Annotated in this window: 87 protein-coding genes, 2 pseudogenes and 1 riboswitch; of the genes and pseudogenes, 53 read left to right on the forward strand and 36 right to left on the reverse strand. The window is 72.9% G+C overall.

What is annotated here, in order from left to right:
• Positions 1 to 57: 57 nt before the first annotated feature.
• The gene (locus ABZ877_RS35445) at positions 58 to 495 is read right to left on the reverse strand and encodes an SRPBCC family protein (protein WP_361079935.1); all 438 of its coding nucleotides are present in this window, start codon (positions 493 to 495) and stop codon (positions 58 to 60) included.
• 29 nt (positions 496 to 524) lie between these two features.
• Positions 525 to 1,286: a hypothetical protein gene (locus ABZ877_RS35450; protein WP_361079937.1), complete on the reverse strand. Its 762-nt coding sequence runs from the start codon at positions 1,284 to 1,286 to the stop codon at positions 525 to 527.
• A gap of 201 nt (positions 1,287 to 1,487) precedes the next feature.
• Between ABZ877_RS35450 and ABZ877_RS35455 the strand changes: the two genes are divergently transcribed.
• Positions 1,488 to 3,542 carry a SpoIIE family protein phosphatase gene (locus ABZ877_RS35455; protein WP_361079939.1) on the forward strand — a complete coding sequence of 685 codons (2,055 nt, stop codon included), beginning with the start codon at positions 1,488 to 1,490 and terminating at the stop codon, positions 3,540 to 3,542.
• Between the two features lie 30 nt (positions 3,543 to 3,572).
• Here ABZ877_RS35455 and ABZ877_RS35460 read toward each other — a convergent pair whose 3' ends face one another.
• Positions 3,573 to 4,076 (reverse strand): hypothetical protein, encoded by a 504-nt coding sequence (locus tag ABZ877_RS35460; RefSeq protein WP_361079941.1) that lies wholly within the window; start codon positions 4,074 to 4,076, stop codon positions 3,573 to 3,575.
• 436 nt (positions 4,077 to 4,512) lie between these two features.
• Complete coding sequence (locus ABZ877_RS35465) at positions 4,513 to 5,493, reverse strand: sporulation protein (protein WP_361079943.1); 981 nt, start codon at positions 5,491 to 5,493, stop codon at positions 4,513 to 4,515.
• Positions 5,494 to 5,659: 166 nt separating this feature from the next.
• Between ABZ877_RS35465 and ABZ877_RS35470 the strand changes: the two genes are divergently transcribed.
• The 4 genes from ABZ877_RS35470 to ABZ877_RS35485 all read left to right on the forward strand — a co-directional run bounded on the left by ABZ877_RS35470 (position 5,660) and on the right by ABZ877_RS35485 (position 10,414).
• Entirely contained in the window at positions 5,660 to 7,021 is a 1,362-nt protein-coding gene (locus tag ABZ877_RS35470) for a hemolysin family protein (protein ID WP_361079945.1), read from the forward strand.
• Positions 7,022 to 7,292: 271 nt separating this feature from the next.
• Entirely contained in the window at positions 7,293 to 8,315 is a 1,023-nt protein-coding gene (locus ABZ877_RS35475; RefSeq protein ID WP_361079947.1) for a hemolysin family protein, read from the forward strand.
• Positions 8,316 to 8,373: 58 nt separating this feature from the next.
• Complete coding sequence (locus ABZ877_RS35480; RefSeq protein ID WP_361079949.1) at positions 8,374 to 8,949, forward strand: TerD family protein; 576 nt, start codon at positions 8,374 to 8,376, stop codon at positions 8,947 to 8,949.
• Between the two features lie 250 nt (positions 8,950 to 9,199).
• Positions 9,200 to 10,414 (forward strand): alanine--tRNA ligase-related protein, encoded by a 1,215-nt coding sequence (locus tag ABZ877_RS35485; RefSeq protein ID WP_361079951.1) that lies wholly within the window; start codon positions 9,200 to 9,202, stop codon positions 10,412 to 10,414.
• Between the two features lie 9 nt (positions 10,415 to 10,423).
• Here the strand turns inward: ABZ877_RS35485 and ABZ877_RS35490 are convergent, their stop codons facing one another.
• Positions 10,424 to 11,167, reverse strand: coding sequence for a DUF4097 family beta strand repeat-containing protein (locus ABZ877_RS35490; protein WP_361079953.1), 744 nt, complete (start codon positions 11,165 to 11,167; stop codon positions 10,424 to 10,426).
• Positions 11,168 to 11,335: 168 nt separating this feature from the next.
• Between ABZ877_RS35490 and ABZ877_RS35495 the strand changes: the two genes are divergently transcribed.
• The gene (locus ABZ877_RS35495) at positions 11,336 to 11,731 is read left to right on the forward strand and encodes a hypothetical protein (RefSeq protein WP_361079954.1); all 396 of its coding nucleotides are present in this window, start codon (positions 11,336 to 11,338) and stop codon (positions 11,729 to 11,731) included.
• Between the two features lie 21 nt (positions 11,732 to 11,752).
• On the opposite strand, the gene ABZ877_RS35500 is transcribed toward ABZ877_RS35495, so the two are convergent.
• Positions 11,753 to 12,448 carry an aspartate/glutamate racemase family protein gene (locus ABZ877_RS35500; protein WP_361079956.1) on the reverse strand — a complete coding sequence of 232 codons (696 nt, stop codon included), beginning with the start codon at positions 12,446 to 12,448 and terminating at the stop codon, positions 11,753 to 11,755.
• 28 nt (positions 12,449 to 12,476) lie between these two features.
• Positions 12,477 to 12,573, forward strand: a riboswitch (TPP riboswitch).
• Between ABZ877_RS35500 and ABZ877_RS35505 the strand changes: the two genes are divergently transcribed.
• The 5 genes from ABZ877_RS35505 (at position 12,567) to ABZ877_RS35525 (ending at position 17,951) form a co-directional block, all read left to right on the forward strand.
• Positions 12,567 to 13,955: a cytosine permease gene (locus tag ABZ877_RS35505; protein WP_361079958.1), complete on the forward strand. Its 1,389-nt coding sequence runs from the start codon at positions 12,567 to 12,569 to the stop codon at positions 13,953 to 13,955. Its footprint overlaps the riboswitch before it by 7 nt.
• Before the next feature lie 39 nt (positions 13,956 to 13,994).
• Entirely contained in the window at positions 13,995 to 14,717 is a 723-nt protein-coding gene (locus tag ABZ877_RS35510; protein WP_361079960.1) for a response regulator transcription factor, read from the forward strand.
• The gene (locus tag ABZ877_RS35515; RefSeq protein ID WP_361079962.1) at positions 14,704 to 16,653 is read left to right on the forward strand and encodes a HAMP domain-containing sensor histidine kinase; all 1,950 of its coding nucleotides are present in this window, start codon (positions 14,704 to 14,706) and stop codon (positions 16,651 to 16,653) included. The genes ABZ877_RS35510 and ABZ877_RS35515 overlap by 14 nt, the downstream gene beginning before the upstream one ends.
• Positions 16,654 to 16,794: 141 nt before the next feature.
• Complete coding sequence (locus tag ABZ877_RS35520) at positions 16,795 to 17,259, forward strand: hypothetical protein (protein ID WP_361079964.1); 465 nt, start codon at positions 16,795 to 16,797, stop codon at positions 17,257 to 17,259.
• 176 nt (positions 17,260 to 17,435) lie between these two features.
• Positions 17,436 to 17,951 (forward strand): class F sortase, encoded by a 516-nt coding sequence (locus ABZ877_RS35525; protein ID WP_361080101.1) that lies wholly within the window; start codon positions 17,436 to 17,438, stop codon positions 17,949 to 17,951.
• Between the two features lie 13 nt (positions 17,952 to 17,964).
• Here the strand turns inward: ABZ877_RS35525 and ABZ877_RS35530 are convergent, their stop codons facing one another.
• The 3 genes from ABZ877_RS35530 to ABZ877_RS35540 all read right to left on the reverse strand — a co-directional run bounded on the left by ABZ877_RS35530 (position 17,965) and on the right by ABZ877_RS35540 (position 22,794).
• Positions 17,965 to 19,116: an epoxide hydrolase family protein gene (locus ABZ877_RS35530; RefSeq protein WP_361079966.1), complete on the reverse strand. Its 1,152-nt coding sequence runs from the start codon at positions 19,114 to 19,116 to the stop codon at positions 17,965 to 17,967.
• 73 nt (positions 19,117 to 19,189) lie between these two features.
• Positions 19,190 to 22,336, reverse strand: a complete 3,147-nt coding sequence (locus ABZ877_RS35535) for a discoidin domain-containing protein (protein WP_361079968.1) — start codon at positions 22,334 to 22,336, stop codon at positions 19,190 to 19,192.
• Between the two features lie 188 nt (positions 22,337 to 22,524).
• On the reverse strand, positions 22,525 to 22,794 hold the full coding sequence (locus ABZ877_RS35540) for a GlsB/YeaQ/YmgE family stress response membrane protein (RefSeq protein WP_361079970.1): 270 nt from the start codon (positions 22,792 to 22,794) through the stop codon (positions 22,525 to 22,527).
• A 324-nt stretch (positions 22,795 to 23,118) separates the two neighbouring features.
• Between ABZ877_RS35540 and proP the strand changes: the two genes are divergently transcribed.
• Both proP and ABZ877_RS35550 read left to right on the forward strand, forming a co-directional pair.
• Positions 23,119 to 24,651 (forward strand): glycine betaine/L-proline transporter ProP, encoded by a 1,533-nt coding sequence (gene proP, locus ABZ877_RS35545; protein ID WP_361079972.1) that lies wholly within the window; start codon positions 23,119 to 23,121, stop codon positions 24,649 to 24,651.
• An 88-nt stretch (positions 24,652 to 24,739) separates the two neighbouring features.
• Positions 24,740 to 25,150 (forward strand): ATP-binding protein, encoded by a 411-nt coding sequence (locus tag ABZ877_RS35550; protein ID WP_361079974.1) that lies wholly within the window; start codon positions 24,740 to 24,742, stop codon positions 25,148 to 25,150.
• Positions 25,151 to 25,178: 28 nt separating this feature from the next.
• Here the strand turns inward: ABZ877_RS35550 and ABZ877_RS35555 are convergent, their stop codons facing one another.
• The 4 genes from ABZ877_RS35555 to ABZ877_RS35570 form a co-directional block, all read right to left on the reverse strand.
• Entirely contained in the window at positions 25,179 to 27,278 is a 2,100-nt protein-coding gene (locus tag ABZ877_RS35555) for a xanthine dehydrogenase family protein molybdopterin-binding subunit (RefSeq protein ID WP_361079976.1), read from the reverse strand.
• 26 nt (positions 27,279 to 27,304) lie between these two features.
• Positions 27,305 to 28,294 (reverse strand): xanthine dehydrogenase family protein subunit M, encoded by a 990-nt coding sequence (locus ABZ877_RS35560; protein WP_361079978.1) that lies wholly within the window; start codon positions 28,292 to 28,294, stop codon positions 27,305 to 27,307.
• Positions 28,291 to 28,824 (reverse strand): 2Fe-2S iron-sulfur cluster-binding protein, encoded by a 534-nt coding sequence (locus ABZ877_RS35565; protein ID WP_361079980.1) that lies wholly within the window; start codon positions 28,822 to 28,824, stop codon positions 28,291 to 28,293. The genes ABZ877_RS35560 and ABZ877_RS35565 overlap by 4 nt, the downstream gene beginning before the upstream one ends.
• 119 nt (positions 28,825 to 28,943) lie before the next feature.
• Positions 28,944 to 29,429, reverse strand: coding sequence for a flavin reductase family protein (locus tag ABZ877_RS35570; RefSeq protein WP_361079982.1), 486 nt, complete (start codon positions 29,427 to 29,429; stop codon positions 28,944 to 28,946).
• A gap of 145 nt (positions 29,430 to 29,574) precedes the next feature.
• Between ABZ877_RS35570 and ABZ877_RS35575 the strand changes: the two genes are divergently transcribed.
• The 6 genes and pseudogenes from ABZ877_RS35575 (at position 29,575) to ABZ877_RS35600 (ending at position 36,152) form a co-directional block, all read left to right on the forward strand.
• Complete coding sequence (locus ABZ877_RS35575; RefSeq protein ID WP_361079984.1) at positions 29,575 to 30,828, forward strand: sugar ABC transporter substrate-binding protein; 1,254 nt, start codon at positions 29,575 to 29,577, stop codon at positions 30,826 to 30,828.
• Positions 30,825 to 31,757: a sugar ABC transporter permease gene (locus tag ABZ877_RS35580; protein WP_361079986.1), complete on the forward strand. Its 933-nt coding sequence runs from the start codon at positions 30,825 to 30,827 to the stop codon at positions 31,755 to 31,757. The genes ABZ877_RS35575 and ABZ877_RS35580 overlap by 4 nt, the downstream gene beginning before the upstream one ends.
• Positions 31,757 to 32,620 (forward strand): carbohydrate ABC transporter permease, encoded by an 864-nt coding sequence (locus ABZ877_RS35585; RefSeq protein WP_361079988.1) that lies wholly within the window; start codon positions 31,757 to 31,759, stop codon positions 32,618 to 32,620. The genes ABZ877_RS35580 and ABZ877_RS35585 overlap by 1 nt, the downstream gene beginning before the upstream one ends.
• A gap of 143 nt (positions 32,621 to 32,763) precedes the next feature.
• Positions 32,764 to 33,957 (forward strand): Gfo/Idh/MocA family oxidoreductase, encoded by a 1,194-nt coding sequence (locus tag ABZ877_RS35590; RefSeq protein ID WP_361079990.1) that lies wholly within the window; start codon positions 32,764 to 32,766, stop codon positions 33,955 to 33,957.
• Positions 33,958 to 34,072: 115 nt separating this feature from the next.
• Positions 34,073 to 34,408, forward strand: a pseudogene (locus tag ABZ877_RS35595) (PRC-barrel domain-containing protein); the annotation flags it as partial.
• A 253-nt stretch (positions 34,409 to 34,661) separates the two neighbouring features.
• Complete coding sequence (locus ABZ877_RS35600; RefSeq protein ID WP_361079992.1) at positions 34,662 to 36,152, forward strand: ornithine decarboxylase; 1,491 nt, start codon at positions 34,662 to 34,664, stop codon at positions 36,150 to 36,152.
• 84 nt (positions 36,153 to 36,236) lie between these two features.
• Here ABZ877_RS35600 and ABZ877_RS35605 read toward each other — a convergent pair whose 3' ends face one another.
• From ABZ877_RS35605 to ABZ877_RS35615, 3 genes and pseudogenes are all read right to left on the reverse strand, one after another.
• The gene (locus ABZ877_RS35605) at positions 36,237 to 38,033 is read right to left on the reverse strand and encodes a thiamine pyrophosphate-requiring protein (protein WP_361079994.1); all 1,797 of its coding nucleotides are present in this window, start codon (positions 38,031 to 38,033) and stop codon (positions 36,237 to 36,239) included.
• A gap of 96 nt (positions 38,034 to 38,129) precedes the next feature.
• Positions 38,130 to 39,079, reverse strand: a pseudogene (locus tag ABZ877_RS35610) (TIGR03557 family F420-dependent LLM class oxidoreductase).
• A gap of 313 nt (positions 39,080 to 39,392) precedes the next feature.
• A complete protein-coding gene (locus tag ABZ877_RS35615) occupies positions 39,393 to 40,343 on the reverse strand; it encodes a Ku protein (RefSeq protein WP_361079995.1) in 951 nt (316 codons plus the stop codon).
• A 272-nt stretch (positions 40,344 to 40,615) separates the two neighbouring features.
• Here ABZ877_RS35615 and ABZ877_RS35620 point away from each other — a divergent pair, with 272 nt between their 5' ends.
• The 5 genes from ABZ877_RS35620 (at position 40,616) to ABZ877_RS35640 (ending at position 45,231) form a co-directional block, all read left to right on the forward strand.
• On the forward strand, positions 40,616 to 41,410 hold the full coding sequence (locus ABZ877_RS35620) for a SigB/SigF/SigG family RNA polymerase sigma factor (protein ID WP_361079997.1): 795 nt from the start codon (positions 40,616 to 40,618) through the stop codon (positions 41,408 to 41,410).
• 19 nt (positions 41,411 to 41,429) lie between these two features.
• Positions 41,430 to 42,131 carry a DNA polymerase ligase N-terminal domain-containing protein gene (locus ABZ877_RS35625; RefSeq protein WP_361079999.1) on the forward strand — a complete coding sequence of 234 codons (702 nt, stop codon included), beginning with the start codon at positions 41,430 to 41,432 and terminating at the stop codon, positions 42,129 to 42,131.
• Positions 42,128 to 43,141 (forward strand): non-homologous end-joining DNA ligase, encoded by a 1,014-nt coding sequence (ligD, locus tag ABZ877_RS35630; protein WP_361080001.1) that lies wholly within the window; start codon positions 42,128 to 42,130, stop codon positions 43,139 to 43,141. The genes ABZ877_RS35625 and ligD overlap by 4 nt, the downstream gene beginning before the upstream one ends.
• Complete coding sequence (locus tag ABZ877_RS35635; RefSeq protein WP_361080003.1) at positions 43,138 to 43,806, forward strand: endonuclease; 669 nt, start codon at positions 43,138 to 43,140, stop codon at positions 43,804 to 43,806. Before ligD ends, ABZ877_RS35635 begins: the two co-directional genes overlap by 4 nt.
• A 204-nt stretch (positions 43,807 to 44,010) precedes the next feature.
• Positions 44,011 to 45,231 carry an MFS transporter gene (locus ABZ877_RS35640; protein ID WP_361080005.1) on the forward strand — a complete coding sequence of 407 codons (1,221 nt, stop codon included), beginning with the start codon at positions 44,011 to 44,013 and terminating at the stop codon, positions 45,229 to 45,231.
• Positions 45,232 to 45,299: 68 nt separating this feature from the next.
• On the opposite strand, the gene ABZ877_RS35645 is transcribed toward ABZ877_RS35640, so the two are convergent.
• Positions 45,300 to 45,650 (reverse strand): hypothetical protein, encoded by a 351-nt coding sequence (locus ABZ877_RS35645; protein ID WP_361080007.1) that lies wholly within the window; start codon positions 45,648 to 45,650, stop codon positions 45,300 to 45,302.
• Entirely contained in the window at positions 45,647 to 47,350 is a 1,704-nt protein-coding gene (ctaD, locus tag ABZ877_RS35650) for a cytochrome c oxidase subunit I (RefSeq protein ID WP_361080009.1), read from the reverse strand. Before ctaD ends, ABZ877_RS35645 begins: the two co-directional genes overlap by 4 nt.
• Before the next feature lie 251 nt (positions 47,351 to 47,601).
• Here ctaD and ABZ877_RS35655 point away from each other — a divergent pair, with 251 nt between their 5' ends.
• The gene (locus ABZ877_RS35655; RefSeq protein ID WP_361080011.1) at positions 47,602 to 49,386 is read left to right on the forward strand and encodes an ATP-binding SpoIIE family protein phosphatase; all 1,785 of its coding nucleotides are present in this window, start codon (positions 47,602 to 47,604) and stop codon (positions 49,384 to 49,386) included.
• A gap of 275 nt (positions 49,387 to 49,661) precedes the next feature.
• Positions 49,662 to 49,928: a hypothetical protein gene (locus ABZ877_RS35660; RefSeq protein ID WP_361080013.1), complete on the forward strand. Its 267-nt coding sequence runs from the start codon at positions 49,662 to 49,664 to the stop codon at positions 49,926 to 49,928.
• An 84-nt stretch (positions 49,929 to 50,012) separates the two neighbouring features.
• On the opposite strand, the gene ABZ877_RS35665 is transcribed toward ABZ877_RS35660, so the two are convergent.
• The 4 genes from ABZ877_RS35665 to ABZ877_RS35680 all read right to left on the reverse strand — a co-directional run bounded on the left by ABZ877_RS35665 (position 50,013) and on the right by ABZ877_RS35680 (position 52,501).
• Positions 50,013 to 50,342, reverse strand: coding sequence for a hypothetical protein (locus ABZ877_RS35665; protein ID WP_361080015.1), 330 nt, complete (start codon positions 50,340 to 50,342; stop codon positions 50,013 to 50,015).
• A gap of 76 nt (positions 50,343 to 50,418) precedes the next feature.
• The gene (locus ABZ877_RS35670) at positions 50,419 to 50,952 is read right to left on the reverse strand and encodes a hypothetical protein (RefSeq protein ID WP_361080017.1); all 534 of its coding nucleotides are present in this window, start codon (positions 50,950 to 50,952) and stop codon (positions 50,419 to 50,421) included.
• A gap of 94 nt (positions 50,953 to 51,046) precedes the next feature.
• The gene (locus ABZ877_RS35675) at positions 51,047 to 51,421 is read right to left on the reverse strand and encodes a hypothetical protein (RefSeq protein WP_361080019.1); all 375 of its coding nucleotides are present in this window, start codon (positions 51,419 to 51,421) and stop codon (positions 51,047 to 51,049) included.
• Between the two features lie 75 nt (positions 51,422 to 51,496).
• A complete protein-coding gene (locus ABZ877_RS35680) occupies positions 51,497 to 52,501 on the reverse strand; it encodes a LacI family DNA-binding transcriptional regulator (protein WP_361080021.1) in 1,005 nt (334 codons plus the stop codon).
• 118 nt (positions 52,502 to 52,619) lie between these two features.
• Here ABZ877_RS35680 and ABZ877_RS35685 point away from each other — a divergent pair, with 118 nt between their 5' ends.
• Positions 52,620 to 53,435, forward strand: a complete 816-nt coding sequence (locus tag ABZ877_RS35685) for a phytanoyl-CoA dioxygenase family protein (RefSeq protein WP_361080023.1) — start codon at positions 52,620 to 52,622, stop codon at positions 53,433 to 53,435.
• 12 nt (positions 53,436 to 53,447) lie between these two features.
• Here the strand turns inward: ABZ877_RS35685 and ABZ877_RS35690 are convergent, their stop codons facing one another.
• Both ABZ877_RS35690 and ABZ877_RS35695 read right to left on the reverse strand, forming a co-directional pair.
• Positions 53,448 to 54,401, reverse strand: a complete 954-nt coding sequence (locus tag ABZ877_RS35690; RefSeq protein WP_361080025.1) for a YihY/virulence factor BrkB family protein — start codon at positions 54,399 to 54,401, stop codon at positions 53,448 to 53,450.
• Positions 54,402 to 54,547: 146 nt separating this feature from the next.
• A complete protein-coding gene (locus ABZ877_RS35695) occupies positions 54,548 to 54,721 on the reverse strand; it encodes a hypothetical protein (RefSeq protein ID WP_361080027.1) in 174 nt (57 codons plus the stop codon).
• Between the two features lie 178 nt (positions 54,722 to 54,899).
• Here ABZ877_RS35695 and ABZ877_RS35700 point away from each other — a divergent pair, with 178 nt between their 5' ends.
• The 5 genes from ABZ877_RS35700 to ABZ877_RS35720 all read left to right on the forward strand — a co-directional run bounded on the left by ABZ877_RS35700 (position 54,900) and on the right by ABZ877_RS35720 (position 59,048).
• Complete coding sequence (locus tag ABZ877_RS35700; RefSeq protein ID WP_361080029.1) at positions 54,900 to 55,037, forward strand: hypothetical protein; 138 nt, start codon at positions 54,900 to 54,902, stop codon at positions 55,035 to 55,037.
• Between the two features lie 124 nt (positions 55,038 to 55,161).
• The gene (locus ABZ877_RS35705; RefSeq protein WP_361080031.1) at positions 55,162 to 55,338 is read left to right on the forward strand and encodes a hypothetical protein; all 177 of its coding nucleotides are present in this window, start codon (positions 55,162 to 55,164) and stop codon (positions 55,336 to 55,338) included.
• A 58-nt stretch (positions 55,339 to 55,396) separates the two neighbouring features.
• The gene (locus ABZ877_RS35710) at positions 55,397 to 57,181 is read left to right on the forward strand and encodes a glycoside hydrolase family 15 protein (protein WP_361080033.1); all 1,785 of its coding nucleotides are present in this window, start codon (positions 55,397 to 55,399) and stop codon (positions 57,179 to 57,181) included.
• An 8-nt stretch (positions 57,182 to 57,189) separates the two neighbouring features.
• On the forward strand, positions 57,190 to 58,191 hold the full coding sequence (locus tag ABZ877_RS35715; protein ID WP_361080035.1) for an SDR family oxidoreductase: 1,002 nt from the start codon (positions 57,190 to 57,192) through the stop codon (positions 58,189 to 58,191).
• Positions 58,192 to 58,292: 101 nt separating this feature from the next.
• Entirely contained in the window at positions 58,293 to 59,048 is a 756-nt protein-coding gene (locus ABZ877_RS35720) for a GAF domain-containing protein (protein ID WP_361080037.1), read from the forward strand.
• 28 nt (positions 59,049 to 59,076) lie between these two features.
• On the opposite strand, the gene ABZ877_RS35725 is transcribed toward ABZ877_RS35720, so the two are convergent.
• Both ABZ877_RS35725 and ABZ877_RS35730 read right to left on the reverse strand, forming a co-directional pair.
• The gene (locus ABZ877_RS35725; protein ID WP_361080039.1) at positions 59,077 to 59,547 is read right to left on the reverse strand and encodes a hypothetical protein; all 471 of its coding nucleotides are present in this window, start codon (positions 59,545 to 59,547) and stop codon (positions 59,077 to 59,079) included.
• A gap of 100 nt (positions 59,548 to 59,647) precedes the next feature.
• Positions 59,648 to 60,673, reverse strand: coding sequence for a YdcF family protein (locus ABZ877_RS35730; RefSeq protein WP_361080041.1), 1,026 nt, complete (start codon positions 60,671 to 60,673; stop codon positions 59,648 to 59,650).
• Positions 60,674 to 60,846: 173 nt separating this feature from the next.
• Between ABZ877_RS35730 and ABZ877_RS35735 the strand changes: the two genes are divergently transcribed.
• Positions 60,847 to 61,638: a thioesterase family protein gene (locus ABZ877_RS35735; RefSeq protein WP_361080043.1), complete on the forward strand. Its 792-nt coding sequence runs from the start codon at positions 60,847 to 60,849 to the stop codon at positions 61,636 to 61,638.
• A gap of 7 nt (positions 61,639 to 61,645) precedes the next feature.
• Here ABZ877_RS35735 and ABZ877_RS35740 read toward each other — a convergent pair whose 3' ends face one another.
• Positions 61,646 to 62,188, reverse strand: a complete 543-nt coding sequence (locus ABZ877_RS35740) for a DoxX family membrane protein (protein WP_361080045.1) — start codon at positions 62,186 to 62,188, stop codon at positions 61,646 to 61,648.
• A gap of 254 nt (positions 62,189 to 62,442) precedes the next feature.
• On the opposite strand from ABZ877_RS35740, the gene ABZ877_RS35745 reads away from it, so the two are divergent.
• Both ABZ877_RS35745 and ABZ877_RS35750 read left to right on the forward strand, forming a co-directional pair.
• Positions 62,443 to 62,655, forward strand: a complete 213-nt coding sequence (locus ABZ877_RS35745; RefSeq protein ID WP_361080047.1) for a hypothetical protein — start codon at positions 62,443 to 62,445, stop codon at positions 62,653 to 62,655.
• A gap of 69 nt (positions 62,656 to 62,724) precedes the next feature.
• Entirely contained in the window at positions 62,725 to 63,582 is an 858-nt protein-coding gene (locus ABZ877_RS35750) for a DNA ligase (RefSeq protein WP_361080049.1), read from the forward strand.
• A 236-nt stretch (positions 63,583 to 63,818) separates the two neighbouring features.
• On the opposite strand, the gene ABZ877_RS35755 is transcribed toward ABZ877_RS35750, so the two are convergent.
• Complete coding sequence (locus tag ABZ877_RS35755; RefSeq protein WP_361080051.1) at positions 63,819 to 64,664, reverse strand: prephenate dehydratase; 846 nt, start codon at positions 64,662 to 64,664, stop codon at positions 63,819 to 63,821.
• A 178-nt stretch (positions 64,665 to 64,842) separates the two neighbouring features.
• Between ABZ877_RS35755 and ABZ877_RS35760 the strand changes: the two genes are divergently transcribed.
• The gene (locus ABZ877_RS35760; RefSeq protein ID WP_361080053.1) at positions 64,843 to 65,745 is read left to right on the forward strand and encodes a GNAT family N-acetyltransferase; all 903 of its coding nucleotides are present in this window, start codon (positions 64,843 to 64,845) and stop codon (positions 65,743 to 65,745) included.
• On the opposite strand, the gene ABZ877_RS35765 is transcribed toward ABZ877_RS35760, so the two are convergent.
• Positions 65,717 to 66,145 (reverse strand): VOC family protein, encoded by a 429-nt coding sequence (locus ABZ877_RS35765; RefSeq protein ID WP_361080055.1) that lies wholly within the window; start codon positions 66,143 to 66,145, stop codon positions 65,717 to 65,719. The two genes, ABZ877_RS35760 and ABZ877_RS35765, sit on opposite strands and share 29 nt — an antisense overlap.
• Before the next feature lie 270 nt (positions 66,146 to 66,415).
• On the opposite strand from ABZ877_RS35765, the gene ABZ877_RS35770 reads away from it, so the two are divergent.
• Positions 66,416 to 66,871 carry a hypothetical protein gene (locus ABZ877_RS35770; protein WP_361080057.1) on the forward strand — a complete coding sequence of 152 codons (456 nt, stop codon included), beginning with the start codon at positions 66,416 to 66,418 and terminating at the stop codon, positions 66,869 to 66,871.
• Positions 66,872 to 66,882: 11 nt separating this feature from the next.
• On the opposite strand, the gene ABZ877_RS35775 is transcribed toward ABZ877_RS35770, so the two are convergent.
• Genes ABZ877_RS35775 through ABZ877_RS35785 form a run of 3 tightly spaced genes read right to left on the reverse strand, consistent with a single transcriptional unit; the run spans position 66,883 to position 69,327 of the window.
• On the reverse strand, positions 66,883 to 67,782 hold the full coding sequence (locus ABZ877_RS35775) for a sucrase ferredoxin (protein WP_361080059.1): 900 nt from the start codon (positions 67,780 to 67,782) through the stop codon (positions 66,883 to 66,885).
• 10 nt (positions 67,783 to 67,792) lie between these two features.
• The gene (locus tag ABZ877_RS35780; protein WP_361080061.1) at positions 67,793 to 68,998 is read right to left on the reverse strand and encodes a cupin domain-containing protein; all 1,206 of its coding nucleotides are present in this window, start codon (positions 68,996 to 68,998) and stop codon (positions 67,793 to 67,795) included.
• A gap of 11 nt (positions 68,999 to 69,009) precedes the next feature.
• Complete coding sequence (locus ABZ877_RS35785) at positions 69,010 to 69,327, reverse strand: hypothetical protein (RefSeq protein ID WP_361080063.1); 318 nt, start codon at positions 69,325 to 69,327, stop codon at positions 69,010 to 69,012.
• Positions 69,328 to 69,473: 146 nt separating this feature from the next.
• On the opposite strand from ABZ877_RS35785, the gene ABZ877_RS35790 reads away from it, so the two are divergent.
• Positions 69,474 to 69,983, forward strand: coding sequence for a 2'-5' RNA ligase family protein (locus ABZ877_RS35790; RefSeq protein WP_361080065.1), 510 nt, complete (start codon positions 69,474 to 69,476; stop codon positions 69,981 to 69,983).
• Positions 69,984 to 70,068: 85 nt separating this feature from the next.
• On the opposite strand, the gene ABZ877_RS35795 is transcribed toward ABZ877_RS35790, so the two are convergent.
• Positions 70,069 to 70,242: a CsbD family protein gene (locus tag ABZ877_RS35795; protein WP_361080067.1), complete on the reverse strand. Its 174-nt coding sequence runs from the start codon at positions 70,240 to 70,242 to the stop codon at positions 70,069 to 70,071.
• 211 nt (positions 70,243 to 70,453) lie between these two features.
• On the opposite strand from ABZ877_RS35795, the gene ABZ877_RS35800 reads away from it, so the two are divergent.
• From ABZ877_RS35800 to ABZ877_RS35825, 6 genes are all read left to right on the forward strand, one after another.
• The gene (locus ABZ877_RS35800) at positions 70,454 to 70,624 is read left to right on the forward strand and encodes a hydrophobic protein (protein ID WP_223775182.1); all 171 of its coding nucleotides are present in this window, start codon (positions 70,454 to 70,456) and stop codon (positions 70,622 to 70,624) included.
• Between the two features lie 152 nt (positions 70,625 to 70,776).
• A complete protein-coding gene (locus ABZ877_RS35805) occupies positions 70,777 to 71,148 on the forward strand; it encodes an STAS domain-containing protein (RefSeq protein WP_361080069.1) in 372 nt (123 codons plus the stop codon).
• 227 nt (positions 71,149 to 71,375) lie between these two features.
• Positions 71,376 to 71,579: a hypothetical protein gene (locus tag ABZ877_RS35810; protein ID WP_361080071.1), complete on the forward strand. Its 204-nt coding sequence runs from the start codon at positions 71,376 to 71,378 to the stop codon at positions 71,577 to 71,579.
• Between the two features lie 56 nt (positions 71,580 to 71,635).
• The gene (locus tag ABZ877_RS35815) at positions 71,636 to 72,373 is read left to right on the forward strand and encodes a hypothetical protein (protein ID WP_361080073.1); all 738 of its coding nucleotides are present in this window, start codon (positions 71,636 to 71,638) and stop codon (positions 72,371 to 72,373) included.
• On the forward strand, positions 72,370 to 73,299 hold the full coding sequence (locus ABZ877_RS35820; protein WP_361080075.1) for a hypothetical protein: 930 nt from the start codon (positions 72,370 to 72,372) through the stop codon (positions 73,297 to 73,299). Before ABZ877_RS35815 ends, ABZ877_RS35820 begins: the two co-directional genes overlap by 4 nt.
• The gene (locus ABZ877_RS35825; protein ID WP_361080077.1) at positions 73,299 to 74,396 is read left to right on the forward strand and encodes a serine hydrolase domain-containing protein; all 1,098 of its coding nucleotides are present in this window, start codon (positions 73,299 to 73,301) and stop codon (positions 74,394 to 74,396) included. The genes ABZ877_RS35820 and ABZ877_RS35825 overlap by 1 nt, the downstream gene beginning before the upstream one ends.
• A gap of 7 nt (positions 74,397 to 74,403) precedes the next feature.
• Here the strand turns inward: ABZ877_RS35825 and ABZ877_RS35830 are convergent, their stop codons facing one another.
• Positions 74,404 to 74,982 carry a helix-turn-helix domain-containing protein gene (locus ABZ877_RS35830; RefSeq protein WP_361080079.1) on the reverse strand — a complete coding sequence of 193 codons (579 nt, stop codon included), beginning with the start codon at positions 74,980 to 74,982 and terminating at the stop codon, positions 74,404 to 74,406.
• 79 nt (positions 74,983 to 75,061) lie between these two features.
• Here ABZ877_RS35830 and ABZ877_RS35835 point away from each other — a divergent pair, with 79 nt between their 5' ends.
• The 8 genes from ABZ877_RS35835 to ABZ877_RS35870 all read left to right on the forward strand — a co-directional run bounded on the left by ABZ877_RS35835 (position 75,062) and on the right by ABZ877_RS35870 (position 80,897).
• On the forward strand, positions 75,062 to 75,955 hold the full coding sequence (locus ABZ877_RS35835) for an NADP-dependent oxidoreductase (RefSeq protein WP_361080081.1): 894 nt from the start codon (positions 75,062 to 75,064) through the stop codon (positions 75,953 to 75,955).
• Positions 75,956 to 76,035: 80 nt separating this feature from the next.
• Positions 76,036 to 76,728 (forward strand): HEAT repeat domain-containing protein, encoded by a 693-nt coding sequence (locus tag ABZ877_RS35840; RefSeq protein ID WP_361080103.1) that lies wholly within the window; start codon positions 76,036 to 76,038, stop codon positions 76,726 to 76,728.
• A 4-nt stretch (positions 76,729 to 76,732) separates the two neighbouring features.
• Positions 76,733 to 77,740: a MerR family transcriptional regulator gene (locus ABZ877_RS35845; protein ID WP_361080083.1), complete on the forward strand. Its 1,008-nt coding sequence runs from the start codon at positions 76,733 to 76,735 to the stop codon at positions 77,738 to 77,740.
• Between the two features lie 176 nt (positions 77,741 to 77,916).
• Entirely contained in the window at positions 77,917 to 78,105 is a 189-nt protein-coding gene (locus ABZ877_RS35850) for a hypothetical protein (RefSeq protein WP_361080085.1), read from the forward strand.
• Between the two features lie 132 nt (positions 78,106 to 78,237).
• A complete protein-coding gene (locus ABZ877_RS35855; RefSeq protein ID WP_361080087.1) occupies positions 78,238 to 78,660 on the forward strand; it encodes a PPOX class F420-dependent oxidoreductase in 423 nt (140 codons plus the stop codon).
• 86 nt (positions 78,661 to 78,746) lie between these two features.
• Positions 78,747 to 79,544 (forward strand): acyl-CoA thioesterase domain-containing protein, encoded by a 798-nt coding sequence (locus ABZ877_RS35860; RefSeq protein ID WP_361080089.1) that lies wholly within the window; start codon positions 78,747 to 78,749, stop codon positions 79,542 to 79,544.
• Positions 79,545 to 79,593: 49 nt separating this feature from the next.
• A complete protein-coding gene (locus tag ABZ877_RS35865) occupies positions 79,594 to 79,956 on the forward strand; it encodes an STAS domain-containing protein (protein ID WP_361080091.1) in 363 nt (120 codons plus the stop codon).
• Positions 79,953 to 80,897 carry a sensor histidine kinase gene (locus ABZ877_RS35870; RefSeq protein ID WP_361080093.1) on the forward strand — a complete coding sequence of 315 codons (945 nt, stop codon included), beginning with the start codon at positions 79,953 to 79,955 and terminating at the stop codon, positions 80,895 to 80,897. Before ABZ877_RS35865 ends, ABZ877_RS35870 begins: the two co-directional genes overlap by 4 nt.
• Positions 80,898 to 80,937: 40 nt before the next feature.
• On the opposite strand, the gene ABZ877_RS35875 is transcribed toward ABZ877_RS35870, so the two are convergent.
• Entirely contained in the window at positions 80,938 to 81,276 is a 339-nt protein-coding gene (locus ABZ877_RS35875; RefSeq protein ID WP_361080095.1) for a hypothetical protein, read from the reverse strand.
• A 204-nt stretch (positions 81,277 to 81,480) separates the two neighbouring features.
• On the opposite strand from ABZ877_RS35875, the gene ABZ877_RS35880 reads away from it, so the two are divergent.
• Entirely contained in the window at positions 81,481 to 81,795 is a 315-nt protein-coding gene (locus ABZ877_RS35880; RefSeq protein WP_361080097.1) for a hypothetical protein, read from the forward strand.
• 103 nt (positions 81,796 to 81,898) lie between these two features.
• Here the strand turns inward: ABZ877_RS35880 and ABZ877_RS35885 are convergent.
• Positions 81,899 to 82,402: DNA-directed RNA polymerase subunit alpha C-terminal domain-containing protein (locus ABZ877_RS35885; protein WP_361080099.1), on the reverse strand; the 504-nt coding region annotated here is incomplete at its 5' end.

An 82,402-nucleotide genomic window follows, 5' to 3' on the forward strand; every position in this document is an offset into this window, starting at 1 on the left:
ACAAGGCCGGGCGGGCCCCTGCACGGGGCGGGCGCCTCTGCCGTGAGCGACAGGCTCTCAGGTGAGCCCGCGCTCGCGGGCCGCCGTCTCGGCGAGCTTCTGGAACTCGCCGAGGTCGTAGTTGGCCAGCGTCGAGTCGAGGTTGGTGAGGGCGCCGAGGCGCTCCACGAACCCCTTCGGGTCGTACTCGATCTGCAGCGTCACCCGGCTCGTGGTGTCGCTCAGCCGGTGGAAGGTCACCACCCCGGCGTGGTCCACCCCCTCGACGGTGTGCCAGGCGATCCGCTCCTCCGGGACCACCTCGGTGAGCTCGGCGACGAAGTTCTTGTCCGCCCCGGGCAGCTCCAGCTGCCACGCGAAGCGCCGTTCGTCGAGCGGCTCCACCAGGCGTACGTGGCTGAGGAAGGCGGGCCAGCGGGACACGTCGCTCCACAGCTCCCAGGCGACGGAGACGGGGGCGTCGAGGTCGACGGACTCGAGCAAGGACGCGGACATGGGCACCTCTTTCCGATCGTTCGCGGGGGTCAGGCCTTCTGCCCGGACGCGGCCAGCTCCTTGAGGTCGACGGTCTCGCCGGACCCGGGAGCCTGCGGGCGGACGGGCTTGCCGTAGTCGCTGAACGTGGCCGTGTTGGGCTCCTCGCCGCCACTCGTCGTCGTCCGCAGGATGTACGGCTTCCCCTCGGTGGCCACGTACAGGGTGAGGGTCTCGCCGCCCGACGTCTTCTTCGTCAGCTTGATCGCCTCGGCGCCGTCGACGGTGGTCGTGCCGTCCTTCTTCAGCCCCTTGCGCTCCGACTTGTCCTCGTCCATGGACGCGACGAGCCCCTGCTTGTCGCACAGGCCCTGCGTCATCGAGTCGTCGGCGGGTGCCTTCACCCATTTGTCGGCGACCTTCGGCACGACCTTGTCGCCACCCGGCTGGCTCTTGAGGGCGTGTCGCCAGTACTCCTCGTCGCCGCGGAGGTACAGCGTCGCGTTCGTGTGGCGTACGTCCGCCTGCGAACCACCGGTGCTGATCGTGCCCTCGCAGTTCTTCTCCTGGTCCACCGACAGATCGACGGTGACCTTGGTCCCCGACGCCCCGGCCTGACGCACCGTGCCCTTCATGTGCAGCGAGTCGGCCTGCTTGGTGGCCTGGATCGCGTCCGCCGCGATGTCGTCGGCGCTCTTGCCCGCGAAGGGCTCGTCGTCGCCGTCGTCGCTCCCGCACCCCGCCAGCGCCGCCAGGGCCACCCCCGCGACCGCCGTCGTCACCGCTCTGCCGACCCTCGTGCCGACCCTCATGGAACGCGCTCCCTTCTCGACGAACATCCGGGGACACCCACCGCCCCCGGTCGCTCCACGGCCGTCGGGGCCGCGGAACGCCCCCTTTACCCCAGGTGCCCGGTCCATCACCGGAACGCCGCTTTCCACTTTTCGCGGCGGTGACCGCGCGCTCCGCCCACCGGGCGCTTACGGTGAACGAGCGGCAGACCGGAGACAGCGATGACCTCAGCCAGGAAGTCACGGAAGACACCCATCGGTCTGGAACAGCGCATGTCCCTGACCGGCACAGGAACCTTCGACTGGGACCTGGACAGCGGGGCGGTGAGCCTCGACCCGAGCTCCCACGACCTGCTCGACCTGACCCCGGAGGAGTTCGGCGGCACCATGTCCGCCCTGCGGGAGCGCGTCTCCTCGGAGGAGATCGTCCGGATGACCTACGCGGTCACCGAGGCCATCACCTCCGGCGCCGACTGCTACGGCGTCTACTTCCGCGCCCACCGCAGGGGCGGGGCCGTGCACCTCATCCACGCGCGCGGGCGCATCCTGCGCGACGAGGACGGCCGCCCCTCCCGCGTCGTCGGCGTGATGCGCCCGGCCGCGGGCGACGGCACGCAGCTCGCGGCCGTCGACCCCAGGGAGGAGCACCGCCAGGGCATCGCCCTCATGGTGCAGGGCACCACCGACGCCCTTTCCCGCGCCGTCACCGTGGACGACGTGGTCGCCGTCCTCTCCGGCGCGAGCGGCCTGGACCGCTTCGCCGCCGACGGCCTCGTCCTCGGCCTCGTCGACGGCGACCACCTGAAGCTGATCGCGCTCGTCGGCCAGACGATGCAGGCCCTCGACGAACTCAAACTGCACAAGGTCGACGAGTCGGTGCCGCTCGCCCAGGCCGTCACGACCCGCCAGCCCCGCTTCATGGGCTCCCTGTCCAGCCCCGCCCGTGACTACCCCCGCATCGGGCCCTATATCGACGAGATGCACCTCGACTCGGCGGCCTTCCTGCCGCTCGTCGCGCAGGACCGCGCCATCGGCGGACTCGCCCTGTTCTACCGGGGCCGCAAGGAGTTCACCGACGCGGACCGCAATCTGTGCATCGGCCTGTCCGGCATCGTCGCCCAGTCGCTGCAGCGCGCCATGCTCTTCGACGAGGAACGCGACATCGCCAAGAGCCTCCAGGCCACCATGTTGCCGCGCGGCGTCCCCGAGGTCGCGGACACCGAGGTCGCCGTGCGCTACCACGCCGCCTGGGGCGGCCGGGACGTCGGCGGCGACTTCTACGACGTCATCACCCTGCCCCGGGGCCGCATCGGCGTGGTCGTCGGCGACGTCCAGGGCCACGACACCCACGCCGCCGCCATCATGGGGCAACTGCGCATCGCCCTGCGCGCCTTCGCCGGCGAGGGCCATGCGCCCGCGACCGTGCTCTCCCGCACCTCACGGTTCCTGGCCGAACTGGACACCGACCGGTTCGCGACCTGTACCTACGCGCAGTTCGATCCCGCGACGGGCATCGTCCGCGCGGTGCGGGCCGGACATCTCCCGCCCCTGGTCCGGCACGTCGACGGGCAGGTCGGCGTGCCCCGCGTACGGGGCGGGCTGCCGCTCGGGCTCGCCAGCGAGTTCGGCATGGAGGACTACCCCGAGGTACGGCTCGACCTCGTGCCCGGCGAGACGCTGGTCCTGTGCACGGACGGGCTCGTGGAGGACGCGGGGCTCGACCTCGACACCGGTATCCGCAACCTCGCCGAGGTGCTGCGCACCGGCCCTGAGTCCGCCGAGGAGCTCGCGGACCACCTCTCGCGGGCGCTGTGGGAGCGCTGGGGCAGCAGTGACGACGTGGCGCTCCTCGTGCTGCGCCGGCTGCCCGACCCCGGCACCCCGCAGGAGCCGCGCATCCACCGCTACGTCCACCAGGCCGACCCCGAGGGGCTCGCCGACACCCGGGCGGCCCTGCGCGACCACCTCATGTGCTGGGGTCTGGGCTCGGTGGCCGACGACGTCGAACTGGCGGCGGGAGAACTCCTCGTGAACGCCCTCGTCCACACCGAGGGCGGCGCGATCCTCACCCTGGAGGTGCTCACCGGGCCGCCCCGCCGCGTCCGCCTCTGGGTGAAGGACCGCTCCAGCTCCCGCCCGCGCCGCAGATCGCCCGGCGAGACCGCCACCTCCGGGCGGGGCTTGCTCCTGGTGGAGGCGGTCGCGTCGTCCTGGGGCGTGGAGCCGCGCGGCGAGGGCAAGGCGGTGTGGTGCGACTTCCGGGCGGAGGACGACTGACGTCCCTCAGCCGCCCGGCCGGTCAGCCGGTCAGCCGACCGGGGCCAGGTCGGTGATCTTCCGGGTGGTGAGGTCGGACTGCACCTTGACCTTGGTGACCTGCGCGTCCTTACCGTCGCTCCATGTGAGGGTCACCAGAGCCGTGGAATGCCCGGCCCCCGAGCCGGTGTACGACACCGCCCACTTCACCGGAACGTTCTGCGCGAACAGAATTCCGTCCGCGTGTTGCTCGGCCTCATATGCGGCCACCTTCTTCTGTGCGGCGGGGGAGAGGTAGAAAGCGCGCAGCGCCTTCGCGTCGGCGGCCGATCCCGCGTCCTCGTTGTCCCAGATGGCGTCGATGTAGGCGCCGTAGAAATTGGCGACCCGCGTGGTGGTGCTGCGCGGGTCGCCCTGCGAGGCGGGGGCCGCCGCGACAGTGCGCGTGCCGCTGCCCGAGGACGGGCCGGCCAGGGCCGGGGTGACGGCCGCGAGGCTCAGAACGGCGGCGACGCCGCCCGCGGCGATGAAGCGGGTACGGATGGTCTTGCGCATCGGAAGTGCCTTCCCCGTGAAATGTGGCTGTGTGCAAACCGTGGTCACAGGAGAAGACGGCGCATTTCTCGCGGCAGTTGCAGAGAATCCGAAGAATTTCCGCGAAGGCCGCTGCGGACGGGTACGGCAAAAGGGTTGTACGCCGAAAATAAAAGACCCGGTAAAGGTGTCGGACGGGGTCGGCCGAACAGAAAGAAGGGGCGGCACGTGGGTGCCGCCCCTTCGTCTTCTCGACCGCGCCCCTAGGACTGGGGGCGGCTGCCGTGGTTGGCGCCGTTCTTGCGGCGGGCCTTCTTCTTGCGGCGTCGCTTCGAGGACATCGCTACCTCCCAGGGTCGGTGTTTCTCGTGGTTCTCCCTGGAACGGTCCAGGCGAGCACGGGCTCCCTACCCGGTCACACACGCCTCATGGTGTGACCTGCGTCACTCCATGCTCCTCAGTCCTCGTCCCCCTCCTCCTCGTCGCCCTCGAAGAAGTCCCCGACCTCGTCGACGACCTCCGCGGCGACCATGCCCCCGACGACGCCGACGGCGAGCCCGGCCGCGCCCGCGGCGACCGCGGTGCCGACACCCGGCCCTGACCGGTGGCCGTCCTCGTGGAAACCGCCGTGGTCCTGCCCGTACGCGGCGTGCGTGCCGTACGCGGACCGGTGCTCGATCACCTGCCGGACCCAGGAGTCGACGAGCGCGTTCCAGTCCTGGTGGTGGATGTCGTCGTGGCCCACGGTGAACCGGGTGACCGCGTCATGCCCCGACGAGAACAGCCCACCGCGCTTGTCCGCCTCCAGGACGACCTCCATGCCGCCGGGCGTGGCGAGGAAGGTCACCTCGATCTCGTTCACCTCGTGCGCGTACCGCGGCGCCGGGGTCAGCTCGATCTCCTGGTAGAACGGCAGGCTCTGGCCGGTGCCGCCGATGCGCCCGTACTCGAGGTCCGCGGAGCGGAAGCCGAAGCCGAGCTGCCCGAACGCCTCCAGGATCGCCTCCTGCACGGGCAGCGGCCCGACGGCGAGCGGGTCCAAATCGCCCCGGTCCCTCGCGCCGGCGACGGACAGCTCCGTGCGCACCCCGAGGACGATGCCGAGCGGTTGCCCGTACAACTCGGTGACCGGCGTCTCCCAGGGCAGGGTCACACTGAACGGCACGCTGTGCTCGGCGCCCTCGGCGAGCCGGAACCCGCCGCCGACCACGAACCGGTCGAAGACGACGACGCCCTCGCTCTCGCCCTCCTCGTGCTCGGCCTCGACACGGGCCACGAGTTCCAGCGTGATGTGCTCGACCGTGAAGTCGCCGCTGCCGCCCTTCAGATGGACCTGGCCGGAGAGGCTGCCGCCGGGGACGGTGGCCCCCGGGGCGAGGACGGTGTCGACAGTGGGGCCGCCCACGCCGAGCGAGCCGAGCAGTCGTTTGAACACCATCGAAGCGTTCACTTCCTTTTCTGCGGGGTGGTGCGAGGGGGAACGGGAACCCGGGTGGCGTTCCCTTCGTTCTGCAAGTCCTGCGAGTCTTTCTACAGACACGTAGAAGTCGCAGCGCGTAGAAGTTACCCGAGATCCCCCGAACGAGAAGGAGTCACAGCCCGCGATGGGTGCGCCTCTCCTTGGTCAAGTCCTGCTCCTGGCGCTCGCCTTGGTCCTCACACTCGCCTGTGCCCTCTTCGTGGCCGCCGAGTTCTCCCTGACGACCGTCGAGCGCGCCGACCTGGAGCGCGCGGCGCAGGCGGGGGAGCGGGGTGCGAGCGGGGCGCTGAAGGCGGTGCGCCGCCTGACGTTCCAGTTGTCCGGCGCCCAACTCGGCATCACCGTCACCTCCTTGGTCATCGGCATGCTCGCCGAGCCCTCCCTCGCCGCGCTGCTGCGCGGCCCGCTGGACGCCGCCGGCCTCGGCGGCGCCGCCTCCTCGGTGGCCTCCGTGCTCGGTGTCGCCCTGTCCACCGTGCTCCTCATGGTCATCGGTGAACTGGTGCCGAAGAACTGGGCGATCTCCCGCCCGGTCGCCGTCGCCAAGGTCGTGGCGGGGCCGCAGCGCGGCTTCACGGCGGCGTTCGGCCCGTTCATCCGGCACCTGAACAACACGGCGAACCGGTTCGTGCGCCGCTTCGGCCTCGAACCCGCCGAGGAGCTGGCCTCCGCCCGGACCCCGCAGGAACTGGTCGCGCTCGCCCGGCACTCCGCCGCCGCGGGCGCCCTGGAGCCCGACTCGGCCGAACTGTTCGTCCGTACCCTGCACCTGAGCGAGCTGAGCGCGGAGAACGTCATGACGCCGCGCGTCGACGTGCGGGCCCTGGAGGCGCACGCCACCGCCGCCGACACGGCGAACCTCGCGCACGCCACGGGCCTCTCCCGCTTCCCGGTCTACCGCGACAGCCTCGACGACGTCATCGGCACCGTCCACATCCGCGACGCCCTCGCCCTGGAACCGGAGAAGCGGCGGCTCACACCGGTCACCGACCTCGCCACACCGCCGCTGCTCGTGCCCGACAGCCTGCCCGCCGACCGGCTGCTGCGACAACTGCGGGAGAGCCGCACCATGGCCGTCGTCATCGACGAGTACGGGGGCACGGCCGGGGTCGCCACGGTCGAGGACATCGTGGAGGAGGTCGTCGGCGAGGTCCGCGACGAGCACGACCCCGTCGAGACCCCCGGCCTGCGCCCCGCCGCCGCGCGCACCGACGGCCGCGCCGTCTGGGAGGCCGACGGCGGCGTCCGCATCGACGAACTCGCCGCGATCGGGCTCACTGCGCCCGAGGGCCCGTACGAGACGGTGGCCGGCCTGGTCGCCACGCGCCTGGCCCGCATACCCGTCGAGGGCGACACCCTGACGGTCGACACCTGGGAGCTGACGGTCCTGGAGGTAACCCACCACCGAGCCGACCGCATCCGCGTAACGGGCCCGGCCCCGACCCCCACGAACGCGCCCGCGCAGCTGACGGGCGACCCCCGATGAGCGCGCCACCCGTCCTGACCGCGACAGGGCCGGGGGCCCGTACGTCTGCGGAGGACCGTGCTGATCGTCCGCGCCAGCACCCGGCTCACCGGGCACACCCCGGCGGTCGCCGACACGGCCGTGCAGTTGACGGGGCTGGTCCGGCGCGCGCGCTGTCCGCGCTGACCATGACGCGGCCGGGGGCCCGTCCCTCCGGCGGGAAACACATGCTGGTCGCTGTCGGCGTTGCTGATGTCGCCGCGCGTTTGACCGGAGAGGGTCGATAGGTCTCATGTCCGTTCTGCAGCTTGTCATCGGGGTGTTCACCCTCGTCACCAACGCCTTCTTCGTCGGGGCCGAGTTCTCGCTCATCTCCGTGCGGCGCGATCAGATCGAACCCCGGGCCCAGGAAGGGGAGAAGCGGGCGCGAGCCACCTTGTGGGCGTTGGAGCACATCTCCGCGATGCTGGCCACCGCCCAGCTCGGGATCACCGTTTCGTCGTTGGTTCTCGGTGCCGTCGCCGAGCCCGCCATCGCCCATCTCCTCGAACCCGCCTTCGAGGCCGTGCACGTGCCGCACGCCGCCGTGCACCCGATCTCGTTCGTCATCGCCCTGACCGTGGCCACGTACGCGCACATGCTGTTCGGCGAGATGGTCCCCAAGAACATCGCGCTGGCCGCGCCCGTGCGCACCGCGCTGCTGCTCGCCCCGCCCCTGGTCGCCGTCACCCGCCTGGTGAAGCCGGTCGTGTTCGGCATCAACTCCTTCGCCAACAGCCTGCTGCGCCTCCTCAAGGTCGAGCCGAAGGACGAGGTCGACGCCGTCTTCACCGACGACCAACTGGCCCGGATGGTGCTGGACTCGAGCGAGGCCGGGCTGCTCTCCGCGGCCGACGGCGAACGGCTCCGCGACGCCCTGGAGCTGGGCACGCGGCCGGTCGGCGAGATCGTCGTGCCCGCGCAGCGCATGCGGAAGGTGCCGGCGGACATCACCCCCGCCGGGCTCGAACGGGTCGCGGCGGGCGCCGGTTTCTCCCGCTTCCCGGTCACCGGCCACGACGGCACGGCGCTCCTCGGCTACCTCCACATCAAGGACACCTTGGGCCGCACCGACCGCGACGTGTCCTTCCCGCGCTCGGCGCTGCACCCGTTGACCCGGGTCAGCATCGACACGCCGCTCGACGACACGCTCACCGCGCTGCGCGCCCAGGGCAGCCATCTGGCCGCCGTCACGGGCGACAAGGGGACCGTCATCGGCTTCGTCACGATGGAGGACGTCCTGTCGGAGCTGGTGGGCCCCGCGGCACCGGCCTAGGTTATGATTTCGCTATTGCGCAAGTGATTGAGCAACGCAGCTATTGGAGGTAGTTCCTGTGGGTCTTTCCCTGGCCAAGGGTGGCAACGTTTCTCTCAGCAAGCAGGCGCCCGGCCTGACCGCCGTCGTGGTGGGCCTCGGCTGGGACGTGCGTACCACCACCGGAGCCGACTACGACCTCGACGCCTCGGCGCTGCTCTGCGGCGCGGACGGCAAGGTCCTGTCCGACCGCGACTTCGTCTTCTACAACAACCTCAAGAGCCCCGACGGCTCGGTCGAGCACACCGGCGACAACCTCACCGGTGAGGGCGAGGGCGACGACGAGTCGGTCAAGGTGAACCTCGCCGCCGTGCCCGCCCAGGTCGAGAAGATCGTCTTCCCCGTCTCCATCCACGACGCCGAGGCCCGCGGCCAGAGCTTCGGCCAGGTGCGCAACGCCTTCATCCGCGTCGTCAACCAGGCCGACAACCAGGAGATCGCCCGCTACGACCTCTCCGAGGACGCCTCGACGGAGACCGCCATGGTCTTCGGTGAGCTGTACCGGCACGGCGCCGAGTGGAAGTTCCGCGCCGTCGGTCAGGGCTACGCGTCCGGGCTGCGCGGCATCGCGCAGGACTTCGGCGTCAACGTCTGAGGCGACGTAAATCACGGGCCGTCCGCGCGAGACCGCGTTACCGTGGATGTCATGAACGTCAAGGGCCTGTGCACCACCGCGGCAACCGCGCGAGCGACCAGCTCGCCGGTTGCCGCCGCCTGACGTTCCACCTCATCCATCGGCGACCGGAGACGGCCCGCCGATGGTCTCTTGGCCTCAAGCCCGGTTTCCGGTGATCGTGCGGACCCGTGTCCGGTGCCTCCCCGCTCGACAGCGAAGGAGCCACCCCATGAACACCCGTGACCCGAACCCGCGGAGCACCCGGCCTAGCCTCACCACGGACGGCGTCATCAAGACGTTCGTTGAGTACTACGAGGACCGCGGCCACCGGCGCATCACCGGCTCCACCCTGCTCCCGCCGCCCGGCGACCCCGTGCTCTTCACCACCTCGGGCATGCACCCCCTCACCCCGTACCTGGAGGGGAAGCCGCATCCACAGGGGCGGCGCCTGGTCAACGTACAGCGGTGCCTGCGCACCACCGACGTCGACGAGATCGGTGACCCCACCCATCTCACCGTCTTCAAGATGCTCGGCACCTGGTCGCTCGGCGACTACGAAGGCCCGCAGAGCCTCGCCTGGGGCCATGACCTGCTCACCGAAGGGCTCGGCGTCGACCCGGGGTTGCTCCACGCCACTGTCTTCGGCGGTGACGGACAGGTCGGACGGGACACCGGCTCCCTGCGGGTCTGGGAGGAGCGCGGGGTTCCGGTCGAGTTCACCGTCGAGGACAACTGGTGGTCCAACGGGCCTACGGGGCCCTGCGGACCCGACTCGGAGATCTTCCTGTGGACCGGCGACACCCCGCCGCGCTCCACGCCCACCCAGGACGAGCGCTGGGTCGAGGTGTGGAACCACGTGATGATGCGCCACCGCCGCCTGCCCGACGGCACCCTCGTCCCGCTGCCGCAGCGCAACGTCGACACCGGCCTCGGCGTGGAGCGCCTCGTCTCCCTCCTCCAGGGCAAGGACTCGGTCTACGAGTGCGACGTGTTCGACCCCTGGCGCCGCGAACTGCCCCGCGTGTGGACCCTGGACGAGCCCTCGTGGCGCCTGGTCACCGACCACCTGCGCTCGGCCGTCGTGGTCATCGCCGACGGCGTCCGGCCCGGCAACACGGGGCACGGCTACGTCCTCCGCCGTCTGCTGCGCCGCGCCCTCACCGTGCTCTGGCGCGACGACTCCACACGCCGACTCGACGACTTCCCACAGGAGTTGGTGCACCACACCCTGGACCACTTCCGGCAGTCGACGGACCCGGACGAGGTGCGGCGTGTGCTCCTCGACGAGGAACGCCGCTTCGGCCGACTCCTGACCCGGGGACGTCAGGTCCTCGCCCGGCCCCGCTTCCAGGGGCCGCTCGACGAGGACGACCTGCACTACCTGCACGACACGCACGGCCTGCCGCGCGACCTCGTGCTCAGCCTGCGCTCGGAGGAAGGGTAGGAGCAGGCCCTACAGGCGGTCGGCGCGTACGTCGCCGTTGACGGTCGCCAGCGTCATCGTGGGCGCGGAGCCGTCGGTGGCGGCGGGCAGCGTGACCGCCGGGCGGCCGTGGTCCGTCGTGGCGTCCACCCGGTAGCCGGGGGCGTCATGCGGCACGGCGACGTCGACCGAGCCGTTCACCGTACGCGCCGAGACCCGGCGCGGGGCGGTCGCGCAGTCGAGGGTGACATCGCCGTTGACCGTGCGCGCGCCGAGGGCCGAGGCGCGTACGGAGGTGGTGTGCACGGAGCCGTTGCGGGTCGCGAGGCGCAGCGACGCCTTGCCCGCGCCGGAATCGGCCACCGTCACATCGCCGTTCACCGTGGTCAGGTCGAGGGGGCCGGTCAGGCCCGCGGCGTCGATCCCGGCGTTGCGGGCGGTGACCGTCACGGCCGTGCCGGCGGGGACCTGGATCTCGGGCATACGCGGACACGGCCGGCCCGGCTGCTCCCGGTCGCGGCAGCTCAGGTCGAGGACGCGGGTGTCGTCGTGGCGTGACCAGTGGTGGGCGACGGCCCTGTCGACGCCTACTTTGTCGCCGTCGGTGGGGCGCAGCCGCACACCGTTGTCCGTGGTGATGGTCAGCCGCAGGTCGGACGCGGCCAACTCGGCGCCCCGCGCCGAGGCGTGGCCGTCGCCCCCGCCGCACCCCGCGAGGACGGGAACGGTCGCGAGGCCGAGCACCGCGGCCGCCAGGCGCCGGGCGGATGTCATCGTCGCTGCCTTCATTCCGGCCGCTTGCCCCGCACCGGCCCCGGCACGCGCCTGTCCCGGAGCTTCCGTGGCGCCGCATGATGGGGGCGTGCGGTTGTGCGGGCCGGGGTAGGCGCCCCCGCACACGAGCCGCCGCGCATGCGCGGCCCGAGGACCGAAGGACCGAGGATGGAGCGAGCGCGGGTGACCTTCCCGGCGCGCTGGGCGACCGGGAACGTCCTGGTCGTCGATGTCGCCGGGACGTTCGACGACGCCGTGGCCGCCGAGTTGTGCGGGCTGCTGGGCCGTATGACGGACACCGGTCAGCGCCTCTTCGTGCTCGACTTCAGGGGCGTCGAGCACTGCACGACCGGCGCGGTGCGGCAGTTCGTCGGCACGGCCCTGGGGACGGAGGGCGCGCCGGACGCCGGCTCCGTCGCCCTGGTCGCCCACGCCGCGGCGCGCTCCGCGCTACGAGCGGCGGGCGCGGACCGCCTCAGGGGAGGCATCCACGCCACCCTCACCGACGCGATCAAGGCATGCCACCCGTCGACCCCGGAGGAACTGGGAGAACCAGCACCCTGACCCACGCGGAACCGCTCGGCATCAGCCGTCGCGCAGCGCCTCCCGTACCGCCGCCTCCGCGTGCAGCCGTGCTGTCGGGAAGACCGGGACCGGGCTGTCCTCGGCGCCGATCAGCAGCTCGATCTCCGTGCAGCCGAGGACGATGCCCTCCGCGCCCGCCGCCACGAGCCCCGCGATGACCTCCTGGTACGCGGCGCGTGAGGCGTCCCGGACGATGCCGAGGCACAGCTCCTCGTAGATCACCCGGTGCACGAGCGCGCGGCCCGCCTCGTCCGGGACGAGCACGTCGAGGCCGTGGCTCGCGAGGCGGCCCCGGTAGAAGTCCTGCTCCATGGTGAACGCGGTGCCGAGCAGCCCGACCCGCTTCGCGCCCGCCGCGCGGACCGCGTCCGCCGTCGCGTCGGCGAGGTGCAGCAGCGGTACGGACGTCGCCGCCCGCACCTGGTCGGCGACCTTGTGCATCGTGTTGGTGCAGATCAGCAGCAGATCGGCGCCGGCCGCCTCCAGGCTCCGGGCGGCCGCGCCGAGGACGCGGCCGGCCTCCTCCCAGTCGCCCGCGACCTGCAACCGTTCGATCTCCGCGAAGTCGACGGAGTACAGCACGATCCGCGCCGAGTGCAGCCCGCCGAGCCGGTCCCGCGTCAGCTCGTTGAGCAGCCGGTAGTACTCGGCGGTCGACTCCCAGCTCATGCCGCCGATCAAGCCGATGGTCCTCATGGCCGACAGGGTAGGGTGCGCTCCGGTACTGCCCGACACGGGGTGCCCCGAGAAGCGGGGCTGAGATCACACCCGTAGAACCTGAACCAGTTAGCACTGGCGGAGGGATGTCAGCGAGATGTCGATGCCGCACGCTTCCACGCAGCCGCGCGAGGCCGCCTTCGACGGGCGGATGCCCGCCGCCCCCGGTGACTGGCGCCCCGAGGCGCGGGGGATCGCGCCCGTTCCCGAGAGCCACCGGTACGGCGGTGCCGGGCGCCTGTTCACCGTGTGGTTCGCGCCCAATCTGACCATGAGCGGTGTCTTCACCGGCACCGTCGGCGCCGCGCTCGGCCTGGACTTCGGCACCGCGCTCGCCGCCGTGGTCCTGGGCACGGTGCTGGGCGCCGTACCGACCGCGTACCTGGGGACGTGGGGGAGCGCCACCGGGGCCGGTCAACTGCCGCTGGCCAGGCTGGCGTTCGGCCGGGGCGTCGTCGTCCCCGGCACCTTGCAGTGGCTGTCCTCCATCGCCTGGGACGCGCTGATCGGCCTGTTCGGCGGTGACGCGCTCGCCCGGCTGTGCGGCTGGCCGTTCTGGCTGGGGGCGCTGGTGATGATGGCCGCGCAGGGCGCGTTCGGCGCGCTCGGCTACGAGGCGATCCACCGCCTGCAACAGTGGATGACGGCCGTCCTCGCGGTCGCGTTCTGCGCCCTGGCGCTGCGGCTCGCGGACGCCGGGGTCACCCCGGCGGGGCACGGCAGCGTCCACGGGGCCGACCGCGCGGGCGCGTTCGCGCTGACCACCACCATCGCGCTCAGCCTGGCCCTCTCCTGGGCCCCGTACGCCAGCGACTTCAGCCGCTACCTGCCGCGCACCACCTCCCCGGTCCGGATGTTCTGGTGCACGCTCGCCGGTGTCGTCGTCTCCTTCACGGCCGTGCAGGCGCTCGGCCTGTGGGGTGCCTCCGTCTTCACCGACCAGACCGCGCGAGGTGTCGACACGTTGCTCGGCGGCGGGGTCGTCGGCTCGGTCGGGCTCCTCGCCGTGGCGCTCGCCGCGCTGTGCAGCAACGCCATGAACGACTACAGCGGCTCGCTCGCCCTCCAGGTCGTCGGCGCCCGCCTGCCCCGCCCGCTCGCCGCGGCCCTGGCCGCCGCGCTCGGCTTCCCGCTGGTGCTGTGGATGCACGCCGCCGACACCGCCGCCCGCTTCCAGAACGTCCTGCTCTTCGTCGGCTACTGGATCCCCGGCTTCGTCGCGGTCGTCCTCGTCGACTGGCTGGCCCGGGCCCGCGCCCGGCGCGGCGCCCCCGTCGACCTGGCCGGCGAGTCGTCCCGCCGCCGGCCGGTCGTCCCCGCCCTGGTCGCGTTCCTCGCCGCGTTCGCCGCCACGGTCCCGTTCATGAACACGTCCCTGTACGTCGGCCCGGTGGCCGAGGCGCTGCACGGCGCGGATCTCGGCTACTACGTGGCGTTCGGCACGGCGCTGCTCGTGTACGCCCCGTTCCGGTCGCGCGCGAGCTGACCGGACACGTGTTCCCGCACCTCGCCTACGATCTGCGGGGTGTGCGCAAACGTCATGGTCGCCGAAGACGACGAGAAACAGGCCGAGCTGGTCCGCCGCTACCTGGAGCGTGAGGGCCACGCCGTCACCGTCGTACGGGACGGGCGGCAGGCCATCGAGGAGATCCGGCGGGGCGAGCCCGACCTGCTCGTCCTCGATGTGATGATGCCGCGGACCGACGGGCTCGACGTCGTACGGGTGCTGCGCGCCGAGGCGCGGGAGATCCCCGTCCTGATGCTGACCGCGCGCTCCACCGAGGACGATCTGCTGCTCGGCCTCGACCTCGGCGCCGACGACTACATGACGAAGCCGTACAGCCCGCGCGAACTGATGGCACGGGTGCGGACCCTGCTGCGCCGCACCCGCCGGGGCGGCGCGACCGGCCCGGCGTCGGCGCGGCTGACCGTCGGCGCGCTCGTCGTCGACCCCGACCGGCACGAGGTCGCCGTCGACGGGGCGGCCGTCGAGTGCACGCCGGGCGAGTTCCGGCTGCTCGCGGCGATGGCGGCGGAGCCGGGCCGGGTCTTCAGCAGGGAGCGGCTCCTCGCCGAACTGCACGGCTTCGACCGCTACATCAGCAACCGCACCGTCGACGTGCACGTCATGAACCTCCGCAAGAAGATTGAGCCGCAGCCGCGCCGCCCCGTCCGGCTGCTCACCGTCTTCGGCGTCGGCTACAAGCTGACGGACCCGGACAAGGGCGCCCGCGATGCGTCGGCGTAGGACCGCCGACGGGCCGCGGACGGACCGGCCCCCGCTGCGCAAGAGCCTGCGCGGGCGGCTCCTCGCCGTCTCCGTCCTCGTCGCCACCTGCTCGGTCGCGGCGACGGCCTGGCTCGCCGTGCAGACCACGTCCGGCGCCATCAAGCAGGAGCAGGGCCAGAACCTCGCCGACGACACACGGATCTACGACACCCTCCTCGGCTACGCCGCCACGCACCCCCGCTGGGACGGCGTCGGCACCGTCGTACGGGACCTGGCCGACTCCACCGGCCGCCACATCACCCTGACCACGCTAAGGCGCGCACCCCTCGCCGACTCGGCGGGCAGCACGCCGCCGCGCACCCTGCCCGCGCAGGCGTCCGCGACCGTCGACCCGCTCTCCGTCGACACGGCGCTCGCCTCCGCCCGGGCCGGGACGCAGGACGCGGCGACGGACCGCATCGACGCGCGCGCGGTCGGCCCGTTCAAGCTGCCCGGCGCGGAGCGCAAGACCCTGCACGGCATCGCCGAGCGGAACAAGGCGTGCCTGCGCTCGCTCGGCATCGCCGCCGACGTCGTCGTGGGCCCGAGCGGACGCCCCGCGGTGGAACCGGTCGGCTCCGGCGCCACCGACGACCCGGGCTACTACAAGTGCGCGACGGGCATCCTCGAACGGCCGACCAGGACGGAGGGCAAGGCGCTCACCGCGTTGACCCGGCTCACCAACTCCTGCCTGCGGCGGCAGGGCCACGACCGCGTCGACCTCGCCCTGGACCTCACCTGGCAGCAGGCACCGCGCGCGGTGGCGGCCAAACGGGCGGCCGCCGAGGAGGCCGCGGCGGCCCAGGACACGGTCCCGCGCCCGGTACCGGCGCCCGCCCCGGCCGAGACCGCGCAGGACGACCGTACGGTCGCCACCTGCGTGGGCACGGCCCGGCGCGAACAGCTCACCTCCTACGTCGCCGCGCCCGCGCTCCTCTTCATCGGCGACCAGGGCGGCGCGACCGTCCCCGGCTTCGACCTCTCACCCCGCAACACGGCGAAGATCACGGGCGTCGCCGCGCTCGTCCTCGCCCTGACCGTCGGCGCGTCCGTCCTGGCGGGCAGGCGCCTCGTGCGCCCCCTGTACGCGCTGACCGGCGCCGCCCAGCGGCTCAAGGACGGCCGCGAGACGCAGCCGGTGCCGGTGACGACGGACAACGAGATCGGCAGACTCGCGGCGGCGTTCAACGACATGTCGGCCCACCGCACCCGCCTGGAGGAGCAGCGCAAGGCGATGGTCAGCGACGTCGCCCACGAGCTGCGGACCCCGCTGAGCACCATCCGGGGCTGGCTGGAGGCGGCGCAGGACGGTGTCGCCGACCCCGACCCGGCGTTCATCGACTCGCTCCTCGAAGAGGCCGTGCAGCTCCAGCACCTCATCGACGACCTCCAGGACCTGGCGGCGGCCGACGCGGACGCGCTGCGGCTGCACCCGCGGCCGGTGCGGGTGGAGGAGCTGCTCGGCCAGGTGGCCACGGCGCACCAGGTGCGCGCGGAGACGGCGGCCGTCACCCTGTCGGTGTGCCGTCCCGAGGCCCCGCTCCCTGAGCTGCGGGCGGACCCCGTACGGCTGCGCCAGGCGGTCGCCAACCTCGTGTCGAACGCGATACGGCACACGGGCCCCGGCGGCACGGTCACCCTGCGGGCCCGCGCCGACGGCGGCGGGGACGAGATCCTGGTCGAGGTCGCCGACACCGGCAGCGGCATCGCCGCGGCGGACCTGCCGTACGTCTTCGACCGGTTCTGGCGCGCGGACAAGTCCCGCAACCGGCGCACCGGCGGCAGCGGCCTCGGCCTGTCCATCGTCCGCAAACTGGCGCAGGCGCACGGGGGTTCGGCGACCGCCGCCAGCACGGAGGGCGAGGGCTCGGTCTTCACGCTGCGGCTGCCCGTCGCGGGTCCGGCCGCTTCCTGATGCGATGAAGACAGCCGTCTGACAGCTTCTTCACAACTCCGCGCGAGCCTGGGCCTGCCGATCAAGGGCGACGCCCGCGGTCGGCACCGCACCGCCGACCGGCGGTGCCTGTCAGGCAGTCCAGGCAAGGGAGTTTTCCGCATGTCCCACCGAGGTTCCCACCGGCGGCCCCGCCGCTCCGCCGTGCGCACCGCCGTCGTCACGGCGGCCGTGACCGCCGGGGTGCTCGCCCCGGCCGGCGCCGCGCTCGCCTCCGACACGACGCCGAAGCCCGTCGCGAGCGATGCGCCGGCGGCGGAGAAGGCCGACAAGGCGTCCCCCGTCCCGGCGACGCGCGAGGACGAGGTCGCGCGCAAGCGGGCGGCGGCGGAGGAGGCCGAGAAGGCCGACAAGACGAGCCCCGTCCCGGTGAAGTCGGGCAGCGACGAGGCGCGCAAGCGCGCGGCCGCCGCCCAGGCGCCGCGCGGCGCGGTGGCCGCGGGCGAGCGCCCCGTCACCGACGACGGCACGGACGTAACCGCGCTCGCCACGTCGCTCTCGGCGGCGGCGCTCCTCGCGGGCGCGGGCACGGTGGCGCTGCGCCGCCGCGCGTCGCGCCAGCGCTGACCGGCCCCTCCCCGGTCCCGTGGCGCCGCCCGTCCCCGGGCGGGCGGCGCCCTCGTCCCCCTCTCCGCTCCCAGGAGTCACCTGTGCACCAGCCGACGCGGCGCGCGGTCGTCGCCCTGCCCCTGCTCGTCCTGCTCGTCCCGCTCACGGCGTGCGACTCCGGCACCGGCACCCGGATCAGCGGCGACGCCCGTACGGTCGTCCCGTCACCGTCCGAGCGGACGCCCGCACCCGAGGACGCCGCTCCCACCCGCGTCACCATCCCGTCCCTCGGCGTGGACAGCGCGCTCCTCCCGCTCGGCCTGAACGAGGACGGCACCGTCGAGGTGCCGCCCGCCGAGCAGGGCATGACCGCCGGCTGGTACACGGGCGGCCCGGCGCCGGGGGAGCGCGGCCCCGCGGTGATCATCGGGCACAACGACACGCGGTTCGGCAAGGCCGTCTTCCACGACCTGCGCAAACTCCGCAAGGGCGCGGACATCACGGTCCGCAACTCTGCCGACAAGACGGTCCACTTCACCGTCACGTCCACCGAGACCGTCAGCAAGAAGACGTTCCCGACGCGGAAGGTCTACGGCGCCACGAACAGCCGCGCCCTGCGCCTGATCACCTGCGACGGGGCGTTCGACGCGCAGGGGCACCCGGTGGACAACCTGATCGTGTACGCCGAGCTGACGACACCGAACGGGTAAGGGAAACGGTAGGTCAGCGGAACGGCCGGAAGAACGCCCGCAGCTCCTCCGCGTACAGCTCGGGCTCCTCGAACGCCGCGAAGTGGCCGCCGCGCTCGGGTTCGGTGCAGCGGACGAGGTTCGTGGTGCGCTCCAGCCAGGCGCGCGGCGGGCGGACGACGTCGCCCTGGAACAGCGAGAACCCGGACGGCACCTCCACCACACGGGTGCGCTGGGCGAGGTCGATCGCGGCGTTCGCGTGGTAGGACCGCATCGACGAACCGATCGTGCCCGTCAGCCAGTAGAGCGTGACGTTGGTGAGGATCTCGTCCTTGGTGAAGCGCTCGATGCCGCCGTCGCTCCAGGCGTTCATCTTCTCGACGATCCACGCGGCGAGTCCGGCGGGGGAGTCGGTCAGCCCGACGGCGGCGGTCTGGGGCTTCGTGCTGTGCATGGCCGCGTAGGCGCCCTCGCGCGCGCCCCACGCCTTGACCTCGTCGAACCAGGCGCGCTCCTCGGGCGTCAGCTCGGCCGGGTCGCCGGTGAAGGCGGGCAGCCCGCCGTCCGTGCGGTGGACGGCCACGACCCGGTCGGGGTGGTCGAGCGCGAGGTAGCGGCTGACGTGGCTGCCCAGGTCGCCGCCGCAGGCGCCGAACCGCTCGTAGCCGAGTACGGACATCAGCTCGGCCCACAGTCCGGCGACCGCGATCGTGTCGAGCGGCGCCCCGGCGGGGCGGTCGGAGTAGCCGAAGCCCGGGTTGTCGGGCACGACCACGTCGAACGCGTCGGCGGGGTCGGCGCCGTGCGCCCCCGGGTCGGTGAGCAGCGGGATGACCTTCGAGTAGCGCCAGAAGGAGTCCGGCCAGCCGTGGCTGAGGACCAGCGGCAGAGCCGGGCGGTCGCAGCCGACCGCGCGGGCGTGTACGTAGTGGATGCCCAGGCCGCCGAGCCGCACGCGGTAGTGCGGCAGCCGCGCCAGCGCCTCCTCCTGGGCCGCCCAGTCGAAGCCGTCCGCCCAGTAGGCGACGAGTTCCCGGAGGAAATCGACGTCGGTGCCGAGCGACCACCCGGCGCCCTCGGGCGCGTCCGGCCACTTCGTGGCGCGCAGCCGTGCGCGCAGATCCGCGAGGGCGGCGGGCTCGGCCTTGGGCGTGAAGCGTTCCGGGCGGGGCTGCGTCTCCGACATGTCCCGCATGCTAACTCGGCTGCTCGCAGCGGTGGTTGTGGCCCGCGCGCAGGCGACAACCACCGTGCGCCGCTCAGCGCACGGTCAGCCGGACCAGCCGCGCCCCGGGCCGCACGGCCCCGGTGACCTTGAACGCGACATAGCGCGCGGTGCCCGTCGTGGCGAGGCGGTGCGTGCGGCCGTGCCCCGTGACGTCGCCCGCCTGCTGGTAGGCGAGGCCGTCGCGGCTCAGCTCGCCCCGTCCGGTGGGCGCGTTGCCGGTGGTCCACTCGGCCTCGACCGTGCGCACCGCTCGCTCCGCCCCCAGGTCGACGACGAGGCGGCCGTCCGGGCCCGGGGTCCACGCCGTGTGCGGGTCACCGTCGACGGCCGCCGCCGGGTCCGACATGCCCGGGGGCAGCGGGCTCGTCGGGAAGGTGTTCCGGCCGAGGGCGAGGTCGTCGTGCGGGTAAGCGGCGACGCCGTGCAGGGTGACCGTCGTCGTCCGGCCCGCGCGCACCGTCGCCACCGTGGCACGGCCCTGCCCCTCGACGCGGAGGTGGCAGGAGGGGCCGGACAGGCGCAGGGTCGCGCCGTCGACGACCTCCACCCGCAGCCCCGTGGGCAGCGCCCGCCCGGTGAGCGGCGACAGGGTGAAGCGCGGAGCCAGCAGAGCGGCCGACGCGGCGTCGAGCACGGCCTCGTACGTGATGCCGTCGCGCGTCACCTTCTGCACGCCCTCGAAGACCGCGCGGCGCGCCCCGCTCTGCACGACGGTGACCTGGGCGGTCACGGCGTCGCCCGAGAGATTGAACAGGCTGAGATACGTGTCGGTGAGTGCGGCGCGCACGGTGTCGGTGTCCGTCATGGGCGCCGCCTGGCGGGCCAGGGCGCGCAGCTCACTCGGTGACGTGTCGGGGAGGCCCTCGACCACGAGCGGTGCCGCCGGGCCGTCCGCCAGGACGATCGTGTCGCCGTAGACGGACAGCGGGAGGTCACCGCGTACGACGAGACCGGCCCGGCCGTCGATGTCGAGCCAGCCGCCGCGGCTGCTCGCCGTCGGGGTCGGCCAGGACACGAGGTCGTCCCAGTGCTCGCCGTCGAGCGAGCCCTGGAGGAGGTAGGCGCGGCCGGCGGCGGCCTCCCAGCGCAGGGTCACGTGGTCGATCTCCTGGGCGGCGCCGAGGTCGACCGCCCACCAGCTGTCGGCGCGGGCGCGGTCGGCCCTGGAGACGGCCCAGCGGCTCACCGCGTCGCCGTCCACCGCGAGCGCGGCGCCCTTGCCCGAGTCGGCGGAGGACGCCGTCGCCGTGCGGCCGCGCGCGAGGTCCGTGCCGTCCGCCCCGTGCCGGACCTCGACGGCGTACAGCGAGTACCCGTACGCCGGGTCGGGGCGCACGCCGAGCATGCGGACGTGCCGTACCTCGGTGGCGGCGAAGGCCAGTTCGTCGACGCGCCCGGAGGCGGCCGGGGCGGCGAGCGTGGCGTCCTGCGCCCGGACGGTGCTCTGTCCCTCCTCGTAGCGGTAGGTGCGGGCGCCGTCGAGGCCCGCGACGCCCGGCATCGTGAGGTTGTGGACCTCCAGGTGGCCCTCCCCGGGGGCGGTGCCGTCCGTCGCGTAGACCACGGCGCCCGTCGGCAGCGTCGTGAAACCGGCGAAACCGGTCGCGAGGCGCAGCAGCGTCGCGCTGCCGTCGAAGCCGTCGCGCACGGACTCGTACAGGCGCACCGTCCGCGTCGTGACCTTCGCGCCGGTCGAGGGCAGGAACATCGGGGTGCCGCCGCTCAGCCTGAACAGCCAGTCGTCGTGGGCGGGCTGCCAGGCGAACTTCACGAAGCCGGGCTTGGTGACCGCGCCCGCCCACGCCGCGCGCGTCTGGTGCGAGACGAGGCCGGGTCCGGTGCCGAAGTCGGTGACGCCCGAGGCGTGTGCGAACAGTTCGGTGCGGGACAGGGGCCGCACCTGGCGGCCCGCGGCGGCGGCCCACACGTGCAGCAGGTAGCTGATGGCGAGTTCGGCGCGCGCCTCGGGCTCGTACTTGGGCTCGCCGGAGAACTTCGCCAGGCGGTACTCCGGCGGGTACTTCTGGTACGCCTCCAGGCGTGCGGCCAGCTCCTCCTCGGCGCGGGCCGCCGCCCGGTCGCCGGTCACCCGGGCGAGGAACGTCAGCGGGATGACGTCGCGGCCGTAGAGGTGCTCGCGGTCGTTGACCATGGGCATCAGCGGCTCGCCCGCGTCGCTCATGACGCCGAGGAGGGTGCGCCAGAGCGGGGCGGCGTTGGGCTGCTCGGTGAGGACCTCGGGCAGCGGCTGCCCGGCCGCGAGGAAGTGCGCGGCGTTCCGGCCCGAGGTGCGCCACAGCTCCTCCTGGTAGTGGGGGCCGAACGAGCCGTGGTTCTCGACGATGAACGTGTCGTACAGGTTGCGGGCGGTGTTGTGGGAGACGGGGACGCCGTCCACGCGCGCGGGGTTGGCGAGGTCGGCGGGCGGCAGTCCGGCTTCGTTGCGCGACCAGGTGCCGTACGCGGCGGCCCAGTCCGGGCGTCTGCGGTCGTCCGGGGCCCAGGCCAGGGCGGGGGCGAGCGTCTGCGCGTACAGGCCCATCTCTTCGAGCTTGGTGTCGCCGACATGGCCGCCCGAAAGGCCGTTCGGCGTCCAGTCGCCGGAGGCGGGGTCGTCGCCGGTGCCGAGCGACACCGTGTAGGCGGCCTGCTCGCGGGTGATGGTGTCGACGGCGTCGCGGGTCGCGGCGTCGAGGTCGGCCCAGAGCAGCCGCGCGGCGAGGACGAAGTACGACTGGAACGTGGTGTCGAAGAAGAGCTTGCGGCCCCACTGCGTCCCGCCCGTGAGCCGGTTCGAGGCGGCGAAGTGGCGCAATGTCGCGAGGGTGCGCCGCTTCAGCGTGTCGCGGTCGACTCCGGCGCGGTCGCTGTCGTACGTGCCGTGGGTGAGCAGGACGGCGTTGCCGAGCACCACGGCGAACCCGAAGTCCTTGTCCGTGTAGTAGCCCTTGGCCTCGTCCCACTGGGTCTCGGACCAGCGCGTGTGGGTGAGCAGCACACGGTGGTAGGTGGCCGCGACGGCGTCGGGCGGTGTGCCGGGACGGCCGTCGGTGGAGGCCGTGGACGCGGAGGCGGGAGAGGCGCCGAGCACGGCGGGCAGGGCGGTCGCGGTGCCGGTGGCGGCGCCGATGAGCTGGAGGAACCGTCGGCGGTCGACCTGGCGGGGTAGGTGCGGCACGTGCGCGGCCTTTCTGCGGAGACAGCGTGGACAACGTTGTCAGGGAGGAAGTGCCGCACATTCTTCGTCGCCGGGGTGAAGCGCGTCAACGGGTGTGACAGGGCCCGTTCGGTCCGGACACGGACCGCGCCGGGCTGCTCGGTGCGAGCAGCCCGGCGCGCGGTCGGCCAGGTGAGAGCGGGCGGGGGTCAGCGTGCCGTGCGCCGGCCCGTCACCAGACGGTAGATCACCAGGACGATCACCGAGCCGATGATCGCCGCGATCCACGTGGAGAGGTGGAAGAAGCCGTTGATGGAGTGGACCCCGAAGATGACCTTGCCCAGCCAGCCGCCGAGCAGACCGCCGACGATGCCGATCAGCATGGTGACGAGGCACCCGCCCGGGTCCTTGCCCGGCATGAGTGCCTTGGCGATCGCTCCCGCGATGAGGCCGATGAGGATCCAGGCGATGATGCCCACGATGAGGTCCTTCCGTGTCGTCCGTGTTCGTGCTTGTCGTTCGTATCGTGAATCGCGATAAGCCGCCCGACGAGCTGATCAGCTCCGGCATCGGTTCTTATGTCCCCATCGGCTCGTCGTACACAGGACGAAAGTCCCCGGCTTCGAGGGACACCCCTCCGCGCGCGGCGGAGAAGTTGCCGGGCCAATACGCCCGACATAATTTTGCGGCGGGACGACTTTCAGGGCTGACGGCCAAATGCGGCACCCGGCACAGGGAGACAAAGCCTGATGGTGAAAGGCTCTCCGCACGAAACACGCAGGTCCAGCGCAGCGACGGACCGCATGGTGCGCACCCTTTTGCGGCGCCGCAAGAAAGCGCTCAGCGCCGCGGACGTCACCGTGTCGGACCGCCCGGCGGTGCGCCGCGCCGTGACGGCCGCCGCGCTCGGCAACACCATGGAGTGGTTCGATTTCGGGGTCTACGCCTATTTGGCGGGCACCATCGGAAAAGTCTTCTTCCCCTCCAGCTCGCCGGGCGCCCAGGTGGTCTCCACGTTCGCCACCTTCGCCGCGGCATTTCTCGTCCGGCCGCTCGGCGGCCTCGTCTTCGGACCGCTCGGCGACCGCATCGGCCGCCAGCGGGTCCTCGCCGCCACCATGATCATGATGGCGGTCAGCACCTTCGCGGTCGGCTGCCTGCCGACGTACTCCGCGATCGGCTTCGCCGCCCCGCTGCTGCTCCTCCTGTGCCGGCTGGTGCAGGGCTTCTCCACCGGCGGCGAGTACGCGGGCGCCACCACCTACATCGCCGAGTACGCGCCCGACCAGCGGCGCGGCTTCCTCGGGAGCTGGCTCGACTTCGGCACCTTCGTCGGCTACTCGCTCGGCTCGGGCCTCGTCACCGTCCTGACCCTGACCCTGGGCTCCGACGGCCTGGAGAGCTGGGGCTGGCGCATCCCCTTCTTCATCGCGGGGCCGCTCGGCCTCATCGGCCTGTACATGCGGATGAAGCTGGAGGAGACACCCGCGTTCCAGCAGGAGGCGGCCCATGCCGCGTCGGCGCGGGAGGACGGCGACGGGACCGACCCCGTCGAGGCGGCCCGGCAGTCCGGCAAGGGCCGCCTGCGGGAGATCTTCACCCAGCACTGGCAGGCCGTGCTCATCTGCATGGGCCTCGTGCTGCTCTACAACGTCACGAACTACATGGTGACGTCGTATCTGCCGACCTACATGACGGTGACGCTGGGCGAGAGCGACACCACGGCGCAGCTCCTCGTCCTCGGCACCATGCTGCTCGTCGTGCTCACCATCACCGCCGTCGGCCGCAGTTCGGACCGGTGGGGCAGACGGCCCCTGTTCATGGGCGGCAGCATCGCGATGATCGTCCTCGCCCTGCCCGCGTTCATCCTCATCAGGGAGGGCGGCATCCTCTCGCCCGCCTTCGGCTGCGTGCTCCTCGGACTGCTCCTGGTCGTCTTCGCCGGGACCTCGGCGTCCACCCTGCCCGCGCTGTTCCCGACCCGGCTGCGCTACGGCGCCCTGTCCATCGCCTTCAACATCTCGGTCTCCGTGTTCGGCGGCACCACCCCGCTGTTCGCCTCGTTCCTCGTGGACACGACCGGGAACACGCTGGTGCCCGCGTACTACCTGATGGTGGCCGGCGCGGTCGGGCTCGTCTCCACGTTCTTCCTGCACGAGACTGCGGGCCGGCCGCTGCGCGGCTCCGGGCCGATGGTCGAGACCGCCGCCGAGGCCCGCGCGCTCGTGGCCCGCAGCCGCACCGAGGCCGGGCGCCACGCCCGCGACGTCTGGCTCCGCGTACGCCACCCGCTCGGCGGCCGGAACCGCGCCAAGAAGCCCGACGGCAAGGGATGAGGAGGCGCGGCCCCGCGGCGGGCCCGTCTCATCCGGCTTTTAGCGGGCACACGGTGGGGACCCTCGAAAAGACCTAGGAGCCATGACGATGGACGATTCCTCCCTGCGCGCCGTGGGGTGGGCCCGGTCGCTGCCGCTGAGCAGCGGCGTGAAGGCGGCCCGGGACTGGACCCGGGACCATCTGCGCGCACTGGGCTGGCTGGACGACGCGCCCGACACGGTGGACGCGGTCCTGCTCACCGTATCGGAGCTCGTCACCAACGCGCACGTGCACGCCAAGAGCACCGCCCTGCTCGTCCTGACCTGGGACGGCGACTGCCTGCACGTCACCGTGCACGACTCCTCGCCGAAGCCGCCCCGGCGGCGGGACCCGGACGACGACGCCCTCGGCGGCCGGGGCATGCTCCTGATCGACGCGCTGGCGGAGACCTGGGAGGCGCACCCGTGCCCCCGCGGCAAGGACGTCACCGCCTGCTTCCGCCCCGACTACGTGGCCTGACCGGCACGGAGCCAGGCCACGTCGCCGGTCAGATCCCGTCGCCGGTCAGGATCCGGTCCGGCGTCAGGGGCAGCTCCCGGAACCGGACGCCGGTGGCGTGGTGCACGGCGTTGCCGATGGCCGCGGCCGTGCCCACGATGCCGATCTCCCCGATCCCCTTGCTGCCCATCGGGTTGATGTGCGGATCGTCCTCGTCGATCCAGTGCGCCTCGATCGCGGGGACGTCGGCGTGCGCGGGCACGTGGTACGAGGCCAGGTCGCACTCGGTGAAGTCGCCGAACGCCGGGTCCATGGTGCTGCCCTCGGTCAGGGCCATGCCCAGGCCCATCACCATGGCGCCGACGAACTGGGAGCGGGCGGTGCGCGGGTTGAGGATGTGCCCGGCCGCGTACACGCCGAGCAGACGGCGGACCCGCACCTCACCGGAGACCGTGTCGACGGACACCTCCGCGAAGTGGGCGCCGAAGGAGTGCCGGGCGTAGTCGCTGTCCGCGTCCGCCGTGCCCGCGGTGTCGGCCGTGACGCCGATGCCCTCCGGCGGCAACGGCTCCCCTCGCCGCCGGGCCAGGGTCTCCGCCAGCCGCTTGCCCGCCTCGTGGACGGCCCAGCCCCAGGACGCCGTGCCCGAGGAGCCGCCCGCCAGCGGCGCGTCCGGCAGATCGCTGTCCCCGATCGCGATGCGGATCCGCTCCAGGGGGACGCCGAGCGCGTCGGCCGCGATCTGCGCGAGGACCGTACGGGCGCCCGTGCCGATGTCCGTGGCGTTGACCTTGATGTCGAAGCCGCCGTCCGGGTGGGCGTGGGCGCTCGCGCGGCTCGGGGAGGCCATCACCGGGTACGTCGCGGCGGCCACGCCCGTACCGATCAGCAAGGCTCCTTCGCGCCGTGAGCGGGGTTGCGGGTCGCGCTGGGACCACTGGAAGCGCCGGGCGCCCTCGCGCAGGCACTCGGCCAGGTGGCGGCTGCTGAAGGGCTTGCCGCTGTCCGGCTCGGTGTCGGTGTCGTTGCGCAGGCGCAGCTCGACCGGGTCCATGCCGAGCGCCGAGGCGAGTTCGTCCATCGCGGACTCCAGCGCGTACATGCCCGGCGCCTCGCCGGGGGCGCGCATCCAGGACGGGCTGGGCACGTCGAGCGGCACCACGCGCTGGGTGGTCCTGGCGTGCGGCGAGGGGTGGATGACCCGGGTCGGGGCGGTGGCCGTCTCGGGGAACTCCTTGATGCGGGAGGTGTGGGAGGTCACCTCGTGGATCACGGAGGTCAGCGTCCCGTCGGCCTCGGCGGCGAGCCGCAGCCGGTGCAGGGTGGGGGAGCGGTGGCCGACCACGGCGGGCAGATGGCGCCGGTGCAGGGCGAGTTTGACGGGCCGTCCGGTCACCTTGGCCGCCATCGCGGCGAGCACCGGCTGCGGCCGGGGCGTCCCCTTGGAGCCGAAGCCGCCCCCGACGTGGTCGGAGACCACCGTGACCCGCTCCTTGTCCAGGGTGAACAGATCGGCGAGGGTGTCGCGCACCTTGGTGGCGCCCTGGCTGGAGTCGTGCACGGTCAGCCGCCCGTCCTGCCAGACGGCGGTCGCGGCGTGCGGCTCCATGGGGTGGTTGTGCAGCGGCGGCACCCGGTACGCGACGTCGACGCGGAACGGCGCGGCGGCGAACGCGTTGTCGGCCTCGCCGCGCAGATGCTCGCCCGATGTGCCGTCCGTGTCCTCCGGCACGTACGCGTCGGGGTGATCGGCGCGCAGCTCCACGTCGTGCGGCTCCTCGGCGTAGGAGACCCGCACGGCGGCGGCCGCCTCCCGCGCGCCCTCCAGGGTGTCGGCGACGGCCAGGGCCACGAACCAGCCCCAGTGGGGGACCCGCGCATCCTGGAGCAGATGGAGCGTCGCGTCCTCCGGCTCGGTCAGGCGCGGCGCGTTCTCGTGCGTGAGGACGGTGATGACGCCGGGCAGCGCGAGCGCCGCCGAGGCGTCGACCGACGTGATGGTGCCGCGCGCGACCGTGGCGGGGACGGGCCAGGCGTGGACGCAGCCCGGAGGGGTGTGTTCGGCGGCGTAGCGGGCGGTGCCCGTCACCTTCGCGGGTCCCTCCCTGCGCCCGGCGGGCGTACCGAGTGCGCTGACCGTGTCCGGCATGATGCCTCTTTCTTCTCGGAACCTGTTCAGGCGGCGGTGCCCGCCAGGCGGCGCAGCACGTCGCAGGCGAGGTTGCGGGCGAGCGGCACCTTGAAGCCGTTGTCCCGCAGGGGCTGGGCGGCGGCGAGTTCGAGGTCGACGGCGCCGCGGAACGCCTCGTCCGTGGCGGGCCCGCCACGCAGCGCCTCCTCGGCGCGCACGGCCCGCCAGGGCCGGTGCGCGAGCCCGCCGAACGCGAGCCGGACGTCGTGGATCACCGCGTCGCGCACGTCGAGCGCCACGGCGACGGAGGCGAGCGCGAAGGCGTACGAGGCCCGGTCGCGGGCCTTGCGGTACAGGGAGGGCAGTCCGGCCGACCCGGCGGGCAGCAGCACACCGGTGATCAGCTCGCCGGGCTCGATCACCGTGTCGCGCTCGGGCTCGTCTCCGGGCAGCCGGTGGAACTCCGTCACCGGCACGGAGCGCGGCCCCGCGCCGCCGCGCAGCTCCACCCGGGCGTCGAGCGCGGCGAGCGCCACCGCCATGTCGGAGGGGTGCGTCGCGATGCACTGCGGCGAGTGGCCGAGGACGGCGTGGTCGCGGTGGACACCGTCGCGCGCGCCGCACCCCGTCCCCGGCTCCCGCTTGTTGCACGGCTTCGCCGTGTCCTGGAAGTACGGGCAGCGGGTGCGCTGGAGCAGGTTGCCGCCGGTCGTCGCCATGTTCCGCAACTGGCCCGACGCACCCGCGAGCAGGGCCTGGGACAGCAGCGGGAAGCGGTCACGGACCAGGGGGTGCGCGGCGAGGTCGCTGTTGGGCACGGTCGCGCCGACACGCAGCGACCCGTCGGACAGCTCCTCGACGAAGTCCAGCGGAAGATCGGTGACGGAGATCAGGTTCCCCGGCTGTTCCACACCGAGCTTCATCAGGTCGACGAGGTTGGTGCCGCCGCCCAGATAGCGGGCTCCGGGCCGGCCCGCGTGGGCCGCGGTGGCCTCCTCGACCGTGCGGGCGCGTACGTACGCGAAGGGCTTCACCGGATCACGTCCTCGACGGCTTCGACGATGTGCGGGTAGGCGCCGCACCGGCACAGGTTGCCGCTGAGCCGCTCACGGATCTCCTCCCGCGTCAGCTCCACGGGCCCGCCGGTGGCGGCGCCGGGCGGGGTGACGTGGGAGGGGTGGCCCGCCGCGGCCTCCGCGAGGGCGCCGACGGCGGAGCAGAGCTGGCCAGGCGTGCAGTAGCCGCACTGGAAGGCGTCCCGCTCCAGGAACGCCTCCTGCAAGGGGTGCCGTTCGTCGTCGGCGGAGCCGCGCAGGCCCTCCACCGTCGTGATCTCGGCGCCGTCGTGGGCGACGGCGAGGAGCAGACAGCTGTTCGCGCGCCGCCCGTCGACCAGGACCGTGCAGGCGCCGCACTGGCCGTGGTCGCAGCCCTTCTTGGCGCCGACGAGGCCGAGGTGCTCGCGCAGGGCGTCGAGGACGGTCGTGCGGTGGTCGAGCGGGAGGCGGTACGGGCTCCCGTTGACCGTCAGGGACACTTCCGAACGGAAGGCGTCGGTGGGCATGGTGGCCTGCTCCTCGGGGTGGCGCGTCGGCTGGGCTGCACTGGGGTGCACGTGGCGTGTACCCAGCCTGGGCCAGGTGTCGCCGCGCGGCATGTCGGCGGGTGCGTCCGGCGGTGTCCTCACGGGTGACCGGCGGCGATGTCGACCGTGTCCCGCAGGGAGAGCGCGGGCCCCCGGACCGTCTCCGACACCCGCGTGCGGCTCGGGTCCAGGACGAACGCCACGTGGTCGCCCGTGTCGAACGTGGCGTGCACCGACCCCGCGAACCAGGCGAGCGCGTCGCCGAGGACGGGCGCCCCGCCCGGCCCCTCGCTCCAGTCGAGACCGGCGAACTTGTCGTGCCGGGCGCCGCACAGCGCCCCGAACCGCTCCGCGAGGTGCCGCTGGTCCCGGCCGAGCAGGTGCACGGCCAGCGTGTCCGCCGTCCGGGCGAGCAGGTAGGTGTGGTTCACCTTGGACAGCCACACCGCGAACCGCGCCGGCTCCATCGAGCACTGTCCGGCGAACCCGACCAGGCAGCCCGCCCGCTGACCGTCGGCGGCGGTGGTGACGACGTGGACCGGCGAGTCCACCACGAGGTCGGTGAAGGCGTCGAAGTCAGTCATGGGCCTCTTGTGGCCGGAAGGGGGACGTGTATGCGGCTCTCCCGCCGTTCGGATCGGGTTCGCAGGGTTGATCGTCGGGCGGCCTGGATAGCCACACCAGGTTCGTACGCACAAGGACGACCGACCGAGACTGGGGACAGGTGTCATGACCATCAGCCGCAGGGGACTGCTCGCCACCGGCGCCGCCTTCGGGCTGCTCACCGCGTGCGGCTCGAACACGGGCCGCGACGAAGGGGACGGGTCGGGCAAGGGGCCCGAACTGTCGCAGTGGTACCACCAGTACGGGGAGCAAGGCACCGAACAAGCGGTGAAGAAGTACGCCGCCGCCTACAAGAAGGCGCGGGTCAGTGTTCAGTGGCGGCCCGGCAACTACGACCAGCAGACCGCCGCCGCGCTGCTCACCGCCTCGGGCCCCGACGTCTTCGAGGTCAACGGGCCCTCCCTGGACCAGATCCAGGGCAAGCAGGTCGCGGACCTCACCGAACTCTTCGACGGCGTCAAGGACGACTTCAACCCGGCCGTGCTCGCCCCCAAGACCCACGACGGCAGGATCTGGGGCATCCCGCAGGTCATCGACATGCAGATGCTCTTCTACCGCAAGAGCATGCTCGACGACGCCGGGGTGCGGCCCCCGCAGACCCTCGACGAACTGGTCGACGCCGCCGCCGAGTTGACCGACAAGAAGGTCAAGGGGCTCTTCCTCGGCAACGACGCCGGCGCCGGAGTCCTCGGCGGCACCCCGCTCTACGCCGCCGGCCTCTCCCTGGTCACCGAGGACGGCAAGGTCGGCTTCGACGACCCCGCCGCCGCCCGCGCCCTCGGCAAGCTGCACCGCCTCTACGCGGACAAGTCCCTGTTGCTCGGCGCGCCCGCCGACTGGTCGGACCCGTCGGCGTTCACACAGGGGCTCACGGCCATGCAGTGGTCGGGGCTCTGGGCGCTGCCCGCCGTGCGGAAGGCGCTGGGCGACGACTTCGGAGTGCTGCCGTTCCCGAAGGACGGCGCGGACGGCGCCCCCTCCGTGCCGGTCGGCGCCTACGCGGCGGCCGTATCGACCCGCAGCAAGCACCAGCAGGCCGGCAAGGACTTCCTCAAGTGGCTCTGGATCGACCGCACCGACTACCAGGAGGACTTCGCTCTCGGTTACGGCTTCCACATCCCCGCCCGCATCTCCCTCGCGAAGAAGGCCGACAAGCTCAAGGACGGGGCCGCGGCCGACGCCGTCCGCTTCACCACCGACCACGGCTACGCCCAGCCGCTCCTGTGGACCCCGGCCTCCCAGACCGCCTACCAGGACGCCCTCAACCGCATCATCAAGGACGGCGCGAACCCGGAGAGCGAGCTGAGGTCGGTCGTGCGGAAGGTCTCCGGGGAGCTGGCCCGTGTGAACGCCAAGTGAGCGCCGCGCAGTCGCGGTCCGCGAAGCGGGTCGCCCGTGACCGGGCGTGGTGGTTCTGGGTCTTCGTCGGCCCGTTCGTCCTGGGCCTCGGCCTGTTCACGTACGTCCCGCTCGGCTGGAGCGTCTGGCTGAGCTTCTTCGACGCCCACAACACGGTCACCCCGGACGACTTCGTCGGCCTCGACAACTACACGGCGCTCCTGCGCGACGAGGCGTTCCGCAGCAGCCTGTGGACGTTCTGCGTCTTCACCCTCTTCATCGTGCCGACGACGTACGCCGCCTCGCTCGCCCTCGCCCTCATGGTGAACCGGCTGAGGCGCGCGCAGGCGTTCTTCCGCTCGGTCTTCTTCCTCCCGGCGGCGTGCAGCTACGTCGTCGCCGCGCTGATCTGGAAGATGTCGATCTTCAACGGCGTACGCTTCGGGCTCGCCAACACCCTGCTCGGGTACGCCGGCGCGGACTCCGTCGCCTGGCTCTCCACCACCGACCCGCCCTGGTACTGGCTGGTCATCGTCACCGTACGGCTGTGGCTGCAGGCCGGGTTCTACATGATCCTCTTCCTGGCGGGCCTGCAACGCATCAGCCCGACGCTCTACGAGGCCGCCGCCGTCGACGGGGCCCGGCCGGGCTGGCAGGTCTTCCGGCACATCACGTTCCCGCAGCTCCGGGCCACGTCCGTGGCGGTCGTGCTGCTCCTCGTCATCAACGCCTTCCAGGCGTTCGACGAGTTCTACAACCTGCTCTCCGACGCCCGCGGCTATCCGCCCTACGCGCGCCCGCCGCTCGTCTACCTCTACTACACGGCTCTCGGCCAGGGCCAGAACCTCGGGCTCGGCAGCGCGGGCGCCGTGCTGCTCGCGCTGATCATCGCGGTGGTCACGATCGGGCAGGCCCGCTGGTTCGGGCTCGGCAGGAAGGAGGCGGACTGATGCCACCGGTCCGCAAGGCCCCGCTCGAACAAGGCGACGCCCTGGTGCGCGCGGGCCGCGCCCTGCGCCTCGTCCTCCTCATCGCCCTCGCGGTGCTCTTCCTCGTCCCCTTCTACCTGCTTCTGCGCAACGGCCTCGCCACCGAGCAGGACATCACCTCGCCCGACTGGACGTTCTTCCCCTCCGACGTGCAGTGGGGCAATCTGCGCGAGCTGTTCGACGACACCTCGGTCCCCTTCACGCGCTCCCTGCTCAACTCCGCGCTGATCGCCGTCGCGACGACCCTCGGCACGCTGCTGCTGGCCTCGCTCGCGGGCTACGGTCTCGCCCGCATCCCGTACCGCCACGCGAACAAGGTCTTCTACGCGATCCTGGGCACCCTCATGGTCCCGGCGGCCGTGACGTTCGTACCGACGTTCGTCCTGGTGTCGTCGCTCGGCTGGGTCTCCACCTTGCGCGGGCTCATCGTCCCGACCTTGTTCTCCGCGTTCGCCTGCTTCGTCTTCCGCCAGTACTTCCTCGGCTTCCCCGCGGAGCTGGAGGACGCGGCCCGCGTCGACGGGCTCGGGCACTGGCGCACGTACTGGCTGGTGGTGGTCCCGAACGCCCGGCCCGTCTTCGCGGCCGTCGGCACGATCGTCTTCATCGGCGCCTGGAACGCGTTCCTGTGGCCGCTCGTCATCGGCCAGGACCGCGACGCGTGGACGGTGCAGGTCGCCCTGTCGTCGTTCACCACCTCCCAAGTGGTGCGGCTGCACGAGCTGTTCATCGCGGCGGCGGTGTCGATCGTGCCGCTGCTGGTGGTGTTCCTGCTGTTCCAGCGGTGGATCGTGGCGGGGGTGGAACGCTCGGGCATCGACTGACGCGGCGGGGGCAGCCGACCCGCGATGCGCGAAGTTGATTCAAACATCCATTGACGCGTCAACTCCGAGCAAATAGCGTGCGGGTGATCCGGCCTGCCCCACCCCGGGGCTCCGCCTTCTCCGGCATGAAAGGCTGAGCACGCGTGACCGACACCCGCGACCTGCGCCTCGGCGTCATCGGCCTCGGCCAGCGCGCCACCCTCGCCCGCGAGGCCCACCACCCCGGCGAGGGCTCCACCGTGGTCGCCGTCGCCGACACCGCGCCCGCCATGTTCGACCGGGCCCGCACCTGGTTCGGCGGGGACGTCCGCCCTTACGCGGACCACCGGGAGATGCTCGCCGCCGAGGACCTCGACGCCGTCTTCGTCATCACCCCCGACCACACCCACGAGGAACTCGCCGTCGACCTCTTGCGGGCCGGCGTCGCCGTCTTCCTGGAGAAGCCGCTCGCCATCACCACCGAGGGCTGCGACCGGGTCCTCAAGGCGGCGCGCGAGGGCGGCGCCCGGCTGTACGTCGGCCACAACATGCGCCACATGCCGGTGGTCCGCGTCATGCGCGACCTCATCCAGCGGGGTGAGATCGGCGACGTCAAAGCCGTTTGGTGCCGCCACTTCGTCGGCCACGGCGGCGACTTCTACTTCAAGGACTGGCACGCCGACCGCCGCAACACCACGAGCCTGCTCCTGCAGAAGGGCGCCCACGACCTCGACGTCATCCACTGGCTGGCCGGCGCCTACACCGAGCGGGTCAGCGCGCTCGGCGGCCTCACCGTCTACGGCGACATCACCGACCGCTCGGGCCAGGCGCCCGGCGCGGTCATGCCGGACTGGTACGACCCCGAGCACAACTGGCCGCCGCTCTCCCTGACCGGACTCAACCCCGTCGTCGACGTCGAGGACCTGTCGATGATGGTGATGCGGCTCGAAGGCGGCGTGCACGCCAGCTACCAGCAGTGCCACTACACGCCCGACTACTGGCGCAATTACACCGTCATCGGCACCGAGGGTCGCCTGGAGAACTTCGGCGACCTCGACGAGAGCGCCGAGGTACGGGTCTGGAAGCGGCGCGGCGGCTACCGCGCCGACGCCGATCTCGTCGTCCCCATGCCGGCGCCCGGCGACGGCGGGCACGGCGGCTCCGACCCCCGGCTCGTCGCCGAGTTCCTGCGCTTCGTCCGCGACGGCGGCGCGACCGACACCAGCCCGGTCGCCGCCCGCGAGGCCGTCGCGGCGGGCGTCGCGGCGACCGAGTCCCTGCGCGCCGACGGCCGTCCCGTCACCGTCGCCCGCGTCGATCCGGAGCTCGCGCGATGGTTCGAAAACGGCCAGCGGTGACACGGCCCGTTTAGCGGCGGGGCCGACGGATAGTCGGGTGGAGTCGCGGGACAGGACGCACGGTGCGGCCGCGCACCGCCTGCCCGAGAGCGACCCGAGGACGGAGGGAAGCACTATGACCGAGAACATCTGGAACTACCCGGCCAGTGCTGGTCACACTCCGAACGCCGACCTGACGGGGTACAAGGTCGAGGCCACCGACGGCCACATCGGCAAGGTGGACAAGCACTCCAACGACGTCGGATCGCAGTACATCGTCGTCGACACCGGCCCGTGGATCTTCGGCAAGGAGGTCCTGCTGCCCGCCGGCACCATCACGGGCATCGACGCCGAGGCGAAGACGATCCAGGTGGCGCGCACCAAGGACGAGATCAAGCACGCGCCCGAGTTCGACAAGGAGAAGCACCTGGGCGACGCCGGGTACCACGAGCAGCTCGGCTCGTACTACGGCTCCACCGGCGTCACCCGCACCCCCGGGACCCCGGGCACACCCGGTGTCTCCGACACCCCCGGCACCCCGCGCACCCCGGGCGGGGGCACGTCGGCGACCGGCCGCCCCACCATCTGACGGCCGGACACATGTGAGCACCAGGCCCACGGGCCGGGCCGCCCAGCGCGGCCCGGCCCTCACCTGTGAGCACCCGGCGCCGCGCCCCGTGGAGCCGCAGGTGGGAAAGCGGACACTTCGGGGAACACGTCCGGGCATGCCCAAGGACCATACGAAAGCCCCCTTCCTGGAAGCCGTCGACGCCTACCGCAAGGCGGAGATGCTGGCGTTCACCCCGCCCGGCCACAAACAGGCGCGCGGCGCCGACCCGGAGGCCCGCAGGATCCTGGGTGACGGCGTCTTCCTCGGCGACCTGCTCGCCTCCGGCGGCCTCGACGACCGGCGCCAGCGCGGCCAGTACCTGAAGGACGCCGAGGACCTGATGGCGGACGCGGTGCACGCGACGCACACCTTCTTCACCACCTGCGGCAGCTCGCTGTCGGTCAAGGCCGCGATGCTGGCGGTGGCGGGCCCGCACGAGAAGCTCCTGATCGGCCGGGACGCCCACAAGTCCGTGGTGTCCGCGCTGATTTTGTCCGGCATCGTGCCGGTGTGGGTCGAGCCGCGCTGGGACGCCGAGCGCCACCTGGCCCACCCGCCGTCCCCCGCCGACTTCGAGGCCGCCCTGGAGGCGAACCCCGAGGCCAGGGGAGCGCTGGTCACGAGCCCGACCCCGTACGGCGCCACCGCGGATCTCCAGGCGATCGCGGACGTCCTGCACCGCCGGGGCAAGCCGCTCATCGTCGACGAGGCGTGGGGCGCGCACCTGCCGTTCCACCCCGACCTGCCGTCGTGGGCGATGGACGCGGGCGCCGACGTCTGCGTCACCAGCATCCACAAGATGGGCAGCGGCCTCGAACAGGGCTCCGTCTTCCACTTGCAGGGCGACCTCGTCGCGCCCGACGTCCTGAAGAACCGCGCCGACCTGTGGGGCACGACCAGCCCGTCGGTCCTCATCTTCGCGGGCTTGGACGCCTGGCGCCGCCAGATGGCGCTGCGCGGCCGCGAACTGCTGACCCACGCGCTCGAACTCGCCGCCGAGGTGCGCGCGGAGATCGAGACGATCGACGGCATGCACGTCAACGACCGCTCCGACTTCTGCGGCCCCGGCCTCGCCGACGACTTCGACCCGCTGCCCGTCGTCATCGACCTCTCGAACCCCGCCCTCTCCGGCTACCGCGCGGCGGACTGGCTCCGCGAGCACAAGGACATCAACGTCCACCTCGCCGACCACCGCCGCATCAACGTCCAGCTCACCTACGCGGACAGCCACGAGACGACCCGCCCGCTCGTCTCCGCGCTGCGGGACCTCGCCGAGGCGGCGCGCGACTGGGACCCGGCTCCCGAGGTGCGGCTCCCGGACCCGGATGAGCTGCGCATGGAGCAGGCGTGTCTGCCCCGGGACGCGTTCTTCTCCCGTACCGAGGACGTGCCGGTCGAGAAGGCCGCGGGGCGCGTCGCGGCGGAGATGGTGACCCCGTATCCGCCCGGCATCCCCGCGATCCTGCCGGGGGAGCGGCTGACCGAGCCGGTCCTCGCCTATCTGGCCACCGGCGTCGAGGCCGGGATGAACCTGCCGGACGCCGCCGACCCGGAGTTCCGCACCGTGCGGGTGGTCGCGGACGAGGAGCCCGGACAGACGGGTTGACGCTGACGCCGGGTGCCGCGCCGGCTGCCGCCACCGAGGCGGAGGTGACGGCCGCCGGCGCGAAGGTGACGGCAGCCGGGGCGCCTACTTGTCGTGCTTGCCGCCCGGCAGCATCTCCTGCACCTTCGCCTTGAACCCCTGCTTCACCACGTCCGCGGTGTCCGGGTCACCCTTGAGGATCGCCGTCGCCGCCGCCTCGATCTGGTCCAGGCTCGCGTGCGGCGGGATCGGCGGCACCGCCGGGTCGGTGCGGAAGTCGAGCACGAACGGCCGGTCGGAGGCGAGCGCCTGCCGCCACGCGCCCTCCACCTCGTCCGGCTTCTCCACCCGTACGCCGTTCAGGCCGATGGAGCGGGCGAAGTCCGCGTACGCGACGTCCGGCAGCGCCTGCGAGGGCAGGAATTGCGGCGCCCCGGACATGGCGCGCATCTCCCACGTCACCTGGTTGAGGTCCTGGTTGTTGAGGACGGCGACGACGAGCCGCGGGTCGCGCCACTCCTTCCAGTACTTCGCGGCTGTGATCAGCTCGGCCATGCCGTTCATCTGCATCGCCCCGTCGCCGACGATCGCGATCGCGGGCCGGCCGGGATGCGCGAACTTCGCCCCGATCACATACGGCACACCCGGCCCCATCGTGGCGAGCGTGCCCGACAGGGAGCCGCGCATCGAGCCGCGAAGGCGCAGGTGGCGCGCGTACCAGTTGGCGGCGGAGCCGGAGTCCGCGGCGAGGATCACATCGTCCGGCAGGAGTGCGTCGAGGGCGTGCACCACGTACTCGGGGTTGATCGGATCGGCCTCCACGGCGGCGCGCCGCTCCATCACCTCCCACCAGCGCGCGACATCCTTCTCGATCTTCTTGCGCCACTTGCCATGGGACTTCTCGCGCAGATGCGGCAGCAGCCGGGACAAGGTCTTCCGCGCGTCACCGACGAGGTTCAGCTCGAAGGGGTAGCGCAACCCGATCATGTGCGGGTCGATGTCGATCTGCACGGCCCGCGCCTGCCCGAACTCCGGCAGGAACTGCGTGTACGGGAAGCTGGAGCCGATCACCAGGAGGGTGTCGCACTCCTGCATCAGCTCGTACGAGGGCCGGGTGCCGAGCAGTCCGATGGAACCGGTGACGTAGGGCAGGGTGTCGGGCAGCGCGTCCTTGCCGAGCAGTGCCTTCGCGACACCGGCGCCGAGCACGTCCGCGACCTGCTCGACCTCCGCGCGGGCGCCCCGCGCGCCCTGGCCGACGAGGATCGCGACCTTCTCGCCCGCGTTCAGGACCTCCGCCGCCTTCAGGAGGTCGTCGTCGGCGGGGACGGGCGCGTACGAGGACATGCCGAGGCTGGACGGGACCATCTTGAAGGCGTGCGTCGGCGGCGAGTAGTCCAGCTCCTGCACATCGGCCGGGACGATGATCGCGGTGACGGTGCGCCGCGCGTAGGCGGTGCGGAACGCGCGGTCGATGACGGCGGGCAACTGCTCGGGGACCGTCACCATCTCGCAGAAGTCGGAGGCCACGTCCTTGTAGAGGCTCAGCAGGTCGACCTCCTGCTGGTAGGAGCCGCCCATGGCGCTGCGGTTCGTCTGCCCGACGATGGCGACGACCGGCACGTGGTCCAGCTTGGCGTCGTACAGGCCGTTCAGGAGGTGGATCGCGCCGGGCCCCGAGGTCGCCGCGCAGACTCCGACCTTGCCGGAGAACTTCGCGTAGCCGACCGCCTCGAACGCGGCCATCTCCTCGTGGCGGGCCTGGACGAACTCGGGCATGTTGTCGGCGCGCCCCCACGCGGCGAGAAGGCCGTTGATGCCGTCGCCCGCGTAGGCGAAGACATGCTCGACCTCCCAGTCGCGCAGGCGCTCGAGAATGTGGTCGGAGACCTTCTTCGACACGGTGACTCCTTTCCTGGTCGTGTTCCTCGGCGACTTTTTTGCTGCGAGGGGATGCCGGATTCCGGGTGTCCGTCATCCGGGCCTCCATGCGCGGCCCTACAGCCGGGGCAGGATCTCGGACCGGTAGAAGTCGAAGAAACCCTGCTGGTCCGGGCCGATCTGGTTGACGTAGACCTCGTCGAACCCGGCGTCGGCGAACTCCTTCACCGCGCGGATGTGCGCCTCCGCGTCGTCCCCGCACACCACTGAGTCCGCGACCATCTCCTCGGTGACGAGCTGCGACGCCTGCTCGAAGTGGGCGGGTGTGGGCAGGACCTGCGGCAGCTCACCGGGAAGCTGCTCGTTGGGCCACAGCCGGTGCACGGTCTTCACGGCCTGCGCCCGGTCGGGGCCCCAGCACACCTTCAACCCGCCGATCACGGGGTTCTGGCCGCCGCCCGCGCGCCGGAACTGGCCGACCAGGTCCGCGTCCGGCGTCATCGTCACGAAGCCGTCGCCGATCCGGCCGGCGAGGGCGGCGGCCTGCGGGCCGAACCCGGAGACGTACAGGGGCGGCGGGTTGTCGGGCCGGGTGTAGAGCCGGGCGTTCTGCACGGTGTAGTGCGTGCCGTGATGCGTGACCTGCTCGCCCGTGAAGAGCCGGCGCATCACGTGCACCGCCTCCTCCAGCATCTCCATCCGCTGCGGCGCCTCCGGCCAGGCGTCGCCGAGGATGTGCTCGTTCAGGGCCTCGCCGGTGCCATGCCGAACCGGAAGTTGCCCTCGGTGAGCACCGCCGCCGTCGCCGCGGCCTGCGCGTTGATCGCCGGGTGCATCCGGACGGTCGGGCAGGTGACCAGCGTCGTCACCGGCAACGACGTCACCTGCGACAAGGCGCCGATCATCGACCAGACGAACGAGGCCTGCCCCTGCGCGTCGTTCCACGGATGAAAGTGGTCGGAGATCGCCAGCGCCCGGAACCCGGCCTGCTCGGCGGCGCGGGCCTGAGCGAGCAGCTCGGCGGGGGTGAACTCCTCGGAGGACAAAAAGTACCCGTACGTAGTCATGCGCGGCCTCCTGGAACTCTGCGCGTAAATCCTGACGGCCGGCCGAGTACCCGCGACGCCCCGAGCGGAACGAGATGCGGTGCCCGCCACTTCCGGGCACGCCCGAGGCAGCGGACGGAGGCCGGGCGGTGTGTCGGCCGAGCCCCTAGTGCGGGCCGGGCCAGGTGGCGCGTCGGCCCGTGTCCTTCGTGTGGTCGGGCCGGGTGGTGTGTCGGCCCGTGCTCTTTGTGCGGGTCAGGCCGGGTGACGCGTCCACTCGGCCCCCTCATGCGGGTCAAGCCGGGCGGCGCAACCGCCCGTGCTCTTAGTGCGGTCAAGCCGAGCGCCGCGTCCGCTTTGCCGGGGTCGACTTCTTCGCGGGCTCCTTGGCCGTCTTCTTCGCCGACGGCGTCTTCTTCGAGGCTGTCGTCTTCTTGGCGGCCGCCTTCTTCTTCGGCATTTCGTGGATCGTCGCCTGCGACGTGCCCCCGGTGCCGCGTGAGCTCTTGGCCTGCTGTACCGACTGCTCCAGGGCGGCCATGAGGTCCAGGACGCGGCCCGACGCGGGTTCCTCCGGCTCGGCGGCGGGGAGTTGTTTGCCGTCCGCCTTGGCGTGGATGACCTCCTCCAGCGCCGCCGTGTACCGGTCGGAGGCCCACTCGGCCTCCTCCAGGGGCTCGTCGCGGGTCATGGAGTCGATGAGCAGCAGCGCCTCCTCGACCTCGGCGCCGGTGATGTCGACCTGGGCCGGGGCCAGCTCCTCGGGGGAGCGGACCTCGTCGGGCCATTTCAGGGCGTGCAGGGCGATCACGGACTCCTTGACGCGGAGCAGCCCGAGCCGCTCCCGGCCGTGCCAGGCGAACTTGGCGATGGCGGCCTTGGCGTTGCGCTCCAGGGCCTTGCGGAGCAGCACGTACGGCTTCGTGGCGGCCTGCCCACCCGCCTCCAGGTAGTACCCCTCACCGATCTGGATCGGGTCGATGGACTCGTACGGCACGAAGGCGACGATCTCGATCGCCTTCGCGGTCGGCAGCGGCAGTTCGCGCAGCTCCTCGTCGGAGACGGCGACGACCTGCCCCGGGGCGATCTCGTACCCCTTGCCGATCTCGTCCTGGGTGACCTCGCGGTCCTCAAGCTCGCACACCTTGCGGCTGCGGACCCGTCCCATGTCGTCCAGGTGGTACTGGTGGAACCGGATGCTGTGGTCCTCGGTGGCGGTCATCACCCGGATCGGGATGGTGACGAGCCCGAACGAGATGGCACCGGTCCACACGGGGCGGGGCATGACGAACCTCCCTGGTCGGCCCCGAGAACGCCAGTGTAGGACGGGGCAGGGGATTCGGCCGGGCCGGAGGAGGCCCCCGGGACTCTCCGCATGCGGCCCGGACCCGCCGCGCGTAGCGTGATCAGTGCCCGCTGTTTGTCCCCCGGGACGACGGGCAGGCGGTGTGAGTGCTTGAGACCACAGGCGCGTCCGCGGGGAGCGGTACACCCGGATGCAGCCGGTCTCTGCTTCTCGCGTTCCTTCCTTCGTAAGCGTTGAGGAGCGAGTTCTCCATGGCCATTCGGCATGCGCACGACGATGCGCCCGACACGGACCACACCTTCGCCCTGATGGCCGAGAGCCCGGCGGGGCGTGAGCACGACATGCTGTTCGCGGAGCTGGTCGAGGCCTGGCTGCCGATGGCGAACCGCCTCGCCAGGAGGTTCCGCAACAAGGGCGAGAACATGCAGGACCTGGAGCAGGTCGCCGCGATGGGCCTCGTCAAGGCGGTCGAGCGCTACGACCTCGGGCGCGGCGCCTTCGAGTCCTACGCGGTCCCCACGATCACCGGCGAACTGCGCCGCCACTTCCGCGACCACACCTGGGACGTACGGGTGCCCCGCCGCGTGCAGGACCTGCGCAACAAGGTCCGTGTCGCGCGCCGCGAACTCCTGGACGCCCCCGGGCGCGAGGGCGAGCCGAGCGTCGAGGAGATCGCCGGTCACACGGGCTTGACCTGCGACGACGTACGGGACGGCCTGGAGGCGCTGGAGAGCTACAGCGCACTGTCCCTGGACGCGGAGACGGGTGTGTCGGACGACGGGTTCAGCCTGGCCGACACGCTCGGCGAGGCCGACGCGGGCTACGACCTCGTCGCCGACCGCGAAGCGGCCAAGGAGGGCCTGCGCGACCTGCCCGAGCGGGAACGCACCATCCTGTACCTCCGCTTCTTCGAGGACATGACGCAGGCCCGGATCGCCGAGGTGGTCGGCATCTCCCAGATGCACGTCTCCCGCCTCATCAGCCGGAGCTGCGCCACGGTCCGCGAGCACGCGGCCCGCACCGCCCGGCACGAGCAGGCCGCCTGACCGACGGAGAGGAGCCGGTGTGAGCGACGAGGACGGGCTGCGGACCTACCGCGGGAAGCGGCACTTCGACCGGACGAGCGAACCGAGCGGCGAACACGACGCGGAGGCCGAGCCGTCCGGCTCCGGCTCCGGCCCGGACTCCGGCTCCGACGAGCCGGTCTTCGTGGTGCAGATCCACGACGCCAGCTCAATGCACTTCGACTTCCGCCTGGAGGTCGACGGCGTCCTCAAGTCCTGGTCGATCCCGAAGGGCCCGTCGACCGACCCGCACGACAAGCGGCTCGCCATCCCCACCGAGGACCACCCGATGGCGTACCGGGACTTCGAGGGAACGATCCCGCGGGGCGAGTACGGCGGCGGCACGGTGATCGTCTGGGACCGGGGCACGTACCGCCCGATGAGCCACGACAAGCGGCACCGCCCCGTGCCGTTCGCACAGGCGCTGGAGAACGGGCACGCCACTTTCGAGCTGCACGGCGAGAAGCTGCGCGGACAGTACGCGCTGACCCGCTTCCACGGCCGCGAGGAGCGGGACGGCGGCTCGGCGAAGAAGCCGACGTGGCTGCTGGTGCGCAAGGGGTCCACGGCCGGGCACGGCTCGGGTACCGGCACCCCCGACCCCCGCCGCGCCCGTTCGGCCCGCACCGGCCGCACCCTCCGCCAGGTCGCCGACGCACCCGACGCACCGACCTGGGGATCCGATCGCGGGGAGAAGCGATGACCGGCCTGCTCGATACGCTGCCGCCCGCCCTCGACGGCCGTACGCGCCCGGCGGCGCCCGGCGTCGAACTCGCCGCGCGCCCGATGCTCGCGACCCTCACCGACCGCCGTGACTTCCCCGAGGGCTGGATCTTCGAGCGGAAGCTCGACGGCGTCCGGGTGCTCGCCGTGCGGGAGGGCGGCGAGGTGACGATCCGCTCCCGCTCGGGGCGCAGGATCGACTCCACCTACCCCGAGATCGTCAAGGCGCTCGCCGCCCAGGACTGCGCGGACTTCACCGTCGACGGCGAGATCGTCGCCTACGCGGGCGGGCGCACCGACTTCTCCCTGCTCCAGCAGCGCATGGGCCTGACCCGCCGCGCCGACGTCGAGCGGAGCAAGGTGGCCGTCACCTACCACGTCTTCGACCTGCTGCGCCTGGACGGCGTCGACGTGCGGCGCCTCCCGCTGCGCAACCGCAAGTCCCTGTTGCGGCGCGCGCTGACGTTCCGGGCGCCGCTGCGCTACACCACCCACCGCAACGCGGGCGGCCCCGAACTCCTCGCCGACGCCTGCCGGCGCGGCTGGGAGGGGCTCATCGCCAAACGGGCCGACAGCACCTACCAGCCCCGCCGCTCGGACGACTGGCTCAAGCTGAAGTGCAGCTTCGGGCAGGAGTTCGTCATCGGCGGCTTCACCGAACCCGCGGGCAGCCGCGAGGGCCTCGGCGCCCTCCTCATCGGCTACCACGACGACACCGGCACGCTGCGCTACGCGGGCAAGGTCGGCACGGGGTTCGACCGCCGGACCCTGCTCGACCTGCGGCGGCGCCTCGACGCCCTGGAGGAGAGCACATCGCCGTTCGCGGGCCGCATCGCGCAGCGCGGTGCCCACTGGGTGCGACCGCGGCTCGTCGCGCAGATCGACTTCTCGGAGTGGACCCGCGACGGCATGTTGCGCCACCCCCGCTACCAGGGGCTGCGCGACGACAAGAACCCGGCCGACGTCATCAGGGAGCGCCCGGAGACATGAGCGACACCGACACCGACCAGCGGAACCTGATGCGCGCCCTGCTGTCCGGGCACGGGCAGACCTACGCCGCCGAGGCGGGCATCACCCTCAAGAACACCCCGCAGCCGCTCTACCGGACACTCGTCCTCGCGCTGCTGCTCAGCGCGCGCATCCGCGCCTCCGTCGCCGTGGCGACCGCGCGGGCGCTGTACGACGACGGGCTGCGCGACCCGCGCCGCATGCTCGACGCCACCTGGCAGCAGCGCGTCGACGCCCTCGGCAAGGGCCACTACCGGCGCTACGACGAGCGCACCGCCACCCAGCTCGGCGACGGCGCCCGCCTGGTCCTCGACGAGTGGGGCGGCGACCTGCGCACGGTGCGCGAGCGGGCCGACGGCGACGCCGCCACCCTCCGCGCCGAGCTGCGCAAGGTCCCCGGGCTCGGCCCGACCGGCGTCGACATCTTCCTGCGCGAGGTCCAGGACGTCTGGCCCGAGTACGCGCCCTTCCTGGACGCGAAGACGCTGCAAGGCGCCGAACGCCTCGGACTGCCGAAGGACCCCGACGCGCTGCTCCGCCTCGCGGGCGACGCCACGCCGCGCGCGGAGATCGCCGCCGCCCTCGTCCGGGCCGCGCTCGACAAGAGTGTCGTGGAGGACTGCCGCACACGCGCGCGGGACGCCTGACACCGGCGCTCCCGCTCTGGGTGACGCAGCTCACGCGCGCGTACCGGTCGATCTTGGAATGTGCATGTCCCCCCACACTGCTGCAATGCTGGTGGGCTTGTGCCTCGAAGAGCCTGTCTCTGCGAGGCGGCACCGGGCAATGGGGCTCGGGTCCCCTGACACCCCCGTGATCGGACCGCTGTACTTCGAAAGGTCTCCTCCACCATGCCGCTGGCCCTGCTGGCCCTGGCTGTTGTCGCGTTCGGCATCGGCACGACCGAGTTCGCCACCATGGGGCTGCTGCCCCAGATCGCCGACGGCGTCGACGTCTCCGTACCCCACGCCGGCAACCTCGTGTCGGCCTACGCCCTCGGAGTCGTCGTCGGCGCGCCCGTCCTCACCGGCATCGGCGCCCGCATCCCGCACAAGCGGCTGCTGCTGCTCCTGTCGGGCCTCTTCGTCGTCGGCAACGTCGCCTCCGCGCTCGCCCCGAGCTTCGGGACGCTGTTCGCCGCGCGCTTCCTCGCCGGACTGCCGCACGGGGCGCTGTTCGGCGTCGGCGCCGTCGTCGCCTCCCGGCTCGTCGCGCCCGAGCGCGCCGCACGCGCCGTGTCGAAGATGTTCCTCGGCCTCACCGTCGCCAACATCGTCGGCGTACCCGCGGGCACGGCGCTCGGCCAGCACCTGGGCTGGCGCGTCGCCTACTGGGCGGTCGGCGGCATCGGCGTCCTCGCCCTGATCGCGCTCGCGCTGTTCGTCCCGCACCAGCCGCGCGGGCAGCAGTCCGGCATCCGGCACGAGCTGCGCGCGATGGGCAACAAGCAGGTCGTCATCGGCCTCGCGACCGCCGTCGTCGGCTTCGGCGGGTTCTTCGCCGTCTACAGCTACCTCGTACCGATGCTGACGCACGTCACCGGCATCTCCGACGCCTCGACCACGCTGGTCCTCGCGCTCTACGGCGTCGGCATGACGCTCGGCACGCTGCTCGCCGGCCCGCTCACGGACCGCGCCCTGCGCCCGACGCTCTACGGCGGTCTCGCGCTGCTCGCGGTGGCCCTGGTGACGTTCTACTTCACCGTCCACAGCACGGTGCCCGCGCTCGTCACGATCACCGCCATCGGCGCGCTGGGCTCCCTCATCACCACACCCGTGCAGATGCTGCTCATGGCCAAGGCGGAGAAGGCGCCGACCATGGCGGCGGCCTCCAACCACTCCGCCTTCAACCTCGCCAACGCGGGCGGCGCCTGGCTCGGCGGCCTCGCCATCTCGGCGGGCTGGGGCTGGGCCTCGCCCAACCTCGTCGGCGCGGTGCTCGCCGTCGCGGGCCTCGCCCTCGCGGTCACCGGCGGCGCTCTGGACCGGGGCACCCGCCGCTCCGAGGTGATCCGCTCCTCCGGCGCGAAGACCCCGGCCGAGGAGGCCGGACAGGTCACCCCCGCACCCTGAGGCGCGGAGGGGCAGCACGCACAGGGGCCGTACACCGCCGCGACCACCGGCAGGTGTACGGCCCCGGTTCACTTCTGGGCGACGTACGAGAACGTGACGTACGCGCACAGGGCGACGACCGCGCCGACACCGCCCACGCACCACCCGAGGCAGCGCGCCTTGAGCCGGACGTAGCGCTCGTTGTACTCGCCGCGCAGCTCACGCGCGCGGGCCGCGATCTGTCCGAGCGCCGCCTTGTGGAACGCGAGGCGCTCCTCGGTGAAGACGCGCTCCACCTCCTCGCGCTGCGCGGTGGTGAGCCAGGGCAGCCGCCGGGTGAACTCCTCGGCCTGCGCCCGGGTCTCCGTCACCTTCGACGTCCACAGCAGATACCCCTCCATCCGCTGCAGGCCGGACTCGACGTCGCGGTCGGCGCTCATGCGGAGTGGGTCTCGTTGCGGTGCCGGTTCTGGCTCTGGTCCAGGGCCGCGACGCTCGGGTGGTGCAGGTCGAACGCGGGCGACTCCGAGCGGATGCGCGGCAGGGTGCAGAAGTTGTGACGCGGCGGCGGGCAGGACGTCGCCCACTCCAGCGAACGGCCGTAGCCCCAGGGATCGTCCACGACGATCCTCTTGCCGTACTTGGCGGTCTTCCAGACGTTGTAGAGGAACGGCAGGAGCGAGAGGCCCAGCAGGAAGGACGAGATGCTGGAGATGGTGTTCAGGGTCGTGAAGCCGTCCGCCGCGAGATAGTCCGCGTACCGGCGCGGCATCCCCTCGACGCCCAGCCAGTGCTGGATGAGGAAGGTGCCGTGGAACCCGACGAACAGCGTCCAGAACGTGATCTTGCCGAGCCGCTCGTCGAGCATCTTGCCGGTGAACTTCGGCCACCAGAAGTGGAACCCCGCGAACATCGCGAAGACGACGGTGCCGAACACGACGTAGTGGAAGTGCGCCACCACGAAGTACGAGTCGGACACGTGGAAGTCCAGCGGCGGCGCGGCCAGGATGACCCCGGTCAGACCGCCGAACAGGAAGGTCACCAGGAAGCCGACCGACCACAGCATCGGCGTCTCGAAGGACAGCGAGCCCTTCCACATCGTGCCGATCCAGTTGAAGAACTTCACACCGGTCGGCACCGCGATCAGGAACGTCATGAACGAGAAGAAGGGCAGCAGCGCGCCGCCCGTGACGTACATGTGGTGCGCCCACACCGTCACCGACAGACCGGCGATGGCGATGGTCGCGCCGACCAGACCGGAGTAGCCGAAGATCGGCTTGCGGCTGAAGACCGGGATCACCTCGGAGACGATGCCGAAGAACGGCAACGCGATGATGTACACCTCTGGATGGCCGAAGAACCAGAACAGGTGCTGCCACAGCAAGGGCCCGCCGTTCGCCGGGTCGAAGATGTGCGCCCCGAACTTGCGGTCCGCCTCCAGGGCGAGCAGCGCGGCGGCGAGCACCGGGAAGGCCAGCAGGACGAGGACGGCCGTGAGCAGCACGTTCCAGGTGAAGATCGGCATGCGGAACACGGTCATGCCGGGCGCGCGCATGCAGATGATGGTGGTGATGAAGTTGACCGAGCCGAGGATCGTGCCGAAGCCCTGGAAGGCGAGGCCCATCACCCACATGTCACCGCCGATGCCCGGCGAGTGCACGGCGTCCGACAGCGGGCTGTAGGCGAACCAGCCGAAGTCCGCCGCGCCCTGCGGGGTCAGGAAGCTGCCCATCGCGATCAGCGAGCCGAACAGGTACATCCAGTAGGCGAACATGTTCAGGCGCGGGAACGCCACGTCGGGCGCGCCGATCTGCAACGGCATGATCCAGTTCGCGAAACCGACGAAGAGCGGCGTGGCGAACATCAGCAGCATCACCGTGCCGTGCATGGTGAACGCCTGGTTGAACTGCTCGTTCGACAGGATCTGGTTCCCCGGCCTGGCCAGCTCGGCGCGCATGAAGAGCGCCATGACGCCGCCGACCAGGAAGAACCCGAACGACGTCGTCAGATACAGCGTCCCGATCGTCTTGTGGTCGGTGGTGGTGAGCCACTTCACCACGACCGCGCCGGGGCGCCGCGGATGGGCACTCTCCGAGTTGTGTGCGTCGGGCGCGGCCTCCGCGCTCTCCAAGGACGTCATCAGGTGTGGCTCTCTTCGTCGGTGCCGGCGACGGATACGCGCAGCGGGGGATACGACCACGACTAGCCCAGGCTCGCCGCCGCTTCCGGGACGCGCGCTCCCGCGCGCGCGTGGTTCCCCCGAATGCACCAGCCGCTGGGGTGACGGGGCGACCACGCCGCGGCGAGCGGGCGGGCGCTTCCCGGCGAACCGGCGGAACATGGGGTGGAACAGCACATAGTGACCGGCGAGAACAGACGGGAGTACCCGAGGTGGGTGAGGGGCGCGAGCACGGCCGTTCCGCGGAGTACGCCGCCGAGGTGCGCCAGGTCGAGGAGTTGAACCGCATGGAGGGCCCGGCCGCCGACGAGCCCGGCGATCCGGCCGAGCGGGTCCGCCACCGCGCCGCCGACCTGCTCGTCACGGGGCACGCGCTGGCCCGTACGGAGTCTCTCGGCGACGCCCTCGCCGTGATCTCCCGCGTGTACGACCCCGCCCTGCCCCTGCGCGGCCAGGCCGTCTTCCGCGCCGACCGCGACGTCCTGCACTGCGTCGGCCAGTTCGGCTTCCCCGGCTGCGAGGACCCCGCCTTCCGGGTGGCGCTGGACAGCGACTACCCCGGGGCGCAGGTCGCCCGGACCGGCCGCCCCGTCTTCCTCGGCTCCCCCGAGGAGTACCGCGGCCGTTCGCCCGCCACCTTCGCCCCCTCCGACCGGGAGGGGCACAAGGCGTGGGCGTTCCTGCCACTGACCACGTACGGGCAGGTCACCGGCGTCTGGATGGCCGCGTTCGACGCCCCGGTGCGGATGACCGACAAGGTGCGCGCGCTCCTCGTCGCCCTCGCCCGCCTCCTCAGCCAGAGCGTCGAGCACTCCTACACCGGCGAGGCCGACCGCGCCCTCTCCCGGAGTCTGCGCAGCAGCATGTCCGGAACCGGCGTCGGCGTCGAGGGGCTCACCACCGCCGCCCGGTACCTGCCCACCGGCGGCGGGCTCATGGTCGGCGGCGACTGGTTCGACTGCATCTCCCTGCCCGGCGGCCGCCTCGGCCTCGTCATCGGCGACGTCCAGGGCCACGACATGCACGCCGCCGGACTCATGTCGCAGCTCCGCACCGCCATCCACGCCTACGCCATCGAGGGCCACGGCCCCGACGCCGTCCTGACCCGCGCCTCCCACTTCCTCGCCGCACTCGACGAGGACCGCTTCGCGACCTGCATCTACATGGAGGCCGACCCCGCCACCGGCACCGTCCGCATCGCCCGCGCCGGGCACCCGCACCCCGTCCTGCGCCTCCCCGACGGCACCTGCCTGCTCAAGCACCTCAGCGGCGGCCTGCCCCTCGGCCTCGACCTCAGCGAAGACAACTACCCGGTCAACGTCCTCAGCCTGCGCGAGAACGAGATCCTCATGCTCTGCACCGACGGCCTGATCGAGGCGGGTGGCCACGACATGTACTCCGGCTGGCTCCGCGTACGCAGCGCCCTCTCCCCGGGCACCCCCGACGACCTCGACGCCATGGCGGACCGGCTGCTGAGCGCCGTCGTCGCACCCGGCGACCCGCGCTCGCCCGACCAGCCCGCCTCCATCACCGAGGACGACATCGCCCTGCTCCTGCTGCGCCGCGACCCCTCCGCGCCGCACGCGGGCCCGCCCGTGCGGCGCCTGTGCCTCACTTTGCAGCAGGACCAGGCGGAGACGCTCAGCGAGGCCCGCATCGAGCTTCAGGGACTGCTCCACGACTGGGCGCGGCCCGAGCAGATCGACACCGCCGTCCTGCTCGCCTCGGAGCTGCTCGGCAACGTCCTGGTCCACACCGAGCACGCCGCGGTCCTGCGCGCCGAGATCAGCGGTCCCCCGGGGCAGCGGCGGCTGCGCGTGGAGGTCACCGACCGCAGCGACGACGTCCCGCACCGGCGCGCCCCCGGCGAGCTGTCCTCCTCCGGGCGCGGCCTCGTCCTGCTCGACCTGCTCGCCCACCAGTGGAACGTGCGCCCCGAACCGGAGGGCAAGACCGTCTGGTTCGTCCTCGACGAGGACGGCCCGGAGGAGCCCTGAACCCGCCGGTCCGGGCCCGGGCGGGAAGACCGCCGTACGGGGGAATTCCCCCAAATGGGCAGGCACCGGCTGATCGCACATTTGTGCAGGTCAGAGGCGGTGTGTGACGGAGAGATCCCTGCCCTTGTATCTCACGCACAGTGACGGCAGCGGATGCGGAGCGCACACGGACCCGGCAACGTCGAACGCGGCGGAAGCGTGGCCCCTTCCACCGACCCGGCAACGGTGCCGGGCGCTCGTCCCCGGGCCGGCGAACTCTGAAAGGACCGCACCGGATGCGCAAGATTGCCAAGTACGTCGCTGTCGGCGCCCTCGTCACCCCCCTCGTCATCGGCAGCGCCGGCCTGGCGTCGGCCCACGACGGCCCGGGCCACGACGGCCCCGGCTACGGGAAGGCGACGAACTCCGCGACGGTGAACGGCGGCCGCACCTCCGCGACGTTCAGCGGCTTCGGCCGGGACGGCAAGGCCTACTTCGTCACCACCACCAAGCAGGCCGGCCCGACGGGTGCCTCCGGCACCACGGTGGGCTCGCACTCCTGACGCGCTCCGGCCGCCGAGCCGGAACGAGGCGTGTGCCCCGGAGTCCAGGACTCCGGGGCACACGCCTGTGCGGCACGGCAGGCGTCAGGAATGCGTGCGGGTCGTCGACCACTTCGGCCCGTCGGGTCCGACCGTCATGACCGTCTGCTCGAAGTAGGCGGTGCCCGAGGCGTCGAAGCCGGACGCGGTGGTGGTGTAGACGACGCGGCCCCCTGTGAAGTCCGCCGTGTTCCGGCTGAACGCCGGGCCGCCGGGGCTGAACGGGGCCTCGGCCGTGGGGATCGTCACGCCGTCCGCGGGGGACGGCTCCGCCGCGGCGGCGGCCCCCGGCGCGGCCAGACAGAGCCCGGCGGCCAGGGCGAGGGTCAGGGCGGTCGGACGCGGGGCGAGGCGTCCCGGAGACAGAATCGACATGGTCCGACCGTGCCCGCGGGGCCCCGGCAGGGACGGCGACGCACCGGCACGGGCCGGTCGCCGCCACCCGTAGGAGTCATTCCCTGGCTGCGGTCGGGCTAGTGGCCGCAGTGGTGGCGGCGTCCGCCGACGGCACCCCGGAGGGGGCCGGTGCGGGCGCCGCGCCCGGCGGGTCCGCCGCGATGGTGGTGGTGGCCTTCCCCGGCGCGAACAGGGCGTTGCCCCGGAAGGTGACCGTCGCCTCGGTCATCCGACGCGGCGTCACACGGAACACGCAGGTGAACCGGCCCTCGCGGCTCGTGGTGGTGTTGCACCGCTGCGGCGCGGCGTCGGCCTCGCCGCTGACCTCCACGGAGACCGCGAGCCGTGCCAGGGGGAAGAGCAGGGTGTCGCCCTCGACGAGCCGCCCCTTGACCCGCACCGTCGACGCGGCACCGGCCGGGGTCTCCCGCGCGCTCAGTTCCGTGACGACCGTCGCCGTGCGCGCGGCGACGGCCGGGCGGTGGTGCGAGAGCGCGGGCGGCCGCGGGGCGGCACCCGCCGCCGAGGCGGCCACGCCGATGACGAGCGGCGTGACCGCGGCGGACAGCAGTCGTCTGCGGAGGGGCATCACACAGCACTCCCGGGCAAGAGGAAGGCGGACGATCTTCTTGCCGGGTGTATGCCACTCGCGGCCCCGTGGCTAACGGGACCGCGAGCGGCCGTCAGTGATCGGAGTAGCTGAAGTCCCCGACCGTCCACGCGTTGACGTCCGAGATGGCGACCCGGTACATCCCGCCCGTCTCGGGGATGCCCATGGTCCCCTGGAGGATCCGTGCGACGTGGAAGTGCAGGTGGGTGGGGGTCGTGTGCGGCGCGGGCGCCCCGTCCGCCTCCAGGGAGGTGAAGGCGGTCGCGAACGGGCCGAGCTGGTCCGAGTCCTTGAGGACCTCCGAGACCCGCTGGCGCCAGATCGCCTCCGGTGCGAGGCGGCCGGTGATGACAGTGCCGCCGGTGACCACCGTCAGGGACATCTGCGTGCTCTGTTCGGACTCCACGGTGGCCGCGAGCACGGTGAGCAGTTCGTCAGGCTTCGACATGGCCGCAGATTCTATGTGACCCGGCCTCCTGTGACCTGGCCGCCCCGCATCCTCAGCGGATGTCGGCCCTCGCGCTCAGGCCGTGCCGCGCCCGATCAGACGGTGCGGCACGATCAGCTCCTGCGGCGGGACGTCGTTGCCGGGGCTGTATATCCGGTCGGCCAGGCATTGCAGGGAGCGTTCGGCGATCTGCCGCTTGTCCGGGGCGATGGTGGTCAAGGGAGGGTGGCTGTAGCGGCCGTCCTCGATGTCGTCGAAGCCGACGATCGCGACGTCCTCGGGGACGCGCAGGCCCCGCTCGTGCGCCACGTGCAGGGCGCCGAGGGCGAGTTCGTCGCTGAACGCGAAGACGGCGTCGGGCGCGGTGCCGCCGTCGAGGAGTTCGGTCATCGCGCGGGCGCCGTCCGCCCGGTGCAGCGCGGCCACCGGCCGCTGTGCGCCCGGGAGTTGCGGCAGCCCGGCCCGGTCGAGCGCGCGGACGTAGCCCTCGGCGCGCTGCAGGGCCGTGCCGTTGTGCAGGTGGGGCTGGAGCCCGATGGCGGCGACGCGGCGCCGGCCGAGGCCGATGAGGTGGCTGGTCGCCTCGTCGGCGGCGGTGACGTTGTCGACGGCGACGTGGTCAGCGGCCCCGTGCGGGCTGCGCTCGCCGAGCAGGACGAGCGGCACGGCCGGTGCGGTGGCGGCGAGTTCGGCCGGGTCGAGGGCCCAGGGGCTGATGATGAGGCCGTCGACGACGCGCCCGCCGCCCTGGGTGAGCAGGCGGCGCTCGGCGTCGGCGTCGCCCCGCGTCTGGTCGATGATGACGGTCCACGAGCGGCGCCGCGCCTCGTCGACGAGGAGCCCGGCGAGCTCGCCGAAGTAGGGGGAGTGCAGTTCGGGGATGGCGAGGCCGATGATGCCGGTGCGGCCGGCGCGCAGGCTGCGGGCGGCGAGGTTGGGCTGGTAGCCGAGCGCGTCGAGCGCTTCCTGGACGCGCTGCCGGGTCTCGGGCGCCACGGCGGCGCTGCCGCTGACGACGTTGGACACGGTGCGCACGGAGACCCCGGCCCGGGCGGCCACATCTTTCAGACGACTGCTCACCGCGTCATCTTTTCATGACCGGTCTGCCGGACTTCTCTGCGCCAAAGGGTATTGCAACGTTGCATGCAACGATGCAATGTGGAGCGGAGACGAAAGCACGGCTTGCGAGGAGGCAAGGATGACCGACGTGGACGTGGCCCAGGACGTCGCGAACCTGTACGAGGACGGCATCACCGCGCGCAAGGGCGCCTTCACCGAGGAGTGGGCCGACCGGCTGCGCGAGGACATCGAGACCGCCTTCGAGGAGGCGCGCGCCCGGCCCGACGGAGCCGTGGGCCGCGGCCCGCACCGCTACTACGTGGAGATCCACCCCGAGCAACTGCGCGGCTTCGTAGACCTCGTGGACCACCCCTGGGTCCGCTCCGTCGCCACCGCCGTGCTCGGCCCCGACTACCGCATCGTCGAACTCGGCTTCGACGTCCCGCTGGAGGGCGCGGTCAATCAGCCCTGGCACCGCGACTTCCCGATCCCCGACGAGACGCGCGCCGAACGCCGCCTGACCTCCCTGGCGTTCAACGTCACCGCCGTCGACACCGCCGAGGACATGGGCCCCTTCGAGATCGCGCCCGGCACCCATTGGGACGACGGACCCGACTTCGAGCACGGCATGTTCCCGCCCCGCGAGCGCTACGGCCGCTACGAGCAGCGCGCCGTGCGCAAGTACCCCCAGCGCGGCGACATCTCGGCCCGCACCGCGCTCACCATCCACCGCGGCACGAAGAACGAGTCCGCGAAGGCGCGGCCCGTCCTCGTCCTCGGCCTCGACGGGCCCGAGGCGAACAACGCCGACCGCCACGACACCGCCGTCACCCGCGCGTTCTGGGAGACGCTGCCCGAGCGGGTCCGCCGCCACCTGGACTGCCCGGTCGTCGAGAAGCTGACGCCGATCACGCAGAAGCACACCATCGAGGGTCTGGTCATGGGCGATGCCTGAGGCGGCCCGCGCTCAGACGCCTGGGTCGGGCTCCGCCGGGCCCGGGCGCAGGGCGCGGGCCGCTTCGAGCTGCGCCGCGAACGACAGCCCCAGGAACAGCGCGACGGAGGTGAGATACGCCCACAGGAGCAGGGACATGAACGCGCTGAGCGGCCCGTAGACGGTGTCGAAGGAGCCGCTGAGCGAGAGGTACAGGCTCAGCGCCCACGTCAGCAGCGACCACAGCACCAGGTACACGGCGGCCCCGAACGCCAGCCAGGTGTACCCCGGTTGGCGGCGGCGCGGCGAGCGCCGGAAGATCGCGCTCGCCGAGATCAGCGCGAGCAGCAGGCCGAGGGGCCAGCGCAGGACGCCCCAGACGGCGCCGGCACCGTCGCCGAGGCCGTAGACGGAGACCGCCGCCGCTGCCAGGTCGCCGCCCGCCACCATCATGACGAAGCCGAGGCCGAGCGGGAGCCCGGCGCCGAGCGCCATGACGAGACCGCGCGCGTACTTCTGCACGAAGGGCCGGTCGCGTTCGTTGCCGTAGATGCGGTTGGCGCCGCGCTCGACCTGGCACATCGCCGTGGTGATGTTGGACAGCGAGAACGCCAGCGCGAACCAGAGGGCCACCTGGGTGCCGCCGTCGGCGGTGCGGCGGCTCCTGGCGAGGGCGTCGTCGACGATCTTCGCGCTCGGCCCGGCCGCGATCCGGTGGATGGTCTCCTCCGCGAAGCGCCCGACGCTCTCGGTGTGCAGCGTCGTCGACAGGCCGACGAAGACGATGGCGAGCGGGATCAGCGCGAGCACCGTCTGCAGCGCCAGCGCGCGGGAGTGGCTGAACCCGTCCGCGTAGCGGAACCGGACGAAGGCGTCCCGCAGCAACTGGCGGCCGCCGTAGCGGCGCAGCGCCTCGTACGCCTCGTCGCCGGAGAGTTCGTCGCCCCGCATGTCGCGGGTCTCGGGGACCTTGGTCGCCGTACCCATCGTTCCCCCTCGGTTCCGCACGCGCCCGGCTGTGTTCCGCGCACCCCTCTGCCCCCGATCGCGCCCGGCAATCGGCGAGCGGCGCCCCGGACCGGGGAGGGATCCGGTCCGGGGCGCCGTCGGTCAGCTCCGCGTGTGCCCGCGGGTCAGCGGTAGCCGTCCTCCCGGCCGTCCTCGGGAAGCAGGGGCTGCGTGTCGTCCTCGCGGCGCCTGTCGCGCTCCCGGTCCTGACGGTCGCGCCCCGGCTCCTGGCGGCCTCGCTCGTCCTGCGGGTCGAACGGGTCGAACGTCGGGTCCTGGATGTTGCTGCGGTCGGCCATGACGGCTCCTTGTCTGTACGAGTGGTTCTGTGCGAATGGTTCTGTGCGGGTGGTTCCATGGGTGGAACACGACCCACGGTGAGCCGGTCGTCCGCCGCGCGCATGTCGGGGCGGGCAGTCCAGCGACCACCCGACTGGGCGCACGTGTCGCCGGCCCCGCTCCGGGCATCCGGGGCCCATGGAGCCCGTCGTACTGGCGAGAGGGGGCAGCGCCCCCGACTTCGTGCCGCTGTGGGCGCAGGTGTTGATCGTGGTCCTGGCCTTCGCCGTCCTCGCCCTGGCGTGGCACCGCCGTGACAGGCGGAACAGACCCTGACGCACCCGGCCACGCGCGCCGCGACAGCGCCCCCGCGCGGTGCGAGGCTGGACACGCGCCGGTGGCCACGGGCGCCCCGCGGCCACGACCGTCCCGTCGAGCGTCCAGGAAGGCGGCCCGCCCCATGCCCAGCCCCACCCGCGTCCCCGCCCCGGCGTTGCGCGCGGAGGCGGACGGCGAGGCCCGCTTCGACGGCGAGGTCCGGCTGATGGTGCAGTACACCGGCGACAGCCAGGAGGACGTCGACGCGCAGGCGCTCGGCCTGCCGCGGGCCACCGGCCGCGCCCTGCGACGCCGATGACGCCCGCCACCCGGCCTCCCGCCCCGCCCCCGCCGCCCGCCTCCAGGAGGCCGTACCCGTGACCCGCACCCCCGGCACCTCGTTCCCGCCCCACGCGCTGCACGACTACGCGCTGCTCGCCGACGGTGAGCGTGGCGCGCTGGTCGGGCCGGACGGGGCGCTGAACTGGCTGTGCGCGCCCGCCTGGCACGACGACGCGGTGTTCGCCTCGCTCATCGGCGGCGGAGGCGTCTACGCCGTGACGCCGCACGGACGGTGGGTGCCCGGCGGTCACTACGAGGCCGGCACGCTGATCTGGCGCAACCGCTGGGTCACCACCGATGGTGTCGTCGAGTGCCGCGACACCCTCGCCTTCCCCGGCGACGAACGGCGCCTGGTCCTGCTCCGGCGGATCCACGCCGTCGCGGGCGCCGCCCGCCTGCGCGTCGTCCTGGACCCGCGCTGCGACTACGGCCGCGCCCCGCTCGCCGACGCCCACCGCGACGACCAGGACGTCTGGCACCTGCGCACCGGCCGGCTCCGGCTGCGCTGGCAGGGCGCGCCCGAAGCGACCCCCGGGGATGAGGGCCTCGTCGCCGACCTCGTGCTGGAGCCCGGCGAACGGCGCGACCTCGTCCTCGAATGCTCCGACCGGCCGCTCCCGGACGAACCGCCGCACGCCGCGGGGGAGTGGGCCAGGACGGAACGGGCCTGGCGCGAGGCGCGGCCCGCCTTTGGCGACACCATCGCCGCCGACGACGCGGGCCGCGCCTACACCCTCCTGCGCGGCCTGACCACGCGCGACGGCGGCATGGTCGCCGCGGCCACCACCAGCCTTCCCGAACGCGCGGAGGCCGGCCGAAACTACGACTACCGCTACGTCTGGATCCGCGACCAGAGCTACGCGGGACAGGCCGCCGCGGCCGCCGGCGCCCACGACCTGCTCGACGCCGCCGTGCGGTTCACCGGCGAACGGCTGCGCGCCGACGGCGCGCGCCTCACCCCCGCCTACACGATCCACGGCGACCCCGTCCCCGGCCAGAAGGAGCTGGACCTGCCCGGCTACCCCGGCGGCCACAGCCGCATCGGCAACCGCGTGCGCGAGCAGTTCCAGCTGGACTGCTTCGGCGAGGCGCTGCTCCTGTTCGCCGCCGCCCAGCGCCTCGACCGCCTCGACGCCGACGGCTGGAAGGCCGCAGACGCCGCGGTCCGGGCCGTCGCCGAGCGCTGGCGGGAGCCCGACGCGGGCATCTGGGAGCTGGATCCCCGGGCCTGGACGCACAGCCGCCTCATCTGCGTCGCCGGGCTGCACGCGCTCGCCCGCGCCGCGCCCCGCCACCCGCTCGCCGCCATCTGCACCGCGCTCGCCGGTGCGATCCTCACCGCCACGGAGGCCACCTCCGTCCACCCCGACGGGCATTGGCAGCGCGCGCCCGACGACCCCGCCGTCGACGCCGCCCTGCTGCTTCCCGCCGTCCGTGGCGCGCTGCCCGCCGACGACGCCCGTACCCGCGCCACGCTCGCCGTCTGCCGCGAGCGGCTCGCGCAGGACCACTTCATGTACCGGTTCCGCCACGACGACCGGCCCCTCGCCGACGCCGAGGGCGCGTTCCTCCTGTGCGGGTTCGTCATGGCGCTCGCCGAGCACGGCCAGGGCGACCCGGTCGAGGCGCACCGCTGGTTCGAACGCAACCGTGGCGCGTGCGGCGCGTCCGGCCTGTACGCCGAGGAGTTCGACGTCGCCCAGCGCCAACTCCGCGGCAACCTGCCGCAAGCCTTCGTCCACGCCCTCCTGTTGGAGACCACCGCCCGTCTCGCCGGGGCCCCCGGGGCCCACGGCGCGGACCACCGAGCAAGGAGCTGACCCGAACCATGCCCCAGACCGTCGTCATCACCGGCGCCAGCGCCGGGATCGGCCGCGCCACCGCCCGCATGTTCGCCGAGCGCGGCGCCAACGTCGTCCTGATCGCCCGCGGCCGGGCCGGACTGGACTCCGCCGCCAAGGACGTCGAGGCGCTCGGCGGCCGGCCCCTCGTCCAGGTCGCCGACGTCGCCGAAGCGGCGCAGGTGGAGGCCGCCGCCGACGCCGCCGAGCAGACGTTCGGGCCCATCGACATCTGGGTCAACTGCGCGTTCAGCACCGTCTTCGCGCCGTTCGACGAGGTCACCGCCGAGGAGTTCGAACGGGCGACCAGGGTCACATACCTGGGCTTCGTCAACGGCACCCGCGCCGCGCTCCAGCGGATGCTGCCCCGCGACCGCGGCACGATCGTGCAGGTCGGCTCCGCCCTCGGGGAGCGGTCGGTGCCGCTGCAGTCGGCGTACTGCGGCGCCAAGCACGCCATCAACGGCTTCACGTCGTCCCTGCGCACCGAACTGCTGCACCGCAAGAGCAACGTGCACGTCACCGTCGTGCAGATGCCCGCTCTCAACACCCCGCAGTTCTCCTGGGTCTCCTCCAAGCTGCCCTGGCACCCGCAGCCCGTCGCCCCCATCTACCAGCCGGAGGTCGCGGCCCGGGGCGTCCTGCACGCGGCGGACCGTCCGCGCCGCAAGCAGTACTACATCGGCGCCAGCACCGTGGCGACCCTGTGGGCCAACCGCCTCGTCCCCGCGCTGCTCGACCGCTATCTCGCGCGTACGGGCTTCGACTCCCAGCAGACCGACCAGCGGCCGCCGACCGGCCGGAGCAACCTGTTCGAACCGGTCGACCGGACCGAGGACGGACTCCACGGCGCCCACGGCGTCTTCGACGACGCCTCCCACGGCCGCTCCTGGCAGGCCGCCGTCTCCCGCCACCCCGTCGCCGGTCTCTCGGCGCTCGCGTCCGTCGCCGCCGCCACGGCCTGGCTCGGCAGGCGCGCGCGGCACTGACCCCGCGACCGTTCCCCACGGGGCCCGATGGCTCCAGAATGGACGGAGGGCCGCGCGGTTCGGCGAGGAACCGTGCCCGGCCGCGTCGTGCGGGGGACACCATGGAGCAGCGGCAGCGGGACGAGCGCCTGGCCCGCGCCGTGCTGGAGCTGACGGACACGGCGACGGACGAGTTCCACCTCGTCGACCTCCTGCGCGTGCTGACCGCGTACGTGGTGGAGCTGCTCGGCGTCGCGGCGTCCGGGGTGGTCCTCGTCGACGACCGGAGGCGGCTCGTGGCGGCCACCGCCACCACGCGCACGGTCGGTGAACTGGGCGCGGCCGAGGCCGAGTTCGACGAGGGCCCGGGCCGTGACTGCTGCGCCGGGCACGACGCCGTCGGCCCGGTGGACCTGCGTACGCGGGCCGCCGCGGAGCGCTGGCCGCACTTCACCGGGGCGGCCCGCGCCGCCGGGTTCGGCGCGGTGGCCGCCCTGCCGATGCGGCTGCGCGGGGAGACCGTCGGCGCCGTCGGCGTCTTCGACACCGCGCCGGGGCGGCTGCGCCCGGCCGACCTGCGCGTGGCCCAGATCCTCGCCGACGCCACCACCCTCGGGATCGTCCACCGCCACCTGCACCGGGAACTGGCCGACCGGGCCGACCGCCTGCGGACGGACATCAGCCGCCGCATCGCCGTCGAGCAGGCCAAGGGGGCGCTCGCGGCCCACCTCGGCATCGTCCCGGACGCGGCCCTGGAGCGCCTGCGCGCCCACGCCCGGGCCCGGCGTCTGACACTGCCGGAGCTGTGCGCGCGGATCGTGGCGCGGACGGTGGACGTCGGCCTGCTCACCGCGCCGGGCGAACCGCACGGCGACTGAGCGGCGTTCCACCGGCCCGCAGGCCAGGTCACGTGCGGCGGTGCTTGGCCCCGTAGAAGGCGGACCGGGCGGCCCGGATGCGGGCGCTCTGCCGGTCGGTGTCCCGGGCGCGGGCGAGGGCCTCGCGCAGTGCGCCGGGGTCGGCCAGGTGCCCGCTGCCGTCCGGCGGGGTACGCCACAGCAGGGCGTGGAGCTGGACGCCGGTGAGGGCGTCCGCGTTCGGGGACGGGACGAGGATGCTCCCGCCGGTCGTCAGGAGGGACGAGGAGGGCGGCTGCGGCGGCCAGGCACCGGGGTCGTCGTCGAGGTGGGCCAGGATGGAGAAGACGGGGCGCGGTCCGTCGTGCTGTTCGAGGACCGGCACCTTCTCGGCGAGGCCGCCCAGCTCCCACAGGACCGTCAGCGCCAGCGGCTGGGTCAGCCGCAGCGCGTCGAAGCGGCGGCCGGTGGGGATCCGGGCCACGTGCGGGGGCCGCTCCCACTGCCGCTGTACGTCCACAGGATCAGGGTGGCAGGACGCCAACCACGTCTCGCCGTCCATCCGTTGACGGTACGCCGCATTGCCGCGCGCGTCAGGCGGACCGCACGACTCATGGGCCTCAGACGCGTGCGGAGGGCGACCAGCCGAGCCACCAGATGGCCAGGCCGCCGAGGACGAGCAGGAGGAAGATCGCGGCGTTGGTGCGGCGGTAGGTCAGCAGGAGCGCGACGAACTCGCGGATCATGGCGCTCGGCCAGAAGTAGGAGGCGGTGCGGGCGCCGATCACATGGCCGCGGACGCCGGTGCGGCGGGCCGTCACGGCGGCGCGGAACACGTGGTAGTTGTTGGTGACGATCACGCACCGGTAGTCCGGCTTCGCCCGCTCCATCAGGGCCTTGCTGAACCGCAGGTTCTCCTCGGTGGTGGTCGAGCGGTCCTCGCGCTCGACGAGGTCCGCCGGGACACCGCGCGCGATCAGGTAGTCGGCCATCGCGTGGGACTCGGGCAGCTTCTCGTCGGGACCCTGTCCTCCGGAGGTCAGCAGGACGGGCCGCCTTCCTCGCCGGGACAGTCTGGCGTGCTCCTCGCGGGCCCGGTCGAGGCGGCTCGCGAGCAGCGGCGGCACGGTGTCGCCGCCGGTCAGACCGGAGCCGAGGACCACGACGTAGTCGGCCCTGCGCCGGATGCGGACCCTTTCGTAGAGCTGGGCGTAGAGGAGGAAGCAGGCGAACAGGAAGACGACGAGCCCCGTCAGCACGACCGCGGTCGCCGCCGCCACGAGGAGGGTGCGGGTGTGCAGGACCAGGGCGGTGACGAGGAGGCCGAGCAGCGCGACCAGGGCGAGACCCGCGCCCAGGGACAGCAGGTTGGCCGGGCTCCGGCCCTCCTTGCGCACCATCGTGACGCCGTTGACGAGCAGGAACCAGGCGAGGGCCACGACACCGAGCGCCGCGAGCACCAGCAGGGCTATCGCCACGTCGCTGCCCAACTGCGGTCGCTCCGCGGCCAGTCGCAGGAACAGCGCGGTCGCCGCGAACACGATCGCGAGCCCGAGGAAGACGGCATTGCTGACCCGGCGCCGGTCGACCAGCACTCCGAAGCAGAACACGAGGAAACAGACGAGCGCCGGGACGTAGGCCAACATGCGGGTCATGCTACTGACGTGCGGGAAGCCTCCGTCGCGTGCCCTCCCCGGCCCCCTGCGCGGGCCGCCGCCGCGCCGCGGCTTCGCCGACCGGCCGCACATGGCAGCGTGCCGTGCCGGGTGACCGCTCGGCTACGTTGATCATCACGCACCGGCCGGAAGGAACACGTCCGTTGAGCACCGACAGCTACTACGAGCCGATCGACGCCCACCGCTACAAGCCGACCTCGCACGCGAGCGGCGCCTGGGACCCGGACGAGCAGCACTTCAGCCCGCTCGGCGGGCTCGTCGTGCATGCCGTCGAACGCCACCTGGCCGCGCGCCCCGAGCCGAACCGGCTGGTCCTCGCGCGGATCAGCTTCGACATCCTCGGGCGCCTCGGCCTGGAGGAGTGCGAGATACAGGTGGAGACGGTCCGGCCCGGCCGCACCATCGAACTGCTCGAAGCCGTCGTGGTCATCGCGGGCCGGGCCGTGGTGCGGGCCCGTGCCTGGCTGCTCGCGCCGGGCGACACCGCCCGGGTCGCGGGCGGCGGACAGGACCCGCTCACCCCGCCCGAGGGGCTCGCGTCCTGGGCGCTGCACGAGGAGTGGCCGGGCGGGTACATCGCCTCGGTCGACGTCCGCCCGACCGCGCCGCCGCGGCCCGGCCGCACGACCGCCTGGATCTCCACGCCGCTCGACCTGGTGGCCGGGCAGCCGAGCAGCGCCCTCGCGTCCTACATCGCCCTGGTCGACACCGCGAACGGCATCGCCGTACGGCAGTCGCCCGCCGAGTGGATGTTCCCGAACGTCGATCTCACCGTGCATCTGCACCGGCAGCCCGAGGGCCGCTGGACGGGCCTGGACACCACGGTGACGTTCGGCCCGGCCGGACACGGGGTGACCAGCACCGTCCTGCACGACGTACGGGGTCCGGTCGGCTACGCCGAGCAGATCCTCACCGTCCGCCCGCAGAAGGTGTGACGCGGCGCTACTTGCGGATGAGCAGGACGAGCCCCGCGATCACGAGCGCGAGCACCACGGCGGCGACGCCGTAGCGCAGGCGGTGCGCCCGCAGGCCGGGCAGGTGGCGGTCGACGGCGATCCGGCCGGGACCGGTGAGGGCGAGCCCGGCGGCCCCGGCGGCGAGGAGCAGTTCGTACTCGACGCCGGCGGGCGCGAAGAAGCCGCCGCCCCACTTGACGGCCAGCGCGTTGATCATGGTGCCGAGCACGGCCGCGCCGGCGAGCGGCGTCAGGAGACCGAGGACGAGGCCGAGCCCGCCGAGGGTCTCGCTGAGCCCGGCGATCACCGCCATGGCCTTCCCCGACGGATAGCCGCTCTGCGCGAAGAACTGGCCGGTGCCCTCGATGCCGCCGCCCCCGAACCAGCCGAACAGCTTCTGCGCGCCGTGCGCGGCGATGGTCAGGCCGAGCGCGAGGCGCAGGACGAGAAGGCCGATGTCGTAGGCGTGGGGGGACGCGTCCTCGGGACCGGTCTCCGAGGCGGACGGGCGGGTCAGGAGGGAGGTCATGTGGGGGTTCCTTCCGACGGGTCGGCGTGTGCGTGCACGGCATCGCGATGTACAACTTGAACTTTCAAGATCGTGGGCGAGCCTACCCGATGCGTGAAACTTAAACAACGCGGTCCCGGGTCCGGGCGGACTGACTCGCCCCGTCCAGGGCACAGGGACGACATGAAGCTGCTGATCATCGTCATCGTCGTCGTCCTGGCCGTGGCCTGGTTCATAAAGTCGCGGAAGGGGCGGTGACCGGCCACCCTGGAACCATGACGAGCGCCCCGATCATCGTCCATCCGCCGTCGCGCACGGGCGGCCGGCGGGTGACGGCGCGCGGCCACATCCTCGGCCTCGCGCACTCCGACGCCGACGTCGTCGAGTTCCTGCGGCGCGCCGGGCTCGCCGACGCGGAAGCGATCCTCGACAACCCGGCCTGGGTGACGTGGCGCGGCGGACGCGCCCACCACTACGAGGCGGCGTAGCGGCGGGCCCGAGGAACGAACGGCCTAGCCGGGACTGCGCTCCCGGCTCACCTCGGCAAGCCTTGTCCTGTGGAGTTTCCTGTCGCTGTCGCGCTCGCCGAGTCCGTGCCCACGCTGCCCACCGGAGCCGACTGGTGGTACGAGCCCAAGTTCGACGGCCAGCGGCTCGTCATGCACCGCACCGAGGAGGGGGCCAAGTGCCACGCGCGTTCCGGGCGCACCCTCACCACCGCGTGGATGGACCTGGTGGCCGCCGCGCAGAGCGCGCTGCGCCCCGGGACCGTCCTCGACGGCGAGGCCGTCGTCTGGATCGACGGCCGCCTCGACCTCGCCGCGGCCGAGGCCCGGGGGAACGCGACGCCCCGCCGGGCGTCCGCGCTGGCGGCGGAGTACCCCGCGTACTACGCGGTGTGGGACTGCCTGGCCGTGGACGGCGTGGACCTGCGCGCGCGGCCCTACCGGGAGCGGCGCGCCGCGCTGCTCGACGTCCTGGCGGACGCGCAGCCGCCGATCCGGCCGGTGCCCGCGACGGACGACGCGGAGGTGGCGCGCGTCTGGTTCGAACAGCTCCAGGCGCAGGGCGTCGAGGGCGTCGTCGCGAAGCGCGCGGAGTCGCCCTATCGGCCCGACCGGGTGTGGCGGACGGCGCGGCACAGCCAGACCGTGGACGCGGAGGTCGTCGGCTACGTCGGGCCCGCGGTCCAGCCGCTCCGGGTCGTCGTGCGCCTCCCCGACGGACGCCACCTGCTCTCCCAGACGGTGATCGCCCCGGTCGCCGCCGACATGGCCCGCCACATCACCGAGTCGGGCCCCGGCCGCCGGGCGCGCACGGACGACGGCGAGACGTACACGACGACGGGGCGCGGCCTGGTGGTGGAGGTGGTGGCGGGCACGACCCGGCACGCCACGGTCACGCGGGTGCGGTGACGTCCGCCTCTAGGGCCTGTCTGACAATTCCCTCCCCCAGCCTCCGGCCGGGAGGTACCCCCAGCCCCGCGACGCCTGGCACGCACTCTCGCCGCACCGGGCACAAGGCCAAGTACGTCCAGTACGAGGCCTCGCACCCGGCACTCCCCCAGCCTTCGGCCGGGGGGACCCCCAGAGCACGCACCAGACGCCGCAGGGCCGCCCTCCGGGCGACGACGGGAATTGTCAGACAGGCCCTAGGCGGTGGGTTCCTGGCGGCGGTGCGGGTGCGCCGGGTACACGCCGAGGATGCGCACCTCGGAGGAGAAGAACCGCAGCTCCTGGAGGGCGAGGGCGACGCGCGGCTCGTCCGGGTGGCCCTCGACCTCGACGTAGAAGCAGCTCGGGTTGAGCCCGGCGCCTATCTGATAGCTCTCGATCTTGGTGAGGTTCACCGCGTTGCTCGCGAAGCCGCCGAGCGCCTTGTACAGGGCGCTGGGGATGTTCCGCACGGCGAAGAAGAGGCTCGTCATCGTCGGGCCCGCGTCGAGCGGCGCGAAGGCGGCCTCCCGGGAGAGGACCACGAACCGCGTCGTGTTGTCCGGGTCGTCCTCGACCCCGGCGCGCAGCACGTCGAGGCCGTAGTGCGCGGCGGCGGCGGGCGGGGCGAGCGCCGCGTGGCGCGGGTCGCCCAGCTCGGCGATCTCGCGGGCGGCGCCGGCCGTGTCGTCGCTGACGAGCGTGCGCCAGCCGCCCTCGCGCAGCACCTTGCGGCACTGGCCGAGTGCGTGCACATGGCTGCGCACGCACTCCAGGTCGTCGAGGCCGGCGCCGGGGACGCCCACCAGGTCGAAGTGGATGGCGAGGAAGTACTCGCCGATGACGAAGAGGCCGGACTCCGGCAGGAGATGGTGCACGTCGGCGACGCGGCCCGCCGCGGAGTTGTCCACCGGGATGACCGCCAGATCGGCGGCGCCCAGCGTCACGGCGTCGAGGGCCTGCTCGAAGTTGGAGCAGGGCAGCTCGGCGCTGCCGGGGAACAGCGCTTGGGTGGCGGCCGCCGAGTTGGAGCCGAATTCGCCCTGGTAAGCGACGGTCGTCACTGTCAGACACCTCTCAGCCGGGGGACCGGCCTCACTCGGATCGTGCTCTGGTTCTGTGGAGCGCGCCGCCTTGCGACGCGCCTTGCGTGTGCGGTGAAAGGGCCACCGTAGCCCGTCCGCCGTGGCGCGCCCGAAAACGGGGTGCGAGGCGGTGGCGCATTGGTGTGGGATCGCCGTCATGCCGACACTGCTGCACGAGCCGGGGACCGACGGGCTGCGCGAGATCGTGGACGTGCTGCGGGAGTGGCAGGACGACGAGGCGCCGCACCAGCTCCATCCGGGGGACGTCGGCTGGTTCTGGCGCTCGGGCGCGCGGGCGACGGCGGCGGCGCTGCGGATCTGGCGCCGGGACGGCCGGATCCTCGCCGTCGGCCTCCTGGACACGCCGGACGTGCTGCGGCTGACGCTCGCGCCGGACGCGCTGCGGGACGCGGAGCTGGCGGAGCGCTTGGCCGAGGACGTGACGCTGCCGGAGCGCGGGGTCCTCGGCGCGGGCCGGGCCGCCGTCGACTCACCGGACGGCGCCCTGGTCGGGGAGGTGCTGGCCGACGCCGGCTGGAAGGCCGACGAGCCGTGGACGCCGCTCCGGCGCGACCTCACGGAACCGGTGCCGGACCCGGGCCTGCGGATCGAGGTGACCGGCCCCGGACGGGCAGCGGTGCGCACGGCCGTGCACCGGGCGGCGTTCGGCCGGGCCGCGTTCACGGACGAACGCTGGCGCGCCATGGAGGCCGGAGCGCCGTACGCCGACGCGCGCTGCCTCGTCGCGTACGACGGCCGGGGCGACGCGGTCGCGGCGGTGACCGTGTGGTCCGCGGGGAGCGGCAGGCCGGGACTGCTCGAACCCCTGGGCGTCCACCCGGACCACCGCGGCCACGGCCACGGCAGGGCGGTCACCGTCGCCGCGGCGGCCGCCCTGCGCGACCTCGGCGCGTCGAGCGCCCTCGTCTCCACCCCGAGCGCCAACGAGGCCGCCGTCGCCACCTACAGGTCGGCCGGTTTCCGGGCGCTCCCCGAGACCCGCGACCAGCGCCGGCCCGCTCCCGGCCCCGCTACGGACGGACGTACGGCCGGGTCATGATCTCCATGTTGTGACCGTCCGGGTCCGCGAAGTACGCACCGCGCCCGCCGAACAACGTGTTCACCCTGCCGGGTTCGGTGTGACCGGGGTCCGCGTAGTAGGTGGTCCTGAGCGCCTCCAGGCGGTCGATCATGGCGTCGAAGCGCGCCTCGGGCACGAGGAACGCGTAGTGCTGCGACTGGATCGGCGCGTCCCGCTTCTCGTAGTAGTCGAGCGTCACGCCGTTGCCCAGGTCGACGGGGAGGAACGGGCCGAACGGGGCCCCGACCTCAAGGCCCAGGACCGCGGCGATGAACTCCGCCGACAAGGAGCGGTCGCTCGCGTAGACGGCGGTGTGGTTCAACTCGACGGCGTCCGCCGCCAGCTCGGGCGTGTGCGGATGCGGCTGGGTGTGTGACATACGTAGGTGACTCCGTGTCTGTGCGTTCGTCAGGACGGGTGCCACGTGTGCGGGCACCCGGGGGAGGACACGGAAACAGCGGCGGGCCCCTCGCCCGCCCCGCGCTCACGCCGCGGCCGGGACCCCGTCTCGTGCATGGCCCAAGGCCGACCCGGCAGTCACCCGGCCGACACTAGCCGCTCCACGCGGGGAGGAGCAACGACTCACACCTTCGGTGCGACCTGCCACGCGCCGCGATAGGGCGGTGTGACCAAGGGGCAGTCGAGGGCCATGACCGAGAAACACGATCAGCCCGCCCGCGCACACCAGCGGCCCGAAGGTGTGAGTGACGCGACCGTCGAGGCCCTGGGGTCGGTGTCGAAGGCCCTGGAGACGGTGGAACGGGCGCGCGGCCACCTCTACGCCTTCCACCAGCTCACCGGCACGGCCGACCTCGAACTGGGGCGCGCCGTCGGCCTGTTGCGCTCCGCGGGGCACGAGAAGTGGGCCGACCGCATCGACCGCGACCTCGTCGGCCGCAATGTGCTCGAAGGGCGGTGGACCTTCCAGGTCGTCGAGGAGTACGACGCCGGGTTCTACGCCCTGTACAAGGAGACGGAGCGCCAGGTGCGCGACGACCTCGCCCAGGGCCGGACGCACCTGTACGAAGCGGAGATGAAGGAGGACCGCCGCACGAAGGGCCACCCGGACCACACCGCACGCCCCGACACCGGCGCCGGAAGGTGAGCGGCCCGGCGTCAGAGGGCGCGCAGGGACGTGACCTCGTACGTCCTCGCTGAACTCGGCGCCGTCCCGTGGCAGGTGAGCCGGTACGGAGGGGTGCGGCGCGCACGCACCTCGACGTCGAAGGCGGCCGCACGCGGCGGGCGCCCGGTCAGCCGGATCCGCCAGAGGTCGTCGTCGCGGACGGTCGACTCGACGGTGTACGCGTGCCGCCCCGCCGGACCGGCGGACCGCAGGACGGCCGCCACCGCGGCCTGCTGGGGCGGGAAGAGGTCGGTGTAACCGCGCAGGTGGTCGGCGTGGACGCGGTCCGCCAGGTGCTCCTCGACGGTGGGGACGGCCGAGTCGGCGGCGAGGCCGCCGTAGTAGACGCCGTCGGGCAGGACGACGACGTTGGCGGCGAACCTGTCCCCGCCGACATGGGTGCACTCCCAGACCAGATGCGGCCACCGTTCGCTCAGCGCGCGCCCGACGGGGCGGCCGCGCACCGCGCAGCAGACGTCGTGCAGCCCGTGCGCGCAGACGAGGACGACCGGCGGGTGCCCCGGCTCGCCGGGCGCGTCGAGGGCGGGGACGACCCCGGTGAGGTCCTGGTCGCGGCTCCACGTGCCCCACACCTGACGGCCGGCGCCGTCGGCGCCGTGCCGCAGCACGGCCCAGCGCCGGGGGCCGTCGCCCGGCAGGAGACGGCCGTGCCGTCTGATCAGGAGGATGCGGGCGCGCACCTTCTGGGCCGCGCCGAAGACGAGACCTTTTATCTCGGGTGCCAGGTCGAGCCCGTCGAAGCCGTTGGACGGCCAGCCGCCCCGGTACTCGATCAGGACCCACACCGTGCCGTACGGCGCGGTGCCCGCGAGCGTGTCACCGCGCTCCAGGGCGGCGTCGGCGCAGAAGAAGCGGGCGGCCGCCGTCACCGCGGCCCCGTCACCGCTCGGCGGGCACCAGGACACCCGCGCGCAGGAGTCGCTCGGTGAGGGCGAGCCCCAGTCGGCCGGCGGTGTGGATCCCGCCGTCGAGGAGGCGGGCCACGGACGGCAGGTCGGCGTCCCTGAGGTCGAGCCACCCGACGCGGGTGAACAGGCGCCGTCCGTCGAGGCGGGCGTCGAGGGCCGCGCGGAGCCGCACCGGCGAGTCGGGCGCGAGGGCGTCGACGGCCGCGAGCTGGGCCAGCGGCCCGAGCGGCGCGGGCCGCGCCTGGCCCCGCCGCTCGCGGTGGAACAGCGGCGCGGGATCGGCCTGGACGAGCGCGGCGGCCAGCCGTTCGCGCACGAACGCCAGCTCGTCGCCGGGGCCCTCGACGCCCAGCGGCAGGGAGGCCCGCATCCGCGGGTCGTCGCGCAGCAGCGCGAGCGCGGACTGGGCGAGGTGTTCGGCCAGCGCGTGCCGCGTCCAGGTGTGCACCCCGAGCGTCAGATGGATCGAGACGGCGCCCTGTGCCCGGGCGGCGTGCAGCCAGCCGCGCGGCAGATAGAGGACGTCACCGGGTTCGAGCACGGTGTCGAGGTACGCCTCGCCCTGCGCGGCCCGGGCCACCGCCGTACGGTGCCCGGTCCAGGGCTGGTCGCGGAGCGGGTCCGGGTGCACGGGTTCGTGGACGGTCCAGCGCTTGGTTCCGGCGATCTGGAGGACGAACACGTCGTGGACGTCGTAGTGGGCGTCGAACCCTCGGTTCTGCGGGGGCGTGACATAGGCGTTGGCCTGCACCGGGTGGCCCAGTTCGGTGCCGAGCCGTGCGCCGAGGTCCGCGACCGGCTCCCACGTGCGGTGCAGCGCCTGGAGGACGAGGGTCGCCCCGTCGGCGAACTGGCGCCACAGCGCCGTGTCGTCGACCTGGTCGGAGACCGTCGCGCCGACGCCGCCGGACGAGGTGAACGACGCCTCGGGCAGCGTGGCGCCGTCCTTGGCGACGCGCAGGAACGGTGTGCGCAGGCCGCGCCGCGCGATCAGCTCGTCGACGGCGGACGCGGAGAACAGGTCGGAGAAGTCGCTCGCGGCGCGATGCAGCAGGGGCACGCGCCCCCACACGTCGCGCGCGAACTCCTCCCGGCGCAGACCGGTCAGACGCGCTTCGAGGATGCCGGCGCCCGTGGTGGCGCCGGCATCCTGGAGTTCGACGGAAGGCGTGGTCAAAAGCGGCCGCCCTACCGGTCGGCGCTGCCGTCGGCGCCACCGTCGTGGACGCCGGGGGTGCCCGACGCGCCGCCGTCCGCGGGTCCTTCGGCTCCGCCGTCCGCGCCGCCGTCGTGGACACCGGGCGTACCGGCCGCCCCGCCGTCCGCCGGGCCCTCGGCCCCGCCGTCGGCGCCGCCGTCGTGGACGCCGGGGGTGCCCGACGCGCCGCCGTCCGCGGGGCCTTCGGCTCCGCCGTCCGCGCCGCCGTCGTGCACGCCGGGCGTACCGGCCGCGCCGCCGTCCGCGGGGCCCTCGGCCGAGTTCGGGTCCTGCTCGGGGTTGGTCATGGTTCCTCCTGGGAAGCGAACGGCTGGGAGCGAGCGGGCGGCACCTGTTCCACGCCCCTCGGTGCTTAACAAACTCGCCCACACCGTCGGCACCGGCAACCGGAGACGATCAGGCGTGGCATGCTGCCGACGAGAAGGAGGGGCGCATGGCGAATCCGGGGACGACGGCGGTGCTCGCGCTGCTGCCGGCCGCCCAGCCCCTGCTGGAGAGGGCCGCCGAGGCGGACCCCCGGGCGGTGCGGCCGGGCGTTCCCGCCCACGCGGCGCTGCTCTACCCGTGGCTGCCCGCCGACCGCGTCGGCGCACCCGCACTGGACCGGCTGCGGTCCTCGCTCCCGACCGGCCCGGTCCGCGCCCGCCTGACCACGGTCGAGCGGACCGGCGGCTTCGTCGGCGTCCCCGTGCCGGAGCTACGACAAGCGGCGACGGCCGTGCGCACCGCGTTCCCGGCGTGGATCCCGTACGGGGGCAGGTTCGGCGCGGACCCGCCCGTGCACGTCACCGTGGCCCTGGACGCGGAGCCCGGCGCGGCCGAGGAGATCGCCCGCCGTACGCACGCGCTGCTGCCGATCAGTACCGAGATCGCCGCTCTGCACGTGGTGGCGCTCACTCCGGCCGGCTGGCAGGTGGTCACAGAACTGCCGCTGACGCCCTGACGCGGGCGGACCCACGCACGTGTGAGGGGCGGCTCCCTTCGGGGAGCCGCCCCTCACATACGGTCGGGGTCCTGCTGTCCGTCCGTCAGTGCTTGCCGATGTCCTTGGTCTTCTCCTTGGCCTGGCGGGCGTCGCCCTTCATCTGCTCGGCGCGGCCCTCGGCGGTGAGGCGCTCGTTGCCCACGGCCCGCCCGGCGGCCGCCTTCGCGGCGCCCGTGGCCTGCTCGGTCTTCGCCTTGGCCTTCTCGTTGGCGGTCATGTCCGCTCACGCTCCCTTGGCATCGACATCATGTGCTCGACATCCGCCTGGCCGGGAAACAGCCCCGTAAACATGCGCCCCGCGCTTTGTCGGGAGGCCGCGCCAGGAGGGCGAAGCGCGGACGACTTCCCGGCATCGCGTGAAAGAAACGCGGACTTTGTGTGTTTGTAGGGGTGGGTCAAGAGCAAACGGTCGCCAGGAGGTAATAACAATGGTTCCCCTGCTTCTGGTTCTTCTTCTGGCCCTGATCCTCTTCGGTGCGGGCTTCGCACTGAAGGCGCTGTGGTGGATCGCCGTCATCGTCCTCGTGGTGTGGCTGCTGGGCTTCGTGATCCGGCCCGCGGCGAGCGGCGGCCGCAAGGGCCGCTGGTACCGATGGTGATCCGCGTCTGAACCGTTTCCGTGGACCGGCGCGACGCCACGGGCGGTGGTGAGTGCGCGCCGAGGGGTGGGCCCGGCCTGGGACGGCCGGGCCCACCCGCACGTGCGTGCGAGTTTTGTTCGCGGGGCAGTGAGTGTGCGAGGGTGCTCCACATGACGTCCGGCAGTCGGAAAGTACGCGTTGACCAGCAAGAACGTGTGGCAGTTGTCACCGTGAGCGGAGAGATGGACCTGTATGACCTGACCGAGATCGTCGACGGTTTCGCACAGGCACTCTCCGACCCCGCGACGGACGCGACCCTGATCGACCTCTCGGGCGTGACGTTCGCCGACAGCGTCTTCCTCAACCAGCTCCTGGTCACCTACTCGGGCCACGGCGTGAAGGGCCGCCCCTTGCGCCTGTGCGGGCCGCTGCACGAGTCCGTGCAACGCCTGCTCCGGGTCACCGGCACGGACGCGGTCCTCCCGCTCGCCGCGGACCGGACCGACGCACTGCGCAGCCTCCGCATGACCGACCCGTCCTAGGGGTCCGGGTCCGATCCCGGGTTCACCCATTTGGCCCAACGGCGCCGCCCTTGCAGGGCGGCGCCGTTCGTGCGTCGAGGGGTGCGATCCCGGGTCCGACGGGGTGCGCGGGGCGGATCAACCCCCGTACGGCCACGGCCATTCGAGTTGCGGCGTGGTCGGCACGGGTGTCCGGTGAGGTGGTCGGGGCACTGCGACAGTGCCGACGTCAACGCGGAGGAGCAGCGATGATGCTCACTCTTCAGTCCACGAGCCTCGTGCTCGACAAGGAAGTCGTCGAAGGGTTGATGGTCCCGTCGGAAGCGCCGGTGAGCGACGCTCCGATCCCCTCGGTGGAGGACGCCGCCGGCGGCAGTGGCGGCGGAGCCCTCCTGCTGGGCCTGGGCCTCCTGCTCTCGCCGAAGGAGCCGAAGGAACCGAAAGGCCGGTGATCAGCGAACGCTCACGCACCGCCCACAACGGGTCGGCTGAGCGATTGGCTCGTCGTGTGCTCGACGCCCTCCGGGACGTCGGGCACACGACCGCTGCCGCCGCCCACCTGGAGTCCGCCGTGTCGCTCCCGCCGGACGAGCAGGCGGTGGCCGTCGCCGCCGTACGTCTGCTGGGCGCCGACGTCCTGGCCCCCTACGCCCTGACCGGCCGGACCCCGCCGCCGGAGGAGGGCGCGGCCGTCGCGCTGGCCCTCGACGCGCTGCCCCCGGCCCATCCCGCCCCCGCCGCGCCGCCCGAAGGCGACGAGCAGCCGTGGGTACGGGCCTGGATCGACTGGTCCGTCGTCACCGTCCTGGCGCGGATCGACCCCGCGACGGACACCCCGGCGGCGCCCGTGCCGCAAGCACCCCCGCGCTGCGACCCCGGGCCCGACCGCCGCCGCCCGCTCGGCGCCGCCCCCGGCGAACCGGCTCAGGAGGGCTGGGTGCCCTGGTCGGTACGGATGGGCCACCTGTCCTCTCTCGCCCTGCCCGGCCTGGACGGGCCGGTGCACGAGGCCGCGCGGTCCGGGCTCCTCGGCCTCGCGCGCGGAGCCACCCGCGCCGTACTGCGCCGCGACTTCCCGACGGCGGCCCGCATCACCCGCTGGCTGGCCTGGGCGCACGCCGAGCGGCTGCCCCTGCCGCTGGACCCGGCGCCGCTCACCGAGCACATCGCCCTGCTCGGCGGCGGCGGACGCCTCGCCCTGGACACCGCCATCGCCCGACACCTGCTCGGCCTGGAACACGTATGAGCCTGCCACCCACCGAACTCGCCCACACCGTCAGCTCGCGGGCGCTGCACTGGCTGCACGCCAACCGCGCGTACGGCGACCTGTCCGACCTCCCCGACGCCGACCTGGTCTCGGACCGGGGCGCCTACAAGGCACTGGGCGAGACCGCGCTCGCGGCCTCGCTCGTCCTGCGCGGCGGCGCCGCGGGCACCACCGAACTCGCCCTCGCCCGCGAGCTGTTGGCATACTGCTGGGAGCAGACGTCCAACGGCTCGCTGCTCTACGAGCGGCTGTTGCGCAACCCGCTGAAGACCGACCCGCTGGAGACCTACGCCCACTTCACCCGCGGCGGCCACCGCCTGCCCGAGCTCGACGAACTCCTCGCGCACACCGTCGCCCTCACCTCCGCCCACGCCGTGGAACACGTACCGAACCGCCGCCTCGGTGTCGCCAACGCCGTCCGCGTCACCGGCCTGGACCACGGTCCCGGCACACCCCGCTGGGAAGCGCTCACCCGTGACACATGGCTCGGCAGCACACCCGAGCCGTGGCACATCGACTGGCTGACCGCGTACGCCGTCACCCACACCGTCTACCACCTCACGGACTGGGGACGGCTGCCCGACGGGCTGCCCGTGGACGTCGCCGCCTACCTGCGCGACTGGCTGCCGGTGTGGACCGACATCTGGGCGGAGGCCGGGCACTGGGACCTCATGGCCGAGCTGATGATCGTCGATCTCTGCCTACCGGACGCGCGGGTGGACGCCGAGGACTGGCGGCGCCTGGCCGAGATCCAGCACGACGACGGCATGGTGCCCCGCGACGACAAGCCCGTCGACGACGACCCGGCGCAGCGCTTCGAGGACCACCAGCACCCCACCATCGTCGCCGTGATCGCCGGGAACCTGGCCCTTTCCCGCGCCCTGGACAGCCCCCGCCCCGACTGATGCAGCCCGAGCCGCCGCACCGCGACCCCGGACCCGCCTTCGCCCACCACCTGCCCGCGCTGCTGTCCTCGGCCCCGGCGGCAAGCGCGGTCGCGGTCGGCCTGCACCTCGACGGCCGCCGCACCGTCGTCGCGCGCGGGACGACGGCACACCAGGGCGGCCGACCGGCCGACGAGGCGACCCGGTTCGAGATCGGCTCCGTCACCAAGACCTTCACCGCCCTGCTCCTCGCCGAACTGGCCGCACGCGGCGAACTGCACCTCCACGACCCCGTCCTGCGCCACCTGCCGCCCGGCACCCGGCCCCCGCCCGGTGGCGCCGGCATCCGCCTGCTCCACCTCGCCACCCACACCTCAGGACTGCCCCGCCTGCCGCCCGGCCTGCTGCGCACCGCCCTCCCGCACCTCTTCACCAACCCCTACGAGGCGTTCACCGCCGCCGACACCCTGCACGCCCTGCCCCGCACCCGGCTGCGCTCCCGCCCCGGCACCCGCATGCACTACTCGAACTTCGGCGTCGGCCTCCTCGGCCACGCCCTGTGCGGCGCGGCAGGCGCCCAGGACTACGCATCGCTGCTGACCACGCGCGTCCTGCGCCCGCTGGGCCTGCACGACACCGACTGCGCGGCCGCACCGGCGGACGTTCCGGCGCCGGACGACGGCGGCAACGAAGCCACCGGCCACTGGCACCGGCGCCCGAGACCGCCGTTCCGCATCCCCGGCATGCCGGCCGCCGGCGCCGTCCGCTCCAGCGCGCGCGACCTGCTGACGCTCACCGAGGCGCTGCTCGCGCCCGACCGCCCCGTACGGGGCACGGTCCCGCCGGACTCCCTGCGCGCGGCCCTGCGCGACACGGTCCGGCCCCGGATCGCCGTCCGGCAGGGCACCCAGCAGATCGCCCTTGTCTGGAACATCCGCCCGCGCCACGAAGGGTCCCGCGTCCACCACCACTCGGGCGGCACCCGCGGCTGCACCGTCTTCGCGGGCTTCGACCCGCCACGGCGCGCCGCCGTCGTCGCACTGGCCAACTGCGCGCCCGGCCACGGCAACCACCTCATCCAGGAGGCGTACGAAACGCTGCTGGGGCTGGACGCCTGACCAGGCGTCAGCGCGGCCTGGCGACCTCCCATGCCGCCTCGACCATCCGGAAGATCTCGTCCACCGCCGCGTCCGGCTCGGCCGCCTCGCGGCCGACCGCGTACGCGTCGAGCACGAACCGCGCGATGGTCCGACAGGCCGTCGTCGCCCCTGGCAGGGACAGGTCGGCGGCGATGGCCGTCGCCAGCGCCTCCGCGTGGCGCAGCCGCATCGATTCCTCGTACGCGAGCAGGGCGGGCGACGCGTCGATCATGCGCCAGACGGGGGCGGCGCCCTCCGCCGAGCAGTGGCGCACCATCGCGTGGATCTCGCGGCGCAGCGCGGGCATGAGGGGTTCCTCCGGCGCCCGGTCGGTGACCGCGCGCGTGAGGCGTTCCTCGAAGTCGTCGTCCCGCTCGAACACCAGCGCCTCCTTCGAGGCGAAGTGGGAGAAGAGCGTGGTCACGGCCACGTCGGCCTCGGCGGCCACGTCGCGGATGCCCACGGCGTCGTATCCGCGGTCGAGGAAGAGCCGGAGGGCCGCGTCGGCGATCTTCTGGCGGGTCGCTGCCTTCTTGCGCTCGCGACGTCCGGTCGGCACGGTCATGCGCCCACGCTATCAGCGCCACCGACTCCAAAGACGTAACCGTTCCAAAACGCTAACCGTTAGTGTTACGGTCTGCCGCATGAAGAAAGTGAGCTTCGCCGAGTTCGGCGGTCCGGACGTGCTCCGACTGATCGACGCCGAGGAGCCCCACGCGGGGCCGGGCCAGATACGTATCGCCGTACGCGCGGCAGGTGTGAACCCCGTCGACTGGCGGATCCGCGAGGGACAGGTCCTCGGCGCGCATCCGACGACGCTGCCCGCGGGGGTCGGGATCGACGCCGCCGGGGTGGTGGACGAGGTGGGCGAAGGCGTCGAGGGTGTCGAGGCCGGGGACCACGTGTTCGGCGAAGGCGCGGACACCTATGCCGAGTTCGCCGTCCTCGGCGCCTGGGCCCGTATGCCCGACGGCCTGTCCTTCGAGGAGGCGGCCGGATATCCGTCCGTCGTGGAGACCGCCCTGCGCGTCCTCCGCGAGGTCGGCGTGGAGCCGGGGGAGACCCTGCTGGTGAGCGGCGCGTCCGGGGGAGTCGGCTCCGCGGTGCTGCAGATCGCCCGCGACCGCGGCATCAAGGTGATCGGCACCGCGAGCGCCGCCAACCAGGAGTACCTGCGCGGCCTCGGCGCGCTCGCCACGACCTACGGCGACGGCTGGGCCGGGCGCGTGCGGGAACTCGGCCGCGTCGACGCGGCCCTGGACCTGTCCGGCTCCGGCGTCATCCCCGAACTGGTCGAACTCACCGGGGACCCGCGAAGGGTGATCACCATCGCGGATCTCGGTGCGGGCGAGTTCGGCGTCCGCTTCTCCGGCGTGGCGGGGAGCGTGCCGGACGCGCTCGCCGAGGCCGCGGACCTCATCACCCGCGGGAAGCTCCACATCCCCGTCGAGAAGGCGTACACCCTCGCCGAGGCCGCGGCGGCGCACATCGACAGCAAGGCCGGACACACCCGCGGACGCCGCGTCATCGTCGTCTGACGCGACCCTCCTCGGCCGCCGTTTGACCTTGACACAGTGACAAGGTCTTCACTGCGGTCGAGGAGGTGGTCACCGTGACGATCACAGGGCAACGACAGGGCCGGACCCTGGAGGAAGAGGTGGCCCGGCTGCTGCTGGGCCTGGAGGACGACCGGTCGTCGGTGCGGCTGCGGGCCGCCATGGCCGTCGGCACGGAACCGCACCCGCGCTTCGTCGACAAGCTCGTCGAACGCAGCGCGGTCGAACCCGAGTTCTTCGTCCGCGACATGCTGACCTGGGCGCTCACCCGCCACCCGGTCTCCCTGACGCTCCCCCCGCTGCTCCAGGAGGTCCGCTCGGAGCGTCCGCAGGCGCGCAGCCAAGCGCTGCACACCCTGTCCAAGATCGGCGACCCGCGCGCATGGCCCGCGATCACGGAGGAACTCCTCACCGACCCCGAGGTCGAGGTGGCCCGCAGCGCCTGGCGGGCCGCGGTCGTGCTCGTACCGGACGGCGAGGAGCCCGCGCTGGCCGCGGTGCTCGCGACCCAGCTCGGCCGCGGCGAGCGGGAGACCCAGCTGAGCCTGAGCAGGGCGCTCGTCGCGCTCGGCGACGCCGCCGAGCCGCCGCTGCGAGCCGCCACGACGAGCACCGACCCGGACGTGCACGCGCACGCGCTCGCCACGCGGCGGCTGCTGCGCGACCCGGACACCGGGTTCGGGTACGCCATCGAGGAGGCGAAGCGCGTCGTGGCCCTCGGCGCGCCCGCCGCGACGCCCGACGAGGGATCATAGGGGCGTGTTGATCGGTGAGGTGGCGCGCCGCTCCGGGGTGAGCGCCCGCATGTTGCGGCATTACGAGTCGCTCGGCCTGGTGGGCCCGTCCGGCCGGACCGGCTCCGGCTACCGGGAGTACTCCGGCGACGACGTCCGGCGGATCTTCCACATCGAGAGCCTGCGCTCGCTCGGCCTGTCGCTGCGCGAGATCGGGCGCGCCCTCGACGACCCCGGCTTCACGCCCTCCGCGCTCGTCGGCGACCTCATCCGGCAGACTCGCGAACGCATCGCCGCCGAGACCGAGTTGCTGGCGCGGCTGCGCCGCATCGACGCGGCGGACCCCGCCGGATGGGAGGACGTCCTCCAGGTCCTCCCGCTGCTCCAGGCGCTCGGCTCGAAGAGCGCCGACGCGCGCCAGCGGGCCGCGCTCTCCTCGGGCGAGGAGGTGCCGGTGCCGGTGGAGGCGCTGGTCGAGGCGGTGCTCGGCGAGACGGACCCGAACGTGGCCGGAGCCCTGCGGTGGGCGCTGGCCCGCGCGGGCGACGAGGGCCCGGCCCTGCTCGCCGAAGGGCTCGGCTCGCCGGTGGCGGCGGTGCGGGAGCGCGCCGCCCAGTCCCTCGCCAAGCTGCCGGGCGACGCGGCGGCCGGGGAGCTGCGGCGGGCGCTCACCCACCCCGACACCGTGGTGCGCGGACACGCGGCGCTCGCGCTCGGCGCCCGCGGCGCGATGGAGGCGATCCCGACGCTCGTCGCGATGATCGTGGACGGACGCAACGACACCGACGCCGCCGACGCGTTGAGCGTGCTGGCCGCCGACGCCGCGACGGCGGACCGGATCGCGACCCGCCTGGTCGACCGGCTCGCCGACCCCGGCACGGGCGCGCCCGCGCGCGGACGGCTGACCCAGGCGCTCGCCGGGATCCCGGGGCCGACGACCGCGCGTGCGCTCGTCGGGCTGTCGGAGGACGCGGACCGCGCCGTCGCGGTCACCGCCACCTATCTGCTGCGGCTGCGCGGCGAAGGGCGTTGAGCCGTTCGGCCCGCCGCCGGATGCCCCGGCTTCCCCCGTCCCGCACCCGTACGCTCGGCGTATCGGCCGAAGGGAGCACACGGACGGGTGGGTTCGGCCCGGCACCGTGTAGGCGCCGAAGGAACCGGTTAAAGCTTCGTGTGATCTTTCCACCCCTCGAAGCAAAGGACTGCTCCATGCGCATGCGCACAGCTCTCACCGCCACGGTTCTGGCCGCCATCGCCGTCCTCGGTGGCGCGGGCCTCGCCTCCGCCGACAACGGGTTCGGCACCCCGTACGGCGGCGAAGGCTTCAACAACAGCGACATCGAGGTCAGCAACAGCACCCCGGCCGTCGTGCAGTTCGGTGACCTCGTCTCGGACTGACCCGCCCCACGGGCTGTGAACCCCCTGGCGCCGCGCCGTCCGCCCTCGGGCACCGTCGCGGCGCCAGGGGGTGTCGTAGTGTCGGGGGAAACCCGGAGTGTGTCGGGGGAAACCCGAAATGAGGAAACACGTATGTCCAAGCCGCCCCTGCCGCCCGAGGCCGTGGAGATGCTCCGCCGTCCCCACCCGGCCGTCATGGCCACCGTGCGCTCCGACGGCACACCCGTCACCACCCCCACCTGGTATCTGTGGGAGGACGGGCGGGTGCTCATCAGCCTCGACGAGGGCCGGGTCCGCCTGAAACACCTTCAGCGGGACCCCCGCGTCAGCCTCACCGTCCTGGACAGTGACGACTGGTACACCCATGTCACCCTGATCGGACGGGTGGTCGAGATGCGCGACGACGAGGGCCTGTCCGACATCGACCGCATCTCCACGCACTACACCGGCGGCCCCTACCCGGACCAGGTGCGGCGCCGCGTCAGCGCCGTCATCGAGATCGACCGCTGGCACGGCTGGGGCGCACACCGCGACAGCGACCAGGCGAGCACCTGACGGTCCGCGCCTCCCCTGCGTTGTCCTCAGGAGGGTCACACTGGGACCCACCGAACCGGTGACGGACGACAGGAAGGGGACCGGGCGTGGCCCAGACCGAGAACGAGGCGCCCTACTTCACGCTCGACGACGGCGTCTTCGTGCCCGGGGAGCAGGCGCGCGGCTGGTGGGCGCCCGGGACCGTGCACGGGCGGCTGCTCGCGGGGCTCGCCGCGCGGGCGCTGGAGCGGGAGCACGGCGCCGAGGGCATGCACGTCGCCCGGCTCACCGTCGACCTGTTCCGCAGCGCGCCCCTGGCCCCCGTCCGCGTACGGACCGAGCGGGTCCGCGACGGACGGCGCATACGGGTCGCCGACGCCGTCGTGCTCGGCGCCGGCACGGACGGGGCGGGGGAGCCGCTGGCGCGGGTCAGCGCGGTCCTGCTCCGGACCAGCACACCTCCGCCCGGGTACATTCCCGCCACCGGGCCGTGGGACGCACCGCCCCCCGACGAACTGCCCCCGTCGCACACGGCCCGCACGTTCTGGCGGTTCGACGAGGAGCTGCGGCCGGTGCGCGAGTGGCGCGGCGACCAGCGGCGCAGGGCCTGGCTGCGCGAGTCCCGGCCGCTCGTCGCCGGGGAGTCCGTCTCCCCGCTCGTCCGCGTCACCCTCGCCGCCGACTCGGCCAGCCCGATGGCCCACGCGAGCGACGAGGGACTGCGCTACATCAACGCCGACTTCACCCTGACCCTCAGCCGCCTCCCGCTCAGCGACGCGATCGGCCTGGAGGCCACCGCCCACACCGCCGAGGACGGCATCGCCGTCGGCCACTGCGCCCTGTACGACACCGCGGGCCCCATCGGCTACTGCGTCACCACCGCTGTCGCCAACGACGTCCGGTGACGGCGCCCGGGGTACAGTGCAGGTCATCGTAAGGGGACGGAGGGGTGGAGTGTCCGATCCACGGGCGAGGCGTCCGATGCCCGGCGCGGACGGCGCACGCGCACCGGAGTTGCGGATCGACCCGCTCACCGACCGCGCCGGACTCAAGGTCGCCGGAGAGATCTGCCTGCCCACGCACCCCGAGTGGGAGCGGGCCCTCAGCCGCCTGGCGCGGGAGACCGGCGACCCGGTCCACCTCGAACTCTCGGACGTCACCTTCGTCGACATGGCGGGTGCCACGGCCCTGGCGGTCACCGCCCTGGGGCTCGGGCACGACCGCCGCCTGGTTCTCGACCGCCCGCCGCCCGGCCTGAGCCGTCTGCTCGAACTCTTCTGGCCCGATCTGCCAGCCATCGAGGTGGCCGCCGTATGAGCACCGTGTCCGCACCTTCCGCACCGTCCGCGTCCTTCGACCACCCGGCGCTGTTCTACCGGGACGAACGGGAGTACCTGACGGGCACAGTTGCGTTCGTCCGCGACGGGCTGGCCGCCGGCGACCCCGTGGCGGTGGCGGTGCCCGCCGCCAACCTCGCCCTCATCAGGGCCGAACTCGGCACACAGGCGGGGCAGGTGCGCCTGCTCGACATGGAGCGGGCCGGGCGCAACCCCGGCCGGATCATCCCCCGTGTGCTGCGCGCCTTCGCCGACAGCCACCCCGGGCGGCGGGCCCGCATCATCGGCGAACCGATCTGGCCCGCCCGCACCGCGACCGAGTACCCCGCCTGCGCCCAGCACGAGGCGCTGATCAACCTGGCCTTCGAGGGCCGCGACGTGACGATTCTGTGCCCCTACGACGCCACGCGCCTGCCGGAGCGGATCCTCGCCGACGCCCACGCCACCCACCCGACCGTCATCCGGTCCGGCACGCGGGAGGCGAGCGCGGAGTACGCCCCGGAGTCGTTGATCGCCCGCTACAACGAGTTCCTGCACGCGCCGGCCGGCGTGGAGGCGACGGCGTACGACAGGGCGACGCTGACGGCGGTGCGCCAGTACGCCACCCGCTGGGCCGCCGAGCTGGGGCTCGCCGAGTCCCGTCTCGACGACTTCGAGCTGGCCGTCGCCGAGCTGACGACCAACAGCGTGGTGCACGGCGGCGGCCTGGGCTGGTTGCGGCTCTGGACGGAGGACGGGCACGTCGTCTGCGAGGTCCACGACGCCGGTCTGCTCGCCGACCCGCTCGCCGGACGCAGCCTGCCTGCCCGGGACCAGCGCGGCGGACGCGGCCTCCTGCTGGTCAACGTGGTCTCCGACCTCGTACGCACCTACAGCGCACCGGACCACGGGACGACCACCCACATCCACTTCCGCCTCTGACCGGGCGGCGACGGCCGCGTGACCGGGGGGCCGGGGCGGGCTACGGCAGCGCTCCGGCCTTCGCCTGCTTCACCTGGTCGACGACCGCGCCCAGGTGGTGCTCGCGGGCCCAGTCGGCGAGGCGGGCCGCGGTGCTCGCGTCGCCCGGGTGGGTGAGCGCGGAGGACACCGACCAGCCGACCGCGCCGACACCCAGGACGACGGCCACGAGCAGGGTCCGGACGGTCCGCGGATGGCGCCGCAGCAGGCCGGGCCTCTCCGGCGCCGCACCCTCCGGTACGTCCTTGCGCCGCCCGCGCAGAAGGACGAGGGGGAGCGTCAGCAGGGCCAGGACGACCAGGGCGATCCCGGCGGGCCGGTCGAAGTCGTGCACGTCCACGGGCGCGTCCGCGAAACCCGTACACGTCACAGTGGCCGCGGCCACACACGTACAGGCAAGGTGACGTCGGGTCAGGGAGCGGCGTGACACGCGCTTTTCGGGCATGGCGGAAACGTATGGGCGATGTCGGCATCCCGCCATCGGAGCTGGGCCACACGTGTGACTCATGTGCCTGGTTCCCGCGCCGCCGGGCACACTCGTCGTGTGCGGAAGAAGCGCGATGCCGAGCCGACCGACGACGGCCACCATGTCATCATCGACGGCCGGAAGTGGCGGGCCACCGACCCGTCGCTGCCGGAGGAGACCGCGGCGGAGCTCCGCCGCCATCTGATGGCGGCCCGCCGCGCCGTGCGTGACGCCCTGCGCCAGGAGGACCCCGAGGCCGAGGCGCGGGCCCGCGCCCGCGTCCAGCTCGCGAAGACCGCCCTCGGCGAACGCGGCCCCGCCTGGTGGGAGCAGTCGGAGGCGGAGCGCAGACAGCGGTGGGAGGCGGGACTCGAACGGCTCAGGGAGGAATGACCCGCCCTGAGCGATCCACCGGGAACGCGACCGGGCCCCGGAATGACGGCGGTCACTCCGGGGCCCGGTCGCTGCCTCGCGGTACTACGCGGTACTACGCGGCTCAGTACTGCTCGGTCTCGATGAACCCGGCGTCCGAGTCATCGGTCGCGGCGAACGTGTCGGCCGCGGTGGTCGGGTCGAACCCGGGCGGGCTGTCGCGGAGCGCGAGGCCCATGCCGGCCAGCTTCGCCTTGATCTCGTCGATCGACTTCGCACCGAAGTTGCGGATGTCGAGCAGGTCCGCCTCGGAGCGGGCGACGAGCTCACCCACGGAGTGGATGCCCTCGCGCTTGAGGCAGTTGTAGGACCGGACGGTGAGGTCGAGGTCCTCGATCGGCAGCACCAGGTCGGCGGCGAGCGCGGCGTCCGTCGGGGACGGGCCCATGTCGATGCCCTCGGCGTCGACGTTGAGCTCGCGGGCCAGACCGAACAGCTCGACCAGCGTCTTGCCGGCCGACGCCATGGCGTCGCGGGGACGCATGGCCTGCTTGGTCTCGACGTCGACGATCAGCTTGTCGAAGTCGGTGCGCTGCTCGACACGCGTGGCCTCGACCTTGTACGTGAC

It is taken from the genome of Streptomyces sp. NPDC046939 (assembly GCF_040644575.1).
In the GTDB taxonomy this organism is placed as follows: domain Bacteria; phylum Actinomycetota; class Actinomycetes; order Streptomycetales; family Streptomycetaceae; genus Streptomyces.

Coding starts and splice junctions, on each gene's coding strand:
- ABZ877_RS35715 (WP_361080035.1), top strand. CDS start 57,190: ATGCCCCAGACCGTCGTCATCACCGGCGCCAGCGCCGGGATCGGCCGC.
- ABZ877_RS35530 (WP_361079966.1), bottom strand. CDS start 19,116: ATGTCGGAGACGCAGCCCCGCCCGGAACGCTTCACGCCCAAGGCCGAG.
- ABZ877_RS35700 (WP_361080029.1), top strand. CDS start 54,900: ATGGAGCCCGTCGTACTGGCGAGAGGGGGCAGCGCCCCCGACTTCGTG.
- ABZ877_RS35705 (WP_361080031.1), top strand. CDS start 55,162: ATGCCCAGCCCCACCCGCGTCCCCGCCCCGGCGTTGCGCGCGGAGGCG.
- ABZ877_RS35800 (WP_223775182.1), top strand. CDS start 70,454: ATGGTTCCCCTGCTTCTGGTTCTTCTTCTGGCCCTGATCCTCTTCGGT.
- ABZ877_RS35465 (WP_361079943.1), bottom strand. CDS start 5,493: ATGGTGTTCAAACGACTGCTCGGCTCGCTCGGCGTGGGCGGCCCCACT.
- ABZ877_RS35475 (WP_361079947.1), top strand. CDS start 7,293: ATGTCCGTTCTGCAGCTTGTCATCGGGGTGTTCACCCTCGTCACCAAC.
- ABZ877_RS35835 (WP_361080081.1), top strand. CDS start 75,062: ATGAAGAAAGTGAGCTTCGCCGAGTTCGGCGGTCCGGACGTGCTCCGA.
- ABZ877_RS35765 (WP_361080055.1), bottom strand. CDS start 66,145: ATGTCACACACCCAGCCGCATCCGCACACGCCCGAGCTGGCGGCGGAC.
- ABZ877_RS35670 (WP_361080017.1), bottom strand. CDS start 50,952: ATGCCCCTCCGCAGACGACTGCTGTCCGCCGCGGTCACGCCGCTCGTC.
- ABZ877_RS35805 (WP_361080069.1), top strand. CDS start 70,777: ATGACGTCCGGCAGTCGGAAAGTACGCGTTGACCAGCAAGAACGTGTG.
- ABZ877_RS35825 (WP_361080077.1), top strand. CDS start 73,299: ATGCAGCCCGAGCCGCCGCACCGCGACCCCGGACCCGCCTTCGCCCAC.
- ABZ877_RS35685 (WP_361080023.1), top strand. CDS start 52,620: ATGACCGACGTGGACGTGGCCCAGGACGTCGCGAACCTGTACGAGGAC.
- ABZ877_RS35665 (WP_361080015.1), bottom strand. CDS start 50,342: ATGTCGATTCTGTCTCCGGGACGCCTCGCCCCGCGTCCGACCGCCCTG.
- ABZ877_RS35520 (WP_361079964.1), top strand. CDS start 16,795: ATGTCCCACCGAGGTTCCCACCGGCGGCCCCGCCGCTCCGCCGTGCGC.
- ABZ877_RS35515 (WP_361079962.1), top strand. CDS start 14,704: ATGCGTCGGCGTAGGACCGCCGACGGGCCGCGGACGGACCGGCCCCCG.
- ABZ877_RS35730 (WP_361080041.1), bottom strand. CDS start 60,673: ATGTTGGCCTACGTCCCGGCGCTCGTCTGTTTCCTCGTGTTCTGCTTC.
- ABZ877_RS35620 (WP_361079997.1), top strand. CDS start 40,616: ATGGCCATTCGGCATGCGCACGACGATGCGCCCGACACGGACCACACC.
- ctaD (WP_361080009.1), bottom strand. CDS start 47,350: ATGACGTCCTTGGAGAGCGCGGAGGCCGCGCCCGACGCACACAACTCG.
- ABZ877_RS35555 (WP_361079976.1), bottom strand. CDS start 27,278: ATGCCGGACACGGTCAGCGCACTCGGTACGCCCGCCGGGCGCAGGGAG.
- ABZ877_RS35795 (WP_361080067.1), bottom strand. CDS start 70,242: ATGACCGCCAACGAGAAGGCCAAGGCGAAGACCGAGCAGGCCACGGGC.
- ABZ877_RS35830 (WP_361080079.1), bottom strand. CDS start 74,982: ATGACCGTGCCGACCGGACGTCGCGAGCGCAAGAAGGCAGCGACCCGC.
- ABZ877_RS35640 (WP_361080005.1), top strand. CDS start 44,011: ATGCCGCTGGCCCTGCTGGCCCTGGCTGTTGTCGCGTTCGGCATCGGC.
- ABZ877_RS35745 (WP_361080047.1), top strand. CDS start 62,443: ATGACGAGCGCCCCGATCATCGTCCATCCGCCGTCGCGCACGGGCGGC.
- ABZ877_RS35585 (WP_361079988.1), top strand. CDS start 31,757: ATGCCACCGGTCCGCAAGGCCCCGCTCGAACAAGGCGACGCCCTGGTG.
- ABZ877_RS35870 (WP_361080093.1), top strand. CDS start 79,953: ATGAGCACCGTGTCCGCACCTTCCGCACCGTCCGCGTCCTTCGACCAC.
- ABZ877_RS35600 (WP_361079992.1), top strand. CDS start 34,662: ATGCCCAAGGACCATACGAAAGCCCCCTTCCTGGAAGCCGTCGACGCC.
- ABZ877_RS35635 (WP_361080003.1), top strand. CDS start 43,138: ATGAGCGACACCGACACCGACCAGCGGAACCTGATGCGCGCCCTGCTG.
- ABZ877_RS35660 (WP_361080013.1), top strand. CDS start 49,662: ATGCGCAAGATTGCCAAGTACGTCGCTGTCGGCGCCCTCGTCACCCCC.
- proP (WP_361079972.1), top strand. CDS start 23,119: ATGGTGCGCACCCTTTTGCGGCGCCGCAAGAAAGCGCTCAGCGCCGCG.
- ABZ877_RS35675 (WP_361080019.1), bottom strand. CDS start 51,421: ATGTCGAAGCCTGACGAACTGCTCACCGTGCTCGCGGCCACCGTGGAG.
- ABZ877_RS35455 (WP_361079939.1), top strand. CDS start 1,488: ATGACCTCAGCCAGGAAGTCACGGAAGACACCCATCGGTCTGGAACAG.
- ABZ877_RS35790 (WP_361080065.1), top strand. CDS start 69,474: ATGGCGAATCCGGGGACGACGGCGGTGCTCGCGCTGCTGCCGGCCGCC.
- ABZ877_RS35565 (WP_361079980.1), bottom strand. CDS start 28,824: ATGCCCACCGACGCCTTCCGTTCGGAAGTGTCCCTGACGGTCAACGGG.
- ABZ877_RS35490 (WP_361079953.1), bottom strand. CDS start 11,167: ATGACATCCGCCCGGCGCCTGGCGGCCGCGGTGCTCGGCCTCGCGACC.
- ABZ877_RS35450 (WP_361079937.1), bottom strand. CDS start 1,286: ATGAGGGTCGGCACGAGGGTCGGCAGAGCGGTGACGACGGCGGTCGCG.
- ABZ877_RS35810 (WP_361080071.1), top strand. CDS start 71,376: ATGATGCTCACTCTTCAGTCCACGAGCCTCGTGCTCGACAAGGAAGTC.
- ABZ877_RS35575 (WP_361079984.1), top strand. CDS start 29,575: ATGACCATCAGCCGCAGGGGACTGCTCGCCACCGGCGCCGCCTTCGGG.
- ABZ877_RS35500 (WP_361079956.1), bottom strand. CDS start 12,448: ATGAGGACCATCGGCTTGATCGGCGGCATGAGCTGGGAGTCGACCGCC.
- ABZ877_RS35470 (WP_361079945.1), top strand. CDS start 5,660: ATGGGTGCGCCTCTCCTTGGTCAAGTCCTGCTCCTGGCGCTCGCCTTG.
- ABZ877_RS35850 (WP_361080085.1), top strand. CDS start 77,917: ATGCGCATGCGCACAGCTCTCACCGCCACGGTTCTGGCCGCCATCGCC.
- ABZ877_RS35505 (WP_361079958.1), top strand. CDS start 12,567: ATGTCGATGCCGCACGCTTCCACGCAGCCGCGCGAGGCCGCCTTCGAC.
- ABZ877_RS35760 (WP_361080053.1), top strand. CDS start 64,843: ATGCCGACACTGCTGCACGAGCCGGGGACCGACGGGCTGCGCGAGATC.
- ligD (WP_361080001.1), top strand. CDS start 42,128: ATGACCGGCCTGCTCGATACGCTGCCGCCCGCCCTCGACGGCCGTACG.
- ABZ877_RS35785 (WP_361080063.1), bottom strand. CDS start 69,327: ATGACCAACCCCGAGCAGGACCCGAACTCGGCCGAGGGCCCCGCGGAC.
- ABZ877_RS35485 (WP_361079951.1), top strand. CDS start 9,200: ATGAACACCCGTGACCCGAACCCGCGGAGCACCCGGCCTAGCCTCACC.
- ABZ877_RS35645 (WP_361080007.1), bottom strand. CDS start 45,650: ATGAGCGCCGACCGCGACGTCGAGTCCGGCCTGCAGCGGATGGAGGGG.
- ABZ877_RS35615 (WP_361079995.1), bottom strand. CDS start 40,343: ATGCCCCGCCCCGTGTGGACCGGTGCCATCTCGTTCGGGCTCGTCACC.
- ABZ877_RS35820 (WP_361080075.1), top strand. CDS start 72,370: ATGAGCCTGCCACCCACCGAACTCGCCCACACCGTCAGCTCGCGGGCG.
- ABZ877_RS35570 (WP_361079982.1), bottom strand. CDS start 29,429: ATGACTGACTTCGACGCCTTCACCGACCTCGTGGTGGACTCGCCGGTC.
- ABZ877_RS35770 (WP_361080057.1), top strand. CDS start 66,416: ATGACCGAGAAACACGATCAGCCCGCCCGCGCACACCAGCGGCCCGAA.
- ABZ877_RS35740 (WP_361080045.1), bottom strand. CDS start 62,188: ATGACCTCCCTCCTGACCCGCCCGTCCGCCTCGGAGACCGGTCCCGAG.
- ABZ877_RS35550 (WP_361079974.1), top strand. CDS start 24,740: ATGGACGATTCCTCCCTGCGCGCCGTGGGGTGGGCCCGGTCGCTGCCG.
- ABZ877_RS35445 (WP_361079935.1), bottom strand. CDS start 495: ATGTCCGCGTCCTTGCTCGAGTCCGTCGACCTCGACGCCCCCGTCTCC.
- ABZ877_RS35695 (WP_361080027.1), bottom strand. CDS start 54,721: ATGGCCGACCGCAGCAACATCCAGGACCCGACGTTCGACCCGTTCGAC.
- ABZ877_RS35855 (WP_361080087.1), top strand. CDS start 78,238: ATGTCCAAGCCGCCCCTGCCGCCCGAGGCCGTGGAGATGCTCCGCCGT.
- ABZ877_RS35460 (WP_361079941.1), bottom strand. CDS start 4,076: ATGCGCAAGACCATCCGTACCCGCTTCATCGCCGCGGGCGGCGTCGCC.
- ABZ877_RS35720 (WP_361080037.1), top strand. CDS start 58,293: ATGGAGCAGCGGCAGCGGGACGAGCGCCTGGCCCGCGCCGTGCTGGAG.
- ABZ877_RS35495 (WP_361079954.1), top strand. CDS start 11,336: ATGGAGCGAGCGCGGGTGACCTTCCCGGCGCGCTGGGCGACCGGGAAC.
- ABZ877_RS35690 (WP_361080025.1), bottom strand. CDS start 54,401: ATGGGTACGGCGACCAAGGTCCCCGAGACCCGCGACATGCGGGGCGAC.